Consider the following 110,873-nt stretch of genomic DNA (forward strand, 5'->3'; position numbering starts at 1 on the left):
GGGCGGCCTCGGCGACGAGGGCGTGGAGGGGGCGCTCGCTGGCGTCGGCCTGGCGGATGGCGAGCCGGGCGGGGGCGCCGATGAGGTGCTTGAGCTCGAGATCGCCGCGCTGGCAGAGGCAGTCGAGGCGGTAGCGGAAGGGGGCGCTCACCGCCTCCTCGCCGACCAGGCGGTGGGGGAGCAGCCCGGCCGGTGCGCCGAGCTCCAGGCGCAGCAGCCGCTGGTGCTGCGTGAGCTCGACGTCGAAATGATCGAGCAGCCGGTCCGCAGAGGTGTCGTCGGGCATGTGTCACCGTCCCTGGTCGATCGCCGGATCGCGCCGGTGCGGCGCGTCATCGCCTTCCGCCCTCCTGGCGGTCGGCATGGGCCCGGGGGCAGGCCCCGGCCCGGATATCAAAAGCCTACCGCAACGCGGCGCGGATGCCGAGTCCCGCGCCGCGCTGTTTCCCGGTGGCCCTGCTAGGGGCAGGGGTTGGCGTTGTCCCGGTGGATCGCCTCTATGCCCTCGATCACCGTCTCCGGCAGCGCCAGCGTCTCGCTGTCCATGTTGCTGTGGAGCTGCTCCATGGTGGTGGCGCCGATGATGTTGCTGGTGAGGAACGGCCGCGAGTTGACGTAGGCGAGGGCCATCTGCGCCGGGTCCAGTCCGTGCTCCCGTGCCAGCGCGACGTAGCGTGCCGTTACCGTCTCGCCGGGCTCGCCCAGGTAGCGCTTGAACTGGGTGTAGCGGGTCAGGCGGGCGCCCTCCGGGCGTGCGCCGTTCAGGTACTTGCCGGTGAGCGCGCCGAAGGCTAGGGGGGAGTAGGCCAGCAGCCCGGTGTACTCGCGGTGCGCGATCTCCGCCAGTCCCACTTCGAAGCTGCGGTTGACCAGACTGTACGGGTTCTGCACCGAGACCACCCGGGGCAGGCCGTGACGCTCGGCGAGCTGGAGGAAACGCATCACGCCCCAGGGGGTCTCGTTGGAGAGGCCGATATAGCGGATCTTGCCCTCGTCGACGAGGTCCGCGAGGGCGCGCAGGGTCTCCTCGATCCCCGGCTCCACGTCCTCCTCGGGATAGGTGTAGCCCAGGCGGCCGAAGTAGTTGCTCGGACGCTTGGGCCAGTGGAGCTGGTAGAGGTCGACGTAGTCCGTCTGCAGGCGCCGGAGGCTGCCCTCCAGGGCCTGGCGCAGTCCCTGGGCGTCGTAGCTCGGCCTGCCGTCGCGGATGTGCTTCACCCCCGGGCCGACGCACTTGGTCGCCAGGAACACCGAGTCGCGGGGCGCGCCGGCGGCGAAGTAACTGCCGATGTAGCGCTCCGTGGTGCCCCAGGTGTCCGCGTGGCTCGGCACGGGGTACATTTCGGCGGTGTCGAAGAAGTTGATCCCGCGCTCGCGGGCGGCATCCATCTGGGCGTGGGCCTCGGCCTCGGTGTTCTGGTGGCCCCAGGTCATGGTGCCCAGGCAGAGCCGGCTGACCCGTACGTCGGTATCCCCGAGTTGGCGGTATTCCATGCTGTCCCTCTCGTGGCTGGTGGGTGCCATAAGGCGGATGGGCGATCTTGCCGGAGGCATTGCCATGCGTCAGCCGCGCCGGCGCCCGGGGGCCTGAACGGGTGGCTGTATCGGCGCACCTGTCGCCGCGGTCCCGCGGTGCCCTGACGTGTGGGAATGCCTCTGGACGGATTAGTGTGCGGTGTGCCGGCCACGCGCGTCCAACCCGCGGCGGGGCCTGCGTCAAAGCTGGTATCCTCGCGGCTTCCGTTGGGTCAGGAGGGATGGCGGATGCGCGAGCTCGTACTCGGTGGCGTGAAGTCGGGCAAGAGCCGTTATGCCGAATCCAGGGCGGCGGAGACGGCCGACGTCGTCTACGTCGCGACCGCCTGTGCCGGTGACGACGCGATGGCCGAGCGTATCCGCCGCCACCGGGATCGTCGTCCCGTCCACTGGCGGACCCGCGAGACTGATATGGATCTCGCCGGGGTGCTTGCCGGCGAGGCCGCGCCCGGACGCTGTCTGCTGGTGGACTGCCTGACCTTGTGGCTGACGCGGTTCCTGGAGCAGCCGGACGCCTGGCCTGACGCCCGTACCGATCTCCTTGATGCCCTGCCCGGCCTGCCCGGCCGGGTGCTGATGGTCAGCAACGATGTGGGAGGCGGCGTGATCCCCGCCGACGCGGTGTCGCGCTGGTTCGTGGACGAGGCCGGCCGGCTCCACCAGGCCGTCGCCGAGCGCTGCGAGCGCGTCGCCCTCGTGACCGCCGGTCTCCCCCAGATACTGAAGGACGAGCGATGAGCACATCCCCAGCGATCGCACCGCCGGACACGGCGGCCATGGACCGCGCCCGGGCGCGGCAGGCCAACCTCACAAAGCCCCCGGGTTCACTGGGCCGGCTGGAGGAACTGGCCGTGCGCATGGCGGGGTTCCAGGGCAGCGAGCGCCCCTCGGCGGACCGGGTGGGCATCGTGGTGTTCGCCGCGGATCATGGCGTCGCCGCCCGGGGCGTGTCGGTCTTTCCCGCCGAGGTGACGGTGCAGATGATCGCCAACTTCGCCGCCGGCGGTGCCGCGGTAAGCGTGCTCGCTAACCGGCTCGGCGCGTCGCTGCGGGTGGTGGACGTCGGCTCAGCCACCGACTACTCGGTCCCCGAGGGCGTGACGCTGGCGCGTGCCGGCCGCGGGACAGCCGATTTTACTGTCGGGCCGGCGATGTCCGCGGAGGCCCTGGCGGCGGCCTCGGCCAGCGGCCGGGCCGCGGCGGACGAGGCCGTGGACGCCGGGGCTCAGGTGTTCGTCGGCGGGGAGATGGGTATCGCGAACACGACCGCCGCCGCCGCGGTCGCGTGTGCGCTGCTGGACGCCGAGCCCACTGAGCTGGCCGGGCCGGGCACCGGCCTCGACGCCGCCGGCGTCAGCCGCAAGGCGGCGGTGATCGGCGAGGGGCTGGCACGGCACCGCGATGCTATCAACGGGCCGGACGATGCCCTCCGTTGCCTCGGTGGTTTCGAGATCGTCGCTCTGGCGGCGGCCATGGAGCGGGCGGCGGCCAGCGGCGTGCCGACCCTGGTGGACGGGTTCATCGTGACCGTGGCGGCCCTGGCGGCGGTCCGGCGCACGCCCTCGTTGGCACCGTGGCTGATCTTCGCCCATACCTCGGACGAGCCCGGCCATCGCGCGGTGCTCCGGGCACTGGACGCCGACCCCCTGCTTGCGCTCGGGCTGCGGCTCGGCGAGGGCAGTGGCGCCGCGGCGGCGGTGCCGCTGCTGCGTCTGGCCTGCGAGGTGCACGGCGGCATGGCCACCTTCGAGGAGGCGGCGGTGGCCGCCGGGGAGGGCTGAGCGATGCAGCGTATCGACACCGGTGATGCGGTGTTCATCGATCTTATCCGCCATGGCATGCCGGTGGGCGGGCGCCGCTACCGGGGGCACCGGGACGACCCGCTATCGGAGGAGGGCTGGGCGCAGATGTGGGCGGCGGTGCCGGAGGCGCCGCCGTGGAAACGTATCGTGACCTCTCCGCTCACGCGTTGCCGGGCATTCGCTGAGGCCCTCGGCGAGCGGATCGGCGCGCCCGTGGCCGTGGAGCCGGCCTTCACCGAGATCTCCTTCGGCGAGTGGGAGGGTCGTGAGGTCGCGGAGATCCTGGCGCAGACGCCGGAGGCGATGCAGGCCTACTGGGCGGATCCGGTGGCCGCCACGCCGCCCGGCGGCGAGTCGCTCGCCGGGTTCCGTGAGCGGGTGGTCCCCGGCTGGGAACGGCTCGCCGGCACCGCCGACGTGCACACCCTGGTGGTGGGCCACGGGGGGCTCATTCGCATGCTGCTGGCCCACGTCCTCGACATGTCGCTGGCGGCGGTCCTGCGCCTGGAGGTGCCGAACGCCGGCGTGACCCGGCTGCGGGTGCAGTCCGACATCAACGGCCGGCCGGCGCCGAGCCTGGTGTTCCACGCGAGGTCACGGGCATGACGGAGCCGCTGCGCGTGGCCTTCGCCTTCCTGACCCGCCTGCCGGTGCGGCCGCGGCGGATGGACGCGGCGACCACCGGGCGCTCGCTCGCGTGGTATCCGCTTGTCGGTGCCGTGATCGGCCTGCTTGCCGCCGCAGCGGTGCTGCTCGCCGGCACGGCGGGGCTGCTCGGCGGGGCGCTGGCGGTCGCAGTGCTGGTGGTCGTCTCCGGGGCGCTGCACCTGGACGGGCTGGCCGACAGCGCGGACGCGTGGGTCGGCGGCCTGGGGGATGCGGAGCGCACCCTGGCGATCATGAAGGATCCGAGCTGCGGACCGGTGGGCGTCGCGGCGGTGGTCGTGGTCCTGCTGGTGGAATTCGCGGCGGTGGCCACGCTCGCCGGCACCGGTGCGGTGGCGGCCCTGCTGGTCGCCGGCGTGCTCAGTCGTGCTGCGGCCCCGGCGCTGTTCCTGACGACACCCTATCTCCGCACCGCCGGCCTGGGCACGGCGCTGGCCGGCGGTGCGGACCCAACCGCCGTGCGCCTGGGGCTGCTGGCGGCCGCGGCGGCGAGCCTGCTGGCCGGCGGTGCCGGGCCGGTGGCGCTGATTGCCGCCGGGGCGACGGTCTACGCGGTGCGTGCGGCCTGCCTGCGGCGGCTCGGCGGTATCACCGGCGACACCACCGGTGCCGCCATGGTGCTGGTCGAGGTCGTGGTGCTGGTGGTCCTGGCGCTGCTGGGCTGACGCGTTACCAGAACACGAACAGCAGCACCGCCCCGAGCAGGAGCCGGTAGATCACGAACGGGGTCATGCCGATGCGGTCGAGCAGCGCCAGGAAGGCCGCGATGCAGGCATAGGCTGCCACGGCGGAGACGCCGGTGCCGATGGCGATCGCGCCCCAGTCCACCGGTGTCGCGGTGGTGAGCAGGTCGAGTCCCTTCCAGGCCCCGGCGATGGCGATGGTGGGGATGGAGAGCAGGAACGAGAAGCGCGCCGCCGCGGTCGGCGCCAGCCCCACCATGAGCCCGGCGGTCATGGTCACGCCGGAGCGTGACGTACCGGGGATGATCGCCAGGCACTGGGCGAGGCCGATGGCGAGTGCCGCGGGCAGGCGGATGGCCTGCTCGTCGCCCGTGCCGCGGCAGTAGCGCGCGGCGGCCCAGAGCGCCACGGCGAAGACCAGATTGGCGGCCGCGATGACCAGCGGTCCGCGCAGGGCGTCGTCGCCGGCCAGGGCCTCGAAGGCGCCCCCGGCGAGCACGATGGGCACTGTTGCCGCCACGATCATCATCCCGAGCCAGCCCTCGCCCCGAAGGCGGCCGGTGCGCAGGCCGAGCAGTGTCTCCGTGATCAGCCGCCAGAGCGTGTGCCGGAAGTAGGCGAGGACGGCGGTGAGCGTGCCCACATGGACGGCGATGTCGAAATCGAGTCCCTGGTCCGGCCAGTGGGTGACGATCGGCACGAGGATCAGGTGGGCCGAGCTGGAGATGGGCAGGAATTCGGTCAGTCCCTGCAGCAGGCCGAGAATCAGTGCGTGCAGCCAGTCCATGATCGTCAGTGTTGCTCCGTGGTGGTGACGGGGGCGAGAGAGTACACACGTACGGGGGCGGCAAGTCCGCGCAGGCGGCGCTCGCGCGGGCGCGCGAAGGGCAGGCCGTCACCGGCGAGATGGCGGGCCGCCTCCGAGACCAGGACCTGGCCGGGGCGGGCGGCGCTGCACAGCCTGGCGGCCACGTTCACCGGGGCGCCTATGGCCGTGTAGTCCAGGTGCTGCGGGCTGCCCAGGTCCCCCAGCGCGACCTGGCCGGCATGCAGGCCGGCGGCGAGGGGCAGGGCGGTGTGGTCGTCGCGGTCTGTGGCGAGGATCGCCTGGGCACAGGTGGCGGCGCGCCGGCCACGCTCCGGGCCGTCGAACAGGGCCATCAGCCCGTCGCCGCTGAATCCGGCCACGAAGCCGCCACGGTCGTGAATCGCCGTTACCTGGGCCGCGAGGCGGGCGCTCACCATCCCGAACAGCCTCTCCGCGGACGCGCCGGTCTGCGACAGCGCGGTAAAGCCGCAGAGATCCGTGAACAGGACGCAGGCGTCGACCGTCTCGGTGTCACCGTGACCGGTGGCGGTGCCAGCGGTGAGCCGCTGATGCAGCCGTGGTCCCAGGTGCCGGGCTGCGGCGCGCTGGTAATCGGCACGCCGCAGCAGTCCGTCGATGCGTGCACGCACGACCGCCGGTGGGCACGGGGGGGTGAGGACATCGTCGCAGCCGGCGGCGATGGCCGTGCCGATGGCGGGGTCAGCGGGATCCGTGGCAGCGACCAGGATGGGGGTGACGCCGTCCGGCTCGTGCCCGCGGAGCTCGCGTACCAGCTCAAGTGACGCCGGCCGGGGGCTGACGACTACGGCCGCGGGCCAGCGTGCGGCGAGCCATTCGCGGGCGGCGTCGGTGTCGGCATGGTGGATCATCCGGAGGTCCGCGGCGCGCAGGGCGTCGGCAATGCCGCCCTGCTGTTCGCCGATGACCAGGATGACGGACGTCATCGCCTGCTGGTCAGCGCCCCGAGGCGCCCGGTCTGGTCGGCGACGGACAGGCCGGTGAGCGGCTCGTTCATGCCCCGGCCGAGATAGAGGACCTTGAAGCGCTCGCCCATGCCCGCGGGCATGACCAGCGGTTTCGCCTGCTGTGCGGCGATTACGCCGGCCTCGGTGCCGGCGGCCATCTCCGCCTCGATCAGCCCGGGCAGCCCGGCACCGAGGAGGAAGTGTGCCTGGGTGGTGAAGCCGAGCACGTCCAGGCCCGCGGCGCAGGCCGCGCGCGCGGCGGCGGTGAAGTCCACCGACGCCGTGATGTCCTGGAGACCGGGGTACCAGAGCGCGTCGTCATGGGCGCGGTGGCGGTAATGGCACAGCAGCGTGCCCATGGCCCGCTCCGGGTGGTAGTACTCGCGTCGCGGGTAGCCGTAGTCCACGAGCAGGGCGACGCCGTGGCGGAGGCTGTCGGCGAGGGCGCCGATCCAGCCGTCCAGAGCGGGGCAGTACTCGCTGCTGTATCCCCGCGGCAGGGGGGTGTCCAGGTCCGCCTCGATGGCGGCGACGGCCTTGCGGGTGGCGGTGTCCGGTTCGCTCAGGCGGTATGCCAGGTGTCCGCGGTCATGGCCCACCGCGAGGCTGTGAAGGCCGTCTTCGCTGACCTGGAAACGCCGCACCGGCAGGGCGTCGAGCACCTCGTTGGCGAGGATCACCCCGTCCAGCGGTGCCTCCGGCAGGCGTTCGAGCCAGTCCACGCGTTCGTACAGACCGTCAGGCAGGGCGTCGGCGAGGGTGCGCGCCTGCTCCTCGCGCAGCGCGGCACTGACCTCGAGGATGAAGTAGCGCCGGGGCGCCTCGCCGAGGGCGTCGAGCTCGAGGAGGATGTCCGCGGCCATGCGGCCGGTGCCGGCGCCGAACTCCAGGATATCGCCGCCGTCCATGCGCGCCAGGACCTCCGCGCACTGCCGCGCCAGCGTGCGCGAGAACAGCGGCGTGGTCAGCGGCGCGGTGGTGTAGTCGCCGCCGGCGCCGAAGCGGGGCTGCCCGGCGCTGTAGTAGCCGAGCCCCGGTTCGTACAGCGCCATTTCCATGAAACGGTCGAAGCCGACGGTGCCGCCGGCGGCATCGATGGCTGCGACGATGCGCTCGACCAGCCGCCCGCTGTGTGCGGCGGCGTCGGTATCGGGCAGTGGCAGGGCATCGGCCACGGGATCACTCCAGGTGGATGCGGCGCATGGCCTGATCGCTGGCGTCGAAGTCCGCCCAGAGATCCGCGTAGCGCCGGCCGAGGGTGGGGTGGCGGCGTTCGCCGGCGATGTCCGCGAGGGGGCGCAGGACGAAGGCGTAGCGCTGGATCTCCGCCCGGGGCAGGTGGATGCGGCCGTCCTCGTAGGCCTCCTCGCCCCAGGTGAGGAGATCGAGGTCCAGGGTGCGGGAGTTGTAGCGCCCCTGGGCGCGGCGCTCACGGCCGTGCTCGTGTTCCACCGCCTTGAGCTCGTCGGTGAGCGTGGCCGGGTCGGAGTCGGCGTCGGCGTCGAAGCCGACCACGAGGTTGAGGAAACTGTCCCCGTCGAAGCCCACGGCCTCGGTCTCGTAGACCGGCGAGATCTCCAGCTCGCCGTAGCGCGCGCGTAGCGCGGCCAGCGCCGAGCGGACGTTGCGCTCGCGGTCGATGTTGCTGCCGATGCTGACGTAGACCCGCGTCATGCCTGCCCGGTGGCTCCCCGTTCGATGCGTACACCGACACCCCGGGCGCCGGCCACGGCGCCGGGCTTGGTCAGCGACAGACGCAGCCAGGACACGCCGAAGCGCGTGCGCACGCCGTCCGCCAGGTGTTCGGCGAGGGCCTCGAGCAGCCGGAAGTCGCTGGCGCCGGCGGCCTCGACCAGCCAGGCGGCGACGTCGGCGTAACTGACCGCATCGGCCAGCTCGTCGCTGGCTGCGGCGGCGGCGACGTCGGCGGCGAGCTCCAGGTCCAGGCGCAGCCGCTGGTTCAGCGCCCGTTCCCAGTCCCACACGCCGATGCGTGCGCGCAGCTCCAGGCCCTCGATGAATACGCTGTCCATGTTGGTGATCCCGTAACGAGTCGCGTCATGATACCCGCGGGGCGCGGTGGCTTACCAACTCACCGGGCCGTGCGCCGGGCTTGACCCCGGCCCGGGCACCGGCTGGAATGGCGGCACTATGACGATTGTACTCGTGCTCATCGGTTATCTGGTCGGCTCGGTGTCCTCGGCGGTGCTGGTCTGCCGGCTCATGGGCCTGCCCGATCCCCGCGGCGGGGGCTCCGGCAATCCCGGCGCGACCAACGTGCTGCGTCTCGGCGGGCGGCCCGCGGCGGCACTGACGCTGGCTGGCGACTTCTTCAAGGGCACACTGCCGGTATGGGCGGCGATGGCGTTCGGGGCCGCGCCGGTGGTGGTGGGGCTGACCGGCCTCGCCGCGTTCCTGGGGCACCTCTACCCGGTCTTTTTCGGTTTCCGCGGCGGCAAGGGCGTGGCGACGGGTCTGGGGGTGCTGCTCGGCTGGTCCTGGGCGGTGCTCGCCGTCACGGCGGCGACCTGGGTGCTGGTGGCTGCGGTGACACGACTCTCCTCGCTGTCTGCCCTGACGGCCTTCCTGCTGGCGCCGCTCTACGTCTGGGGGCTGACCGGCGAGCCGGCGCTGGCCGCGGCCATGGCGGCGATGACGGCCTTCTCCTTCTGGCGCCACCGCGGCAACATCCGTCGTATCGTCGCGGGGGAGGAGCCGCGAATCGGTCAGCGCAGCGCCTGACTACGCCCCGCCGGAGGCGTCCTCCTCCCCGTCGGCGGGCTCCAGACGGCGTCGCAGCCAGCGCAGCACCCGCTGGACCCGTGGGGAGGTCAGCCGGAAGGCCTCGTCGAAGTCCATCCAGCGGTACTCCTGGTGCTCCGGGCGCCCGAGCTCGGGATTGATGCCCATCACGACCTCTTCCTCCGGCGTCTCGGCGATGTAGTAGCGCGCGAGCTTGCCCTGGGCGTAGGGGCCGGTCTCGAAGTAGCAGTGGCCCCAGTGGAACGCGAGCCGGGTGATTCCGGTCTCCTCCGCCACCTCCCGGCGCGCGCCTTCCAGGGGCGTCTCGCCGGACTCGACCTGCCCTTTCGGGAAGTCCCAGTACTGGTAGGCGCGCAGCATCAGCAACCGCCAGTCGCCGGAGTCGTCGTCGCGGCGGATCACGGCGACCCCGGCCGAGAGCACGCGGACACCGCCGCGGTGACGGTTGCGTGGACGCCTAGCGGCCATGGCGGGCGGGGCTCAGCTCGTGGACCGCCTCCACCATGGCGGCCACGTGCTCCGGCGGGATCTGCGGATGGACCCCATGGCCGAGGTTGAAGACGTGTCCGGGACCGTCACCGAACTCCGCCAGAACGCGGGCGACCTGCTCGCGGATCACCGACGGACGGGCGTAGAGGATGCTCGGGTCGAGGTTGCCCTGCAGCGCCACGCGGTCACCGATGCGCCGGCGCGCCTCGCCCAGATCGATGGTCCAGTCCATGCCCAGGCCGTCGGCGCCGCAGTCGGCCATGGCCTCAAGCCACAGCCCGCCGCCCTTGGTGAAGAACACCACCGGCACCCGCCGGCCCTCGCGCTCGCGCACGAGTCCCTCGATGACACGCCGGGCGTAGGCCAGGGAGAACTCGCGGTAGGCGTCATGGGCCAGTGCCCCGCCCCAGGTGTCGAAGATCATCAGCGCCTGGGCGCCGGCGGCGCTCTGGGCGTTGAGATAGTCCGTGACGGCGTCGGCGGTGCGCGCGAGCAGGCGGTGCAGCGCGGCGGGCTCGTCGTAGGCCAGGGCCTTGATGTGGCGGAAGTCCCGGCTCGACCCGCCCTCGACCATGTAGGTCGCCAGCGTCCAGGGGCTGCCGCTGAAGCCGATCAGCGGGACCCGGCCCGCGAGCTCGCGGCGGATGACCGAGACAGCATCGGTGACGTAGGCGAGTTCCGTACCCACGTCCGGCTGCGGCAGGGCGTCGATGGCGGCGACGTCGCGCAGCGGGCGCTCGAAACGCGGGCCCTCGCCGGGCTCGAAATACAGTCCCAGGCCCATGGCGTCGGGCACGGTGAGGATGTCGGAGAACAGGATGGCAGCGTCCAGATCGAACCGCTCCAGGGGCTGGAGGGTGACCTCGCAGGCGAGGTCCGCGTTGCGGCACAGGTCCATGAAGCTGCCGGCATGCTGGCGCACACGGCGGTATTCGGGCAGATAGCGGCCGGCCTGGCGCATCAGCCAGACCGGGGTGCGGTCTACCGGCTCGCGTGCGAGCGCGCGCAGGAGTCGGTCGTTTTGGAGTTCACTCACGGTGGCGTCCCGGCCGGTTGGATGACGCGCGGCAGTGTATCACGCCAGGGTCGGCCGGCCCGGTACGCGCTGTCCTGCAGCCGTAGTGCGACCGCGGCGGCCGGGATCGGCCGCCGCTCAGGTGCACGGGCGCTGGCGGTTCACACCCCGAGGTAGGCGAGGATGCCCTTGGCCGCCTCGCGGCCCTCCCACACGGCGGTGACCACGAGGTCCGATCCGCGGACCATGTCGCCGCCGGCAAAGACCTTCTCGTTGCCGGTCTGGTAGGGGTAGCGCCCGGCCTTGTCGACGATCACGCGGTCGCGATCGTCCACGCCGATGGCGTTGGACTCGAACCACTCCGCCGGGCTCGGCCGGAAGCCGAAGGCGATGAGCACGCGGTCGGCGGGGATGACCTCCTCGGTGCCGGGCACGGGCTCCGGGCGCCGGCGGCCGCGCTCGTCCGGGGCGCCGAGCTGGGTCTCGATGACCTTCACGCCCTCGACCCGGCCGTCGCCCAGGATCTCCACGGGCTGGCGGTTCCAGCGGAACTGCACGCCCTCCTCCTTGGCGTTGTAGACCTCGCGGCGGGAGCCCGGCATGTTGGTCTCGTCGCGCCGGTAGGCGCAGGTCACGCTCTTGGCGCCCTGGCGCAGGGAGGTGCGGTTGCAGTCCATGGCAGTGTCGCCGCCGCCGAGGACCACCACGCGCTTGCCGCGCATGTCGATGTACTCCGAGCGGTCGCGCTCGAAGCCCATCAGGCGGTTGATGTTGGACACCAGGAAGGGCAGGGCCTCGTAGACACCCTCCTTGTCCTCGCCGGGGAAACCGCCGCGCATGTAGTTGTAGGTGCCCATGCCCAGGAACACCGCGTCGTATTCCTGCTCCAGGGTCTCGAAGCTGACGTCGCGCCCCACCTCGACGCCGAGGCGGAACTCGACGCCGGTGTACTCCATGATCTCGCGGCGCTTGGCGATGACCTCCTTCTCCAGCTTGAACGGCGGGATGCCGAAGGTCAGCAGGCCGCCGATCTCCGGGTAGCGATCGTAGACCACCGCGTCCACGCCGTTGCGCACGAGGATGTCCGCCGCGCCGAGGCCCGCCGGGCCGGCGCCGATGATGGCCACGCGCCGGCCGGTGCGGACCACGCCGGACATGTCCGGGCGCCAGCCCTGCTTGAAGGCCTCGTCGGTGATGTAGCGCTCCACCGAGCCGATGGTCACCGCCCCGAAGCCGTCGTTAAGGGTGCAGGCGCCCTCGCAGAGACGGTCCTGGGGGCAGACCCGTCCGCACACCTCCGGCAGGGAGTTGGTCTTGTGGGAGAGCTCCGCCGCCTCGAAGAGGTTGCCCTCGGCGACCAGCTTCAGCCAGTTCGGGATGTAGTTGTGGACCGGGCACTTCCACTCGCAGTAGGGGTTGCCGCACTCCACGCAGCGGTCGGCCTGGGCGCCGGCCGTCTCGGCATCGAAGTTGCCGTAGATCTCCTTGAACTCGACCTTGCGGGCCGCTGCCGCCTTCTTCTCCGGGTCCTGACGGGGGACCTCGATGAACTGAAAGTTGTTACCCATAGCTCGCTTCGTCTCGGGGCGTGGCGGCACCGGGCCGCCACGCGCGGTTGTCGATCGCTCAGGCCGCCTGGCGCAGCGTATCCAGCACCTCGTGGATGTCCGCCGCCTTGGGCTTGACCAGCCAGAAACGCCCCACGTAATCGCGGAAGTTGTCGAGGACCTCGCGGCCCCACTCGGAGCCGGTTTCCTCCACGTACTCCTCGATCATGTCGCGGAGGTAGTGGCGGTGGGCCTCCATGGCCTCGGAGCGGATGCGGTGGATGTCGATGAGCTCGTGGTTGTAGCGGTCCACGAAGCGGTTCTCGAGATCCAGCACGAAGGCGAAGCCGCCGGTCATGCCTGCGCCGAAGTTCAGGCCGGTGGTGCCGAGCACGCAGACCACGCCGCCGGTCATGTACTCGCAGCCGTGATCGCCGATGCCCTCGACCACCGCGTGGGCGCCGGAGTTGCGCACCGCGAAGCGCTCGCCGGCGGTGCCGGCGGCGAAGAGCTTGCCGCCGGTGGCGCCGTACAGGCAGGTATTGCCGACGATGGCGGTCTCCTGGCTGGCGAAGGTGCTGCCCTGCGGCGGGTGGATGACCAGTTTGCCCCCGGCCATGCCCTTGCCCACGTAGTCGTTGGCGTCGCCGGCGAGGTGCATGTGCAGACCCGCGGCGTTCCACACCCCGAAGCTCTGGCCGGCGGTGCCGGTGAGCCGCAGGACGATGGGCTGCTCGGCCATGCCGAGGTTGCCGTAGCGCCGGGCGATCTCGCCGGACAGGCGCGCGCCGATGGAGCGGTTGTTGTTGCGCACCGTGTACTCGAACTCGCCGCCGGACTTGGCCTCGATGGCGGGCAGGGTGTCGCGCACCATCTGCTCGGCGAGCTCGCCCTTGTCGAAGGGCTCGTTGTGCGGCTCGAGGCAGTACTGGGGCTTGTCGTCGCCGAGGCCGCCGTCGGAGAGGATCGGCGAGAGGTCGAGCCGGGCCTGGCGGGCGGTCTCGGGCTCACGTTGCTCGAGCAGGTCCAGCCGGCCGATGAGTTCCTGGAGCGAGTGTACGCCGAGGGCGGCGAGGCGCTCGCGCACCTCCATCGCCACGAAGGTGAAGTAGTTGGCGATGCGCTCCGGGGTGCCCACGAAGTGCTTGAGCCGCAGGACCTTCTGCTGGGTCGCGACCCCCGTGGGGCAGTTGTTGAGGTGGCAGATGCGCAGGTACTTGCAGCCCATGGCCACCATCGGTGCGGTGCCGAAGCCGAAGCTCTCGGCGCCGAGGATGGCCGCCTTGATCACGTCCAGGCCGGTCTTCAGACCGCCGTCGGTCTGCAGCCGGACCTTGTCGCGCAGGTCGTTGGCCCGAAGGGTCTGGTGGGTCTCGGTCAGCCCGAGCTCCCAGGGCGTGCCCGCGTACTTCACCGAGGTGAGCGGGCTCGCGCCGGTGCCGCCGTCGTAGCCGGCGATGGTGATGAGGTCAGCGTACGCCTTGGCGACGCCTGCCGCCACCGTGCCCACGCCCGGCTCGGCGACGAGCTTCACCGAGACCAGTGCCTGCGGGTTGACCTGCTTGAGATCGAAGATGAGCTGCGCCAGGTCCTCGATGGAGTAGATGTCGTGGTGCGGCGGCGGCGAGATCAGCGCCACGCCGGGCTTGGAGTAGCGCAGCCGGGCGATCATTTCGTTGACCTTGTGCCCGGGCAGCTGGCCGCCCTCGCCGGGCTTGGCGCCCTGGGCGACCTTGATCTGCAGCACCTCGGCGTTGACCAGGTAGTGCGGGGTCACGCCGAAGCGGCCCGAGGCCACCTGCTTGATCTTGGACATGCGCTCGGTGCCGAAGCGGGCCGGGTCCTCGCCGCCCTCGCCGGAGTTAGAGCGTCCGCCCAGGCGGTTCATGGCGATCGCCAGGGCCTCGTGGGCCTCGGGGGAGAGCGCGCCGAGGGACATCCCCGCGGAGTCGAAGCGCTTGAGGATCTCGGTGAGTGGCTCGACCTGCTCCACCGGGATGGCCCGGGTGTCGTCCCTGAGCCGGAACATGTCGCGGAACGTCGCGACCGGGCGGCTGTTCACCGTCTCGGAGAACTCGCGGTAGCGCGCGTACTCACCGGTGTAGACCGCCTCCTGGAGGGTGCGCACCACGTCCGGGTTGAAGGCGTGGTACTCGCCGCCGTGCACGAACTTCAGCAGCCCGCCCTGGTCGAGTGGCAGGCTGCGCCGCCAGGCCCGGGCGTGGAGGTCGCGCTGGTCGCCCTCCAGGTCCGCGAAGCCGGCGCCCTGGACCCGGCTGACGGTGCCGGGGAAACAGCGCTCGACCACCTCGTCCGCGAAGCCCACGATCTCGAAGAGCTGGGCGCCGCGGTAGCTGGTGATGGTGGATATCCCCATCTTCGAGAGGATCTTGTAGAGCCCCTTGTTGATGCCCTTGCGGTAGTTGCGCAGCAGCTCCGGCAGGGGCGAGCCCTTGAGCTGGCCGCTGCGGGTCATCTCCTGGATGACCTCGTAGGCCATGTACGGATACACCGCCGTGGCGCCGTAGCCGATGAGCACCGCGCACTCGTGGGAGTTGCGGGCGGTGCCGGTGGCGACCACCAGGTTGGCGTCGCAGCGCAGGCCACGATGCACCAGGTGGTGGTGGACCGCGCCCGTGGCGAGCAGCGCGTGGACCGGGATACGATTCTCGTCGAGGCCCCGGTCGGAGAGCACGAGGATGGTGTGGCCATCGCGCACCAGCGATTCCGCACGCCCGCAGATGGCGTCCAGTGCCTCGGCGAGCCCGCCTTCGCGGTCGTGGCTGAGGTCGATGATGCCGTGACGGTACTCCTCGCCGGTTTCGGCGAGCAGGGCCTCGAACTTCTCGTCGGAGAGTACCGGCGAGTCCACCACCAGCCGCCGGGCATGGGCTTCGGACTCCTCGAAGAGGTTCTTCTCGCGGCCGAAGCAGGTCTCCAGCGACATCACGATCTGCTCGCGCAGCGGGTCGATCGCCGGGTTGGTGACCTGGGCGAACTGCTGGCGGAAGCTGTCGTAGAGCGGCCGGACCTGCTTCGAGAGCACCGGCATGGGCGTGTCGTCGCCCATCGAGCCGACGGCCTCCTGGCCGCCCTGGGCGAGCACGCGCAGGACCTGGTCACGTTCCTCGAAGGTCACGCCGAACTGCTTCTGGTAGGCGCCGAGCTGGTCCGGGGCCAGACCGCGGCGCTCGCCGTGGCCGTTGAGCCGGGACTTGAGGTTGCGCGCGTGCTGCTGGAGCCAGCGCTTGTAGGGCTGGCGGTTCTTCAGCCGCTCGTCGATGTCGGCGGGCAGCAGCAGCTCGCCGGTCCCGGTGTCGGCGGCGAGCATCTCGCCCGGCTTGAGCCGGCCCTTGGAGACCACGTCCTCGGGGGCGTAGTCCCATACCCCGACCTCGGAGGCCAGGGTGATGTGGCGGTCGCGGGTGACCACCCAGCGCGCCGGGCGCAGGCCGTTGCGGTCGAGCGCGCAGGCGGCATGGCGGCCGTCGGTGAGCACGATGCCCGCGGGACCGTCCCAGGGCTCGATGTGCTGGGAGTGGTACTCGTAGAACGCGCGCAGGTCGGCGTCCATGGTGTCGACGTTCTGCCACGCCGGCGGCATCAGCAGCCGCATGGCGCGGAAGATGTCCATGCCGCCGGTGATGAGTACGTCGAGCATGTTGTCGAGGCTGGAGGAGTCCGAGCCTTCCAGATTCACCAGCGGCTGGATCGCCTCGATGTCGGGCAGCAGCGGGGTCTCGAACTTGTATGCCCGCGCCATGGCCCAGTTGCGGTTGCCCTTGATGGTGTTGATCTCGCCGTTATGTGCGAGGTAGCGGAAGGGCTGGGCGAGCCGCCACTGGGGCAGCGTGTTGGTCGAGAAGCGCTGGTGGAACACCACCATGGCGCTGGTCATGCGCTCATCCTGGAGGTCGCGGTAGAACGCCGGCAGGTATTCCGGCATCACCAGACCCTTGTAGGAGAGCACGCGACCGGAAAGGCTCGGCAGATAGAACTCCGGGTCGTCGTCCAGGGCCTTCTCGGCGGCGCGGCGGGCGAAGAACAGACGCCGCTCGAACTCGAGTTCGTCGATATCCGCCGGCGCGTTCACGAAGACCTGCTCGATGTGGGGCATAGAGGCGAGTGCCTGCTCGCCGCAGGCCTCGGGATCGATGGGGACCTCACGCCAGCCCGCCAGTGCCAGATCGTGCTCCGCGATGGCGGCGGCCAGGGCGTCGCGCGCGGCGCGGGCGCGGCCTTCGTCCTCGCGGGAGAGAAAGACACAGCCGGCGGCGAAGCGCTCGGCGAGCTCGATGCCGGCCTCGTCGGCGACGGTGCGCAGGAACGTCTGTGGGAGCTTCATCAGCAGGCCGCAGCCGTCTCCGGTCTTGCCGTCGGCGGCGACGGCGCCGCGGTGGGTGAGGCGGGTGAGCGCGCCGATGGCGGTCTCGATCAGCCAGTGGCTGGCCTCGCCGTCCATGTGGGCGATCAGGCCGAAGCCGCAGTTGTCCTTCTCGAATTCCGGGCGATACAGCGTCGCCTTCTTGAAGTCGTGATGGTTCACGGGAGATAGCCTCTGCGTGTTGGGCCGTGGGGGCGCTCGCCGGGTGAGCTGTCTTTGCCGTTCTTCTGGCGGGCTCGGTGGGGCGGGCGCACCCCCCGTTTGACGCTTTGCCGGCGCCCGTGGGCCGCCGCGTTCTTGCCGCCCCGAAGGGCGGTCGTCACGGGGTGCGGTGGCCGGACGCCGGTGCCCATTTTTTTGGGCAAATGGCTGGGCAGAATACCCGCTGCGGGGCGTGTTCGTAAAGAGGCAAGCCGGGTTGCACGGCGCCGGGACGGGCTCAGGCGAGGCGGCGGGGGTCGTGCAGCCGCTCGTGCTCGGCGATGGCGAAACGGTCGGTCATGCCGGCGATGTAGTCGGCCACGGCCCGGGCGCGTCCCCGCTCGCCGAGGCGCTGTTCGAGAGTGCGTGCGCTCTCGTGGGCCTGGGGCGGGAGCAGCTGGGGGTCGCCATGCAGGAGGGTGAAGAGCTCCTCGATCACCCGCTGGGCCTTCGTGGTCATGCGGTGGACGCGGTAGTGGCGGTAGAGGTTGTGGAAGAGGAAGTGTTTGAGCCCGCGGTGGGCCTCGGCCATCTCCGGGCTGAATGCCGCGAGGGGGGCTTCCGCGGTGCGCACGGCGTCGGCGTCGACGGGGGCGGCGGCCTCGACCCGGGTGCGGGTGGTGGTGATCAGGTCGTCGACCTGATGGCTGATGAGGTGGCGTACGGTCTGGTAGATCGTACGCCGTGCGTCCAGGCCCGGGTGACTCTCGCGCACGTGGGTGAGGATCTCTCCCACCAGCGGCACCTCGATAAGCGCGTCGAGTTCGAGCAGGCCGGCGCGAAGGCCGTCGTCGACGTCGTGGCTGTTGTAGGCAATCTCGTCGGCGAGGTTGGTGAGTTGCGCCTCCAGGCTGGGGTGGGTGCCGTCGAGGAAGCGTTGGCCCACGTCGCCCAGGCGCTCGGCGTGGCGGCGCGCGCAGCGCTTGAGAACGCCCTCGCGGGTCTCGAAGGTGAGGTTGAGACCGTCGAATTCCGCGTAACGCTGCTCCAGGCTGTCGACCACCCGCAGGGACTGGAGGTTGTGCTCGAAGCCGCCGTGGTCGCGCATGCAGCGGTTGAGCGCCTCCTGGCCGGCGTGGCCGAAGGGGGTGTGGCCGAGGTCGTGGGCGAGGGCGATGGCCTCGACGAGGTCCTCGTTCAGGCCCAGGGCCCGGGCCATCGTGCGGGCGACCTGGTTGACCTCCAGGGAATGGGTGAGACGGGTGCGGAAGAGGTCGCCCTCGTGGTTCAGGAAGACCTGGGTCTTGTACTCCAGGCGCCGGAACGCGCCGGCGTGGATGATCCGGTCGCGGTCGCGCTGGTACTCGCTGCGCCACTCCGGTGCCGGCTCCGGGTGGCGCCGGCCGCGGCTCGTGCGCACCGCCCAGGGGGCGAGGCCGTCGTGCGCGTCGGGGCGGGTCACGGCAGGGGGCTCGGCGGGCGGTGCATGGGCGGGACCTCGCGGTTCATTCCGCCCCGGGGGCCTCGAGGTATTCGGCGAGGGTCGCCTCCAGGGCAGCGTCGTCGAATCCGCCGGTCACCATGGCGTTGCCGATACCCTCGAGCAGGACCAGGCGCAGCCGTCCGCCTCGGGCCTTCTTGTCGATCTCCATGCACCCGCGGAAGCGCCCGGCGTCGACCGCCGGGGGACGGGTCGGCAGGCCGGCGGCCGCGATGAGGTCGTGGATGCGCTGGAATGCGGTGCGCGCCATGCGGCCCTCGCGAACGGACATCCAGGCCGCCATGCATATCCCCGCGGCCACCGCCTCGCCGTGGAGCCAGTCGGTATAGCCGGTGACGGTCTCGATGGCATGGCCGAATGTGTGGCCGAGATTGAGCAGCGCACGCTGTCCCGTCTCGCGCTCGTCCGCGGCGACCACGCGTGCCTTGTCGCGGCAGGATTGCTCGATGACGTGGGCGAGGGCCTCCGGATCGCGGGCAAGAACCTCGTCGAGGTGGCGCTGCAGCCACTGGAAGAAGGCGTAGTCCTGGATTACCCCGTACTTGATGACCTCCGCCAGACCGGCGCGGAACTCGCGCTCCGGCAGGCTCTCGAGGGTGGCGGTATCGGCGAGCACCAGCCGCGGCTGGTGGAAGGCGCCGATCATGTTCTTGCCTTCCGGGTGGTTCACAGCCGTCTTTCCGCCCACGGAGGAATCCACCATGGCGAGCAGGGTCGTCGGTACCTGGATGAAGTCGACACCGCGCTGGTAGGTGGCCGCGGCGAAGCCGGTGAGGTCGCCGATCACGCCGCCGCCTAGGGCGAGCAGGGTGGCGCTGCGGTCGAAGCGTGCGGCGACCAGGGCGTCGTAGACCCGTTCCAGGGTGGCGAGGGTCTTGTACGCCTCTCCGTCCGGCAGCACCAGCGTTTCCACGTGGCGGTCGTACAGCGCGGTGCGCACGGCCTGGAGGTACAGCGGGGCCACGGTCTCGTTGGTCACAATGAGGACCTGATCGCCGCGCAGCTGCCGGGTGAACGCCTCGCCGCCGAGCAGGCCGTGACCAATGGTGATGGGATAGCCGCGCTCGGCGAGATCCACGTGAACGGTTCGGGGCGTTGCGGTCACGGCGCGATCCTTTCGAGTTGTTGCACGATGCCCTCGACCACAGCATCCACACTGCCCTGGTCCGTGTCCACCACCACGTCCGCGAGGCCCTCGTAGAGCGGCGCGCGTTCCGCCATGAGCGCCTCCAGGCGGGCTTTGGGGTCTTCGGTGCGTAGTAGCGGACGGTCGCTGTCGTGTACACGGGCGAGCTGCGTGGCGAGCCCGATGCGCAGGTAGACCACCCGCCCTCGGCCGCCGAGCAGCCGCCGGTTCGAGGCGTCGAGCACCGCGCCACCGCCGGTGGCCAGAACGGTGCCGTGACGCTGGGTCAGCTCGTCGAGCAGCCGCGACTCCCGGGTGCGGAAGCCGGCCTCCCCCTCGATGTCGAAGATGCGCGGGATGTCGACCCCGGTACGCTCCTCGAGGGCGGCGTCGCAGTCAATGAAATCAAAACCGAGCCGGCGCGCGAGGCGCCGGCCGATGGTGCTCTTGCCGGCCCCCATCGGGCCGATCAGGAAAACGGAAGCGGAACTCTTGCGCATGGACAGGTGGTAACGCCGTGGTTGAGCGGACAGGCGGGGCGGCTGCCTCGCCGCTTTCAGTCACGGACTATACTAACCGGCCGCCGGGTGCCGCCACCGCTTTCGCGGCGGCGGCACCGGATATCAGCGCTTGACGTTGACGGCTTCGTCCAGGATCCGCGGGGTCACGAAGATGAGCAGCTCGCGATTGTCATCCACGCGCGTGCGGGAGCGGAAGAGGTTGCCGATGACCGGCAGCTCGCCGAAGAACGGCACCCGCTCGACGTCGTTGCGCTTGGTGCGCTCGTAGACACCACCGAGCACGACGGTCTCCCCGTTGTCGACCAGGACCTGGGTGCCCACGGCCTGGGTGTCGATGGCTGGGCCTTCCTCGGTGGTGTCGCCGCGGCTGTCCTTGGAGACCTCGAGGTCCAGCAGGACCCGGTCGTCCGGGGTGATCTGCGGGGTCACCGTCAGCCCGAGCACCGCCTCCTTGAACTCGACGTTGGTGGCGCCGCTGGACGTGGACTCCTGGTAGGGGATTTCCTCACCCTGCTTGATGTAGGCCTCCTTCTGGTTGGCCGTGATCACCTTCGGCGAGGAGATGATCTGGCCGCGGCCCTCGCTTTCCATGGCGGAGAGCTCGAGCTGCAGGAGGTAGCTGCCGAGCTTGCCGACGGCGAGGCCCAGCGAGGACGTCGCGTCCGCCGCCGGCAGATCGACCATCAGGCCTTCGCTGTCGTCGACGGTGAAGCCGGTCGGGGTGCCTGTCTCGTAACCGTTGCCCTGGGTGCCGCCGACGATGAGGCCGCCGTCGCCGGTGAGGTCGCTCGTGCGCTTGGACAGGCCGAACTGGACGCCGAGCTCGTGGGAGAAGCTCTCCTCGGCGATGACCACGCGGGACTCGATCAGGACCTGGCGTACCGGGATGTCGAGCCGGTTGACCATCCGGCGGATATCGCTGATGTTCGCCGCGGTGTCCTGAACGATCAGGGTGTTGGTGCGCTCGTCAATGGTGACGCTGCCGCGCTCGGAGAGCAGTGACTGGCCCTCGGAGCCGCGGATCAGCGAGGCGAGCTGCGTGGCCTTGGCATAGTTCACCTGGATGAACTCGGAGCGCAGCGGCGCGAGCTCTTCCTGCTGGCGCTGGGCCTCGGCGATCAGGCGCTGGCGCTCGGCGATCTCCGCCGCCGGGGCGACCCACACGACGTTGCCGGTGCGGCGCATGTCGAGCCCCTTGGCGCGGAGGATGATGTCCAGGGCCTGATCCCACGGTACGTCCTGCAGGCGCAGGGTGATGCTGCCGCTGACGCTGTCGCTGACGACCATGTTGAGGCCCGTGAAATCCGCGAGGAGCTGGAGTACGGAGCGGACCTCGATGTCCTGGAAGTTCAGCGAGAGCTTCTCGCCGGTGTACTCTTTCTCCTTGCGCTTGCCGTCCTGCTCCTCCGGGGTGAAGGGGCGGACCTCGATGGTGAACACCCCGTCGGCCTGGTAGGCGACCTGCTCGAACTCCTGGCCGGCCGCGATGGTCACACGGGTGCCGTCCCCGTGCTGGCGCGTCTCGATAGTGCTGACCGGTGTGGCGAAGTCGGTGACATCGAGCCGCCGGTGCAGCCGGTCGGGACTGGCGGCGCCCATGAAGTCGGCGATGACGGAGTTGCCCTGGCGCTCCACGTCCACCGGGATGCCGGGGTCGCTGAGACTGATCTGTACCCGCCCGGCGCCTTCCTCTCCGCGGGTGAAGTCCACCTTGGTAATCCGGGCGCCGGTCGGCGCATTCGTCGAAGTGCCCGCGGTGCCGGCGGTACCGTCGCCGGAGTCGTTGGACGCCGTCCTGGCGCCCGGGGCGGCGAGCAGCACGCGCACCGTGTTGCCGGATCGGGTGATGTCGTAGGGCACCATGCGGGTGAGGCCGATCACCGCGCGCAGGCGGTTGCCGCCCTTGGCGGTCGCTACGTCCTCGACAGCGCCAACACCGATGTCCAGACGGCGCTTGCCGGAGGTGTTGGTGGTGCCCTCGAAGTCCAGGGCGACGCGGGCCGGATCCACCGTGCGGAAGCTGCGCGGCTCGGGCGCCGTGCCGTCGAAGGTGAATGTGACGCGCACGCGGTCGCCCGAGAGGGTGGCGTAGTCCATGCTGGTGAGGCTGGCGGCGAGCGCCGTACCGACGGGCAGGAGCGCGAGCACCACGGCGATGATGAGGGCGCCGAGAAGGCCGGCCGCCGTGCGCTGGCGCGAGGCGGGCGTGAGGTTGGTCCGTTCTTGTCTCATTTCGGTCTCAGCTCCCGAGAAATCAGTCCTTGAGTGCCAGTTCCGACTGGCGCCTCTCCCAGTCGCCGTTGGCCTTCTGCACGAGCTCGCGAAGCTCGATCGCCGTGGGCGTGATGGCCGTTATGCGGCCATAGTTCTGCCCCATGTAGTTGCCGATCTGCACCCTGTGGATGGTGCCGTCCGGCGCCTGGACGAGGGCCCAGAGCTCGTTGTTCCGCGAGAGCGTGCCCACATAGGCGAGCGCGTCCAGCGGAAAGCCCTCGAGCGCCTCGCGCGGGCGTGTCGGGTCCGGCTTCGGCCCGGCGTTGGAGCCGCCCTGGTCGACCTCCGGCTGCGCGAACGACAGTGCGCGGAATGGGTTGCGCAGAGGCTGATCCGGGTAGGTGTAGCCCTCGAACGGCTCCATGTGGGGAATCGGCTCGATGTCCCCGCCCGGCCGCGCCTTGACCTTGGCGACGTACTCGCGCAGCCCGCTCATGTCCTCGTTGCAGCCGGCCAGCGCCAGGCCGGCAACCGTTGCGATGACGGCGACGCGCAGTCCCGGCCACCGGTGAATGCTCATCCCCCGCCCTCCGTGTCGAGGTACCAGTAGGTGCGCGCGGTCAGGTTCATGACGAGCTCGCCGTCATCGCTCTTCTCGCCGCTGTCGGAACTGATCGAGACATCGTGCAGGGTCACGATGCGCGGCAGGTTGGCCACGCCGCTGATGAACTGCGCGAACTCGTGATAGGTGCCCCGCACGCGGATGCTGACGGGAAGCTCGGCATAGAATTCCCGCTTGATGGACGACTGCGGCTTGAACAGCTCGAACGCCAGTCCGGCGCTCAGCCCGGTCTCGGAAATGTCCACCAGCAGCCGTGCGACCTCGGCACGGCTGGGGAGCTGGCTGAGCATGGCGCCGAAGGACTCGCGCATCTGGGCGAGCTGTTTCTCGTAGGCCTCGAGGTTGGCCGCGCGTTCCTGTTTCTTCTCGAATTCCTGGCGCAGGTCCTGCTCCTTGGAGCGGACCTGGGCGAGCTCGTCGCGCTGGTCCTGCCAGTCGAAGTACCAGCCGGCGCCGGCGATGACGGCGACGACGAGCACCAGTGCGACGAGCTTCGCCCCCAGGGGCCAGCCGCCGGGGTTGTTGAGGTCCAGATTGCGGTACTGTTCCAGACTCATCCGGCGTCCCCCTCACCGTCGGCCTTGTTGTCGGCGGCGGTCTCACGGACCTTGAGGGTGAAATCGCTGACCCGGCGGCCGTTACGTTCCTCGACCTCGATGACCGTCAGGTCCGGGTCGGTCATCCAGGGTGAGCCATTGAGGTTCTCCATGTAGCTGGAGACCCGGGCGTTGGATTCGGCGAGGCCGTCGATGGTGATGCTGTCGTCCTTTTCAACGAGCTTGTCGAGGTAGAGGCCGTCCGGGAGGGTCTCCGACCATTGCTCGAACAGGTGCACGATCTGCGGGCGCCCGTGCTGGAGCTTCTGGATGACCTCCATGCGCGAGATCAGCCGCTGCTTTGTCTCCTCGAGCTTGCGGATCTTGGCGATCCGCTGGTCGAGCCGGGATATCTCGGTACGCAGCAGGTCGTTGCGCTCCTGCTGGTAGTCGATGCGACCGGCGAAGTACATGTGCACGCCGCCCCAGATCAGGGCGCCGATCATCGCCGCTGCGCCAAGCATGGCGTAGAAGCGCTGCTGACGGCGCTTGCGCGCGGCTTCCCGCCAGGGTAGGAGGTTTATCCGGGTACTCATGGTCAGTCGAAGCTCCGCATCGCCAGCCCGCAGGCGATAAGCAGTGCCGGCGCGTCCTCGGTCAGTGCATCCTTGCCGACCCGGGAGGCGGCCGACATGTCGGCGAACGGGTTGGCAACGTGGACCGGGATGCCGACTTCCCGCTCCGCTTCCTCGGCCACGCCGGCGATGCCGGCACAGCCGCCGGCGAGCAGGACGTGATCGACGCTGCTCTGCTGGCCGGCGCCATAGAAGAACTGAAGCGAGCGGGTGATCTGCTGGACCATGGCCTCGCGGAACGGTGCCAGAATCTCACGCTCGTAATCATCGCCGAGTCCGCCCTGGCGCTTGGCGCGTCCGGCCTCGGCATAGCTCATGTCGAAGCGACGCATGATTTCCTCGGTGAGCTGCCGCCCGCCGAAGACCTGGTCCCGCGTGTAGGTGATGCGTTCGCCCTCGAGGACGGTGAGGGTGGACATGGTCGCGCCGATGTCCATGACCGCGATGGTCTGCTCGCCCTCGCCCTCGAGGGACTGAATGATGGGTTCGCAGGCGCGCTCGACCGCGAAGCTCTCGACGTCGACCACCTTGGGCTTGATGCCGGCGGATTCGAGGGCGTCGACACGGATCTCGACGTTCTCGCTGCGGGAGGCGACCAGCAGGACCTCGATCTCGTCGTCGCCGCCCTGACGGGCCGGGCCGAGGACCTCGAAATCCAGGTCCACTTCCTCGAGGGGGTAGGGGACGTACTGCTCCGCCTGCAGGTTGACCTGGGACTCGATGTCCTCGTCGCTGGCGCTCTTCGGGAGGGTGAGGATGCGGCTGATCGCCGACGAGCCGGGCACGGCCACGGCGGCGTCGTGAAGCCTCGTGCGCGAGCGCTTGACGGCCCCCTTGATCGCCCGCGACACGGCCTCGAGATCGGTGATGTTCTTCTCGACCACTGCGTTCTGCGGCAATGGCTCGACCGCGTAGCTCTCCACGCGGTAGCCCCTACCCTGACGACTCAGCTCGATCAGCTTGATGGCGGACGAGCTGATGTCCAGCCCCAGCAGTGGCGAAGACTTCTTCCTGAAGAGTGCCACTATTTTTCCTTATTGCATTATCATTTACAGACAGTTGTTTAGTCTGTATTCAAACGTAGCCCCGTGCGGAGTTCAAGATAAATGCGTCACGCTGTGAACACCGGCTGTGAACACCGAGTGATATCGATCAATTCATGGGCACGATCGCACGGTATTGACATGTTGTCACTCAATGGTGCCGGGCTTTGCAACCCCGTACGTCGGCGTGCCGGGATCGGGTGATATACTCCCCGCCAGGCGCACACTCAATCCCAAGGCCCGAAACGGCAATAGCCTATGACATCCCTGTTGCGCGTGTTGAAGTACGCCCTTGTCTCGATAGTGGCGCTGGGGCTCGCCGGTGTGCTGACGGCCGCGGTCGGCTACTACCTCCTCGCCCCCAGTCTGCCGGCGGTGGAGCGGTTGCGGAGCGTGGATTTCCAGCAGCCACTGCGCGTGTACACCCGCGACGGGGCCCTGATCGGCGAGTTCGGCAGCCAGCGCCGCATCCCTTTGCGCTACGGGGAATTTCCCCAGAAGCTGATCAACGCCTTCATCGCGGCGGAGGACCAGCGCTTCTTCGAGCACCCCGGTGTCGACTACCAGGGCATCATGCGCGCGGTCTGGCACCTGGTGCGTACCGGCGAGAAGGGGCCGGGCGGCAGCACCATCACCATGCAGGTGGCGCGCAACTTCTTTCTCTCCTCGCAGCAGACCTATATCCGCAAGGCGCGTGAGATAATCCTGGCGCTGGAGATCGATCGCCTCCTCACGAAGGAGGAGATCATGGCGCTGTATCTGAACAAGATCTATCTGGGCCAGGGTGCCTATGGCGCCGCGGCGGCCGCGCAGATCTACTACGGCCGCAACCTCTCCGGGCTGACGCTCGCGCAGACCGCGATGATTGCCGGGCTACCCAAGGCGCCGTCGGCCTGGAATCCGGTGGCGAACCCGAAGCGCGCGGTGGAGCGGCGCAATTATGTCCTGCGCCGGATGCACGAGCAGGGCATGATCGGCGATGCCGCCTACCGCAAGGCCAGGCAGGCGCCGGTCACCGCCAAGCTCCATCGTATGCGCCCGGAGGTGTCCGCTCCATACGTGGCCGAAGCGGTGCGTGAGCGGCTGGTCCAACGCTTCGGCGAGGAAGCTACATACACTCGCGGCTACCGGGTTTACACCACCATCAGTGCCGAGCGCCAGAGGTCCGCGCAGGCCGCGCTGCGCAAGGCACTGTACGGCTACGACGAGCGCCACGGCTGGCGCGGCCCGGCTGGGCACTGGGAGTTGGCTGACTCCCCGGACGCGGCGGCGTTGCGCGAGCGCCTGGACGACGAGTATCCGGGCGTCGCCGCGCTGACCAGCGCGGTGGTGACGGGGGTCGGCGATGATGCCGTGACCGTGGTTTCCGCTGACCGTGAAGAGCCTTGGCGGCTCCCGTTCGAGGCGATGGCCTGGGCGCGGCCGTTCGTGAGCCGCAATGCGGTCGGCGAGAAGCCTGCTGGCCCGGGCGACGTCCTCGAGCGCGGTGACGTCATCCGTTTGCGCGAGACGGCGGATGGTCCGCGTCTCGCCCAGGTGCCCGAGGTGCAGGGGGCGCTGGTGTCGCTACGCCCACAGGACGGTGCCGTGGAGGCGATGGTGGGCGGCTACGACTTCGGGCGGTCCAAGTTCAATCGTGCCCTCCAGGCCAAGCGCCAGCCGGGATCGGCGTTCAAACCTCTGATCTATTCTGCCGCCCTGGCCAACGGTTTCACGCCAGCGACGCTGGTCAACGACGCGCCCGTGGTCTTTCGTGACCCGTCGCTGGAGGCGACCTGGCGTCCGGAGAACTACAGCCAGAAGTTCTACGGGCCGACGCGCCTGCGCCAGGCGCTGATCCACTCGCGCAACCTCGTCTCCATCCGTGTGCTGCGCCGGGTCGGTATCGGTCCCGCGCGGGCGCACCTGGCGCGCTTCGGCCTCGACCCCGAGGCGCTGCCCGCCAACCTGTCACTCGCGCTGGGGACGGCGAGCCTCACCCCCATGCAGTTGGCGCGCGCCTATGCCGTGTTCGCCAACGGTGGTTATCTGGTCGATCCCTACCTCATTGACCGCGTCGAGAACGACGTCGGCGAGGTGGTCTACGAACCGGTTCGGCTGCGCGTCTGCAAGGACGGCTGTCCCAGTGGCAATGCCGTAACCGCCGAGGGTGCGGCGCGTTCCGCCGCCGACCGGGGCATGGCGCAGACCGCGCTGGCGGGTGTGATGCCTCTGCCGGAGCGTACCCAAAGCATCCTGCCGGCGCCGCGGGTGTTGCCCGCTGCCAACGCCTGGCTGATCACCAGCATGATGCAGGACGTGATCCGCCGGGGCACCGGTCGCGGCGCCCTCGTGCTCGGTCGCGACGACTTGGCCGGCAAGACCGGCACCACTAATGACCAGGTCGATGCGTGGTTCTCCGGATTCAATCACTCCCTGGTGGCTACCGCATGGGTGGGCTTCGATCGGTCCCAGCCGCTCGGCCGTGCAGAGACCGGTGCCCGGGCGGCGCTGCCGATGTGGATCGACTACATGGGGGCGGCTCTCGAGGGCGAGCCGTCCTCCACACTGCCGCGTCCTCCGGGGATCGTCAGCGTCGGCATTGACCCGGAGAGTGGCCTGGTCGCGCGGGAGGGCTCGAAGTCGATGATCGAGTATTTCCGGGAAGGCAACGTGCCGAAGCGCGAGGCGCCGAACGCCGGGGGTGGCTATAGGGCCGCCTCGGACGGCTCCCCGAGTGGTTCCGGCAGCGGCAAGCCCCTATTCTGATACGCCATGGTGAAACGACAGGCCACCCGTGCCGAGCGAATGCGCGAGCGCCTGACCCAGGAGGCGGCGCGTATTATGGTCGAGCAGGGGGTCAAGGACTTCCAGCTCGCCAAGCGCAAGGCCGCCGGGCGGCTGGGGGCGCCGGATACCCGCAACCTGCCGCAGAACCGCGAAATCCAGGCGGCGGTGGTGGACTACCAGCGGTTGTTCGGTGGCTCCGCCCAGCGCGCGCGCCTGCGTGCGCTGCGCGAGGCGGCGCTGGAGGCGATGCGGTTTTTCTCCCGCTTCGAGCCACGGCTGGTGGGTGGGGTGCTCGACGGGTCGGCCGGCGAGTTTGCCGACGTCCACCTCCATGTGTTCGCGGACACGCCTGAGGAGCTGGTGCTCTTTCTGGTCGAGAATGACATCCCCTTCGACATCGACGAACGGCGTTTCCGCTTCGGCGAGACCTACGTCTTCCAGCCGGTCTACCGCTTCGCCGCCGGGGACGTGCGCTTCGACCTCACCCTGTTCGATCGCCGCGGCCTGCGCCAGGCCCCGAACAGCCAGGTCGACGGTCAGGCCATGCGCCGCGCGGGGATCGCCGAGCTTGAGCGGCTGCTTGCGAATCCGCCGGAGCCCGAGGCCCTCTAGCCAGGGGGGCAAACGCGAAAGGCCCGGCGATGCCGGGCCTTTGTAACAGTCGCGCTGGCCGTGGCCGGCGTTCAGGTCCGCCGGTGCAGCGGCACGTAGTCGCGCTTCGCCGCGCCGGTGTAGAGCTGGCGGGGGCGACCGATACGCTGCTCCGGGTCGGCGACCATCTCCATCCACTGCGCGATCCAGCCCGGGGTGCGGCCCAGGGCGAAGAGCACCGTGAAGAACTCGGTCGGGATGCCCAGCGCGCGGTAGATGATCCCCGAGTAGAAGTCCACGTTGGGATAGAGCTTGCGCTCGACGAAGTAGTCGTCGGCCAGCGCAATCTCCTCGAGCTTCATCGCGAGCTCGAGCTGCGGGTCACCGCCCATGCCGAGCTCTGCGAGCACGTCATGGCAGGCCTTGCGGATCACCGTGGCGCGCGGGTCATGGTTCTTGTAGACCCGGTGGCCGAAACCCATGAGGCGGAACGGGTCGTCCTTGTCCTTGGCTTTCTCGATGAATTTCGGCACGTTCTTCACGTCGCCGATCTCCTCGAGCATGTTCAACACTGCCTCGTTGGCGCCGCCGTGGGCGGGCCCCCAAAGGGCCGCGCAGCCGGAGGAGATGGCGGCGAAGGGGTTGGTCCCGGTGCTGCCGGCGAGCCGTACCGTGGAGGTGCTCGCGTTCTGCTCGTGGTCCGCGTGGAGGATGAGCAGCTGGTCCAGGGCCTTCTCCGCCACCGGGTTGATCTCGAAGTCCTCGGTGGGCCGGGCGAAGAGCATGTTCAGCAGGTTGCCCGTATAGGAGAGGTGGTTCTGAGGATAGACGAAGGGCTCGCCCATCATGTGCTTGAATGCCGCCGCGGCGATGGTCGGCATCTTGGCGATGATGCGGTGGGCGCACAGGGTGCGGTTGTCCGGGTCATTGATATCGATGGTGTCGTGGTAGAACGCCGACAGGGAGCCGACCACGCCGGTGAGCATTGCCATCGGGTGGGCGTTGTAGTGAAAGCCGTTGAAAAAGTTCTTCAGGCTCTCGTTGACCATCGTGTGCCGGGTGATGGACTCGGCAAACGCCTCGAGCTCACCCTGGCGCGGCAGCTCGCCGTTGAGCAGCAGGTAGGAGACCTCGAGGAAGGAGCTCTGCTCGGCGAGCTGGTCGATCGGGTAGCCGCGGTAGAGCAGTGTACCCTTGTCGCCGTCGATGAAGGTGATGTCGCTGCGGCAGCTGGCCGTGGAGGTGAAACCGGGGTCGTAGGTGAACCGACCGGTCTGCTGGTACAGCGCCTTGATGTCGATCACGTCCGGACCATGGGTCCCCTCACGCACGGGGAATTCCACCTGCCCCCCCGTGCTGTTGTCGGTAAGCGTGACGGTCTTCTCGGACATGGATAGCACTCCTGATTGGTACGGCGCCCGGTGCTGCGGCCCGCTCCGCGTGGAACGCGGCATCGCCCGCGCCGGCGCTGGACGCCGGTGTCCCACATATGGTGACGACTTCGCCCGGGGGCGCGTCGAACGAGGCTCAACGGCCGGCGCCGGCCGCTCCCGTGGGGCTGAGGGATGGGGGCAACGGCGGGCCGTCAGGACAGGGCCGCGGAGATACTATCAATAATCCCAATAGGCGGGAAGCGTAGCTGCCAGGTCAGGTGATGATCGCCGGACGGGGTGTCGGGAGCAGGGGCGGCAAAGAAAAAGGGGGCGCCATCGCAATGACGCCCCCCTTTCTCCGGGATGTCTCGGGCCGGCTTACTTGCCTTTGGCCATGTTCCCGTAGCGCTTGCGGAACTGGTCGACCCGGCCGCCGCTGGAGAGCACCCGCTGCTTGCCGGTGAAGAACGGATGGCTCTTGCTAGAGACCTCCACGCGCACCAGTGGGTACTCCTGGCCGTCCTCCCAGGTGATCGTCTCCTCGGTCCGGACCGTGGAGCGGGTCTTGAACGCGAAATCCGCGGACGGGTCCTGGAAGACCACTTCGCGGTACTCGGGATGGATGTCCTTCTTCATGCCGTCACCTTGATCTTGCGCGTGGCCCCGGACTGCGACCCGGGGTTTGCGAGCCGATGTAGGCGGACAATCATAGCCCATGCAGCCGGTAGGGAACAACCATCATACCGCTATCACAGCAATTCCCGTTATGGTGTGCCGCGCGGTTGAACCGGTCGCAGCCGGGCATGAAACGGTTGGCAAGACGTCGCACGCCTGCGGCGCATGAGCTACCGAGCCAGCCGAGTCGGTCGTCACGGCCCTGGCCGAATGCCCCGGTCCCGCCACGTGGGGAATGGGTGGCACACGCCTGGTGCGCCGGAGCGTTCATTCGGCCGTGTGCGATATCCCCGCCGGCAACGCAGCTGTCCATTGTGGCATCGACGGCCGTCGGCCGCCGTCGAGTCCGTACGCGCTGCCATAATGAGGATTGCTGCCGCCGTCACCGCCGGCGCGAAGGGAAGGGCAGCACCCGTCCCGGCGGCCGCTGCGGGACAGGCCCGCCGCGCATGGCGTTGAGCCGCTCCGCGAGTCCGCCGGGGCCGGCGAAGCTGCGCCACATCATCCGGTGCAGGCGCACGCAGGCGTCCATCGGGTTGGCCGCGCGCTCACGCTCGCGGTCGATGCGCCACTGCAGCCGTCTCAGCCGCTCGGAACGCCGGCCCGGCCGCGCCCCTATCGCCGCCTCCACAGCGGCGCGCCGGCGCCGCTCGAAGGTCTCCGGCCAGCTTCTTGCCAGCTCTGCCCACTCGTCGAAATCGAAGCGCTCGTTGCCCATGCCGGAGCCCTCCCTGCTTGCGCAAAAGATAGCAGCAGGGGGGCGGGCACGCGCTGGGGCCCGGGTGGGCGTGACAGGCGGCAGGGACCGGCTGCGTCAGCGGTGGCTGGGCGCGGCGCCGCAGGATTGGCATACTGGCCGGCCTTTACGCGGGGCCTCACGCACGGGAGTTGCCGACGATGTACATGGCGGTCAAGCACATCCATCTCACCACCGTAGCGATCACGCTCGCGCTGTTCCTGCTGCGCGGGGGCTGGATGATCGCGGGTTCAACGATGCTGCAGCGCCGCTGGGTGCGTATCCTGCCCCACGTCAACGATACGGTGCTGCTGATCAGCGCGCTGTGGCTGGCGATCTCCGTGTACAGCTACCCGATGGTGCCCCATGCGTGGATCACGGCGAAGATCGTGGGGCTGTTGGCCTACATCGCCCTCGGGACGATCGCACTCAAGCGCGGGCGGACCTTCGGCGTCCGGCTGACGGCGTTTGCGGGTGCGCTGGTGGTCTTCGCCTACATCGTGCACACGGCGCTGACACGCTCGCCCTGGCCGTTCTGACGGCCGCCGGCTCAGTCGTCGTCGCGGGCGACGTCCACGCGTTCGGGCTGGCCGTCCGGGGTGAGCGCGAGCCGGAACTCGATGGGGCGGCAGCACACCTGGCAGTCCTCGATGTAGGTCTGGGCGCCCGCCGACCAGTCCACCAGGGTGGTCACGGGCTCGCCGCAGTAGGGGCACTCGATGGTGATCTCCTCGGTCATCGCGGTCATGAGGGCTCCGGCAGGAAGCAGGCGAGCAGGTCGTTGAGGAACAGCTGTCCGCGCTCCGTGGGGCGGAGCGTATCGGGGTCGTCCGCCATCAGCCCGAGGGCGACGGCGCGTCCGCGTCCGGACTCGAACGCCGACAGCGGCATTCCCGCGCGCTCGCAGGCGCTGTCGGCAGCGATCCCGTCCGGCAGGCGCATGGCGTTCATCATCAGCTCCAGCACCCGCTCGTCGTCGTTGAGGTCGCGCCAGGTGGCCGGGCCCCGCGTGGGCGCGCTCATGTACTGGCGCGGCATGTGATGGCGCTGGTAGCGCCGGATCGTGCCGTCGGCTAGGGTGAGCTTGCCGTGGGCGCCGGCGCCGATGGCGAGGTAGTCACCGAAGCGCCAGTAGTTGAGGTTGTGCCGGCACTCGTGCTCCGGCCGGGACCACGCGGACACCTCGTAGCGCCGGTAGCCCGCCTCGCGCAGGCGCGCGTGGACGCGCTCCTGGATGTCGAAGGCCGCGTCCTCGTCCGGCAACGCCGGCGGGCGCGCGGCGAACGCGGTGCCGGGCTCCAGGGTGAGCTGATAGCAGGACAGGTGCGGGGCGTCCAGCGCGATCAGTGCCCGGGCGTCCGCCTCGGCCGTCTCCGGCGTCTGCCCCGGCAGGGCGTACATGAGGTCGAGGTTGTGGCTGGCGAGCCCCGCGGCGGCAAGCTCGCGGGCGGCGGCGCGCGCCTCGTCCGGCCCGTGGATGCGCCCGAGCGTGTGCAGCTGGGCGGCGTCGAGGCTCTGTACGCCGAGGGAGACACGGGTCACGCCGGCCTCCCGGTAGGCGGCGAAGCGGCCGGTCTCGGCGGTACCGGGGTTCGCCTCCAGGGTGATCTCCGCCGTCGGGCTCAGCGCCAGGCGCTCGCCGAGGCCGGCGAGCAGCCGGCCGATGGCCTCCGGCGGGAACAGGCTTGGCGTGCCGCCGCCGATGAACACGGTCTCCACGCGCCGGCCGCCGGCGGCGACCGCCTCCTCGTCGGCGTCCCGCAGCAGCGCCGCCAGGTAGTCGTCCACCGGCAGCGTGCCGTGCAGGGGGTGGGAGTTGAAGTCGCAGTACGGGCACTTGCGTACGCACCAGGGTAGGTGGACGTAGAGCCCGAGGGGTGGTGGCGTCATTGCCCGAGGTACGCGCCCAGGCGTTCGCGCAGCGCCGCCAGGGCGCGGGCACGATGGCTGTGGCGGTTCTTTGCCGATGCCTCGAGCTCGGCGGCGGTGGCGCCGAGTTCCGGGACGAAGAACAGCGGGTCGTAGCCGAAGCCGGCCTCGCCCCGCGGGGTCTCCAGGATCCGGCCCTCCCAGCTGCCCTCGCAGATCAGCGGGGTCGGGTCCCCGGCGTGGCGCATGCACACGACCACGCAGCGGAAGCGCGCGCGGCGCGCGGCCTCCGGGAGGTCGCAGAGCTCGTCGAGCAGGCGCTGGTTGTTGGCCGCGTCGTCGGCGTCCTCGCCGGCGAAGCGGGCCGAGCGCACGCCGGGGGCGCCGTCGAGCCCGTCCACCTCAAGGCCGGAGTCGTCGGCGATCGCCGGCCGCCCGGTGTGGGCGCAGGCATTGCGCGCCTTGATGATCGCGTTCTCGACGAAGGTGAGCCCGGTCTCCTCGGCCTCGGGGACGTAGTAGAACGACTGCGGCACCAGACGCACGCCCACCGGGGCGAGCAGCGCTTCGATCTCGCGGGCCTTGCCCGGGTTGTTGCTGGCCAGCACCAGCAGGGTGTCGTCGCTCATGGTCCGTGCGGCTCCCGTGGGTCCCGTTACTCGGCGAGGGCCTCGCGCTGGCCGTCGATGAGCGCCGCAATGCCCTTCTCCGCCAGGGCGAGCATGGCATCGAGCTCGTCGCGACGGAAGGCGTGGCCCTCAGCGGTGCCCTGGATCTCGATCAGCCCGCCGGCCTCGTTCATGACCACGTTCATGTCCGTCTCGGCGTCGGAGTCCTCGGCGTAGTCCAGGTCCAGCACCGGCTCGCCGCGGTAGATGCCCACCGATACCGCCGCCACCTGGCCGACCAGCGGGTTGCGCCGCACGCGGCCGCTGCGGGCGAGCCCGCGCATGGCATCGGCGAGGGCGACGTAGCCGCCGGTGATGGCCGCGGTGCGGGTGCCGCCGTCGGCCTGGATGACGTCGCAGTCGATCACGACGCGGCGCTCGCCCAGGGCCTCGAGATCGACGCTGGCGCGCAGGGCACGGCCGATCAGCCGCTGGATCTCGATGGTGCGGCCCTGCTGGCGCCCGCGGGCGGCCTCGCGGTCGTTGCGGGTGCCGGTGGCGCGGGGCAGCATGCCGTACTCGGCGGTGACCCAGCCCTTGCCGCTGCCGCGCAGCCACGGCGGGATGCGCTCCTCGACCGAGGCGGTGCAGAGCACGCGGGTGTCGCCGAACTCCACCAGCACGGAGCCCTCGGCATGGCGGGTGAAGTTGCGGGTGAAGCGCACCGTGCGCCCTTCGTCGGGCTGGCGGCGACTCGGTCGCTGCATGGTCATCCCCCTGGGTCGGGTTGATTTGAAGGGTGGCAGAGCCTAACACACCCGGCTCCCGCAGCGGTTTTTTCCCGGGGGCGTAAGGGGTACCATTGATCGTTTAACGGTCAGTGGGGCAGCGGGCGATGATACGGAGCATGACCGCCTTCGCGCGACGGGATGCGGAGGGTGAATGGGGCAGCCTCACCTGGGAGCTGCGTACCGTCAATCACCGTTATCTCGATATCTCGCCACGCCTGCCGGAGGACCTGCGTTTCCTCGAGGGCGCGCTGCGCGAGCGCGTCGCCGCGCGGCTGTCGCGCGGCAAGGTGGAGGCGACCCTGCGCTACCGTCCGCCCAAGGGCGGCGGTGGCGAGCTCGCGATCGACTGGGGCTACACCGAGCAGGTGGTCGTGGCCTGCGAGCGTATCGCCGAGCGGCTCTCGGAGCCGGCGCCGGTCTCGCCGCTGGAGGTGCTCGGCATGCCGGGCGTGGTCGCCGAGACCGAGCGGGACCTGGAGCCCGTGGCGGCCGCGGCGCTGGCGCTCCTCGATGACGCGCTGGACGAGCTCGTGCGGGTGCGCGAGGGTGAGGGTGAACGGCTCTCCGCGGTGATCGCCGAGCGTGCCGCCGGCGTCGCCGAGCTGGCGCGCGTCGTGCGCGGCCGCCGCGAGGCGGTCAACCAGGAGGTGCGCGAGCGCCTGCAGCGGCGGCTGGACGACATCGCCGGAAACGCCGACCCGGGCCGGCTGGAGCAGGAGCTCGTCTACATCGCCCAGCGCATGGATGTCGACGAGGAGCTCGAGCGCCTGGATGCCCACGTCAGCGAGGTTCGCTCGGTGCTTGAGCGTGACGACCCGGTGGGGCGGCGTCTGGACTTCCTGATGCAGGAGCTCAACCGCGAGGCCAACACCCTGTCGTCGAAGTCCGGCGATGCCGAGACCACGCGCGCGGCGGTGGACATGAAGGTGCTCATCGAGCAGATGCGCGAGCAGGTGCAGAACATCGAGTAGCATGAGCGGAACGCTGTTCATCATCGCCGCGCCCTCGGGTGGCGGCAAGACGAGCCTGGTCCGGGCGTTGCGTGACGACGACCCGGCGATCGCCGTGTCCGTCTCCCACACGACCCGGCCGCGCCGCGAGGGCGAGACCGACGGCGAGGATTACCACTTCGTCGGCGAGGAGGACTTCGCGGCGCTGGTCGCGGACGGGGAGTTCCTGGAGCATGCGGAGGTGTTCGGCAACCGCTACGGGACCACCCGTACCGCGGTGGAGCGGGAGCTCGCCGCGGGGCGCGACGTCATCCTGGAGATCGACTGGCAGGGGGCCCGCCAGGTCCGCACGCTGATGCCGGGGACGGTCTCCATCTTCGTGCTGCCGCCCTCGCGCCGGGAGCTCGAGCGGCGCCTGCGTGGCCGCGGCCAGGACAGTGACGAGGTCATCGCCTCGCGCATGCGGGCCGCGGAGGCCGAGATGGCCCACTACCACGAGTTCGACTACCTCGTGATCAACGAGGTCTTCGATCACGCCCTCGCGGACCTTGCCGCGATCGTGCGCGCTGCGCGCCTGCGGCTGTCGCGTCAGCGCGTCCGGCATGCGGAGGCGATCGCGACGCTGCTGCCCGATGGGGGATGAAAGGGCTTTCTGCCGGCCCCGTCCGGGGGCTAGAATCGTTTCGTAATATATTGATTGACCGGTTAACGTTGGAGGTGCGCTGAATGGCGCGTGTGACCGTTGAAGACTGCCTCGAGCACGTCGAGAACCGTTTCGATCTCGTCCTGCTCGCCACCCGCCGGGCGCGTCAGCTCGAGCGGGGCCGCCAGCCGTTCGTCGACTGGGAGAACGACAAGCCCAGCGTTGTCGCCCTGCGTGAGATTGCCGAGGCACGCGTGAATGCGCAGATGCTGGACGCCCAGGAGGCCGAGGCCGCCGTGGAGTCCGCCGAGGCCGAGATCGAGCAGCGTGCCGGCGAGATCGAGCAGCAGCCGCCCGGCGAGTAACCGGGGAGTGCGTCCATGAGCAGCGGCGAGGCGGTGGTCGAGCGGAGCGTCGCGGCCGTTGATCCCGCCGCGCGTGCTGCCGATCTGTGCGCGACGCTGGAGTCCTACCTCTCGCCGGCGCAGATCAACCTCGTCTACGAGGCGTACCGCTTCGGCGCGGAGGCCCATCGCGGCCAGCGCCGGCTCTCCGGCGAGCCCTACATCACCCATCCGCTGGATGTCGCCAAGATCCTCGCGGGGATGCGGCTCGACACCGAGAGCCTGGTGGCGGCGATCCTCCACGACGTGATCGAGGACACGCCCACCGCCAAGGCGGAGCTCGCCGAGCGCTTCGGCGAGGAGGTCGCCGAGCTGGTGGACGGCGTCTCGAAGCTCACCCAGATCAACTTCAAGAGCAAGGCCGAGGCCCAGGCGGAGAACTTCCGCAAGATGGTGCTCGCGATGTCCCAGGACATCCGGGTCATCCTCATCAAGCTCGCCGACCGGCTCCACAACATGCGCACGATCTGGGTGATGCCGCCGCACAAGCGCTGGCGTATCGCCCGCGAGACCCTCGAGATCTATGCCCCGATCGCCCAGCGCCTGGGTATCAACACCCTGCGCGTCGAGCTCGACGAGCTCGGCTTCGCCGCGCTCTATCCCATGCGCTACCGGGTGCTCAAGGAGAAGGTCCGGCGCCAGCGGGGCAACCGCCGCGAGGTCATCTCCAAGGTCCGGGAGACCCTGGAGGAGCGCCTCGCCGAGGCGGGCATCGAGGGCCGGGTCGAGGGCCGCGAGAAGCACCTGTGGAGCATCTACCAGAAGATGCGCCACAAGCACGCGAGCTTCCACGACGTCTTCGACGTCTACGGCTTCCGCCTGATCGTCGGCGACGTGGACACCTGCTACCGCGTGCTCGGCGTGCTCCACCAGCTCTACAAGCCCTTGCCCGGGCGCATCAAGGACTACATCGCCATCCCCAAGGCGAATGGCTACCAGTCCCTGCACACGACGCTGCTCGGCCCCCGGCGCATGCGCATCGAGGTGCAGATCCGCACCGAGGAGATGGACAAGGTAGCCGAGGCCGGCATCGCCGCGCACTGGCTCTACAAGGAGGCGGAGCAGGCGAGCCACGTGGCGCACGCCCGGGCCCGCGAGTGGGTACGGGGGCTGCTGGAGATGCAGCGCGCGGCGGGCAACTCGCTGGAGTTCATCGAGAACGTCAAGATCGACCTGCTGCCGGACGAGATCTACGTGTTCACGCCCTCCGGAGACATCATGGAGCTGCCCCGCGGGGCGACCGTGGTGGACTTCGCCTACGGCGTGCACTCCGACATCGGCGACGCCTGCATCGCGGCCATGGTGGACCACCGCCTGACACCGCTGCGCACGCCGCTGGAGACCGGTCAGACCGTGGAGGTGATCACCGCCCCGGTGGCACGGCCGAACCCCGCGTGGCTGGACTTCGTGGTCACGGCCAAGGCGCGTACCGCCATCCGTCACAGCCTCAAGCGCCTGCGCGGCGCCGAGGCCGTCAGCCTCGGGCGGCGCCTGGTGAGCCAGGCCCTGCAGGCCTTCGAGATCGAGCTGGAGGACCTGGGCGAGGAGCGGGTCAATGCCGCACTGGCCTCGCTCGGCGCGCCCGACCTGGAGACCGTGCTGCGCGACGTGGGCCTCGGCCAGCGCATGCCCTGGCTGGTGGCCCAGCGTCTCTCCGGCCTGAACACCGAGGACGCCGGCGAGCGCCAGCGCCCGGGCAGCGGCTCGTTCACGGTGCGTGGCACCGAGGGTGCCGTGGTTACCTTCGCGCGCTGCTGCCGGCCGATCCCCGGCGATCCCATCGTCGGCTTCGTCAGCGCCGGCCGCGGCGTGGTGATCCATCACCGCGACTGCAACAACATCCGCGACTACCGTAACCACCCGGAGAAGTGGCTGGATGTGCAGTGGGACGAGTCGGTGGGGGGCGAGTTCCCGGTCACCCTCGCGGTGGACGTGGTCAACAAGCGCGGCGTGCTGGCGAGTGTCGCCGCCACCGTCTCCGAGCTGGACTCCAACATCGAGGCCGTGGACCAGGAGGAGAAGGAGGGGATGATCGCCACCATCCGCGTGACCATCTCCGTGCGTGATCGTGTCCACCTCGCCCGGATCATGCGCCGGCTGCGCGGGCTCAACTCGGTGCTGCGCATCAGCCGCCGCCGCGGGTGAGCCGCGGTGTTTGAGCCGGCGGCCCCACGCTGGCTATGCTTGCTTGCCCGTGGCGCGTTGCCGTGCCCACTATCCCGAACCAACGGAGTGACCCGATGTCCCGCGAGATCATCCATACCGACGACGCCCCGGCCGCCATCGGCCCGTATTCCCAGGCCGTGCGTATCGGCGACACCGTCTACCTCTCCGGCCAGATCCCCCTCGATCCCGAGTCCATGACCCTGGTCGAGGGCGGCTTCGAGACCCAGGCCCGGCAGGTGTTCGAGAACCTGCGCGCGGTCTGCCGCGCCGCCGGCGGTGACCTCGCGGATATCGCCAAGCTCAATATCTACCTCACCGACCTCGCCAACTTCGCCACCGTGAACGATCAGATGATGGCCTACTTCGCCGAGCCGTATCCGGCACGGGCGGCGATCGGCGTCGCCGCGCTGCCCAAGGGCGCGCAGGTGGAGATGGAGGGGATCCTGAGCCTCGCCGGCTGAACGCGCATGGCCGTGACAGGCCCGCTGGAGCGGCCGGTCACCGACCTGCCGCGGGTGGGGCCCCGGCTGGCCGAGCGCCTCGCCCGGCTGGGGCTGCACCGCGTTGGTGACCTGCTCTTCCATCTCCCGCTGCGCTACGAGGACCGCACCCGGGTGGTGCCCCTGGGCGAGCTGCGTCCGGGGCGTACCGGCCTGATCGAGGCCCGGGTAGCCCATGCCGCCGTGGTGCCCGGCCGTCGCCGGCGCCTGGTCTGCCGGGTGGAGGACGGCACCGGTGCCGCCGAGCTGGTCTTCTTCCACTTCCACGCGGCGCAGCAGCGGCGGCTGCAGCCGGGCACCCGCCTGCGCGCCTTCGGCGAGGGCCGTCCCGGGGCGGGCATGCTCCAGATGGTTCACCCGGAATGGGAGGTGATCACCGGCGACGCCCCGGCGCCGGTGGATGACGGTCTCACCCCCGTCTACCCGACCACGGAGGGCGTCACCCAACCGACGCTGCGCCGGATCGTGGCCCACGCCCTGGATACCGGGGCGCCGGCGCTGCTCGAGCTGCTGCCCGACCGGCTGCGAGAGGCGCTGTCGCTGCCGCCCCTCGTCGAGGCCCTGGCCATTATCCACCGGCCACCGCCGGACACCCCGGTGGAGGCCCTGCTCGACGGCCGTCATCCGGCCGTGCGCCGGCTCGCCTTCGAGGAGCTGCTGGCCCATCGCCTCAGTCTTCTGCGCCTGCGTGAGGCCCATCGCCGGAGCCTGCCGGCGCCGCGGCTCGCCGGCGACGGTGGGCTGCGCGAGGCCCTGCGGCAGGCCCTGCCGTTCGCGCTCACGGAGGCCCAGGAACGGGTCCTGGCCGAGGTCCTGGCGGATCTCGCCGAGCCGCAGGCCATGCTGCGGCTGGTCCAGGGCGATGTCGGCTCGGGCAAGACGGTGGTCGCCGCGCTCGCCGCACTCGCCGGGGTCGAGGCGGGCTGCCAGGCGGCGGTGATGGCGCCCACGGAGCTGCTCGCCGAGCAGCACTTCCGTGCCTTCCGTGACTGGCTGGCACCGCTCGGCGTGAGCGTGGACTACGTCTCCGGACGGCTGTCCGGGCGCGCCCGGCGGGACGCCCTGGCCGCGCTCGCTGATGGCACCACGCGGGTCGCCGTGGGCACCCACGCGCTGTTTCAGTCGGAGGTCGCGTTCCATGCCCTGGGACTGGTGATCATCGACGAGCAGCACCGCTTCGGCGTGCATCAGCGCTTGGCGCTGCGAAACAAGGGCGCGGACGGCGCCAGCCAGCCCCACCAGCTGATCATGACCGCCACGCCGATCCCGCGGACGCTGGCGATGACCGCCTATGCCGACCTGGACGTCTCGGTGATCGACGAGCTCCCGCCCGGGCGCCAGCCGGTGGCCACCGTGGCGGTGCCGGACACCCGCCGCGACGATGTCGTCCAGCGGGTGCGTGCCGCCTGCGCCGAGGGCCGGCAGGCGTACTGGGTCTGCACCCTGGTGGAGGAGTCCGAGGTGCTGGAGGCGGAGGCGGCCGAGGAGCGTGCGCGGCTGCTCGGCGAGGCCCTGCCGGACCTGCGCGTGGGGCTGGTCCACGGCCGGCTTACGGGCAGCGAGAAGGAGGCGGTGATGACCGCCTTCGAACACGGCGGGCTGGATCTGCTGGTGGCCACCACGGTGATCGAGGTGGGCGTGGACGTGCCCAACGCCTCGCTGATGATCATCGAGAACCCGGAGCGCCTGGGCCTGGCCCAGCTCCATCAGCTCCGCGGCCGGGTCGGCCGGGGCAGTGCCGCGAGCAGCTGCGTGCTTCTCTATCACGGCCCGCTCTCGGAGACCGCGAAGGCCCGGCTCGGGGTGCTGCGCGAGAGCGGCGACGGCTTCCGGATTGCCGCCCGGGACCTGGAGATACGTGGCCCGGGGGAGCTGCTCGGCACCCGCCAGACCGGCGCGATGGAGTACCGCATCGCAGACCTCGGGCGTGACGCGGACCTGCTGGACGACGTCCGCACAGCGGCGTCGCGGCTGTTCGCCGGGGACGCCGCTACCGTGCAGGCGCTGATTGAGCGCTGGGTGGGCGAGGGCGAGCGCTACGCCCAGGCGTGAGCGATCCGTTCAGGCGTCACGGATCTGAAAGGAGTCGAACAGCCGTTCTATAGGGTGTGCCCGGGTCGTCTCCAGCAGCCCGGTCACTCCGGGCGCGCCGTAGGCGGGATCGGTGGCGCCGGTCGCGCGGCAGGCCTGTAGCGTATAGTGCCGCACGCCGAGCCTGGCCAGCTCCCTGGCCAGGTGCAGTAGCCCATCCGGGCTGATCACAAGGGGGTGAACCGTGGTGCGGACTTCGTAGGTGACGCCGCTGCCGAGCAGATAGTCCAGGCTCTGCCGGGCTCGCTCGCCGCTGCCGGGCACGCCGGTGACCCGCTCGTAATCGCTGAACCGGGTCTTGACGTCGAATCCCACCCAGTCCACCTGCGGCAGCAGCCGGCGCAACCGCTGCGGATAGGCGCCGCCGGTGTGCAGACCCGTCTCGAAGCCCAGGGATCGGACCTCGGCGAGGGCGTGCGCAAGCCCCCGTTGGAGGGTCGGTTCGCCGCCGGAGAAGACCACGCCGTCCAGTAGCCCCCGGCGCTGGCGCAGGAACTCGCGCACCGACGGCCAGCCGATCGTCTCCGGACCCGTGGCCGGGATCAGGTGGGGGTTGTGGCAGTAGCCGCACGCCCAGGGGCAGCCCTGGCAGAACACCACGGCGGCGAGCCGTCCGGGCAGGTCCACCGCGGTCATGGGGACGAGGCCGGCCACCTGGAGGGCGGCCGGCGGTTTCCGGTCAGTCAAGATGCGTGCGCTCCTCGCGGAAGTGTCGCCGCTCACGGTGCTCGCCCCGCTTGCCGACGTTGAACGACGAAACCGGACGGTGGTAGCCCATGACGCGGGTCCATACCTCGCAGGGCTGACGCTCCTCGTCGCGGAGCGCCTCGTGGCTGTCGTGCTCGGGTCGTACTGTCGTCATGGCGTATGCCCTCCTTACGTATTGCTGATGGTGTCGTGGTCCTGCCTGCCCGTCTCTCGCCGTCGGCGCGCGAGGATCTCCTCGTCGCACCGGGGGCAGTAGGGGTGCTCGCCGGCGAGGTAGCCGTGCCTGGGGCAGATGGAGAAGGTCGGCGTGATCGTTATGTAGGGCAGGTGGAAGCGCTCCAGCGAACGCCGGACCAGTTTGCGGCAGGCCGCCGTGCTGGAGATCCGTTCGTTCATGTACAGGTGCAGTACGGTGCCCCCGGTGTAGCGACGCTGCAGCGCCTCCTGGTGTGCCAGCGCCTCGAACGGGTCGTCAGTATGGCCCACTGGCAGCTGCGAGGAGTTGGTGTAGTAGGGCGTCTCCTCGGTGCCGGCCTGGAGGATGCCGGGGAAGCGCCTGCGGTCCTCCCGGGCGAAGCGGTAGGTGGTGCCTTCCGCGGGCGTCGCTTCCAGGTTGTACATGTGTCCGGTCTCTTCCTGGAATCCGGCGATGACGTCGCGCACGTGATCGAGGAACTCGGCCGCGAACCGTTGACCCCAGGGCGTGGTGATGTCGCGGGCGTCGTCGGTGAAGTTGCGGATCATCTCGTTGATCCCGTTCACGCCGAGGGTCGAGAAGTGGTTGCGCAGCGTGCCAAGGTAGCGCCGGGTATAGGGGAACAGCCCGGCGTCCATGTGCCGCTGGATGACCCTGCGCTTGATCTCCAGGCTGCGGCAGGCCAGCGCGAGCAGGGTATCGAGCTGTTCGTACAACACCGCGGCGTCGCCGCGGTAGAGGTGGCCGAGGCGGGCACAGTTGATGGTGACCACCCCGAGCGATCCGGTCTGTTCCGCGCTGCCGAACAGGCCGTTGCCCCGCTTGAGCAGCTCGTTGAGATCGAGCTGGAGCCGGCAGCACATAGAGCGGACCATGTGCGGCTCGAGGTCGGAGTTGATGAAGTTCTGGAAATACGGCAGGCCGTACTTCGCGGTCATCGCGAACAGTCGTTCCGCGTTCTCCGATTCCCAGGGAAAGTCGTCGGTGATGTTGTAGGTGGGGATGGGGAAGGTGAACACCCGTCCGCGGGCGTCGCCAGCGGTCATGACCTCCATGTACGCCCGGTTGATCATGTCCATCTCGTCCTGGAGCTCGCCGTAGGTGAAGGGCATGGGCTCGCCGCCGATCACCGGTGTGTCCTCGCACAGGTCTGCCGGACAGATCCAGTCGAAGGTGAGATTGGTAAAGGGCGTCTGTGTGCCCCAGCGCGAGGGGACGTTGAGGTTGTAGACGAGCTCCTGTATCGCCTGCCGGACCTCGGGGTAGGTGAGGCTGTCCTTGCGCACGAACGGGGCCATGTAGGTGTCGAACGACGAGAACGCCTGGGCGCCGGCCCACTCGTTCTGCAGCGTACCCAGGAAGTTCACGATCTGGCCCACGGCGGAGCCTAGGTGCCGTGGCGGGCCGGCCTCGACCTTGCCGGGGATCCCGTTCAGGCCCTCATTGAGCAGGTTGCGCAGCGACCAGCCGGCGCAGTAGCCGGCAAGCATGTCCAGGTCGTGGATGTGGATATCGCCGCGGCGGTGAGCCTCACCGATCTCCGCGGGGTAGACATGGCTGAGCCAGTAGTTGGCTACGACCTTGCCGGAGACGTTCAGGATCAGTCCGCCGAGGGAGTAGCCCTGGTTCGCGTTGGCGTTGATCCGCCAGTCTTCGCGTCCGAGGTATTCGTTGATGGTCCGCTCGACATCGACGAGCGTGTGCCGGTCCCGCCGCAGCCGGGCGTGCTGTTCGCGGTAGGCGATATAGGCGCGTGCGGTGGTGAAGTGTCCGGTCCCGGCGAGTTCGCGTTCGACGGCGTCCTGGATGGTCTCGACGCCGATTTCGGCATCCCCGTCCCCTGTCTCCGCGAGCCGGGCGATCACTTCTCGAGTGAGGGTCGCCGCGGCCTCGTTGCCGAATTCGCCGGTTGCTGCACCGGCCTGGCGTATCGCCGTGTGAATCTTGTCGGGGTCGAACGGCGCGTGGTTGCCGTCGCGCTTGACGACGCGGGCCGCCGGGGACGCATCGCCGGAGTCCTTCCGGCCACAGCGCGGGTGTTGGGGCATGAGTGATCTCCGCCGTGTCGGACGATGGGTCGAGCATGGCGGCAATCAATATGTGGCACATTGACTTGTGTCAGAGCACTATATGTAGTTACTCGTGGCCGGCGTGGTGCGGGGGTCTCACGCGCAGCGTCTCCGCGGAGACCGTGCTCAGCGGTACATGTAGTGCAGCACGATCCCCACGAAGATCACGCCGCCGTACCAGTTGTTGTTCAGAAAGGCCTGGAAGCAGGGGCCGCGCTCGCGCTCGCGGATCAGCCACTGCTGGCGGACGAACAGCAGCGCACCGAGGGCCACCGACGCGTAGTAGATCGCCGATAGCTGTGCGGCGATGCCGATACCGACGAGCGTGACCGTCATCAGCACCTGCAGCAGGCCGATGATCATGCGGTCCTGGTTGCCGAACAGGATCGCCGTGGAGCGCACGCCGATGCGCAGGTCGTCATCCCGGTCGACCATGGCGTACTCGGTGTCGTAGACCGTGGCCCAGATCACCGCGGAGAGGAACACCAGCCACGCCAGCGGCGGCAGCGCGCCGGCCTCGGCGGCGAAGGCCATGGGCACTGCCCAGCCGAACGCCGCCCCCAGGTGGACCTGGGGCAGGTGGGTGTAGCGCTTGGCGAACGGGTAGGTCGCCGCGAGGGCCGCGCCGGCGAAGGCCAGCGCGATGGTGAGGCCGTTCATGGTCAGCACCAGCGCGAAGGCGACGGCGCAGAGCACGGCAAAGACCCCCAGGGCCTCGCGCTCGCCCACCCGGCCGGTCGCCAGCGGCCGTTCCTGCGTCCGTTTGACGTGACCGTCAAAGTCGCGGTCGGCGAAGTCGTTGATCACGCAGCCCGCCGCGCGCATCACCAGCACCCCCGCGATGAACACGGCGAGCACGAGGGGGCGCGGCGGGCCGCCGGCGGCTAGCCACAGCGCCCAGAGCATCGGCCAGAGCAGCAGGAAGTTGCCGATCGGCCGGTCGAACCGGGCCATCCGCGCGTAATCGTGGAGCCGGGCCAGCCATCCCGGCGGGGCGGGCGTGTTCGCGCTCATGCAGCATCCTCCTCGGCACGACGGAGCGCCGGCAGAAATACCTCGGCGACCAGCAGGGCGCGTCCGCCGGCACGGAACACCGAGCGACGGGCCCACTCCGCGGGGGCCTCGCCGTGGTGCTCGGCATCGCGGCGCAGGCCGTCCCCGGGGCCGAGCCGAGCCACCTCGATGGGGCCGCGACGCAGGGGATAGCGGCCGAAGAGCACGCGGCCCAGGGGGGTGTGGCCAAGCGCGCGGAGCCGGCGCAGGGTGCCGCCGAGGGTGGCCGTGGGGATGACGCTCCGGGCGTAGATCCACGGTGTGTCGCCGTCGCAGAGTATGACCTCGCGGACCCAGGCGACGCGATGCTCGCGGATCCCCACGGTGAGGCGCTCGTCCCGCCAGGGGCGCTGCCAGTGCTGGCCGATGACCTGCACGCGGAAGGCGTCGCCACAGCGCCGTCGCATGCGCGCGGTCAGAGACCCCGGGGTCTCGATCCACGGTCTCAGCACCGCGGGGACGTGGCCCCCGCTCGGGGCACCGATGGGACGCCAGTTACGCGCTCCAGGCAAGCCGTTCCTCCCTGCGGATCCGTGCACGACCGCCGTGGCGCCTTCGGTGACGCCCGTGTGCCACCCGGCGGGGTTGTCGCGTGCGCATGTCGGGTGCGGGCCCGGCGGTGCCGGCGCCCGGGGCGCGTATTCTGGCACGCCGGTGCCAGGGCGGCCAGTGAGTGCCGGGGCGAACGGCCGGCGGGTGTGGTCCTGCCCGGTCAGCGCCAGCGTTCAGCGGCCGCTTCGTGGGCCATCCGGCAGTGTTCGTGCCGGGGCGCAGACCCATACCCTATCGACGCCCGCGTGGCGGAGTGCCGCCGTGACCGCCGTAAGGGTGGCGCCGGTGGTGACGACGTCGTCAACGACCAGGACCTGCAGCGGCAGGCGTCGGGGCTCGGCGGTGAAGGCGTGACGCACGTTGGCACGGCGTCGCCGGGCGTTGCCACCGCGCTGGTCCGCGCCGGCGGCCGGGCGTTGCAGCCGCCCGTGCAGGATGTGGCCCGGCAGGCGCCGCGCGATCTCGGTGGCCTGGTTGAAGCCCCGCTCGCGCAGCCGGCGCCGGTGCAGCGGGATGGGCAGGATGGCGCTCGGGCAGCCGTCCGGCAGGGCGCCGGCGAGCAGGTCCGCGAGCAGGCGACCGGCGGCGAGATCGCCATCGTCCTTGAAGGCGTGGACGAGGCCGCTGACCGGCGGTGCGTAGGCGAGCGGGGCGACCAGGCGCTGCCACGGGGGCGCACGGCGAAGGCAGTGCCCGCAGGGCGCGTCCGGGCGTCCCGGCGGCAGCGGCAGGCCGCAGCCCGGACACGGCGGGTCGATCCACGGCAGCGACGCCCGGCAGTCGCGGCACAGTTCGACCGGGCCCTCCGGCGGCTCGCCGCACAGCCGGCAGCGGCCCGTCATGAGGCGTCGCCCGATGTCCTCCCACAGTGCCGCGAGATCCATGCCCGGTATCACGACGGCCTCCGTGCCGTGCCCGTAAGGGCCCCATCATACGGTAGGATGGCGGCGGTTCGCAGTGCCGGAGAGGGCAGCACAGACATGGCCGATACCGACCACGGGGCGCGGGTGCGGGCGGGACGTTTCGACGCCGCGGCCGCCCACTACGACGAGGCCGCCGTCCTGCACCGCGAGGTGGGGGCGCGCCTGGTGGAGCGCTTCGAGCTCATCCGCATGGTGCCCGCGACGGTGCTGGACATCGGGGCGGGCACCGGCGCGGTGACCCGCGAGCTCATGGGTCATTACCGCAAGGCCCGGTTCACCGCGCTCGATCCGGCACCGGCGATGCTGCGACTGGCACGGGGGCGGGCGCCGCGCTGGCGGCGTCTTCGCTGTGTCGCCGGGCGTGCCGAGTCCCTGCCGCTCGCCGACGATACCTTCGACGTGGTGTTCTCGAACCTCGCCCTGCAGTGGGTGGCGGACCTGCCGGCGGCATTCGCCGAGATCCAGCGCGTCCTGCGCCCGGGCGGGGTGTTCATGTTCTCGTGTTTCGGCCCGGACACCCTCGCCGAGCTCAGGGATGCGTGGGCCGGCGTCGACGCCCGCGCCCGCGTGAACCCCCTGGTCGACATGCACGACATCGGCGACGCGATGGCACGCGCGCGGCTGGCGGAACCGGTTATGGACATGGAGTACTTCACCCTTACCTACCCGGAGCCCCGGGCCGTGCTGCAGGAGTTGCGCGCCCTCGGTTCCCATGCCATCGACCCCGCTCGCCCCCGGGGGTTGACCGGGCCGGGCAGGTTCCGGGCGATGATCGCCGCCTACGAGGCCATGCGCGACGGCGACGGCCGTATCCCCGCCACCTACGAGGTGATCTACGGCCACGCCTGGGGCACCGGCAACGTCTTCCGTGCCGGTGAGCGGGCCGCGGCGCGACCGGCCTCGGGCACTTCCGGCGCACCGTGACTTGATCCAGATCATTGCAGCGACGAGAATTGGACTCGGAGCGGCGGCTTGCGTGTCCATCGCGATTCCCTAGAATACGCTGCGGTCTGAGGCAGGCCAGCTCCGTCACGGCTCGGGAGGTGCGCGTGATGGCGGTGACAGCAGACCCTGCCGGTGCCGACGGCCCCCGGCGGTTTGTCCTCAAGCCGGCCTTTGGCGGACACTGGTCGGAGACGGTTTCGCTGTTTCGTGGCATTGCCGTGGTCAGCCTCGGTATCGCCGGGGTGCTGACCTGGCTCGGTTTCTGGCCGGTCCTGCCATTCGCGGGGCTGGAGCTGGCGCTGCTCGGTTGGGCGCTGTACGTGTCGGCGCGACGTGCGCTGGACACCGAGGTGGTCACCGTGTCAGAGGAATGGGTGTGCATCGAGAAAGGGCGTGGCCGGCCGGAGGCACGCTGGTGGCTGGAACGCTACTTCAGCGAGGTCTGCGTGCCGGCGCCGGACGCTCCCGGAGCGCGCCTGATGATTCGCTGCCGTGGCGAGTGTGTCGAGCTGGGGGACTTCCTGGCGGCCGGCGAGCGCCGGCAACTGGGCCGGGAGCTGTACCGCTGCATCGGGCCGGTGGCCGCCGGAGGCATCCGCCCGGCCGCCTGAACGCGATGGCGGTCTCAATCGATTCGGGAGACTTCGAGGGATGATTAGAAAAAAGCTGAACGCCGTCACCGGCTGTGTTCTGGCGATGGGGCTGCTTGCCCTGGCGCCCCCGGCCCTGGCCGACTGGGCGTTGAATATGCGGGAGGGGGTGACGCAGACCAGCCATGACATCTACGGCCTGCACATGACGATCTTCTGGATCACGGTGATCATCGGCATCGTGGTCTTCGGGGCGATATTCTATTCGATCTTCATGCACCGTAAGTCCCGCGGTGCGCAGCCGGCGAAGTTCCATCACAACACCGCGGTGGAGATCGTCTGGACGGTGATCCCGCTCGTGATCCTGGTCGGGATGGCCATCCCGGCCACCGGCGTGCTCATCGACATGGACAATACCGGCGACGCCGATATGACCGTGAAGGTCACCGGCTACCAGTGGAAGTGGGGCTACGAGTACATGGGCGAGGGCGTGAGCTTCTACAGCGAGCTCGCGGACAGCAGCGACCAGGCCCGTCAGAAGGGCTCGGGCGTGGATCCCGCGTCGGTGAACAACTACCTCCTCGAGGTCGATAACCGCCTTGTCGTGCCCACCGACACCAAGATCCGCTTCATGATCACCTCCGCGGACGTCATCCATTCCTGGTGGGTGCCGGATCTCGGCTGGAAAAAGGACGCCCTTCCGGGCTATATCAACGAGACATGGGCCCGGATCGACCAGCCGGGGGTTTACCGGGGCCAGTGCGCCGAGCTCTGTGGCCGTGGCCACGCCTTCATGCCGGTGGTGGTGGAGGCGGTCAAGCCCGAGAAGTTCAAGCGCTGGCTCGCCGAGCAGAAGAACGACGGTGGCGCCGACGGCGCAGAGACCGCCGGGGCCGGGGACGCGGGCGAGCCCGTGGTCGCCTCGGCTAACGAATGATCGCTAGGAGGACGCTTTCATGAGTGCGACATCCCACGACGTGGCGCACGGACACGAGCACAGCCAAGGGTTCATCCGGCGCTGGCTGATGTCCACGAGCCACAAGGACATCGGCACCCTGTACCTGGTGACCGCGCTGATCGCGCTGTTCTCCGGCGGCACCATGGCCATGGTCATCCGTGCGGAGCTCTTTCAGCCGGGTATCCAGCTGGTGGATCCCTACTTCTTCAACCAGATGACCACGCTCCACGGCCTGATCATGATCTTCGGCGCCGTGATGCCGGCGTTCGTGGGCCTGGCCAACTGGATGATCCCGATGATGGTGGGTGCGCCGGACATGGCGCTGCCCCGGATGAACAACTTCAGCTTCTGGCTGCTGCCCGTGGGCCTGCTGCTCATCGCCTCGACGCTGTTGATGCCCGGCGGCGGACCGGCCGGCGGCTGGACGATGTACCCGCCGCTGGTGCTTCAGACCGGGCAGGCGTTCCCGTTCCTGATATTCGGCATCCACATCCTGGGTATCAGCTCGATCATGGGCGCGATCAACGTTATCGCCACCGTGCTGAACATGCGTGCACCGGGCATGACGCTCATGAAGATGCCCATGTTCGTGTGGACGTGGCTGATCACCGCCTTCCTGCTGATCGCGGTGATGCCGGTGCTCGCGGGCGCGATCACCATGCTGCTCACCGATCAGTACTTCGGCACGACCTTCTTCAACGCTGCGGGTGGCGGTGACCCGGCGCTCTATCAGCACATCTTCTGGTTCTTCGGCCACCCCGAGGTCTACATCATGATCCTGCCCGCGTTCGGGATCATCTCGGAGATCGTGCCAACGTTCGCGCGCAAGCCGCTGTTCGGCTATGCCTCGATGGTCTACGCCACGGCCTCGATCGCGTTCCTGTCGTTCATCGTCTGGGCGCACCACATGTTCACCGTGGGCATGCCGCTGGCCGGTGAGCTGTTCTTCATGTACGCGACCATGCTCATCGCGGTGCCCACTGGCGTGAAGGTGTTCAACTGGGTGGCCACGATGTGGCGCGGGGCGATGACGTTCGAGACCCCGATGCTCTTTGCCATCGGCTTCATCATCCTGTTCACCATCGGCGGCTTCTCCGGGCTGATGCTCGCGATCGCCCCGGCGGACTTCCAGTACCATGACACCTACTTCGTGGTCGCGCACTTCCACTACGTGCTGGTCACGGGTGCGCTGTTCTCCATCATCGCCGCCGTCTACTACTGGCTGCCCAAGTGGACGGGCGTGATGTACAACGAGCGCCTGGGCAAGACGCACTTCTGGCTGTCCGTGATCTTCGTGAACGTGCTGTTCTTCCCGCAGCACTTCCTCGGGCTGGCCGGTATGCCCCGTCGTATCCCGGACTATTCGGTCCAGTTCGCCGACTGGAACATGGTTTCCAGCATCGGCGGCTTCGGCTTCGGCCTCACGCAGCTGCTGTTCGCATACCTCGTGATCCGTAGCATGAGCGGTCGTGGCGAGCCCGCGTCGGCGCGCGTCTGGGAAGGCGCCAGGGGGCTGGAGTGGGAGGTGCCCTCGCCGGCGCCGCACCACACCTTCGAGACCCCGCCGGAAGTGCGCTAACGGGATGGACGAGGCGCTGCCGCCCGCCGCGGGGGCAGCGCCGCGAACGGATCAGGGAGAACGCGTTCCATGAGGGACGGGGATAACGAGGCCAGACGCCGGCGGGGGGTGCGGATTACCGTGTTCGTGCTCGCGGTGGCCGCGCTAGCGGCGTACGTGGGGACCTTCGTCGCGAACCTGTAGGCCGCGTCGGTGCGACGGGGTCGGTAACGAATAACTAGAGGATGGGATCGATGGCACACGCACAGGGCGGGGGGTACTACGTCCCCGACTACAGCTACTGGCCGCTGGTGGCCAGCGCCGGACTGGCCTGCATGGGCGCAGGCGGGGCCGGTTACCTGCAGGGCCTGTCGTGGGGGCCGTATGCGCTGAGCATCGGCCTGGCGATCATGGTCGTGGTCTTCTTCGGGTGGTTCGGCAGCGTCATCCGGGAGGGCCTGTCTGGGCTGTACAGCGATCAGGTGGACGTCTCCTTCCGCTGGGGGATGATCTGGTTCATCTTCTCCGAGGTGATGTTCTTCGGCGCATTCTTCGGCGCGCTGTTCTATGCCCGGATGCTCTCGGTGCCGTGGCTCGGCGGCGCCGATCCGGCCACCAGCAAGGTGCTGTGGGACTCCGTCGCCCTGAACTGGCCGACCGCCGGACCGGGCATGACCGGGCTCGAGTTCGAGCCGATGGGCGCCTGGCCGTTGCCGAGCATCAACACCATCATCCTGCTCTCTTCCGGGGTGACGCTGACCATCGGCCACCACGCACTCAAGGCCGGTGAGCGTGGCAAGCTGATCCTTGCGATGTGGGCCACCATCCTGCTCGGCGCCTCGTTCGTGAGCCTTCAGGCCTTCGAGTATTTCGAGGCCTGGACCCACATGAACCTGCAGCTCGATACCGGTATCTACGGGTCGACGTTCTTCATGCTGACGGGCTTCCACGGTGCCCACGTGATCATGGGCACGATCATGCTCACCGTGATCGCGCTGCGCTGCATGCGGGGCCACTTCAACCCGGACCACCATTTCGGCTTCGAGGCGGTGGCCTGGTACTGGCATTTCGTGGACGTCGTCTGGCTCGGGCTGTTCGTGTTCGTCTACATACTCTGAGCACCCGCCGGCGCGGGCCCGCTCAGGACAGCGGGCTCGCGTTCGGGTGCAGCACGCCGGTGAACAGCGCCAGCAGGATCAGCGCGAAGAGCAAGACGGACAGGGTGATGCGCACCGTCAGCGCGTTGAGCGTGCGCCGGGTGCGGCTACCGTCACGGATGAGGAAGAACAGGCCGGAGCCGAGACTGGCGACGATGGCCAGCATGGTGATCACGATTCCCGCCTTGATGAACAGCGTCATTGGCAGCTCCCGCTGGTTGGCATCACGGGTCCCGGCGCCCGGGCGTCGGCCCGCGATTGGATACCGCATCCATTCTACGCGAGATGTCGTCACAGCGGGGTGCTGCGCCTGATGCACGTCGGGCCGTTCGTCTTCCGGCCGGGGCGCTGGCCGACGCTGGTCACCATCACGCTCCTGCCGCTGCTGATCGCGTTGGGCTTCTGGCAGATCGACCGGGCGCACCAGAAGGAGGCGCTGATCGCTGACCGGGAGTCGGCGGCGGCCGCGCCGGCGCTGCAGCTCAATGCCGGTCTGCCGCGGCCGGAGGCGGGCCTGCACCGGCTGGCGCGGGCGACCGGACGCTATGACAGCGAGCACCAGTTCCTGCTGGACAACCAGACCCGGGACGGTGTGCCGGGCTACCGGATCATTACCCCGCTGCGCCTGGAAGGCAGCGACGCCGCGGTCCTGGTGGACCGCGGCTGGGTGGCCGCACCGCCGCGGCGCTCGCAGCTGCCCGACGTCACCGTCGATGCCACGACACGGACGGTGCACGGCCGTCTCGGAGACGGACCGTCCGTGGGCCTGCGCCTCGGCGACGCGTATCATGGCGACGGCAGCTGGCCGAGGCGCATCCAGTACCTGGACTTCGACGCCCTAGTGCCGTCCCTGCCGTATACGGTGCCCCCCTATCTCCTGCGCACCGGTGCGGCGGCGAAGAAGGCGCGCCCGGAGACGATGCGCTTCGGGCCCCGCCGCCACTATGGCTATGCGGTGCAGTGGTTCGCGCTCGCCACCGCGCTGCTGGTGATCTACATCGGCGTCAATACCCGATTGAAGGGCAGGCATGAACGCGACTGAAACCCGTTCCGGGGCGCGCTGGCCGATCGTCGTGCTGGCCGTGATGTTCTTCGGCCCGGCGATCCTGGCCTGGGTCATGGTGATCAATGGATGGCGGCCCGGGTCGACGACCAACAACGGCGTGCTCGTCGATCCCCCGGTCAGCCAGGGGCACGACGGCTGGCGGATGGCCAACGGCCGGCCCATGCCGGCGAAGTGGTTCGAGGGTTACTGGACCCTGCTCGTCCCGGTCGCCGGCGACTGCGGCTCGGATTGCCGCGCCATGCTCGACGAGCTACGGCGCGCGCGGGTGGCTCTCAACCGCGACGCGGACCGGGTGCGGGTGCTGCTGCTGCAACCGCGGGGCGCCGAGCCGTTGCCCGCCCGGCTGGCCTACAACGGCCTGGTGCGCGCGAGCGCACCCCGCGAGCGCGTCACGGCCCTGCTGGAGGACGTGCCGGGTGATACCGCCGCCGGCCGCGGTGTCTTCATCATCGACTACCTGGGCTTCCGGATGATGGCGTATCCGGTGCCGCTGGATGGCGCCGGGCTGCTCGATGACATGGAGCGGCTGCTCAAGGCGGCCGAGGAGCGGATCGAGGACCATCTCCAGCACAGCAAACCCGAGGCCGGCTGACGCCGCCAACCGTCAAGCAAGAGGAAATCCGCGTGTCCCGTTCCCCGTGGTTCCGGCGACTCTCCCTCATCGCGACCGTGCTGACCCTGGTCGTGGTCGTGCTCGGCGCCTACGTGCGCCTGTCCGACGCCGGCCTGGGCTGTCCCGACTGGCCGGGCTGCTATGGCCAGATCAGCGTCCCGGACGCCCCGGCGGAGATCGCCAATGCCAACGCGGCCTACCCGGACCGGCCGGTGGAGGCGGCGAAGGGCTGGAAGGAGATGATCCACCGCTACGTCGCCGGAACGCTGGGGCTGCTGGTCTTTGCGCTCGCGGTTCTCGCCTGGCGTAATCGGCGCGACCCCGGCCAGCCGCTGGCGGTCCCGCTGGCACTGGTCGCGGTGATCATTTTCCAGGCGCTGCTGGGGATGTGGACCGTGACCTGGAAGCTCAAACCGCTGATCGTCATGGCGCACCTGCTGGGCGGGCTGACGACCCTGTCACTGCTGACCTGGCAGACCCTGCGCGTGTTCGGCGGGGCCGGTGCCCTGTGCCTGCCGCGGGGGTGGCGCGTTGCCATGGTGGCGGCGCTGGTGCTGCTGGCCGGCCAGATCGCCCTCGGTGGCTGGACGAGCGCGAACTACGCCGCGCTCGCCTGCAACGAGTTCCCGGCGTGCACGCCCGGGGAGGTCTGGCCGCAGGTGGCGGACTTCCCCGCGGGTTTCGACCCCTGGCACGGGATCGGGCCGGACTACGAGTACGGAACCCACCTCAGCCGCGGGGCCAAGGTCGCGATCCACCTGACCCATCGGGTCGGGGCGGTGGTGGTCTTCATCGCGCTGTTCGGCCTGGGGCTGGCGCTGATCCGCCGGGGCGGCCTCGCCGCTGCGGGCGGGGTCGCCCTCGCCGCGGGCGTGACAGCGCAGTTCGCCCTGGGGGTCAGTAACGTCCTGTTCAGCTTGCCCCTCGGCGTGGCCGTGGCGCACAATGCAGGCGCCGCGATACTGCTTGCGGTGCTCGTCGCGCTGAATCACTTCGCACATCCGAGCCGACTGCCATGAATCACACCGCCTCCGTCGCCGCCAGCGAGGACCTCCCGGTGCATCGCCACCTTATCCGGCACTGGCGGGACTACTACGAGCTCTGCAAGCCGGGCGTGGTTGCGCTGATGGTGTTCACCGCGGTGGTCGGGGAGCTCCTGGCGGTCACCGCCGAGGTACCCTGGCGGGCGCTGACGGTGGGCAACCTGGGCATCGCGCTCGCCGCCGCCTCGGCGGCGGCGGTGAACCACCTGGTCGATCGCGGCATCGATGCGCGCATGGCGCGCACCCGCGGCCGGCCCATCCCCAGCGGCCACATCCGGCTGCCCCACGCGATCGCCTTCGCCGCGCTGCTCGGCGTCGCCGGCCTCGGCCTGCTGTACTACCTTGTCAATCCGCTCACCGCGCTGCTGACCTTCGGCTCGCTGCTCGGCTACGCGTTCGTCTACACGATGTTCCTCAAGCGGGCGACGCCGCAGAACATCGTCATCGGCGGCGCGGCGGGTGCCGCGCCGCCGGTGCTTGGCTGGACGGCGGTGACCGGCAGCGTCGATCCCAACGCGCTGCTGCTGTTCCTGATCATCTTCACGTGGACGCCGCCGCATTTCTGGGCGCTGGCCATCCACCGTCAGGCGGACTACGCCCGCGCCGACATCCCGATGCTGCCGGTCACCCACGGCGACCGATTCACCCGCTGGCATGTGCTGTTCTACACCCTGCTGCTGGTGGCGGTGACGGCGCTGCCCTTCGCGACCGGGATGAGCGGCTGGCTGTACTTCGTCGGTGCGATGGTCCTTGGCGTGGTGTACCTCGGCTACGGCGTGGCCATGCTGGTGAGCGATTCGGCCTCGCTGCCGATGCGCTCGTTCGGCTACTCGATTATCTATCTGATGGCGCTGTTCGCGCTGCTGCTGCTGGATCACTACCTGCCGATCATGGCGTCCGCGCTCGGCGGCTGACCGCCGCCGGGCGCCGTTACGACCGCTGTCCGCGGCGGAGGATGTACTAGTCTTCCCTCGACGGCGTTGCGTTTGCTTGACGTGAGCCCCGCCACGCCGGCGCGAACGCGCCTTGCCCCCGAACCGCTCCGGCGTTCTGACACACGGCAATCCCTCTGGGAAGATGAGTATGGATTACATCCCCACCGAGCTGCTGCGCAGCTTCGTGCTGGTTGCCGAGGCCGAGGGCTTTACCCGCGCGGGCGAGCGCCTGGGCCGCTCCCAGCCGGCGGTCAGCCTCCAGATGAAGCGCCTCGAGGAGCTCACGGGCCAGTCGCTGCTGGTGCGCGACGGCCGCCGCCTGCGTCTCACGCCGGCCGGGGAGACGCTGCTCGACTATGCCCAGCGGATCCTCGCGCTCAATCGCGAGGCAATGGGGCGGCTGGCCACCCCGGAGCTTGCGGGCACGGTCCGCCTGGGGGTGCCCAACGAGTTCGCCAGCTCCTTTCTCCCGGAAATCCTCGGCAAGTTCGCCAAGGCCCATCCGAACGTCACCCTGGAGGTTACCTGCGACCTCAGCAACCGGCTGCTTGCCCGGCGCGAGCGCGAGGAGCTGGACCTGGTCTTCGCGCTGCACGCCGATGCCGAGGACGTCGCCTCCGGAGCGGGCTGGACGGAGGAACTCGTGTGGGTCACGAGTCCCCGTCACGACAGCCACGTGCGCACGCCGGTGCCGCTGGTGGTGGCCCCGGAGGGCTGCGTCTACCGCGGCCGGATCCTCTCGCACCTGGAGCGCGAGGCGGTGCCGTGGCGGGTGGCCTACACCTGCGCGAGCTTCGGGGGGATCCGCGCGGGCGTACTCGCCGGTCTCGGCGTGACGGTGCTCGCACGCAGCATCGTCCCGAACGGACTGCGGGCGGTGACCGCCGCCGAGCATCTGCCCCGCCTCCCGCCAGTGCAGGTGCGCCTGCACTATGACCCGGCGCGCACCACCGAGGCCATCGACGCGCTGGTGGCCTATATGTCCGCCAACCTCGAGAGTCGCCTGTAGTCGCATTTGAGAAATTTATGCGACCATTGGGAGTATTGATTTAACAAATCGATATGCCCGGGCTACGGTTGCGGGACTGATCGCTCCCGGCAGCGCATTGCCGCCACGATAGAGAGTGAGGCGACCCCATGAGCGAACCGCATACCCCCCTGACGGCCCTGGAGGGCCACGACGAGTTCCTCGGCCGGCACATCGGGCCGGACGCCGGGGAGCGCCGGCGTATGCTGGAGACCGTCGGCGCCGAGGGCATGGAGGCGCTCATCGCCCGGGCGCTGCCCGAGGACATCCGTATGGACGCCCCGCTGGCGCTGGATGGTCCGCGCAGCGAGGCGGAGGTGATTGACGAGCTCGGCCGGATGGCCGCGCGCAACGAGGTCAAGCGCTCCTTCATCGGCGCGGGCTATTACGGCACCCACACCCCGACGGTCATCCAGCGCAACGTGCTGGAGAACCCGGCATGGTACACGGCGTACACGCCCTACCAGCCGGAGATCTCCCAGGGCCGGCTCGAGGCGCTGCTGAATTTCCAGACCATGGTGATGGACCTCACTGCCATGGAGATCGCCAATGCGTCGCTGCTCGACGAGTCGACCGCGGCGGCGGAGGCAATGACCCTGTGCCAGCGTGTGAACCGGCGCAATCGCGGCAACGTCTTCATCGTGGACGCCAACTGCCATCCGCAGACCATCGATGTCCTGCGCGGCCGCGCGGCGCCCCTGGGCATCGAGGTGGAGGTCCGGGATCCGGGGCAGGGCCTGCCCGAGTCCGGCTTCTTCGGCGTGCTGCTGCAGTACCCGGGGACCGACGGCGCCGTCCGTGACCCGAGCGCCGCGATCGAGGCGGCCCACGCGGCCGACGCCATGGCCGTGGTGGCTACGGACCTGCTCGCGCTGACCCTGCTCACGCCCCCCGGCGAGATGGGGGCGGACGTGGTCGTCGGCAGCGCCCAGCGCTTCGGTGTGCCGCTGTTCTTCGGCGGCCCGCATGCCGCCTTCATGGCCACCTGCGACCGCCACAAGCGGGCCCTGCCCGGGCGGCTGGTGGGTGTTTCCGTGGACGCCCACGGCAACCCGGCCTACCGCCTGGCGCTGCAGACCCGCGAGCAGCACATCCGCCGCGAGAAGGCGACCAGCAACATCTGCACGGCGCAGGCGTTGCTCGCCGTGATCGCCGCGATGTACGCCGTCTACCACGGCCCCGACGGGCTCACCCGCATCGCGCGTCGCGTCCACCGCCTGGGTGCCATCCTCGCCGAAGGCCTGCGGGAGCTCGGCTGGAGCGTCGCGGATGGGCCGTTCTTCGACACCATCGTGGTCGAGGCCGGTGACGCCGCCGGCGAGCGCCTCGCCGCGGCGATCGACGCCGGCTACAACCTGCGCGACCTTGGCGCGGGGAGGATCGGTATCGCCCTGGACGAGACCACCACCCGCGACGACGTGGCCGCGCTCCTGGCGGTGTTCGCCGACGACGCGGCGGTGCCGGAGGTCTCGGCGCTGGACGGTCGCGTGGCCGATGCGCTGCCCGGCGGGCTGGCGCGGCAGAGCGCATTCCTTACCCATCCGGTCTTCCACAGCTACCGCTCCGAGACGGAGATGCTGCGCTACCTGCGGCGGCTCGCGGATTACGACCTGGCGCTGGACCGGGCGATGATCCCGCTGGGCTCGTGCACCATGAAGCTCAACGCCACCACCGAGATGCTGGCGGTCTCCTGGGCGGCCTTCAGCGGCATCCACCCGTTCGCGCCGGCAGCGCAGACCGAGGGTTACCGTGAGCTGTTCGCCGACCTGGAGCGCATGCTCTGCGCGGTCACCGGCTACGACGCGGTGTCCCTGCAGCCCAATGCCGGCGCCCAGGGCGAGTACGCCGGTCTGCTCGCGATCCGCGGCTATCACCGTGACCGCGGCGAGCCGCAGCGCGACGTCTGCCTCATCCCGTCGTCCGCCCACGGCACCAACCCGGCCTCCGCACAGATGGCCGGCATGCGCGTGGTGGTGGTCCGCTGCGACGGCGACGGCAACATCGACATGGACGACCTGCACGCCCGGCTCGCCGAGCACGGTGACCGCCTGGCCGCGATCATGATCACCTATCCGTCCACGCACGGGGTGTTCGAGACCACCGTGCGCGAGGTCTGCTCCCTGGTCCACGAGCACGGTGGACAGGTCTACATCGACGGCGCCAACCTCAACGCCATGGTGGGCCTGACCCTGCCCGGCGAGTTCGGCGGCGACGTCTCCCACGTGAACCTGCACAAGACCTTCTGCATCCCCCACGGCGGGGGCGGCCCGGGCGTCGGGCCCATCGGCGTGCGCGCCCACCTGGCACCGTACCTGCCCGGTCACCGCTACGGCGGGATCGAGTCCGGGGGTGTGCCGGTGGCGGCGGCGCCCTGGGGCAGTGCCGGCATCCTGCCGATCTCCTGGGCCTACATGCGGCTGATGGGCGCCTCGGGCCTCACGGACGCCACCGAGGTCGCCATACTCAACGCCAACTACATCGCGGCGCGCCTGCGCGACGCCTATCCGGTGCTCTACACCGGGCGCGACGGGCTGGTGGCCCACGAGTGCATCATCGACCTGCGCCCGATTAAGGACGAGACCGGTGTGACGGTGGATGACATCGCCAAGCGGCTGATCGACTATGGCTTCCACGCGCCGACCATGTCCTTCCCGGTGGCGGGCACGCTGATGATCGAGCCCACGGAGAGCGAGTCCCTGGCCGAGCTCGACCGCTTCTGCGACGCCATGCTGGCGATCCGCGAGGAGGTACGCGCCATCGAGCGCGGCGATCTCTCCGCCGGCGACAGCCCGCTGCGCCATGCCCCGCATACGCCGGCGGACCTGGTGGGCGAGTGGGAGCGACCTTACTCCAGGGAGAGCGCGGTCTTCCCGATGGCCGAGCAGCCTCGGGACAAGTACTGGTCGCCGGTGGCCCGGATCGACAACGTCTACGGCGACCGCAACCTCGTCTGCGCCTGCCCGCCGATGAGCGAGTACATGGACGAGCCGCAGCGCGAAGGGGTTGGGTCATGAGCGACGATACGGATCTCCGCCGGGTGCCGCTGGATGCCCTGCACCGGGAGCTCGGGGCCAGGATGGTCCCCTTTGCGGGATACGCCATGCCCGTGAGCTACCCGCTCGGGGTGATGAAGGAGCACCTGCATACCCGCGAGCGTGCCGGGCTGTTCGACGTCTCGCACATGGGGCAGGTCTGCCTGTACGGCGCCGACGCCGCCGGGATGCTGGAGTCGCTGACCACGGGCAACATCGCCGGGCTCAAGCCCGGGCGCCAGCGCTACACGCTGTTCACCGACGAGCGCGGCGGTATCCTCGACGACTTCATGGTCTGCAATGCCGGTGATCACCTCTACCTGGTGGTCAACGCGGCCTGCAAGGATGACGACCTTGCCCACCTGGAGGCCCACGCGGGCGCCGGGGTCCGTGTCGAGTCCCGCTTCGACCGGGCGCTGCTTGCCCTGCAGGGGCCGGCTGCCGCGGAGGTCATGGCCGAGCTCGCCCCGGACAGCCGGGAGATGGTCTTCATGGATGCCCGGCCCCTCGAGGTTGCCGGCGTGCCGTGCTTTGTCACCCGCTCCGGCTATACCGGCGAGGACGGTTTCGAGATCTCCGTGGCCGCGGAAGACGCGGACACCCTGGCCCGGCGCCTGCTCGCCTACGAGGCGGTGGAGCCCGTCGGCCTGGGGGCCCGCGACTCGCTCCGCCTGGAGGCGGGGCTGTGCCTGTACGGGCACGATATGGATACCACCACCACGCCGGTGGAGGCCGCGCTGGAATGGGCCGTCTCCAGGGTCCGCCGGCCCGGGGGCAGCCGCGAGGGCGGTTACCCCGGCGCCGACGTCATCGCCGGGCAGCTGCGTGACGGCGTCGACCGCCGCCGCGTGGGCCTGCGCCCGGAGGGGCGGGCGCCGGTGCGCGAGGGTGTGGAGCTGCAGGACGGCGACGGCCGCGGTGTCGGCCGGGTGACCAGTGGCGGTTTCGGTCCCAGTGTCGGGGCGCCGGTGGCGATGGGCTACGTCGAGACCGGTTTCGAGGCGGTGGGCAGCCGTGTCACCGCCCTGGTGCGCGGGCGCGGGATCCCGGTGACCGTGGCGGAGACGCCGTTCCTGCGCCCGGGCTACCGCCGCTGAAACGACAAGGCCCCCGCCGGGGCGGGGGCCTTTCTTACGGATGCCGGGGTGGCCGCCGGTCTCAGCCGGAGGCGGCCTCGTCCAGCCCGCAGTTGTTTTTCTCCAGTACCCGCTCGGCACGGTAGCTCGAGCGCACCAGCGGCCCCGAGACCACCTCGAGGAAGCCCTTCTCCAGGCCCCACTCGCGATACTGTGCGAACTGCTCGGGCGTGACGTAGCGCTCCACCGGCAGGTGGTTCGCCGTCGGCCGGAGGTACTGCCCGAAGGTGACGATATCCACGCCGATGGCGCGGAGGTCGTCCATGGTCTCCAGGATCTCCTCGTCGGTCTCGCCGAGGCCCACCATCAGGCTGGTCTTGGTGAGGACCTTCGGGTTGTGACGCTTGGCGTGCTCGAGCACGTCGAGGGTGCGCTCGTAGCTCGCCCGCGGGTCGCGCACCGGGTGGGTGAGCCGGCGCACGGTCTCCACGTTCTGCGCGAAGACCTCCAGGCCCGCGTCGATGACGCGCTCCACCCACTCGTGAACGCCCTGGAAGTCCGGCGTCAGGGCCTCGACGGCCGTTTCCGGCGTGCGCTCCTTGATGGCGCGGATGCACGCCGCGTAGTGGCCGGCGCCGGCGTCGTCGAGGTCGTCACGGTCCACGGAGGTCAGCACCACGTACTTCAGGCCCATGAGCTCGACGGTCTCGGCGGTCTGAACGGGCTCCTCGTGGTCAAGCCAGCCGTGGGGGTTGCCGGTGTCCACCGCACAGAAGCGGCAGGCACGGGTGCAGGTGTCGCCCATGAGCATGATGGTGGCGGTGCCGTGGCCCCAGCACTCGGCGATGTTGGGGCACATGGACTCCTCGCACACCGTGGACAGGCGGTGCTCGCGCACGGTCTGCTTGACCCGGCTGTAGCCCTTGCCCGTGGGGATCTTCACGCGCAGCCAGTCGGGCTTGTCGCCGCGGGCGACGGGGGCGTTGTCCCGGCGTGCCTTGATGCCGTTCTTCACGGCGCGGAAGCCGTGGGGCTTGTCCACCTTGCTGCCGCTGACGACGACGGGGATTCCCTTGAGTTCACTCATTGCTGCCATCCCGGTGGGTGACTGTGACGGCCCAGTGTAACAGCCTCCGGCGTGTCGGGCCGCTCACAGGGGTGCTGAGCTCTGGTTGAAAGTGCCGGCGGTCCGCGCCGCCGGCACGCCTCATCCGCCGATTTGCGGGAGGTTGTCCAGCGCCCGGTGGATCGCCGCCTCCGGGTACTCGTAGTTCTCCAGCTCGCCGGCGAAATAGCGGTCGTAGGAGGCCATGTCGAAGTGGCCGTGCCCGGAGAGGGTGAACAGGATGGTGCGCTCGCGCCCCTCCTCCTTCGCCCTTAGGGCCTCGTCCACCGCGCCGCGCACGGCGTGGCAGGATTCCGGCGCCGGGATGATCCCCTGGGTGCGGGCGAACAGCACACCGGCCTCGAAGGTCGCGAGCTGCGGCACCGCCACCGCCTCCAGCACGCCGGCGTCGTAGAGCTGGGAGACCAGCGCCGAGTCGCCGTGGTAACGCAGCCCGCCGGCGTGGATGCCGGGGGGCATGAAGTCGTGGCCGAGGGTGTACATCTTCATGATCGGCGTCAGCCCGGCACTGTCGCCGTAGTCGTAGGCGTAGTGGCCGCGGGTCAGCGTCGGGCAGGAGTCGGGCTCAACCGCCACCAGGCGCAGGTCCCGGCCCGCGGCCTTGTCCGCGAGGAACGGGAACATCATGCCGCCGACGTTGGAGCCGCCGCCGCAGGGCGCGAGGATGACGTCCGGGTAGGCCCCGGCGATCTCCAGCTGGCGCTTCGTCTCCTGGCCGATAACGGTCTGGTGCAGCAGCACGTGGTTGAGTACCGAGCCCAGGGCGTAATTGGTGTCCTCGCGGCCGGCGGCCTCCTCGACCGCCTCGGAGATCGCCAGGCCCAGCGAGCCCGGGTTGTCGGGGCCGTCGGCGAGGGCCTTGCGGCCGGTCTCGGTGAGCGGCGAGGGGCTGGGAATGACCTCGCCGCCCCAGGTCTGCATCATCGAGCGCCGGTGGGGCTTCTGCTCGTAGCTCACCCGGACCATGTAGACCCGCACGTCCAGGCCGAAGAGGCTGCCCGCCAGCGCCAGTGAGCTGCCCCACTGGCCGGCGCCGGTCTCGGTGGTCAGCCGGGTGATGCCCGCCTCGCGGTTGTAGTAGGCCTGGGCTACCGCGGAGTTGGGCTTGTGCGAGCCCGCCGGGGAGACCCCTTCGTACTTGAAGAAGATCTTCGCCGGTGTGCCCAGGGCCTCCTCCAGCCGGGTGGCGCGGATCAGTGGCGAGGGTCGCCACAGCCGCAGGGCCTCACGCACCGGCTCGGGGATGGCGATCCAGCGCTCGGTGCTGACCTCCTGCTCGACGATCGCCGGCGGGAATATGGCGGTCATCGCCTCCGTCGGCACCGGCTGGCCGTCGGGGCCGACGTACGGCGCCAGCGGACCGGGGAGGTCCGGGATGACGTTGTACCAGTGGGTCGGGATGTCCGATTCCGGAAGCAGGATCTTGGTGTCGCTCAAAACGGGGCCTCCAAGGGGGTACTGATCTTCTCAGAGGTATTGCCATGCGTCAGCCGGTCTGTGTGTCGATGGGGCAAGGCGCGAGGCGCACGGTGTAGCCGGCACCATAAGCGGCGAGCAACGCAGCCCCATCGGCGCACAGAGCGGCCCAAAGGGAGCGCCAGAGCGCTCCGGTTGCGGCGTTGCGCTCGCATGAAGTGACCCGGCCACACCGGCACGAGCGCGCCTTGCCGCCCGAACCGCTCTGGCGCTCTGACACAGGACAATACCTCTGAGAAGATTGGTATGTCGGCGGGCGTCGATCAGTCCTTGCCGTAGTCGTTGTCGAGCACGCTGAACCAGTCCTGGTGGGTGCGGTCGGCCTGGTCGCGCCAGTGTCGCACCTGCTCGCTGGTGTATTCCTCGCGCAGCTCGCTGTCGGTGACGGGGCGCGGGTCGAAGTCCGCGTCCGGCTGCTTGTCGCTCATCGCTCCCTCCATCGCCCGCGTGGCCTTGCCGCCGCCGGGCTTAGTAGAATCCCTGATGTCAGGGCCGATAGTGTAACGCGTCAGGATATCCCATGGCTCACCCGTTCGATTCGGATCTGGACGTGCGCGGGCTCAACTGCCCGCTGCCGATCCTCAAGACCAAGAAGGCGCTGATCCCGCTGCCCGCCGGTGCAGTGCTGCGGGTGCGCGCGACGGATCCGCACTCGGTGATCGACTTCACCGCCTTCTGCGACAAGACCGACAACACTCTTGTCGCCCGGGACGAGGACGACGGTGTGCACACGTTCTACGTCAGCAAGGGCTGATACCCGGCCCGTCCTCCGCCAGGAACCCCGTCACCGCGTCGCCGAATGCCGCCGGTGCCTCCTCCGGGGGCAGGTGCCCGACGCCGGCCAGTGGGTGCACGCGGGCGTGGGGCAGCAGCGTGCGCCAGTGTCCCAGCACCCGCGCGCCCAGTGCCGGGTCGCGCATACCCCAGGCCAGCAGCGCGGGCGTGTCACCAAGGCGTGGCAGGTGGTCCCGCAACGCCGCCAGCCACGCCCGGGCGGCGAGCATCTCCCGGGGCAGCGCGGCGAAGCCGTCGCGCGCCGCGGGCGTGGCGCGCACCGTCCGATAGCACCGATGGGCCGTGGCGGACAGCCGCTGCCGGTCGCCGACGGCCAGGGGCAGGGCGCGGACGAGGGCGTCGTGGTGCCGGATCAGCCATCGGCCGGGCGGTCCGCCGGCCAGGGCGGCGAAGGCCGCCAGGCGGGGATCCCGGTGTACCGGCCACGCCCAGGTGTTACTGAGCACCAGCGCGGCGACGTTGTCGGGGCGGCTCGCGGCGTAGGCGAGCGCCACCGGTCCGCCCCAGTCGTGACCGACCAGGACGATCCGCCGCAGGCCGAGGGTCTCGACCAGCCGGGCCAGGTGTCCCGCGTGCTCCGCGGGGCGGCAGGGACGATCCGCCGGTGTGCCGGAGAGGCCGAAGCCGAGGTGGTCCGGTGCCACGCAACGGTGCGTCGCCGACAGCCGGGCGACGAGGTCGCGGAAGAGGAACGACCAGGTCGGGTTGCCGTGGACCATGATCACCGCGGGTCCGTCGCCGGCGTCGAGGTAGTGCATCGGGCCGGCGGGCAGGTCGAGGCGACGTCCCGCCCCGGGGAGGACGGTTGTGGCGGCGGGCGGTGCCGCTGGTGGGGGAAGGTGCCTGCTTCCGGGCATGACCCCGAGCAGCGGGTCGGTGTGTCGTCCCGCCATTGCCGCCCTCCGAGCACCGTACTGGCTGACGATGCCCCAGTTTCCCGGCCATTCCGCCATGGCGGCAACCATCGCCGCCACGGCGTGATCTGGGTCATGGATGACCTCCATGCGGGGTCTAGCATCGACACGGATGGATGGCTCCGCGGATGAGGCAGACCATGAGCCGGAACCGCCTTCTCTCCAGAACCGCCTTTCGCCCGACCGATGGCAGGGCGGAACCGTGAGTACCCGCTGGCGCCCCGGTCCCCTTGGATCGGGGATGCTCGCGGCCGCTGCGCTAGTGGCGGCGATCGCCGGTGCGGGGTACTGGCTCGCCGGGTCCCGGGGTGGTGCGCCGGCCGGTGAGCCGCCTCTCATCGCCGCCGCCCGGGACGGCGACCTGGCGCGGGTGAATGCGCTCCTTGACCGTGGTGCTGCAGTCGATGGCGAGGACGCCTGCGGCTGGACGCCGATGATGCGGGCGGCGGCGATGGGCCACCCGGCGGTGGTGACGCGGCTGCTGGAGGCCGGGGCCGACCTCCATGCCCGTGACGAGCTCGGCTATACGGCGCTCCACGCCGCGGCCATCAGTGGCCGGCCGGAGGTCGCGGGACTGCTGCTCGCCCGGGGGGTGGCGGTGGATGTCCGCGAGACGGAGGCGGGGCGCACGCCGCTCATGTGGGCGGCGCGGGAGGGCCACACCGGAGTCGCGCGGGTGCTGCTCGACGCCGGCGCATCGGTGAACCTCCGCGACCACGATGGACGCACGGCGCTGGATCACGCCGGCGATAACGCCCGCCGCGATGTGGTCGAGCTACTTCAGGCGCGGGGTGCAACGTCGATGGACGGCATGGACTGAAGGGCGTGCCGCCGGTTGCGAGGCGGCAATGGAAAAGGGGGACGGGTGCCGCGGTGGTTTGAGCCGCGGGCGGGGCTCAGGCGCGGGTATCGATCAGCGAGCCCGACGTTTCGTCGGCCGCGCGTACCACCTGTGTCGCCGCGGCGGCCTGATTCTCTGCCGTCACCGCCTCGACCAGCGCGGTCTCGACCGTGCGGTCCTCCGCCAGCCCGCCACTGCGCCGGGCGATGGTCTCGGCGCTGCGTGCAGCGGTCTGGTTGGCGTTCTGAAACCCGCGGAGCCCTGAGTTGAAGGCGCTGTTAATGTCCACGGCCGATCCTCGGCTGTCACCCGTATGTATGAAATCATAGCAGAACCACCGGCGGTGTGAGTGGTCACTCGTCGCACAGGGCTGCGCCGCTGCCCGCTGCAGGTGGTAGACTCCGCGGTTTTCCCTCGGGAGGAGCACCATGGACGAGGCACAACCCCTGGTAGGGGTGATCATGGGCAGCAAGTCCGACTGGGAGACCATGCGTCACGCCGACGAGGTGCTGAGCGACTTCGGTGTCGCCCACGAGTGCCGCATCGTCTCCGCCCATCGCACGCCGGAGCTCATGCGCGACTATGCCCGGGAGGCCGAGTCCCGCGGGCTGCAGGCGATCATCGCGGGCGCCGGCGGCGCCGCCCACCTGCCGGGCATGGTCGCGGCGCAGACGCTGCTGCCGGTGCTCGGCGTGCCGGTGGAGAGCCGTGCCCTGCAGGGCATGGACTCGCTGCTGTCCATCGTGCAGATGCCCGGCGGCGTGCCCACGGCGACCTTCGCCATCGGGCGCTCCGGGGCACGCAACGCCGCCCTTTTCGCCGTGGCCATGCTCGCCCGGGAGCGCCCGGCGCTGCGTGATGCGCTGGAGGCCTTCCGTGAGCGTCAGGCCCGCAAGGCCGTGGAGGATGAGCTCAAGTGACCGACCCGATCCTGCCCGGGGCCACCCTCGGGGTGCTCGGCAGCGGCCAGCTCGGCCGCATGTTTGCCATCGCCGCACGGCGCATGGGTTACCGTGTGCACACCCTGTCGCCGGCGTCCGGCACACCCACCGGCCAGGTCGCCGACCGCGAGGTGGTGGCGGCGTATGACGACCTCGACGCCGTCGCCGACTTTGCCCGGCGGGTGGATGCGGTGACCTTCGAGTTCGAGAACGTGCCGGTTGCCGCCGCGGACTGCGCCGCGCAGCACTGTCCCGTGCGCCCCCGCGGCGAGGTCCTGCACATCGCCCAGAACCGTCTGCGCGAGAAGCGTGCCCTGGCCGAGGCGGGGTTCCCCACCGCGGCCTTCGAGCGCGTGACCGGGTCGGAGGAGCTGGTGCAGGCGCTGACGCGCATTGGCACGCCGGCGGTGCTCAAGACCGCCGGTTTCGGCTACGACGGCAAGGGCCAGGCGGTCATCCGCGAGCCCGGCGAGGCGGCCTCCGCCTGGGCCGAGGTCGGTGGCGGCGAGGCCGTGCTGGAGGCGTTCGTCGACTTCGAACGCGAGGTCAGCGTGGTCGCGGCCCGGGGCGTGGACGGCGCGTTCGTGCACTACGGGGTCACCGAGAACCGCCACCGCAACCACGTCCTCGACGTCTCCCTGCCCGGCACGGTGCTCGCCGGCGGTGGTAACGGGCGGGCGGTTACCATCGCCCGGGACATCCTCGAGGCGCTGGACGTGGTCGGCGTGCTCTGCGTCGAGTTCTTCGTCACCCGCGATGGCGAGCTGCTGGTCAACGAGCTCGCCCCGCGGCCCCACAACTCCGGGCACTTCAGCGTAGACGCGAGCGTGACCTGCCAGTTCGGCCAGCAGGTGCGCGCCCTGTGCGCGCTGCCCTTCGGCAGCACGGCACTGCTGCAGCCGGCGGCCATGGTTAACCTGCTCGGCGATCTCTGGTCGCAGGGTGAGCCGGATTGGGCCGCCGCCCTCGCCGACGACCGGGTCAAGCTCCACCTCTACGGCAAGGACGACGCCCGGCCCGGGCGCAAGATGGGGCACATCACCGCCTTCGGCGACGACGCCAATGACGCGGCCCGTCGCGCGGAGGCCGCCCGCGAGCGCCTCGTCGGCTGACCGTGCCGTTCGCTACCGTGGCCGCCGCCGCGGGGCCCGAGAAAAGACCGAATACCGATCCGGGGAAGCTTCATGTGGTTCCGTAACCTCTGTGTCTACCGCCTCAACGACACCTTCGAGCACAGTGCCGAGGAGCTGGCCGCGCGGCTGGCGGACTTCGCCTTCCAGCCAGTGGCCAGCACCGAGGCCCTGTCCCGGGGCTGGGTGCCGCCGGGCCCGGACGGCGAGGGTCTGGTCTATGCCACCGGCAGCCAGTACCTGGTGTGCCTGCAGGAGGAGTCGCGGCTGCTGCCGGCATCGGTGATCCGCGAGGCGCTGGATGAGCGCGTCGCCGAGCGGGAGGCCGCGGAGTACCGCAAGCTCGGGCGCAAGGAGAAGAACCGCCTCAAGGAGGAGATCACCCTCGAGCTGCTGCCGCGGGCGTTCACCCGGGCCAAGCGTCTGTATGCCTGGATCGACACCCGCAACGGCACCCTGGTGGTGGATACCGCCACCTGGCGCCAGGCCGAGGAGGTCACCGAGCTGCTGCGCGCGGCCCTGGGCAGCCTGCCCATCCAGCCGCTGACCGCGGCGAGCAACCCGCAGCCGGTGATGACCGAGTGGCTCTCCCGCCAGAGTGAGCCCTCGGACGTGGAGCTCGGTGACGAGGCGGTCTTCGAGGACCCGCAGAACGAGGGTGCGGAGGTGCGCTGCAAGCGCCTGGATCTGCATGCCAGTGAGATCACCGCCCACATCACCGCGGGCAAGCTGGTGCGCCGCCTGGCCCTGACCTGGGACGAGCGCATGAGCTTCGTGCTCGACGCCGACCTGTCGGTGAAACGGCTGAAATTCCTGGACGTGGTCCAGGAGGGTCACGAGGACTTCACCCCCGAGTCCGCCGCGGAGCGCTTCGACGCCGACTTCGCGATCATGACCCTGGAGCTGGGGCGGCTGCTGCCGCGGCTCACGGGGATGTTCGGCGGCGAGCCCGCCACCGGCTGAGGCGATCCGCCCGGGCTCCTAGCCCGAGCCGTCGGGTCCGCCCTCGCCGGCGGCGCCCGCCCCGAGCAGTGGCGAGAGCTCGGGCCAGACGTTGTCGAGCAGCCGCGGCTGCGCCCGGGCGTTGGGGTGAATCCCGTCCGCCTGCATGAGCTCCGGGTGCTCGCCGACCCCGGCGAGCAGCTTCGGCACCAGCGGCACGTCCGCGCCGCTGGCCACTTCATGGAAAACCTGCTGGAATCGCTCGATGAACGCCGCGCCATAGTTGGACGGCAGGCGCACCCCGACGAGGAGCACCCGGGCACCGGCCTGGCGCGCGTTCCCGACCATTGTCTCGAGGTTGCGCCGGGTCTCGGCGAGGGGCAGGCCGCGCAGGCCATCATTGCCGCCGAGCTCGATGATCACCACGTCGGGTTCATGGGCGCGGAGTGCGTCCGGCAGCCGGGCGCGGCCGCCGCGGGTGGTGTCGCCGCTGATGCTGGCGTTGACCACCTCGGTGTCGAACCCGCGGGCGGCGAGGCGCTCGCGCAGCAGCGCGACCCAGCCGTCCGCCGGATCCAGGCCATAGGCGGCGCTCAGGCTGTCGCCCACGACGAGTATCGTCGTCTGTGCCGCTGCGGCGGGCGCGGCGGCGAGGAGCATCATCGCGAGAAGGAGTCTGCGGATCATGACGGCCAATCCCGATGGCTGCGTGCTGGTCGCCGAGGGCCTGGGCATGCGCTTCCGCTCGCCGGAAGGCACGATCACGCTGTTCAGCGACGTGAATCTTAACATCCGCCATGGCGAGGCCGTGGCCGTGCTCGGCGCCTCCGGCTCCGGCAAGTCCACCCTGCTGGGGCTGCTTGCCGGTCTGGACCAGCCCAGCGAGGGGCGGGTGCTGCTCGATGGCCACGACCTCTCCCGCCTGGGCGAGGACGACCGCGCCGCCGTGCGGGCGGGTCGGGTCGGCTTCGTGTTCCAGGCCTTCCACCTGCTCCCGGGGATGACCGCGCTGGAGAACGTCATGCTCCCCGGCGAGCTGGCCGGGAGCGGCGGCGTGCGCGGGCGCGCTGCCGACGCCCTGGAGCGGGTCGGGCTCACCGGCCGCGCCAGCCACTATCCGGCCCAGCTCTCGGGCGGCGAGCAACAGCGGGTGGCGCTGGCACGGGCGTTCGTCGACGACCCGCGGGTGCTGTTCGCCGACGAGCCCACCGGCAACCTGGACCGGCATACCGGCGAGCACATCATCGACGCCATGTTCGCGCTCAACCGCGATAATGGCACCACCCTCGTGCTGGTCACCCATGACCCGGCACTGGCCGGGCGTTGCGGGCGGATCATCCACGTGGAGGAGACGGGGCTGCGCGAAGAGGTGGCGGCGTGATCCTGGCGCTGCGCTGGCTGTGGCGGGACTGGCGCGGCGGCGAGCTGCGGCTGCTCGCGCTGGCGGTGGTGGTCGCGGTGGCCGCGGTGACCTCGGTGTCGTGGCTCGCGGAGCGCGTCGGCGCCGCCACGGAGGCGCGGGCGGCGGACCTGCTCGCCGCGGACCGGGCGGTGGAGCGCCCTGAGCCCATTCCCGACGGCTGGCTGCGCCGCGCCCGCTCGGAGCACGGCCTCGCCACCGCGCGCACTGCCGAGTTCCCCAGCGTCGTCGTCGCCGGCGAACGTACCCAGCTCGTCTCGGTGAAGGCGGTCACGCCGGGCTACCCCCTGCGCGGGGAACTGCGTGTGAGTGACGGACTCGACGGGGCCGAGCGGGCGACCACGAAGACACCGGCGCCGGGGTCGGTCTGGGTTGCCCCGCGGCTGCTGCGCCTGCTGGGGCTGTCCGTCGGTGACCGCCTGGCCCTCGGGCAGGGGGAGTTCCGCATCGCCGGGGTGATCACCCTGGAGCCGGATCGCGGGAGCTTCTTCAACAGCCTTGCCCCGCGGGTGCTCATGCCCTACGCGGACCTGGAGGGGACCGGTCTCATCGGGCCGGGCAGCCGCGTGCGTTACAAGTTGCTGGTGGCCGGCACCCCCGCGGCGGCGGCTGCGTTCACCGACGCCCTCGTCGCGGAGCAGGGCAACGCGGTGGAGATCGAGACCCCCGAGGGCCAGGGTCGCGGGATCGGCGAGGTGGTCGACCGGGCCCGCCGTTTCCTGGGCCTGGGGGCGCTGCTCACGGTGGTCGTCGCCGGCGTGGCGGTGCTGCTGACCGTCCGTCACTACGCCGAACGCCAGGTGCTCGCGGTCGCGGTGATGCGTGCCGTGGGGGCGCGGCGCCGACGGTTGACGACCCTGTTCGTCGCCCGGCTGTTCTGGCTGGCCCTGTTCGCCGGTGCCGTTGGCGCGGCCCTGGGCTTCGTGGTGCACGCCGGAATGCTGTCGCTGGTGGCGGATCTCATCGACCGTGACATCCCGCCACCCGGTTGGCGGCCGCTGGTGGTGGGCTGGCTCACCGCCGCGGCGGCGCTGTTCGGCTTTGCCCTGCCCACGCTGCTGCGGTTGCGGGATGTCCCGCCGATGCGGGTGCTACGGCGCGAGGCCGCGGCGGGCCTGCTGCGTGCCGGCGTGCCGGTGGCCGTGGCCGCGGTGGTGGTCTTCGCGCTCATGGGCTGGCAGGCCGGGGAGTGGCGCCTCGCCGCCTACGTGATCGCAGCGCTCGCCGTCGCCGTCGGCCTGCTCGCGGTGGCGGCGCGAGCGAGCATTGCCGCTGTGCGTGCGCTGGTGCGCCGCCGCGGCGGGCGGCTGCTGTGGCTTAGCGGTTTCACCCGGCGCCCATGGACGGCGGTGGTGCAGATCGTCGGCGTGGGCACGGGGCTGATGGCGCTGTTCCTCCTCGCCGTGGTCCGCAACGACCTCCTCGATGCCTGGCGTGACCGGATCCCTGACGACGCGGCGAACCAGTTCCTGATCAACATCCAGGCGGACGAGCGCGTCGGCGTGCGCGAGCGCCTGGCCCAGGCCGGGATCGACGCCGCGTTCGCACCCATGGTCCGGGGCCGGCTGGTGGCGCTCAATGGCGATCCCGTCGCGGAGGCCGAGGACGTGCCCGCGGACGATGACGTGGGTCGGCGCCGGGGCCGGCGGGAGTTCAACCTCACCTGGTCGGCCGAGCCCCAGCAGGGCAACGAGGTGGTCGCCGGCGAGTGGTGGGGGGCGGCGGGTGACCCTGGCGAACTGTCGGTGGAGACCGGCTTCGCTGAGCGCTACGGCATCGCCCTGGGTGACCGTCTGACCTTCGACATCGCCGGGCGACGGGTGAGCGCGCGGGTGACGAGCCTGCGGGAGGTGGACTGGGAGAGCTTCCGCGTGAACTTCTTCGTGGTCGCCTCCCCGGGCACCCTGGATGGGCTGCCGGCGACCTGGCTGACGAGCTTTCATCTGCCGGACACCCGCGAGGGCGTGATCGTGGATATCATCCGTGACTACCCCAGCGTGACCGCGATAGACGTCACCTCCATCCTGCGCACGGTGCGCTCGATCATGGACCAGGGCAGCAGCGTGGTGGAACTGATGTCGCTGCTCACTCTCGCCGCGGGGGTGCTGGTGCTGCTCGCCGCGTTGCAGATCACCGGCGAGCAGCGTCGTTTCGAGGGCGCGCTGCTGCGCGCCCTCGGCGCCAGCGGGCGGCGGGTGCGGCGGCTCGCGCGCTACGAGTTCTGGCTGCTCGGTGGCGTGGCCGGCCTGATCGCCGGCGGCGTGGCCACGGGTGCCGGCGTGTTCGTCGCCGAGGGCCTGTTCGGGCTGGAGTACCCGTTCCGTCCGCTGACCCTCGTTGTGGGTGCGGCGGTGGGGGTGATCACGGTCTGGGCGGCGGGCGGCCTGGCCGCCCGCCGCTATCAGCGCAGCTCGCCCATGCGGCTGCTGCGCGAAGGCGCCGATTGACGGGGCGCAACATTGCCGGTGGGTCGCGGTGCCCGCCGGCGACGGGGGCCGCATACGCTGCAGGCCCGGACGATGACCAACACGGGGGATCGATGGACGGCCACTGCCTTGAAGACCTGAGCGAGGGGATGACCGCGCGGCTGCGCAAGACCGTCACGGAGGCGGACATCGGGCTTTTCGCCGGCGTGACGGGGGATTTCAACCCGCTGCACGTGGACGCCGAGTACGCCGGCCAGACCCCATTCGGTGGGCGCATCGCCCACGGCATGCTCACCGCCGGGCTGGTTTCCGCGGTGCTCGGCACGCGACTGCCCGGCCCCGGGTCGATCTACGTCAGCCAGTCGATGCGTTTCCGCGCACCGGTCTACCCCGGGGACACGGCCACCGCGGAGGTCGAGGTCCTGTCCGTCGAGCGCGACCGCGGCTTCGTGACCCTGGAGACGCGCGTGCGCGTCGGCGAGCGGCCGGTGCTCTCCGGTGAGGCGGTCCTCAAGACCCCGTCGCGCAGCGATATCCAGTGACCAGAACAGCCCCGGGGGGGCGTAATGAACCAACCGTTTTCACTCGAAGGCAAGCGCGGGCTCTTGGTGGGTGTGGCCAACGAGTCGTCCATTGCCTATGCCTGCGCGAGGGCGTGTCACCAGCTCGGCGCCCGCCAGATCCTGACCTACCTCAATGACCGGGCGTATCCCCACGTCGCGCCCTGCGGGGAGGCGGTCGAGGCGGAGCGCCTGCTGCCCTGCGACGTGCGCGAGCCGAACCAGCTCGAGCGGGTGTTCGAGGCGGTGGCCTCGCACTGGGGCGGGCTGGACTTCCTCATTCACTCCATCGCCTTCGCGCCCCGGGAGGACCTTCACGGCCGGGTGACCGACTGTTCCCGCGAGGGGTTCATGGAGGCCATGGATGTCTCCTGCCACTCCTTCATCCGCATGGCCCGGCTCGCCGAGCCGCTGATGACCGGGGGCGGCAGCCTGCTCACGGTGAGCTTCTACGGCGCGGAGAAGGTAGTGGCCCACTACAACCTCATGGGCCCGGTGAAGGCGGCGCTGGAGGCGAGCGTGCGCTACCTCGCCGCCGAGCTCGGCGACGGCGGTATCCGGGTGAACGCGCTCTCGCCGGGGCCGCTGCGCACGCGGGCGGCCTCGGGGATCGACCGCTTCGACGAACTCCTGGAACGCACGGTCTCGCGTACCCCCGAGGGCCGGCTCGCCGACCCGGAGGACGTCGGCGCCCTGGCCGCCTATCTCGTCGGCGACCGTGCCCGCACGGTCACCGGCGAGGTGGTGCACGTGGACGCCGGCTATCACGTCATGGGCTAGCGCTCGTTGACGGCGAAGCCGTCGAACAGCGTCGCCCAGTCCACCGCCGTGTCGCCGACGGCGACGAAGTCCGGGTTGAGTAGCGAGGCCTTGCGGTTGTAGCCGAGGGGCGTGGCATCGAGACGCAGGACCGCGCCGCCCGCTGCCTCGACCACGCACTGTGCCGCGCCGGTGTCCCACTCCGAGGTGGGCCCGAAGCGGGGATAGAGATCGGCGCTGCCCTCGGCGACCAGGCAGAACTTCAGCGAGCTGCCCATGGAGGTGGTCTCGAAGCCGGGCAGGCGCTCGAGCAGGGCGTCCACCTGCTCGCCGCGGTGGGAGCGGCTCACCACCGCGGTCCAGGGGCCGGACCCGGCCCGGCGGGTATGCACCGCCCGGCGCCCGTGCTCGTCCTCGCGGAAGGCGCCGCTCCCCTCGATGCCGAGCCAGCTGCGCTCGAGCACCGGCGCGTGGACCACGCCCAGCACCGGTCGGCCGTCGGCGATGAGCGCGACGTTGACGGTGAACTCGCCGTTCTTCTTGATGAACTCCTTGGTGCCGTCCAAGGGGTCCACCAGCCAGTACGCCGACCAGCCGCGCCGGGTCTCGAACGCGATGTCGCCGCCTTCCTCGGAGAGAACGGGCAGGGCCGGCTCGAGTTCGGGCAGGGCAGCGGCGAGGTGCTCGTGGGCGGCACGGTCCGCCTCGGTGAGCGGCGAGTCGTCATCCTTGCTGGTGACGTCGAAGTCCCGCGCGTAGACGCGCAGGATGCGCTCGCCGGCCTCGCGGCAGAGGGTGAGCACGGCCTCGGCGAGGCGCTCGCGGGTGGCGCTGTCAGGGGTCACTGGCGGTTCTCCTCAGTCTTCGCCGCGCAGCCGGTTGAGGGCCAGGAAGATGGCCGCAATGCTGCGCGCCTCGGTCAGGTCGGGCTGGGTGAGTAGCTCGTCGAGCTCGGCGATGGGCCAGGGCACGACCTCGATGGGCTCGGGCTCGTCGCCGGGCAGCGGGGCCTCGTAGAGGTCCCGGGCGAGGATGATCTCGGTGCTGTGTGCCATGTAGCCGGGTGCCAGGGTGAGCTCGTGGAGGGGCTCCAGGCGGCGGGCGCCGAAGCCGGTCTCCTCGCGCAGCTCCCGGTTTGCCGCGGCGAGCGGGTCCTCGCCGGGCTCGACGCGCCCCTTGGGCAGGCCGAGCTCGTAGCGGTCGGTGCCGGCGGCGTACTCCCGGATCAGGACCAGTTCTTCGGCGCCGGTGACGGCGACCACCAGCACGGCGCCCCCCATCCCCGTGGCCAGACGTTCGAAGGCGACCTCGGTGCCGTTGTTGAAGCGCAGGTCGAGCTGCTCGACGCGGAACAGCCGTGAGCGTGCCACCGTCTTCGCTTGCAGGGTCTCGGGTTTTCGCGCCATGGTCCTCTCCGTTGCCCGGGCCGTGAGCCGGTATCCGGGCATTGTACAGGTACGCGGTGCCGCCGCGCCCGGTGTCGGCCGGGGGCGTGGTGCCGATTCGTGCTACCTTCCAAGTGCGGCCGTGTCGACGGCAGGGGACACCGGGGGAGGTCACAAGGGATCATGCAGGACCTACATGAGCGTATCCTCCGTGCCCACGGGGGCGAGTCCCGCTGGCGCAGCCTGGCACGCGTGGCGGTGACCGCGGACGGCGGCGGATCGATGTTCCTCGCCCACATGCAGCCGCGCCCGCTGCGAGAGGCGGACATCGTCGTCGAGCCCGCCCGCTTCCGCGTGACCATCGCGCCCTTCGAGCGCGAGGATCGCGTGGGCGTGTTCGAGCCGAGCCGGGTCTGGGTGCAGGAGCGCGACGGCCGCCTCGTCGGCGACCGTGGCGCCCCTGGCACCGTCACCCGCTCGCTGCGCCACTGGATGGTCTGGGACAACCTGGACCTCCTGTTCGTGCTGGGCATAAGCCTCTGGCAGGCGTTGTTGCTGCCGATGATGCTCTGCCGGTCCGGGGTCAGCGCGACGGAGGGGCATGACCAGGGCGACTGGCTGGACGTGACGCTGCCCGGCGACCTGCCGGTGCCGGCGCCGGAGCAGCGCCTCTACGCGGATGCCAAGGGGGCACTGGTGCGCGCGGAATACGCGCCGGTCGCCTGGGGACGGGCGATGCGTGTGGCCCAGGTGATGGAAGCCCTCGAGGGCGTGAACGGGCTGGTTTTCGCCACCCGGCAGTCCATGGTCCCGTGCCTCCCCGGTGGCGCGCCGGTGCGTGGGATGCCGCGGCTGGCCTGGCTCGAGTTCAGCGACCTCTCCGTGGACCTGGCGACCCCGCCGTCCCGGGAGTGCGGGGAATAAACGGCTAGGCGACCGGCTCGGCGCGGGTGCAGGCGTCGTAGCGCAGCCCCAGGAGTGCGGCGACGTGCGCTGCCGTGCTCGAGGCGAGGGCGTCGAGGTGATAGCCGCCCTCGAGCATGGACACCAGTCGACCGCCGCAGGTGTAGTCGGCCACCGAGGTCAGCTCCTCGGTTGCCCAGTGGAAGTCCGCCTCGCAGAGTTCCAGCCCCGCCAGCGGATCGAGCCCGTGGGCGTCGAATCCCGCCGAGACCAGCAGGATATCGGGCTCGAAGCGCATGATCGCGGAGATGATCTCGTTGTGGAAGTGCTCGCGGAAGAGTTCCGAGTCGCAGCCCTCGATCAGCGGGATGTTGTAGAGCGCGTTCTCGCGGTTGTCCTGGCGCCGACCGGTGCCCGGGAACAGCGGACGCTGGTGGGTGGACGCGTACATGAACCCGTCGCGACCGGCGAGCATGGTCTGGGTGCCGTTGCCGTGATGGACGTCGAAGTCCACGACCGCGACGCGCTGTAGGCCGTGGGCCGCCCGCGCATGGGCCGCGGCGACGGCGATGTTGTTGAACAGGCAGAAGCCCATCGCCTGGGCCGGCTCGGCGTGGTGCCCCGGGGGGCGGACGGCGCAGAACACCCGCCTCGCCTCGCCTGCGAGCACTGCGTCCACCGCCTGGCAGCCGGCCCCGGCGGCGTGGAGGGCGGCCTCGCCGCTGCCGGCGCTGACCACGGTGTCGCCGTCGAGGCTGCGCCGCCCCTCCGCCGGGATGGCGTCCAGGGTGGCGGCGACGTAGTCCGCATCGTGCACGCGCTCGATCTGCTCCCGGGTCGCCGGGGCGGCCTCGCGGCGTTCCAGGCCGGCGAACTCGTCTGCCTCCAGCGCGCGCAGGATGGCGCGCAGACGCTGGGCGCTCTCCGGGTGGCCCGGGCCGGTGTCGTGCTCAAGGCACGACGGGTGGGTGATCAGCCAGGTCTGGCTCATGGCGCTCTCCTTGGCGGGGCCACGGGGTGCGGCCGTTGTCATTCCTCGGGGAAGAAGGACTGCTCGAAGCTGAGCGTGTAGCTCACGTCCGTGGTGTCCCGGGGCCGGATATCCAACTCTACCCGCAAGCGGTCCGGCGGGTCGATCCGGGCCGTGGCGATGTAGTAGATGCCCCCGCCCTCGCGCACCTCCCGGAGACTCAGGCCCTGGGGCTGGCCGGCGTCGTTGATGGCGTTACCCGTCATCCTTGCGGGCACCGAGCGGCCGTCGCGGAGGACGGTGACGGTCACCAGGGCCCGGCCGCGGCTGCGGGCGACGTCATAGGCGCGGGCGACCTCGGGGGCGAGCATTGCCGTGGGGATGGCGTTGTAGTGGATCTCGTAGTCGCCGAAGCGCTCGCTGCGCTGTGCCTGGGCGGTGGCGCAGGTCAGGGCGAGTGCCGCGGCAAGAATGGGGCGCAGCAGCTTCATGACGGGACTCCTCCGTGTTCGTCCTGCCCCGAATTATACGCGCCCGCGTCGCGCTGCCTATCGCACGGCCGGTTCTCAGCCGGCGCGGCGGAAGCGGTACAGCGCGATCTCCGCGAGGAGGTTGGGCATCACCCCGGCCAGGCGCGGGCGGCGCAGATCGTGGGAGAGAGTGCTGCGCTCGATGATGTCGATGTGCCGTTCCGTGCACAGCGCCTCGAAGTCGTGGAGCGTGCACAGGTGGATGTTCGGGGTGTCGTACCACGTGTAGCTCAGCGCACCGCTCATGGGCATGCGGCCGAAGAAGCCGAGGTAGCCGCGCAGTCGCCAGTGGCCGAAGTTGGGAAAGGTAACGATCCCCTCCCGGCCGACCCGCAGCATCTCCTCGAGGAGGCGGTCGGGGCGGCGCACCGACTGCAGCGTCTGGGTCATGACGACGTAGTCGAAGGAGTCCGCGTCGAAGTCAGAGAGGCCGCGGTCGAGGTCGCGCTGGATGACGTTGACGCCGCGCTCGACGCAGTGGGTGATCTTCTCCGGGTCGATCTCCAGGCCGTAGCCCGTCACCCCCCGGGTGGCGGCCAGGCGCGCGAGCAACGAGCCGTCGCCGCAGCCGAGGTCGAGCACGCGGCTGTCGGGGGCGATCCAGTCGGCAACCAGCTGGAGGTCGTTTCGCAGCGCGTTCATGCCCCGATCTCCCGGGCGATGCGGCCCATGTAGCCGGCGAAGACGTCGCGGTACTGCGGGATAGGCATGAGGAAGGCGTCGTGGCCGTGGTCCGCCTCGATCTCGGAGTAGCTGACGTCCTTGTTGCCGTCGAGCAGCGCGCGCACGATCTCCAGCGAGCGCGCCGGCGGGAAGCGCCAGTCGCTGGTGAACGCCAGCACCAGGAAGCGTGCCTGCACACCGGCGAGCGCCCGGGCGAGATCCCCGCCGTGGGCGGCCGCCGGATCGAAGTAGTCGAGCGCCTTGGTCATGAGCAGGTACGTGTTGGCGTCGAAACGGTTGATGAACGCACGCCCCTGGTAGCGCAGGTAGCTTTCGACCTCGAACTCCACGCCGTAGTGGAAGTCGTAGTCGGGCTTGCCCTCACGCAGGTCGCGGCCGAACTTCTCGTGCATCGCCTCGTCGGACAGGTAGGTGATGTGTCCGAGCATGCGCGCGAGCATCAGCCCGCGGCGGGGCACGGTGCCCATGGCCTGGTAGCGCCCCTCGTGGTAGTCCGGATCACCCCGGATGGCCTGGCGGGCGACCTCGTTGAAGCCGATGTTCTGCGCCGACAGGCGGGGTGCGGCGGCAACAGTCACCGCGTTGGCCAGCCGGTCGGGGTAGTCGATGGCCCACTGCAGGGCCTGCATGCCGCCGAGGCTGCCGCCCACCACCGCCGCCCAGCGATGGACGCCCAGGTGATCGGCGAGCCGTGCCTGGCTGGCGACCCAGTCGTGGACGGTAACCATCGGGAAGTCCGGCCCCCAGGGCTCGCCGGTGGCCGGGTTGACCGTCGCCGGGCCGGTGGAGCCGTGACAGCCGCCGAGGTTGTTGCTGCACACCACGAAGAACCGGTTGGTGTCCACGGGCTTGCCCGGTCCGATGATCGCCTCCCACCAGCCGGGTTTGCTGTCCTCGAGGGTATGGTAGCCGGCGGCGTGGTGGGTGCCCGAAAGGGCGTGGCAGATCAGTACGGCGTTGCTGGCGTCCGCGTTCAGTGTGCCGTAGGTCTCGTAGACAAGCTCGAAGCCGGGCAGCTCGCGCCCGCATTCCAGTGCCAGCGGTTCGTCGAAACGTGCGTGGCGTGGCGCCACCAGGCCGACGGAGTCGGACGGAATGGTCTTCGGCATGGGCTCGCTGCTATCCGGGACAATGCTCGCCGATACTAGGAGTCTGGGCGGCAGAAATCCAGAGGCTGGTCTCGTGCCCCCTTCGGGCGGCATTGAGGTGCCCGACCGGCCGCGTCGCGGTGTCCCCTGGATTGCTGGCGCCCGGACGGCTGGCGGCAGCATCGGGCGGGGCATGCATTGCCCCGCGTGCCATCAGAACAGCGGCGGGGCGATGTGGTTGAGCGGCTGCATCACCAGCATCTTCAGCACCTGGAGCAGGATCAGCGCCACCAGCGGTGACAGGTCGATGCCGCCGATCAGGGGCACGAGCTGGCGTATCGGCCGCAGCACCGGTTCGGTGAGGCTGTAGAGCAGGGTCTGTGCCGGGTGGTACTGACCCGGCTGGATCACCCAGGAGAGGATCGCCTGGGCGATGATGGCGATGAAATAGAGATTGAACAGCAGCGAGAGCAGCTCCGCGGGGGTGCGCACGAGGATGTAGCCGGCCCGCGGCATCACCCCGTAGATGAGCATCACCAGCGCCAGTGACACCGCCTGGAGCAATACCATCAGCACCACTGCGGAAAGGTCCAGGCCGGCCATGCCGGGGATGACCCGGCGTAGCGGGCGCAGCACCGGCTGGGTGACGCGCACCAGGAACTGCGAGATCGGGTTGAAGAAGTCCGCCCGCGTCCACTGCAGGAGGAAGCGCAGCATCACCGCCAGTATGTAGAGGCTGAACAGGGTGTGGACCAGGAACGCGAGCGGGTTCGCGACATAGCCGCCCATTACTGTTCTCCCAGCTGGTCACCGAGTTCCCGTGCCCGCGCCGCGCCTGCTTCCAGCGCCTTGCGGTAGAGCGTGCGCACGTCGCCGTCCTCCAGTGCCGTGACCACCGCGTGGGTGACGCCGTTGGGCGAGGTGACGCGCTCGCGCAGCCGCGCCGGCGTCTCCTCGCTCTCCAGCGCCATCCGCGCCGCGCCGAGGGCCGTCTCAAGGGTGAGCAGCCGGGCCTTTTCCCGGGGCAGGCCGAGCTCGGTGCCCGCGTCCTCCATCATCTCCATGAGCAGGAAGAAGTACGCGGGGCCGCTGCCGGAAATGGCGGTGACTGCGTCCATCAGCGCCTCGTCGGAGAGCCACTCGGTCACGCCCACCGCGCGCAGCAGCGATTCCGCGAGGTTGCGGCCGTGCTCGGTCACGTGCTCGTTGGCGTACAGCGCGGTGGCGCCGGTCTGGACCAGTGCCGGGGTGTTGGGCATGGCCCGCACCACGGCCACGCGGCCGCCGAGCCAGCGGCTGAGATCCGCCTCGCGCACGCCGGCGGCGATCGAGATGGTCAGGGTGTGCTGGGCCCGCAGCTGCCCGCCGAGGGATTCGGCGACGTCCCTGATCACCTGGGGCTTCACCGCGAGGACCACCGCGTCCGCGCCGTCGACGGCCTCGGCATTGTCGCCGGTGACAGTGACGCCGAAACGGCCGGCGAGCTCGTCGCGGCGCTCCTCGCTGGGATCGGCCACGCGGATACGGGCCGCCGGATAGCCGTCGGCGACGAGGCCGCCGATCAGGCTGCGGGCCATGTTGCCGCCGCCGATAAACGCGATCGTGTGCTCGTTCATAGGTTCATCTCCATGACCGTGGTCAGCCACCATGGGGATACCGGCGCGGACCGAACAGCGCGGTGCCGATGCGCACGACGGTCGCACCCTCGGCGATGGCCGCCTCCATGTCCGCGGACATCCCCATGGACAGTGTGTCCAGTGACAGGCCCTCGCCGCGGAGGTCCTCTAGCAGCCCCCGCAGCCGGGCGAAGGGGCGGCGCTGGGCCTCCGGGTCGGCCTCGGGGGCCGGCAGGGCCATCAGTCCGCGCAGCGCGAGCCGCGGCAGCGCGGCGACCTCGCGGGCGAGCGCGGGCACGTCCGCCGGTGCGACGCCGGACTTGCTCGGCTCGCCGCTCACGTTCACCTGGATGCAGCAGGCGAGCGGCGGGAGGTGATCCGGCCGCTGCCCGGAGAGCCGGCGGGCGATCTTCAGCCGCTCGATGGTGTGGACCATGTCGAAGGACTCGGCGACCGCGCGGGTCTTGTTCGACTGCAGCGGGCCGATGAAGTGCCACTCCAGCCCCAGTCCGGCGAGGGCGTCGATCTTCTCGTGGGCCTCCTGGAGATAGTTCTCGCCGAAGGCCCGCTGGCCGGCCGCCGCCGCTTCGCGGATGGCCTCCACCGGCTGGGTCTTGCTCACTGCGAGGATGGAGACGCTGCCCGGCTCGCGCCCGCAGCCGATCTCCGCAGCGCGAACGCGTTCACGCAGGTTGTCGAGCCGATCAGCGATGGTGTGCATGTTGCCTGTTATCCAGCCGATCTGTAGCTTTTAGTTCAACTGCCGGATGCTTGACCCGAGACCACGGGAATCGCCAGTCCAAGGGGGATGGATGGACATCGCAGACCTGCTCGCCTTCGGCGTTAAGAATAACGCCTCCGATCTGCACCTCTCCGCGGGCCTGCCGCCAATGATACGTGTTGACGGTGATGTGCGTCGAATCAACCTCCCGCCGATGGAGCACCAGGAGGTTCACGGCCTCATCTACGACATCATGAACGACAAGCAGCGGCGTGATTTCGAGGAGTACCTGGAAACGGATTTCTCCTTCGAAATCAAGTCGCTGGCCCGGTTCCGCGTCAATGCGTTCAACCACAACCGCGGTGCCGGGGCGGTATTCCGGACCATCCCCTCGACGGTGCTCACCCTGGATGACCTCGGTGCCCCCGAGGTCTTCAAGACCATCGCCGACAGCCCGCGGGGGCTGGTGCTGGTGACCGGGCCCACGGGCTCCGGCAAGTCCACGACGCTCGCCTCGCTGGTGGATTACCGTAACGAGAACTTCCACGAGCACATCCTCACCATCGAGGACCCGATCGAGTTCGTCCACGATTCGAAGAAGTGCATCGTCAACCAGCGCGAGGTCCACCGCGATACCCTGGGCTTCTCGGAGGCGCTGCGCTCGGCGCTGCGCGAGGACCCGGACGTGATCCTGGTCGGCGAGCTGCGCGACCTGGAGACCATCCGCCTGGCGCTCACCGCCGCGGAGACCGGCCACCTGGTGCTCGGCACGCTGCACACCAGCTCCGCGGCCAAGACCATCGACCGTATCGTCGACGTCTTCCCCGGTGCGGAGAAGGCGATGGTGCGCTCGATGCTCTCCGAGTCGCTGCGCGCGGTGATCTCCCAGAGTCTGCTCAAGAAGACCGGCGGCGGACGTATCGCGGCCCATGAGATCATGATCGGCACGCCGGCGATCCGGAACCTGATCCGCGAGGACAAGATCGCGCAGATGTACTCCGCCATTCAGACCGGTCAGGGATCCGGAATGCAGACCCTGGACCAGTGTCTGCAGCGGCTCGTGGCCAGCGGCCAGATCTCGCGCCAGGAGGCGAGGACCCACGCGAGTGCCAAGGAGAGCATCTCCTGAGGCACGCCGCGCCGGCAGACCGCGCGGCACCATTGCAACGAGACAGAGGGTGAATCGGGATGGATTTCAACTCGCTGCTGGAGCTGATGGTCCAGAAAAAGGCCTCGGATCTGTTCATCACGGCGGGACTCGCGCCGAGCATGAAGATCTCCGGGCGGATCATGCCCGTCACCAAGACCAAGCTCTCCCCGGACCAGGCGCGCCAGGTGGTGCTGTCGGTGATGACCGACCGCCAGCGCAGCGAGTTCGAGGCGAACCACGAGTGCAACTTTGCCATCAGTGCCCGCGGGCTCGGGCGCTTCCGTGTCAGCGCGTTCTTCCAGCGCAACCAGCCGGGGATGGTGCTGCGCCGCATCGAGACGGAGATCCCCACGGTGGAGCAGCTGCGCCTGCCGCCGATCCTCAATGACCTGTCCCTGACCAAGCGCGGGCTGATCATCTTCGTCGGCGGCACCGGCACGGGCAAATCGACCTCGCTGGCGGCAATGCTCGGCTACCGTAACGAGCACTCCACGGGCCATATCATCACCATCGAGGACCCCATCGAGTACATCCACTCGCACAACAACTGCATCGTCACGCAGCGCGAGGTGGGGCTCGACACGGACTCCTTCGAGGTGGCATTGAAGAACACCCTGCGCCAGGCGCCGGACGTGATCCTCATCGGCGAGATCCGTTCCCGCGAGACCATGGACTACGCCATCGCCTTCGCCGAGACGGGGCACCTGTGCCTGGCCACGCTCCACGCCAATAACGCCAACCAGGCGCTGGACCGGATCATCAACTTCTTCCCGGCGGACCGCCGGGACCAGCTCTTCACCGACCTGTCGCTCAACCTGCGCTCGATCATCGCCCAGCAGCTCATCCCCACGCCGGACGGCCAGGGCCGGGTGCCCGCCGTCGAGGTGCTGATCGGCTCGCCGCTGGTGCAGGACAAGATCCACGAGGGCGAGGTCCACGAGCTCAAGGAGATCATGAAGCGCTCCACCGAGATGGGGATGCAGACCTTCGACCAGAACCTCTACCGGCTCTACCGCGACGGCATGATCTCCTACGAGGAAGCACTCCGCCACGCCGACTCGCAGAACGAGGTGCGGCTGATGATCAAGCTCGGCGACGAGGGCAGCCGAGGCAAGATGGAGGAGGCCGCGGAGAGCATGACCCTCAAGGACGAGTAACCGTCGCCGCGGCTATTGCCCGTCCCCCGGCGGCAGGCGGGCGAGCTCGACGCCGGCCAGCACACCGCGCAGGCCGTCCACCTCCGTGGCGAGCGTTCCCGCCGGCAGACAGGCGGCCAGCGGGACGGCACGCGCCTCCTCCGGCGTGAGCCCGGCTAGGTAGTGCTGCAGCATCTCCATCACTTCTCCTTCGAAGCAGCCCGGCTCGCCGGCGCGGCTCGCGACCCGGGCCGGTATGCCGGCATCCTCCAGCGGCGCGATCCCGGCGATCGCCTCCGGCGGCAGGCCGGCGGTCAGGAAACGTGACGGGCACAGCCGGGCGGGCGGCGACTGCCAGCAGCCGATGAGGACGAGCCGCGGTGCGGGCCCGCACCGCTCGGCCAGGGCCAGCGCCGGCCCCGCGCCGATCCCCTCCGCGACGATCACCGGTGGGTCGGGGTACGAGGTCGCGAGGGCGTCTCCCTCGGGCGGATCCGCGGTGACCCGCGTGCCAGCGGCCGGCGGCGTTGCAAAGGCCCCCGGGGGCAGGAGTCCCCCGATCCAGTCCTCTTCTGCGCTGGCGTGGCTGAGCGGGAGTACGGCCGGGCGGCCGTCATGAGTGATGCGACAGTAGCGCCCGGGGGCGGCCCCGTCCGGCGGGATGCCGGTCAGGCGCAGCCACCACCAGCCCCCGGCCACGCGGTCGCAGCCGACGACTCGGCAGACGGTGCTCATGCCGTCGCGGCGTCGTCGCGGTGGACGAGCCGGCCGTCGACCAGCGTGTAGCGCACGCGTCCGGTCATCTCCCAGCCGAGGAACGGCGAGTTGCGCCCGCGGCTGCGGAGGGTCTCGCGCCGGCACCACCACACGGCGTCCGGATCGAACACGCAGATGTCCGCGGGGGCGCCCGGGGCCAGGGTGCCGGTATCCAGGCCCAGCACCGAGGCCGGGCCGCTGGTGGCCCGTGCGATCGCCTCGGGGAGCGGCAGGACCTCGGTCTCGACCAGCCTCAGAAGCAGGGGCAGGAAGGTATCCACGCCGCTTGCGCCGGGGCTGGTGGTGGCGAAGGGCCCGTCCTTGGCGTCGCCCCCGAGGGGGTGATGACCGGAGCAGATCACGCCGATGTCCCCCGTGGCCACCGCGCGGCGCAGTGCCTCGCGGTCGGCGAGGGTGCGCAGCGGCGGGCGCAGGTTGAAGCGCGCGTCGTAGCCGGTGAGGTCCTGCTCGGTGAAGAACAGCTGCGCGAGGGTGACGTCGGCGCTCACCCGCGCGCCGTCCGCGCGGGCCTGGCGCAGTAGTGTAAGCGCCTCGGCGGTGGAGAGGTGGCTGAAGTGCACGTCCGCCTCGCCCTCCGCGGCGAGGGCGAGGCAGCGGGCGATTCCGGCGGTCTCCGCCGCGGTGGGGATGCCCGGCAGCCCCAGCCGGGTGGCGACGGCCCCCTCGTGGGCGCAGCCCGCCGTGCCCAGGTAGGGGTCCAGCGGCGTGATCATCGCCGGCAGGCCGAAGGTCGCCGCGTACGCCAGGGCCCGGCGCAGCACCAGGGTGTCGGCCACCGGGTGACCGCCGTCGCCCACCGCCGGACAGCCGGCGGCGCGCAGGGTCGCCATCTCGGCGAGCTGCTCGCCGGCTAGGCCGCGGGTGAGCGCGCCCACCGGCAGCACGCGGGCGCCGCCGGCCTCGGCGGCTCGGCGGTGGATGAGCTCCGCGACCGGCGGCGCGTCGATCAGCGGGTCGGTGTCCGGGGGGCAGACCAGGGTGGTGATGCCGCCGGCCGCCGCCGCATGGGCCTCGCCGGCGATGGTGTCCGGGTGCTCCGGGCCCGGTCGCCCGAGTCGGGCGCCGAGATCGATGAGCCCGGGGCAGACGATATGGCCGGCGGCCTCGAAGATCTCGTCTGCGGCGAACGTGTCGGGGACATCGCCGCAGTGGGCGACGTGGCCGTCGCTCACTGCGAGGTCGCCGGTGCGGTCCATGCCGCTGCGGGGGTCGATGATGCGTCCGCCGCGAATGAGTATGCGCATCACGCCTCCTCCCGCTGACTCTCGGTGCGGGCGCCGATGACCATGGACATCACCGCCATGCGCACGGCGATGCCGTTGGTGACCTGCTCCAGGATCACCGAGCGCGGGCCGTCGGCCACGTCGCTGTCGATCTCCACGCCGCGGTTGATCGGTCCGGGATGCATGACGATGGCGTCCGGCTTGGCCGCGGCCAGGCGGGCCTCGGTCAGCCCGTAGTGCTCGAAGTATTCCTCCTCGCTGGGCAGCAGCGCACCCTGCATGCGCTCGCGCTGCAGGCGCAGCATGATGACCACGTCCACGTCGCGCAGGCCCTCGTCCAGGTCGTGGTGGACGTGCACGCCGAGCTCGCCGATGTCGCGGGGCAGCAGCGTGCGCGGGGCGATCACGCGGACCTCGCCGGTACCCAGGCCGTTGAGGGCGTGGATCTGCGAGCGCGCCACACGGGAGTGGAGGATGTCGCCAACGATGGCCACACGCAGCGGTTCGAATGCGCCCTTGTGGCGGCGGATGGTGAAGGCATCGAGCATCGCCTGGGTGGGGTGGGCGTGGCGCCCGTCGCCGGCGTTGAGAACGGCCACGCCCTCGCCGAGATGGTCGGCGATGTAGTCGGCGGTGCCGCTCTCGCTGTGACGCACCACGAACATGTCGGCCTGCATCGCCTCCAGGTTGTGGAGCATGTCCAGCAGGCTCTCGCCCTTGGTCGTGGTGGTGGCCACGTTGACGTTGAGCACGTCCGCGGACAGCCGCTTGGCGGCGAGCTCGAAGGTCGTGCGGGTGCGGGTGCTCGACTCGAAGAACAGGTTGATCACCGTGCGCCCGCGCAGCAGCGGGACCTTCTTAACGGACTTGCCGATCACCCCGGTGAACGACTCCGCGGTGTCGAGGATATCCTCCAGCAGCGCCCGCGGCACCCCCTCGGTGGTGAGGAAGTGGCGCAGCCGCCCCTCGTCGTCGATCTGTGCGCTCATTCGTCGTGCCGCTCGATGCTCAGGGTCAGGGGTTCGGGGCCGGACAGGCGTACGGCCTGGCCGGCGGGAAGGGTGATCCGGGTGCCGGCGACGTCCGCGCAGACCGGCAGCTCGCGGCTGCAGCGGTCGACCATCACCGCCAGGCGCACGGCGGCGGGGCGGCCGTAGTCGAACAGCTCGTTGAGCGCCGCGCGCACGGTGCGCCCGGTGTAGAGGACGTCGTCGACCAGCACGATGATGCGGTCGTCCACCTCGAAGGGCAGCTCCGAGGGGCGGACCCGCGGATGCATGCCGATACGCGAGAAGTCGTCGCGGTAGAAACCGATGTCCAGCCGCCCCAGTGGGGCATCCATCCCCAGGGCGTGGTGGAGGCGTTCGGCGAGCCACACGCCGCCGGTGTGGATGCCCACCATCGCCAGCCGGGCCGGATCGATGCCGGCGATGCATTCACCGATGCCGGACTGCATCCGGGTCAGCAGCTCGCTGGCCGGGGGTAGCTGGGTCATGCGATTCCTCCCTCGGCGAACCAGTGTTCGAGGATCAGCGCCGCCGCGGCCGAGTCGATGCGGTGCTTGTCCTGGCGTCCCCGTGCGGGGCGCCCGGTATCGTGCAGGCGCTGTCTTGCCGCCTGCGAGGTCATCGCCTCGCCGGTGCGGTGGACCGGCACGGTGAAGCGTCCGGCGAGACGGCGGGCGAAGCGATCGGCGGCGCGGGCCACAGCTGACTCGGTGCCGTCGGCGTGCTGCGGCGGTGTGCCGACCACCAGCGCGAGCGGGCGCCAGTGATCGATCAGCGCGGCAACCTCGTCCCAGTCCGGTGCGCCCTGCTGGGCCTGTAGCGTGGTGACGCCCCGGGCGCCGCCGGTGATCGACTCGCCCACGGCCACGCCGATACGCGCCAGGCCGAAGTCGAAGCCCAGGTAGTGCCCCTCGTGGGCCCGCTCAGGCATGGCCCGTCTGGGAGGAGAGCCGGCTCAGGTCGACGCCGAGCAGCGCCGCCGCGGCCCGCCAGCGTTCCTCCAGCGGTTGCTGGAAAAGGATCTCCGGGGTCGCCGGGCCGTTGAGCCAGGCGTTCTCCGCCAGCTCCTCCTCGAGTTGTCCGGCACTCCAGCCCGCGTAGCCCAGCGCGAGCAGCCACTCCGCGGGGCCCTCGCCCCGGGCGATGGCCTCGAGGATGTCGCGGGAGGTGGTGATGGCGAGTTTGTCGGTGATCGCGCGGCTGGCCTCCCAGTTCCCCACCGGGTGGTGGAGGACAAAGCCTCGCTCGCGCTGCACGGGGCCACCGGCGAATACGGGCCGGTCCGCGATGCCGGCGTCGCCGACCTCGATGTCCAGGTGCTCGAGGAGGTCGCCGACGCGGATCCCCGAGGGGCGATTGATCACGATGCCCAGCGCGCCTTCCCCCGTGTGCTCGCACAGATAGGTGACACTCTGCGCGAAATTGGGGTCCGCGAGGCTCGGCATGGCGATCAGCAGGTGGTTGGTGAGATCGCTTCCTTTGCCCATGGCTGCACAGTATCCGCCATGGCTCTCGCCCCCCACAACCCCCGGGGCCGGCGTCAGTGGGTGCTGAAGTTCTGTCCCCGGCTGAACTCCCAGGTGCGCGTGATCACCAGCAGGTCGTTGCCCTTGAGCACGCGCTCCGGTACCGGCGCGAAAGGGGCAGCGAGGTCCACGATGCGCTGTGCCGCCTGATCCAGGACCGGGTAGCGGGAGGGCTCGAGGACGTCCACGCTCACCACGCTGCCGTCGGGGCGCAGGGTGACCTCCAGGATCAGCCGGCCGCCGAGCCCGCGCCGCCGTGCCTCCTCCGGATAGTTCATGTTGCCGATGCGCTCTATCTTGTCGATCCAGCTCCGCATGTAGGCCGCGGCGGCGTGCTCCCGGGTGCTGGCACTGATGCGCCGCTTGTCCGGAAAGTCGGATGCCTCCGGCGAGCGGGCGTGTGACAACGACTCGTTGGCCGCCACCTCCCGGCTGCTGCGCAGGATATCGGTGGTGGAGAGCTGGGGTTTGGGCGTTTTCTCCGGTTTCGGCTCGGGCTTGGGCTCGGGCGGTGGTGCCTTCTCCTTGGCCTTGCCGGCGACTTCGGGCTTGTTCGGGGGCTCGGGGCTCGGCTGTGGTGTCGGCGCCGGCTCCGGCGTGGGCTGCGGTGTCGGTGTGGGCTGCGCGGGCGGTGGTGATGCCGGCGGTTTCGGCGCGGGTGGCTGTGGTGTCACTGGCTCGCGGGGGCCGGCGGACGCCTGCTCACCGCCGCCGCTGCGGTCCGCGTTGGCGATGAACTCGGGTTTCTCGGGAGGCGGCTCGGCCTTTGGTTGCTCGCGGACCAGGGCGACATCGAGCATCGGCTGTCCCGACTGAGGGCGTGGCGGCTGCCAAGTGAAGCCCACCGCGAGGAGTATGAACAGGTGCGCCCCGGCCGAGAGAAGGACCGCGAGGGTCAGTCGTTGCATGCGCGTGTCAGTCACCGCCATGGCCGTTCCCGTGCGTTGCCGTGCCGCCGTCCTCCGCGGGTATCCGCTGCAGCACCGCGCGTGCGATTATACCGTTCACCAGCCCGAACACGAGCGCCGCGGTCATCAGCCACGGCAGCAGATAGGGCAGCGCCGGATGCGGCACCAGCAGCCCCCAGGCGAGCAGGAACTGGCCGCCGGTGTGGGCACAGGCCGCCAGCGTGCTGTAGCCGATCGCGCGTGTGCCCGGGAGCAGCCGCCCCACCCCCAGGCCGAGCACGGCGGCGGTGGCGCCGGCGGCGCTGAGCAGGAACCCCGGCGAGAGGAAGGTGCCGAGTACCAGCCCCGCGGCGAATACGCGGAGGACCGCGACCCAGGCGGCAGCGCGCCAGCCATAGCGGCACACCGCGAAGACCGTGATCACGTTGGCCAGTCCCGGCTTGATCCCCGGCACCGGCGAGGGCAGCTGGGCCTCGAGGGCGTGGATCGCCGTCGCCAGGGCCGCCAGCCAGGCGATGCGCACGTCGGCGCGGGTGGCCGTGACCGTGGTCCCGCCGTTCACTGGTTGACCGCGTCCAGTCCCGGGCCGTCGCCCTCGACGGTCACCGTGACCCGGTTGGGCAGGCACACCGCCGTCTCCCCCGGGCGCGCGAGCCAGCCCGCGTGGACGCACAGCTTGCGGCGACCCGGTGAGTCGAGCACGCGGATCCGTCCGTCGCGCACGGCGATCCGGGTCTCGCCGAGGGCGCCGTGGACGGTGAGCTCGCTCTCGCCCTCCAGCGCCACGCGCCGGTGGTGGGCACCGCCCACCCAGATCTCGGCATGGGTGGCGTTGGCCGTCGATGGCGTGAGGCCGGCATGCAGTGCGGCCACCAGGATCACGGCGAGGCAGACGATCACGCCATCGGTCACGCTCATGGCGTCACCCGCTCGACCACATCGGGTGCCGGGTCTCCCTGCAGCTCGATGCGCTTGGCCATGGCGTCGGTGAGGTGCACGCCGCCCCTGCCGTCGATCAGCATCGCGGCGGCGATACCGAGCCGCCGCGCGGTGGTGACCCAGTCGCCCGGGCCGGCCACGAACAGCGCCGTCGCCGCGGCGTCGGCCAGCCCGGGGTCGTCGGCGATGACGGTAACCGAGCGGACGCCGCGGGCGGGTCGGCCGGTGGCGGGGTCGATGATGTGGTGGTAGCGCTGGCCGTCGTACTCGAAGAAGCGCTCGTAGTCCCCGGAGGTGAAGATGGACTCGCCGGCGCGCAGCGTCACACGGGCGATAAGGCCCTCGCCGCGAGGGGAGCGGATGCCGATCCGCCAGGGCCGGTCGCCGGGCGTGCCGGCCGTGGCGATGTCGCCGCCGGCGCTGACCAGAACCGCATCGGCGCCGGCGTCGCGGAACAGGGTGCGCAGGCGCCCGGCAGCCACCCCTTTGGCAAAGCCGCCGAGATCGATGCGCACTGCCGTGTGGCCCGCCTCCAGCCGGCCGTCTCCGGGGCTCAGTGCGGACAGCGACGGATGCTTGTGAACCAGGTCCGTGACGTCGCCCGCCGGGGGTGGCCGGGAGGGCAGGTCCGTGGCCTCGTCGAAGCCCCAGAGCCGGACCAGGGCGCCGAGTCCGGCGTTGAAGTGTCCGCCGCTGCGGTGTTCCAGCCGCGCCGCGCGGCTCAGCAGGGGGCGCAGGTCCCTGGGCACGGTGGCGGCCTCGCCGGCGGCGAGCCGCCGGTTGAGCCGGGCGATGCCGTCGCCGCGGTCGGGGTGCCAGCGCCCGTGCCAGGTCTCCAGGTGCCGCCGCGCGTCTGCGACGGCATCGTCGAAGCCCGGGCCGTCCAGCCCGTAGGCGGTGATGGTCACCCGCGTGCCGAAGGCGTAGAGCCGGGCCTTGCGTGGTGGCGATCCCGTGCCGCTGCAGGCCGCCAGGAGCACCGCGGCGAGCAGCGCGATCGCGGCCTGCCGCCGTATCGCCATCACCGCGGCAGCCGCGCCTCGATCCAGTCGAAGAGCTCGCCGGCGATATTCATGCCGTAGAAGCGGTCGAGCTCGCGCACGCAGGTCGGGCTGGTGAGGTTGATCTCGGTGAGGTATTCGCCGATGACGTCCAGGCCGGCGAACCAGATGCCCCGGGCCTTGAGCGCGGGAGCGACCTCGTCGACGATCCAGCGGTCGCGCTCGGTGAGCTCCACGCCCTCGCCGCGGCCGCCGGCGGCCAGGTTGCCGCGGGTCTCGCCCGCCGCCGGGACCCGCGCCAGGGCGTAGGGGACCGGCTCGCCGTCGATGACCAGGATGCGCTTGTCGCCGGCGCTGATTTCCGGGAGATAGCGCTGGGCCATGACATAGCGGGTGCCCCGCTCGGAGAGCGTCTCCAGCACCACCGAGGTGTTGGGGTCGCCCTCGTCGAGCACGAACACCGAGTCGCCGCCCATGCCGTGCAGCGGCTTGAGTACCGCGCGGCCGTGCTGGCGGATGAACGCGCGCAGCCGCTCGGCATGCATGTCCACCAGGGTCGGTGCGCAGCACTGCGGGAAGTGCGTCGCGAACAGTTTCTCCTGCGCCTCGCGCAGCGCCGCCGGGCGGTTGATCACGAGCGTACCCTCGCGCTCCGCCGCCTCCAGGATGTGGGTGGCGTAGACGAACTCGTAGTCCACCGGCGGGTCCTTGCGCATGAGGATCACGTCGAGCTCGGCCAGCGGCGCGTCGCGGCCCTCGCCGAGCTCGAACCAGTGGTGGTTGTCGTCGTGGACGGTGAGCCGGCGCTGGTGGCCGTGGGCGACGCCGTCGTCCAGCCACAGGTCGCCGAGTTCCAGGTAGGCGATCTCCCAGCCGCGGCGCTGGGCTTCGAGCAGCATCGCCAGGGTGGTGTCCTTGTAGGGTTTGATCCGGGCGATGGGATCCATCACCACGCCGATGCGCACGCTCATGCTCCGTCCCTCAGGTGTTGGCGAGTGACCGGTGCCCCGGCCCGGCACCGTGTCCGGTCGGTATCGTGTCGATACGATCACAGAAAAATCCGGCCAGACGCCGATACTGGCGCTCAGGAAAAATTCGAAAAGCGCTTCGATTGTACCGCAGTGACCCAGTCATTAAACTCGATTCCAGCGTCGTCCGGGGGCGGCGGCGCGCACAGGGCGGTATAGTGAAGCAAGGCGTCCGGTGGGGGTCCGGTGGTGGATAACGACGAGCAGGACATGACCGGCCTGAAGGTCATGGTCATCGACGACAGCAAGACGATCCGGCGCACCGCGGAGACGCTGCTGAAGAAAGAGGGCTGCGAGGTGATCACCGCCACGGACGGATTCGAGGCGCTCGCGAAGATCGCCGATCACCATCCCGACGTGATCTTCATCGATATCATGATGCCGCGCCTCGACGGGTATCAGACCTGTGCGTTGATAAAGAACAATTCCTCTTTTCGTGGAACACCGGTAATTATGCTCTCGAGCAAGGACGGTCTCTTTGATCGCGCCCGCGGCCGGATCGTCGGTTCGGAGCAGTACCTGACCAAACCGTTTACCCGGGACGAACTGCTGGGCGCCATACGCCGCCACCTTTCGCGGGCCGCGTAGTCGCGTCCGGACCCGGAAAACAACAACTGGATGCACGACGCCTGTCTTGGGGGGAACGCGCAATGACCCGCATCCTTGTGGTGGACGACTCACCAACGGAAACCCACGTGCTCAAGACCATGCTCGAGAAGCATGGCTATGAGGTCAGCGTCGCCGAGGATGGCGATCAGGGCATGGACCGGGCGCGCAACGAGCGCCCCGACGTCATCCTGATGGACATCGTCATGCCGGGGATGAACGGCTTCCAGGCTACGCGCAAGCTCTCGCGCGACCCCGACACCAGCGCCATCCCGATCGTGGTGATCAGCACCAAGGACCAGGAGACGGACCGGATCTGGGCGAAACGCCAGGGGGCGATGGACTACATCACCAAGCCGGTTACCGAGGACGAGCTGCTGGACAAGATCGGCGCCGCGCTCGGTGGCTGAAACGGCCATGCAGGCAATCGCACCCTTCCCCGAGCTGCGCCGCCTCCAGCGTCTGGGGCTGGCCTCGCAGGCGGCGCTGCCCGCGCGCGAGGAGGCCCCCAGCGAATGGGCAGGGGTCGCGTTCCGGCTCGGCTCGCGTCACCTCCTCGCGCCCATGGACGAGGTCATGGAGGTGGTGACGCCGCCGGCGCTGGCGCGTGTGCCCCACGCGCAGGGCTGGGTGCTCGGGATCGCCAACATCCGCGGCACACTGGTGCCCGTCTCCGACCTCGGTGCCTTCCTGGGCCTGGGAGCCGCGGCGGACAGCCCGGTGGCGCGGGTGCTGGTTATCGCCCAGGGTGATGCCCAGGCGGGGGTGCTCGTGGATGAGCTCTACGGCATGCGCCATCTGCCGGCGGCGGCGGAGCGGATGCCGGGCGAGGACGAGCGCGCCGCCCAGGGCGCGGCGGCGGATTACATCACCGCGGTATTCGAGCAGGCCGGCAGTCGCTGGCCGGTATTCAGCATGAGTGCATTGGCCGGGGATCCCGCCTTTCTCAGGGCGTCGGCCTAGGTCGGCGTACGGGTCGGCAAGTCTTGCCAGGAGGAAACAGCGCATATGGCTAGGGAGGACAATCGGCAGGCATCCACCGGTCTCAGACGGGTGGCCGACCTGCTCACCGTCGTCGCGGCCCTGGCGATCGTGGCCATGGTCGCCGCGTTCGCCCTCGTCGCCCACTACCGCGACATCGACCGGGCCTACATCAGCCGTGCCGAAGGCGTGCGCCTGCAATCCCAGAAGATCGCGAAGGACGCCCTCAAGGCGGCCAACGGCAAGAGCGGTGAGCTTGCCGAGCTCAAGTCCGGGCGGGAGGCACTGCAGGCGAATATCGACGACCTGGTCCAGGGCGCTGAGGCTGCCGGCCTGCCGCCTACCGCGCAGACCTCTGACGCGGCCGTCGCGGCACTCGACAAGGTCGTGCGCGTCTGGCAGCAGATGCGCGAGGAGGTCAACGCCATCCTCGATCGCAAGGAGATGCTGGCGCGTGCCAACGCGGTCGCCGAGCGCTTCCGGGTGCTGCTACCGCAGATCCAGGAGAACGCGGCCGGCCTGGCGGACGCCCTCGCCACCGGTGGCGGCAGCGCCCGCCAGGTGGCCCTGGCCGCGGAGCTCAACACACTCGCCGGGCGCATGCGTAGAGACCTCTCCGGCATGGTGCGCGGCGGCTCGGGGGGTAATACCCCTGCGGCGCCGGGGCTCGAGGAGGCTGCCGATCGCTTCGGCCGGATCCTCCAGGGTCTGAGCCAGGGCAGCGAGGCCCTCGGTGTCAGTGCCGTCACCGGCGAGCAGGCGCGCAGCCGCGTGTCCGCGATCGCCTCGGATTTCGAGCAGGTCCGCTCCAGCATCGATCAGCTCGTGTCCCAGTCGCCGGAGCTTTTCCGCGTCCGCGACGCCGCCGAGAAGATATACACGCTCTCCGAGCGGCTGTTGGCCACCGGCCAGCAACTCACCGTCGCCTACCGCGGTCTCTCCGGCTCGCGCTGGGTACAGCCGTGGATGGCGTATGCGCTGGCGGCGCTGGCGCTGGTCGTGCTGATCGCCCGTGCCCTCGTCGCCTGGCAGATCAGCCGCCAGGTGGTGGCCCGCGCGGAGGCCGAGCGTGCCGAGGTCAAGGAGGCCAACGAGCGTAACCAGCAGGCCATCCTCAACCTCCTCGACGAGATCGAGGACCTCAAGGAGGGTGATCTCACGGTCGAGGCCTCGGTGGGCGAGGAGATGACCGGCGCCATCGCCGACGCCTTTAACGACGCGACGGATGCCCTGCGCCGGCTGGTGACCACCATCAACGACACCTCGGTGCAGGTCTCCACCGCCGCCCAACAGACCCAGGCGACGGCGATGCACCTCGCCGAGGCCTCGGATCACCAGGCCCACCAGATCACCTCGGCCTCGGCGGCGATCAGCCAGATGGCGGTCTCCGTCGACCAGGTATCCCAGAACGCCGAGGAATCCGCCCGGGTCGCGCAGCAGTCCGTGGAGCTGGCCACCCGCGGCGCGGAGACGGTGAATCGCACCATCGAGCAGATGGACACCACCCGTGAGCAGATCCAGGAGACCTCCAAGCGCATCAAGCGCCTCGGCGAGTCCTCCCAGGAGATCGGCAACATCGTCGAGCTGATCAACGACATCGCCGACCAGACCAACATCCTCGCGCTCAACGCCTCTATCCAGGCGGCGATGGCCGGCGAGTCCGGCCGGGGCTTCGCGGTGGTTGCCGACGAGGTCCAGCGCCTCGCCGAGCGTTCCGGTAATGCCACCAAGCAGATCGAGGCGCTGGTCAAAACGATCCAGACCGACACCAACGAGGCGGTGATCTCCATGGAGCAGAGCACCGCCGGCGTGGTGGCGGGTGCCCGCCAGGCCGAGGAGGCCGGGGACGCGCTGCGCGAGATCGAGAACGTCTCCGAGCAGCTCGCCGGTCTGATCCAGAGCATCTCCGAGGCCTCGCGCCAGCAGGCCCATGCCGCGGCCAACGTCTCGGACACGATGAACGTCATCCAGGAGATCACCTCCCAGACCTCGGCGGGTACCAACGAGACGGCGACGTCCATCGGTAACCTTGCCGACCTCGCCAACGAGCTGCGCGAGTCCGTGGCCGGGTTCAATCTGCCCGAAGAGAATCGTACGCAGTAGGGGCGCCGGGTTGAGTGCCGCGCGAGCGCCAAGCGTCAAACCTCCCCTCGATGGCATGCCTGCCGCCGGGGGTGTGCCACGCGTCGGCGATAACGCCTTCGAGCGGTGGGCGACGTTGATCCGTGAGCGGACTGGCGTGGAGATCCCGCGTCAGCGGCACAGCTTCCTCGCCACCGGCCTCGCCCGCCGCATGCGTGCCACCGGGGTCAACGATTCCGAGGCCTACTACCAGTGGCTGAGCCGGGGGCCGGGGGCAGGGCTGGAGTGGAACGCGCTGGTGGACCAGCTCACGGTCCAGGAGACGCGCTTCTATCGGGATCCGCGGGGGCTCGCGCTTTTGCGACGGTACTGTCGCGAGCATACCCGCGGCGATGCGGGGGCGCTGCAGGTGCTGAGCGCCGGCTGCGCGACCGGCGAGGAGGCCTATACCCTGGCCCTGGTGCTGGAGGAGGCCGTTGGCGGTGGTCGCGGTTACGCCGTGACCGGCACGGACATCAGCCTGGGCGCACTGGCGCTGGCCCGCCGGGGCGAGTACCCGGCGACGCGCCTGTGGCGTTTGCCACGGGCGCTGCGCGACGACGGGGTCGAGCCGGCGGGCGAGGGGCGTTGGCGTATCGTCGAGCGCATCCGTCGCCGGGTCTGCTTCGTGCAGATGAACCTGCTGCGCGACGACCCGGTAACACTGCCGCCGCTGGATGTCGTGTACTGTCAGAACGTACTGATCTACTTCGCCCGCCGACAGCGTGAACGTCTGGTGCGGCGTCTTGCCGAGTGGCTACGGCCGGGTGGCGTGGTGATCCTCGGTGGTGGCGAATTCCCGCCGACGTCGCTGGCGGGCCTGCAACGTGTCGGCGGTGAGGACGTGCTCGCCTTCAGCAGGGAGGCCTCTTGATGGGCCGGGAGACAGGCATGGACTACAGCGTGCTCGGCTGGGTAAGCGATGAGCTCGACGCCACGCTGCAGCAGGCCGCGGAGGCGCTGGAGGAGTACGCGGAGCACGGCCGCGACGAGACCCGGCTGCAGTTCTGCGCCACGCACCTTCACCAGGTGCTGGGCATTCTCCGCATGCTCGAGCTCGACGATGCGGCCCTGTGCGCGGAGGAGATGGAGACGCTGGCAGGCGACCTGCTCGCCGGTGACGTGGCCGACGCCGGGCAGGCCCGCGAGGCCCTGATGGGGGCGATCCTCCAGCTCCGGCGCTACCTCGAGCGCCTCACCGTCAGCGGTGCCGAGACCCGCTTCCCGCTGCTTTCGGTCATCAACGAGCTCCGCGGGGCCCACGGCCAGGCCGCAGTCACCGAGGCCGCCCTGTTCACGCCCGACCTTCGAGCCGTGGATGCACGCGAGGGCGGGCCGCCGCGGGATGGCGTGGATCGGCGCGCAGAGCGCGCCCCCCGTGCCCGCGCGCTCTTTCAGCGCGGGCTGGTGGCATGGTTGCGCGGTGATGTCGCGGACGGGATCAAGCGCATGGCGCGGGCCTTGTCCGGCATGGATGAGGCGGCCCCGGACGCGCACCTGGCGGCACCCTGGTGGGTCGGGCTTGCCCTGGTCGAGGCGCTGCGCGATGGCGGGTTGGACGGCAACGATGTCCGGATCCGCGGGTTGCTGTCGCGCCTGGAGCGTGAGTTCAAGCGTCTGGCCGATCTCGGCGCCGATGCGGGGCCGCGTGCCGATCTCGTGCGGGACATGCTCTACGTCCTGGCCGGTGTCGATGACCCGGGTACGCGGGGCCGCGCCGTCCAGCAGGTCTACGACCTCGAAGGCCTGCGCGGGCGTATCGCCCGGCTGCAGTCCGAGAGCGGAGAGGGAGTGGACATCGACGCCCTGCGCACGGTCGCCGCGGTGCTGCGCGAGGATGTCGCCGCGATCAAGGACAGCCTCGACCTGCACGTGCGTGCCGGCGACGCGGATACCGAGCGCCTGCTCGAGGCCGCCGATGGCATGCGCCGCGTGAGCGATACCCTCGGCGTGCTCGGGCTGGAGAGCCAGCGCCGTGCCCTCGCCGAGCATGCGGAAACGCTGGTGAACGGCGACCCGGACGACGAGGGCATTATGGCGGTCGCCGAGGCCCTGCTGTCGGTCGAGGCCGCCCTGCGCCATTTCGCCGAGGGGCATGCCGACGACGCCGAGCCCGGCGAGGCGAGCGGTTTCCAGGCGGAGTACGAGTCCGTCCATGATCAGGCCCTCGAAGAGGCCAGGCGTGAGATGGCCCGGATCCGCGAGGCCATCGTCCGCGACCTCGAGGCCGGCCAGGGTGAGGAGGCGGAGGCGTCCCTCGCCGCCAGCTTCCATTCCCTGCAGGGCGTCGGCCGGTTTCTGTCGATGTCCCGGTTCAGTGAGCTCGTCGGGGACGCCGCGCGGGTCACCGCCGGCGTTCTCCGGACGCCGGGACCGGTGGACGACACCACCCTGGATGACATGGCCGACGCCATAACCAGTCTCGAGTACTATCTGGAAGCGGTGAGCGAGGGGCGACACGAGGTCGAGCCGATCCTGGACATGGCGGCGTCGGTGCTCGAGCGACTGGTGCCGATCTATGCCGTGGCCGAAGAGCCTGACGGGCCGGTGGAGGGCGGGGATACGGCGCCGGAAGAGGACGCTGGTGCGGACGGTGCTGCGCCGCCCGCGGATGAACAGCCCCTCCTCGATCTCGGAGACGCCGTGTTCGAGGGCGTGTCCGCGGACACGCCGGCGGAGGTGTCGGCGCCGGCGGAGCCGCCGCCGGAACTCGATTCCTCGCTGGAAACGGACGCCGAGGGGGCCGCGAATGCCGGTGCCGGCGGGGATCAGGCCGCGGCGCAGAGCGCCCCCGCGATCGATTTCGCGAGCAAGCGGGGGCGCGTCGACCATGACGTTCCCGTGCGTGCCGCGGAGCCGGATCCAGAGATCCTGGAGATCTTCATGGAGGAGGTCGGGGAGGTCCTGGAGACGCTCAACGAGTGCTTCCCGGCCTGGCGCGGCAATCCGGACGACCGCGACTCACTCCTGACGACGCGGCGGATGTTCCATACCCTCAAGGGCAGTGGTCGCCTGGCCGGTGCGTTGCTCCTCGGCGAGCTGGCGTGGTCGGTGGAGAACCTTCTCAACCGTATTCTCGACGGCAGCCGTGACGCCACGTCGCCCGTATTCGATGTGGTCGACCAGGCCATCGGTCTCGTCCCGGGGATTGCCGAGGCCACGGCCCAGGAGGGCGATGGCCCCTTCGACGAGGCCCGCGCGCTCATGGCCCGGGCGGAAGCCCTTGTGGAGGGGCGGGACGCCGCGGCGGTGCCGGAGTCTCCGGCGGAGGCGGTCCCCGAATCCGTCGAAGAGGCCACAGAGCCCACGGGCGAAGCCGATGGGGAGGGCGCAGAGAGGTCTGCGGCGCCTGCCATCGATCCGACCCTCTACGAAATCTTCCGCAAAGAGACCGATGAGCACCTCTCGGAGGTCGCCTCGGCGGCCGATTCGTCCGCGGCGGCGCGGCCGACGGAGGCCCTGGTGCGCACGGTCCATACCCTGACCGGGTCGGCCCGGATGGCGGGTGTCGACGACATCGCCAACATCGGCCGGGCCCTGGAAAACCTCGTCCGTTCGCGTCTCGGTGAGCACCGCTCTCTGGATGATGACGACCGCAACCTGCTGCGACGCGGTGTGACGACCATCCGCGAGGTCCTGGTGAGCCTCGGCGAAGGGGAGGTCCCGCCGGAGGCGGGCGGGCTGATCGACGAGATCGCCGAGCGGGGACGCGATACCGGGGACGGACCGTCGCTGGAGGAGATCAGCGATCGCGCCCGGGTGGTCTCCATGCCGTTCCCGGTGGCCCGGCCCGAACCCCGGGGCACCGCCATGCCCACGGATGCCGACGCGGCGCCTGCATATCCCGCCGCGCGCCCCGAGCCATGGGGTGCGGCGATGCCGCGGGGTCACGAGGAGGCGGTGACGCCGCCGGTCGCGGGCACCGATACCCTCCCGCCGGTTACCGATGCCCCCGACGTGCCCGAGGTCCCGGAGGTCCCGGAGGTCTCGGAGGTCTCGGAGGTCTCGGAGGTCTCGGAGGTCTCGGAGAGCGCGGAGAGCGCGGAGAGCGCGGAGAGCGCGGAGAGCGCGGAGAGCGCGGAGGAGACACCGCCGGCGGCCGACGAGCTGGATCCGGAGCTGGTCGGTATCTTCCTCGACGAGGCCGCGGACCTGCTTGCCGAGCTGGAGGCGGCCCTGGGGGGCTGGAACGACGCCGCCGACCCGCCGGCACGGCTGCACTCGGTGCAGCGTACACTCCACACCCTCAAGGGCGGTGCCCGGCTGGCCGGATTCAGGGCCATCGGCGACCTCTGCCATGCGACGGAGACGCTGGCCAGCGCCGCCGCCGCCGGGAATATCCCGGCCGACGATCGTTTCCTCGGTCTGCTGCGCAGTGCCGTCGACGAGCTCGACGACCTGGTCGACCGGGCCGGCCATGGCGAACAGCCGCAGCCCGACCCGGACCTTGTCGAGCGCTTGCGCTCCCCCGGTGCTGCGGGGGCGACCCCGGCGGATGCCGGTGACGATGACGCTACAGAGCTCCGGGATATCTTCCTGGAGGAGGCGGCGGAGCTGCTCGACGCCCTGGAACGCACCGCCGCGGCATGGCGGGCGGAGCCGGCCTCGGCCGAGCATCGTCAGGCACTGGCGCGGGCCCTGCACACCCTCAAGGGCGGTGCCCGGACCACGGGCATGACCGCCGTCGCCGATCTCGCCCACGACCTGGAGACGCTGGTGCGCTCGGCGGGTGAGGAGCCTGACGACGCGCACCAGGACCTGCTCGAGACCGGCCTTGAGACGTTGCTCGCCCAGCGCGACGCCGTCGCCGCCGGGCAGACGCCCGAGGATGCCACGGTGGTCCGTGAGCAGATCGCCGGCTACCGGGGCGACAGCGCCGAGGGCGGGGACGAGTCGGACTCCTTGGCCGGCGAGAGCGGTGAGGCCGTGCCAGCCGCGGAGTCCGGAACGGCCCCCGCCGAGGCCCCGCAGCGCCCCGCCGCGGCACCGGCGACGCGCAGCGACGTCGTCCGCGTGAGCGCCGAGGTGCTCGACGAGCTGGTCAACCATGCCGGCGAGGTGAATATCTATCGGGCGCGGCTGGACCAGCAGGCCGGTGCGGTGAATTTCAACCTCCAGGAGCTGGAGCAGACCGTCACCCGGCTGCGCGAGCAGCTGCGCTCGCTGGAGATAGAGACCGAGAGCCACATCCGCTTCGGCTTCGAACGCGATGCCGGTCCCGCGCAGCCCACGGGCGACAGCGAGGCCCCGCCGGAGGCGGGCGGACCGGAGGAGGCCCCCGGTGAGACCGCGAACGACGGCGGAGCCGATTTCGATCCGCTGGAGCTGGACCGCTTCAGCCGCATGCAGGAGCTCTCCCGGGCCCTGTCCGAGAGCGTCAACGACCTCTCCAGCATCCAGACCACGCTGCAGACCCTCAACCGCGAGAGCGAGACCCTGCTGCTTCAGCAGTCCCGGGTGAACACCGAGCTCCAGGACGGGCTGATGCGCACGCGCATGGTGCCGTTCGTCAACCTCGTGCCCCGGCTACGGCGGATCGTGCGTCAGGCAGGCCGGGAGCTCGGTCGCCAGGTGGAGCTGCAGGTCCGTGGCGGTGAGGGCGAGATGGACCGGAGCGTGCTCGAGCGTATGGTCCCGCCGCTGGAGCACATGCTGCGCAACGCGGTGGCCCATGGCATCGAGCCGCCGGAGCAGCGCCGCCGGGAGGGCAAGCCCGAGGCCGGGACGATCACCATCGAGGTCGCCCGCGAGGGCGCGGACGTGGTGCTGTGGCTCGGCGACGACGGTGGCGGCATGAATCTGGAGGCGATCTCCCGCCGGGCCGTCGAGAAGGGCCTTATGACCGAGGGCGCCGCGCTGACCCAGCGGGAGATCATGCAGTTCGTGCTGGAGCCGGGCTTCAGCACCGCCTCGCGGGTCACCCAGGTGGCCGGCCGCGGTGTCGGGCTGGATGTCGCCAACGCGGAGATCCGCCAGCTCGGTGGGAGCCTGGAGATCGACTCGCGCGAGGGCGAGGGTACCCGCTTCACCGTACGCCTGCCGTTCACGCTGGCGCTCAACCAGGGGCTGCTCTGCCAGGTTGGTGATGAGACATACGCCATCCCGCTGTCGAGCATCGTCGGCGTGGTTCGTGCCGAGCGCTCCTTCCTCGCCGGTGCCCTCGCGAGCGACGAGCCCGTTTACTACGAGTACGCCGGCGCCCAATACGAGGTGGTGAGTCTCGGGGGGCTGCTCGGCGCCGGCACCGGCGTACCCGATGAGGGCCGTGCGCTAGCCCCGCTGGTGCTGGTGCGTGCCGGCGAGCACGCCGTGGCGCTGCAGGTGGACACCCTGCTCGGTAGTCGCGACATCGTGGTCAAATCCCCGGGACCGCAGGTGAGCACCATCCCGGGCATCTTCGGTGCGACCATACTTGCCGACGGACGCGTGGTGCTGATCCTCGATGTCGGTGCGCTGATGCGCTACCGCGGCCGGTTCCTGGAGGGCGAGACCCAGCGCTCCGCACCCGCACCCCGTCGCGAGCGGGCGCTGGTCATGGTGGTTGATGACTCGATTACCATGCGCAAGGTCGCCACGAGGCTGCTCGAGCGCAACGGTATGGAGGTGATAACCGCCAAGGACGGTCTGGATGCCGTCGCCCGGCTGCAGGAGCAGACGCCGGACGCGGTGCTGCTGGACATCGAGATGCCGCGTATGGACGGCTACGAGTTCGCTGCGCACATGCGCAACCAGCCCGAAACGCGGGAGACACCGATCATCATGATCACCTCCCGCACCGGCGAGAAACACCGCCAGCGTGCCATGGACACCGGCGTTGATCGCTACCTGGGCAAGCCCTATCAGGAGACGGAACTGCTCGAGGCGCTCCAGGAGCTGCTGGAGACCGGGCGTGCCCCCGTGTGACGCAGCGATCGGCGTGATTGCCGTCGGCGAGCGCCGCCGGTGCCTGTGCCGCGGTCTCGAGGCCCGGGGGCTGGCTCCGGTCTACGGCGTCGGCCTCGACACGGCGGCCGGCGGCATTGGGCTCGATGGGGTCGGCTGCCTGGTGGTGGACCTGGCCCATGTCGGTGACGAACCTGCCCCGGTGCTGGATGCCCTGCTCGCGGCGTGGGCGGGTGGCATCGTGTTCGCCGACGCATCGCGCCTGGACGAGCGCGAGCTCGGGCGGATCGCGGTGAAGGTGCGTGGCTATATGCACCCGGCCGCGGCGCCGCAGCAGGGACCGGCACCGGTGGTCGTGCTGGCGGCCTCCAGCGGCGGACCGCCGGCGTTGCGGCGGTTCTTCGCCGCACTACAGGGGCCACCGCCGGCGACCCTGGTGGTCGCCCAGCATATCGGTGGGGGGTTCACCACCGAGCTCGCCCGCCAGCTTGGCCGGGTGGCCGGTTTTCCCGTTGCCGAGGCCCGGCCCGGCGACGCGCTTACGGCGGGCCGGGCATGGGTCTGCCCGGTGGATCGCGCGTTCGTGCTCGACCAGTCAGGGCGGCTGACGGAGGCAGGCGACGCAGCCCCGCCGTCGCGTGTGCTGCTTCGGCCCTGCATCGATGACGTCGCGACGGAGGTCGCCGTGCGCTTCGGCGCCGATACGGCGATGATCGTATTCACGGGCATGGGAGAAGACGGCGCCGAAGGCGCGCGGGCGATAGATGCCGTCGGCGGTTCGGTGTGGGCCCAGAGCGTGGACAGCGCAGTCGTCGCCAGCATGCCGGATGCCGCGGCCGCAAGGGTGAGGGTACGTGGGCGCGCGACGCCGGAGGGGTTGGCCTCGGCGCTGACGGAGTGGCTCGCCGGGGCGGTCCCGGCAGTCGGACTGGAACACGAGGGATCGGGCTGAATTTATGGCGGAGTCACAGAGCATTCGCTGTCTCGTCGTCCCCGTCGGGGGCGTCCAGTGGCTGGTGCCGGCCGCAGTGGTGGCCGAGGTCACGGATCCGGGGACCGCGGTCCCTGAAGGGGGACATGACCGTCTCGCCGGCTTCGCCGACTGGCGCGGCCGCCGAATCCCGCTCATGCGCCCGGACGACGACACGCCAGCGACCCATGGCGGTTCTCGGTTGCTCGTGCTCAAGGCCCTGTCCGGTACCTTGCCCGTTAGCCACTATGGTGTCGTCACCCAGGGGATCCCGCACATAGCGAGCGTCACCATGGACACCCTGGCACCGGGTGACGCCGGGGTGGATGACGAGCGCTTCATCCCCGTGCTCGCCGCCGGCGAGTCCGCGCTGCTGCCCCGTCTGGACGCCCTGGAGCCGGAGCTCGCGTCGGCCCTGGCGGCGGCCGGCGGCGTGAACCCCTAGGGCCCGTTGCCGAGGGCGGGTATAGCTTGGTTGCTCCTGGCAACCGACAGCGGCGGTGGTCTCGCCCGGTGTGCCCCGGGGCGGCGGGCGTCCGCAGGGTGCTTGTCGGCAGCGCGAGGGTGTCGCACGCTCCCGGTGCCCGATCCACACGAACGGCCGGTACCGACCGCTTCCGCGGGCTGACGGCTCCCCGCAATCGCCGTCCTCTTCCGGGCCATCGGTGGCTGCTTTCCGGCAACCGGCCTACGGCGGGAACGGTCTGACTCTGCGTGACTCGTGCCGGAACGCGCCCGACACCCTTTTGAGGGATGGGGCCGGGCGGTGTGGCATGTTTTTGGTGCCCCGGTTGTCCGCGTTGGGGTGTTCGCCAGGCCCTTTCCAGCACATCGTTTCCTGGCCGCCCATCCTGAACCGAGGCCGGTATACGCGCCGGGCCCGCGGTACCGCGTGCGGCCCTGGGCCGGTATGGTTTACACCGCCAGCGCGGATTCGTCGGCCGACGGGCTCCGATAGATGAAGTTCCCGCCTGTACCCAGATCCACGTCCAGGTGCTCCACCGGGTCGTTCGCGGCCATGCGGTCGAGCACGTACGCGGCGAGCTCCGGCATGAGGGTGCCGGCGAGGATGTGATCGATGCTGCGGGCGCCGCTGTCGCTGTCGGTGCTGCGGGCGGCGATGGCCTCGACCACCGCCGGGGAGAACGTCAGCCCGGCACGGTGGTTGTGAAGGAAGCGCTGGCGGATGCGCTCCAGCTTCAGTGTCACGATTCGCCTGAGGATCTCGCCGTGCACCGGGTAGTAGGGGACGATGCTCAGGCGGCCGAGGAACGCCGGTTTGAAGGTGGTGTTGAGGGTGTCGCGCAGTGCCGCGACGATCGCCTCCGGGGCCGGCGGCACGGCATGGCCGAGGCAGCGCTCCATGATGGCGTCGGTGCCGACGTTGGAGGTCAGCAGGATGATCGTGTTGCGGAAATCGATCTCCCGGCCCTCGCCGTCGTCGAGTACCCCCTTGTCGAACACCTGGAAGAAGAGCTCCAGGACGTCCGGGTGGGCCTTCTCCACCTCGTCGAGCAGGACCACGCTGTAGGGCCGGCGGCGTACCGCCTCGGTCAGCACGCCGCCCTCGCCATAGCCCACGTAGCCCGGCGGCGAGCCCTTCAGGCCGGAGACGGTGTGGGCCTCCTGATACTCGGACATGTTGATGGTGATGACGTTGCGCTCGCCGCCGTAGAGGGTGTCGGCGAGGGCCAGGGCGGTCTCGGTCTTGCCGACACCGCTGGGGCCGAGCAGCAGGAACACGCCGACGGGCTTGCCCGGGTCGTCGAGGCCGGCGCGGGAGATCGCGATGCGCTGACCGATGGCCTCCAGGGCGTGGTCCTGGCCGAGCACGCGTTCGCCGAGCAGTGACGGCAGGCGGCGCACGGTGGTGAGTTCGTCGGCGAGCATCTTGCCCAGGGGGATGCCCGTCCACCCGGAGATCACCTCCGCGACGGCATTGCCGTCGACGTGGCCGTGTACCAGCGCCTCCCCGTCCTGGGCCTGCGCCAGCTCGCGCCGGGTCTCGCCAATACGCCTCGCGATGTCGTCGGCCCGGGCGTCGTCGCCGGTCTCGTCGAGCTCGCGTTCCAGCGCGCCGAGGCGTTCGACGACCGCCTGCTGCGCCGTCCAGCGCCGCTCCAGCTCGCGGGCCTCCTCCCGGGCCGTGTTCAGTGCGGCATCGAGTGCGGCGAGGGTGTCGTCGTGGTCGTGCCCCTCGCGGCGCTCGCGTTCGAGGCTCGCGATCTCCGCGGTCAGGTTGTCGATGCGCCGCCGGGTATCCTCCAGGGCTCCCGGCAGGGTGGTCCGGGCCAGCGCAACGCGGGCGCAGGCGGTGTCGAGCACGCTGACGGCCTTGTCCGGAAGCTGCCGGCCACTGAGGTAGCGGTGCGAGAGCCGGACCGCCTGGGTGACGGCCTCGTCGCGCAGGGTCACGTCGTGGTGGGCGCGCATGTGCCCGGCCAGACCGCGAAGCATGTGGATGGCCGTGGCCTCGTCGGGCTCCTCGATGCGCACGACCTGGAAGCGCCGGGCAAGCGCGGCGTCCTTCTCGAAGTATTTCTTGTACTCCGCCCAGGTGGTGGCGGCGATGGTGCGCAGCTCGCCCCGCGCTAGGGCCGGTTTGAGCAGGTTGGCGGCGTCGCCCTGACCTGCCTGGCCGCCGGTGCCGATCAGCGTGTGGGCCTCGTCGATGAACAGGACGATAGGCGTCACGCTCCTGCTGACCTCCTCGATCACGTCCTTCAGCCGCTTCTCGAATTCCCCCTTGACCCCGGCACCGGCCTGTAGCAGGCCGAGATCCAGGGTGCGGAGCTGGACGCCGGCGAGCGGGGGCGGGACGTCACCGTCGGCGATGCGCCGGGCCAGCCCCTCCACCACTGCGGTCTTGCCGACGCCGGCCTCGCCGGTGAGGATCGGGTTGTTCTGGCGGCGCCGGGTGAGGATGTCCACTATCTGGCGGACCTCGGCCTCGCGGCCGAGTACCGGATCGATGTGCCCGGCTCGGGCGCTGGCGGTCAGGTCTACCGTGTAGTGATCGAGGGCGAGGGTGCGGCAGTGTCCCTCGGCCGGGGCGGGGCCGTGGTCCGCGGCGGTGTCGTCGGGTGTCGCCGTGGCCTGCGCGGGTCCCGGACCGACGAGCTCGTCGAGGTGGGCCTTGAGGTCGTCGGCATTGATTTTCTCCAGCTCGCGGGCGCCGCTGGCGACGATGCGCCGCAGCTCGTCGTCGGCCAGCAGGGCCAGCAGCAGGTGGCCGCCGTGAATGCGCCCGGCGCCGTGCTCGATCGAGGCGCTGACCCAGGCGCGTTCGATCAGCCGTGTGAGGCGCGGCGAGAGTACGGGGGTGCGGGTGTTGCCGCTTCTGAACGTCGCGATGGTGCGCTCGAGCTCGCCGGCGAGGCGGTCGCTGGCGGCGCCGTAGTGGCGGAGGATGCGCAGCATCTCGCCGTTGTCGGTCTCCAGCAGCTTGAGCAGGAGGTGCTCGATGTCCACTTCGTGCTGCTGCTGCGAGAGGCAAAGGGCTGCCGCGCCCTCGCTGGCGTTGCGGCAGGCGTCGTCGAGCTTGTCGAACAGGGATTTGAGACTCACACCGATGCTCCGTCATAGGTGATTTCGAATACCGCCCGGCCATGATCGGCGGCTGGGCCGTCGTTGCGTTTGAGCCAGCCGAGCCAGCCCAGGCTCAGGCCGCCGGAGCGGCCGAGTCGGGGGCGGGGGAGGTGATCTCTGCCGAGAATCAGTTCGATCTCGAAGTCCAGCCCCGGGCCGGCGAACAGCCGGATGATGCGTTTCAGCCGCTCGTGGCGCCCTGTGCCCGGCAGCAGGGCGCGGTAGCCGTCCTCGTCCAGCGGGCCCAGCGAGACGGTGAACCGCGATTGATGGTCCCGTACCCGGGTGCCGGCCACCGCGCTCTTGCCGAGGCGGGCGTTGCGCTGGCCGAGCCGGGTGTACTGGGCGGGGTCCAGGGTGAGCCAGCGTCCGGAGAACGGGGTAACCCGGCAGCGCGCGCCGGTCGCGTTCGCCACGATCGCCTCCAGGTTGTGGCCGTTGCGCGGGCGCTGGCTCCAGAGCCCGGCGAAGTGGCTGAACAGGTCGCGCTCGATGCGCCCGGGGCGTCCGCCGTCGTTGAGCTGCCGGAGTGTCGTCGGTGTCAGCCCCTGGAGGTGGTGCAGGCCGCTCTCCAGGTCGCTGCTGCCGCGGCGCTCGTACTCGATGTGGAACCGGTATTTCTGCCACGCCTGGTAGAACAGGGCGATCATCCGGTGGGAGAACACGTCGAAGAACGCATGCGCGGCGTCGTCGCGACTGTCCACGTGGCGATTGATCAGCATCTCCGTGTAGGGGCGCGGCAGCACCCCGGATGGACCGACGAGGCCCATGAAGGTGACCTGCAGCTCCGTGAGGGCGTCGCCGCCCGGCGCGTGTGCGTGCCCCTCCTCGAAACGCAGCTCACTCACCTCGCTGGGCGGGAAGCGCAGCGAGAGCAGCGAGCGGAAGCGAAGCGGATCGTCGTGGGGCCGGTTCTCCGGGTCGATGCGTCCGCTGCGGCTGTAATGCAGCCGCAGCAGGCGCACGAGCTGGAAGAAGCCGAAACGCCAGGGCTCCGCCCGTGCCTGGTCGATCAGACCAGGGGCTGTGTGCCGGTTCTCGGGGGCCATGCGGCGACTCGCGTTTCACGCTGGCGTGAACGCAGCGTGAGCTGGGTGAAGCTGTTGAGGGTGCAGTACTGGGCGAAGAACCGGTCCAGGACCATCCCGAACAGGAATACGCCGCTGCCGGTGAACTGGCTCTCGTCCATTTCCAGGGTGATGGCGGTGCCGCGCACGAAGCTCGGGCGCGGATGGCCGATGCGCGTGGTCGTGATCCGGCTGTCGATGGAGAGGATCCCGTTGATCTGCTTGCGCACCGCAGACGCGCCCCGGTAGTCGTAGAGCGATAGCATCTCGAGTAGCGCCTCCCGGCCCTGGGAGACCAGCGAGGTGTGGTTTAGCGTCAGGTGCGAGACCAGCCGCCAGACCAGGCCCCGGCCCAGCGGTGTGCGCACGCTGGTCGTGGGCTTGCGCAGACAGCGGATGTGCCGGACGATCTCCTCGCTTTCGAGGGTAAAGTCGCCTTCCGGCGTGCCGAAACGCATCAGCTGCGGGAGGTCGCGATTGCTGCAGGTGAGCGCCATGCTGAGGGTGTCACTGCTCGCCTCCAGCATCCCCAGCTCGCGGTCGACCAGGCGCAGCCGCATCTCGGTGCCTTCCCCGGAGGCGGCCGGGACTCGCCGGGCCAGCCAGTAGCAAGGCGTCTCCTCGCCGTCATCGACGTGGCCCGGCTCGAAGAAAGGCGGGCAGGGGCGTACGCGGTCCTCGCCGGTGGTGCGCACGATCCGTGTCACCCGGTCGACGGAGACGATCTCCGTGGCCTTCGCATGGCGCACGTCGGGGACGACCGGGTATTCCGGCCGCGTGTGCGTCAGCCGGATGGGTTCGGCCTGCTGGGGGAAGAGATTGACGATGGGGGTGCAGCCGAGGCGGAAGTTGCTGCGGCCGATGTTCTGGGCGAGTCGCGCGAGGCGCTCGGGCTGATGGAAGTCGCTGAACAGGAAATCGATCTCGACATGCGTGGCGGGTCGCTCCCGCAGTGCCCGGTCCAGGCCGTTGAGGTCGAAGAACAGGAACTTCTCGGGCAGCAGGAAGTATTCGTGCAGTAGCCGGTAGCCGAGAAACGAGCGGGGCGAGTAGTCGATCAGCCCCTCGTCCTCGGCGAAACCCACCGGGGTCAGGGGGGCGTCCGGCAGGCGCACCTGCCGCTCGCGGCCGCAGTCCACGAATCGTACCGCCACCTGTGCGGTGCTGTTGAGCAGCAGCTCGTAGAGGGGGTGCATCAGGCCGCCCTCGCCGTCGAGAAAGAACCGTAGCCGGTCGATGCCGAGGCTGGCGAAGTCGGTGCTTCCCAGTGCCTGAAGCGAGAGCGTCAGCCGGGCGACGTGCTCGTTGCCGTTGGCGTTGAACGAGGATCGCTCGAGCCGGGTGAGGGCGGCATCAGTAACGGCGATGGGCCAGACATCGACCGGGTAGCAGGTGCGGAACTGGCAGGGGGTGCCTTCGACGGGCCGCGAGTGCAGCATGCTGTGTCGCGGCAGGTGATAGCGCCTGGACAGCGTCGTCTCACGGCCGGGGTCGAACTCCGCGATGGACAGCGCCGGCGTCGGGCGCAGGTAGTGGGGGTAGAGCACGTCCAGGAAGGCCTCGACAATCTCCGGGAAATCGTCGTCCAGCTTCTTGTGGATCCGGGCGCTGAGGAACGCGAAGGACTCGATCAGGCGTTCGGCATGCGGGTCCTCGCAGTCGTCGGCGCCGAGCAGCAGCCGCGAGGCGATCTTCGGGTAACGGTTCGCGAACTCCTGTCCCAGGTAGCGCAGGTGGGAGAGTTCGCGCTCGTAGTAGGGCAGCAGCTCGTCGAGCATCAGCGCAGGGTCCGGACGGTGTACCGGCGGGTGCTGACCTGGAGCACGGCATCGAAGGCGACCTGCTCGTCCGCTTCGGACAGCGTGAGCAGGGCCTTGATGCGGAAGCGCAGGATCCGGTCGCCGTGTTCGAAGTCGGCGAGACTCACGTGCACGCCGCTGAAGCGGCGGTCGCCGCATTCGATGGTGCGTTCGAGCTCGCGCCGGATGCGGCGGCGCTCGTCCGCGCTGTTCAGCCCGCGGCTGGTGAAGTCCGGCAGGCCGTATTCCAGC

109 protein-coding genes (1 of these 109 running past the window's edge) are annotated in these 110,873 nt (G+C 70.2%); 46 read left to right on the forward strand and 63 right to left on the reverse strand.

All coding sequences use genetic code 11. The annotated features are described in order from the left end of the window. Together C516_RS19420 and C516_RS0112010 are read right to left on the reverse strand one after the other, a co-directional pair. The coding region (locus C516_RS19420; RefSeq protein ID WP_040409525.1) for a contractile injection system protein, VgrG/Pvc8 family at positions 1-286 on the reverse strand (286 nt) is incomplete at its 3' end. A 173-nt stretch (positions 287-459) separates the two neighbouring features. Next, positions 460-1,494 (reverse strand): NADP(H)-dependent aldo-keto reductase, encoded by a 1,035-nt coding sequence (locus tag C516_RS0112010; RefSeq protein WP_018718641.1) that lies wholly within the window; start codon positions 1,492-1,494, stop codon positions 460-462. A 270-nt stretch (positions 1,495-1,764) separates the two neighbouring features. On the opposite strand from C516_RS0112010, the gene cobU reads away from it, so the two are divergent. The 4 genes from cobU to cobS are packed head-to-tail and all read left to right on the forward strand — an operon-like array spanning position 1,765 to position 4,669. After that, positions 1,765-2,274 carry a bifunctional adenosylcobinamide kinase/adenosylcobinamide-phosphate guanylyltransferase gene (gene cobU / locus C516_RS0112015; protein ID WP_018718642.1) on the forward strand — a complete coding sequence of 170 codons (510 nt, stop codon included), beginning with the start codon at positions 1,765-1,767 and terminating at the stop codon, positions 2,272-2,274. Then, positions 2,271-3,317: a nicotinate-nucleotide--dimethylbenzimidazole phosphoribosyltransferase gene (cobT, locus tag C516_RS0112020; RefSeq protein WP_026321147.1), complete on the forward strand. Its 1,047-nt coding sequence runs from the start codon at positions 2,271-2,273 to the stop codon at positions 3,315-3,317. The genes cobU and cobT overlap by 4 nt, the downstream gene beginning before the upstream one ends. Before the next feature lie 3 nt (positions 3,318-3,320). Next, positions 3,321-3,944, forward strand: a complete 624-nt coding sequence (locus C516_RS0112025) for a histidine phosphatase family protein (protein ID WP_018718644.1) — start codon at positions 3,321-3,323, stop codon at positions 3,942-3,944. Continuing rightward, entirely contained in the window at positions 3,941-4,669 is a 729-nt protein-coding gene (cobS, locus tag C516_RS0112030) for an adenosylcobinamide-GDP ribazoletransferase (RefSeq protein ID WP_018718645.1), read from the forward strand. The genes C516_RS0112025 and cobS overlap by 4 nt, the downstream gene beginning before the upstream one ends. 4 nt (positions 4,670-4,673) lie before the next feature. Here cobS and C516_RS0112035 read toward each other — a convergent pair whose 3' ends face one another. The 5 genes from C516_RS0112035 to folB are packed head-to-tail and all read right to left on the reverse strand — an operon-like array spanning position 4,674 to position 8,514. Further along, complete coding sequence (locus C516_RS0112035) at positions 4,674-5,474, reverse strand: undecaprenyl-diphosphate phosphatase (RefSeq protein ID WP_018718646.1); 801 nt, start codon at positions 5,472-5,474, stop codon at positions 4,674-4,676. A 5-nt stretch (positions 5,475-5,479) separates the two neighbouring features. Continuing rightward, positions 5,480-6,460: an adenylate/guanylate cyclase domain-containing protein gene (locus C516_RS0112040; protein ID WP_018718647.1), complete on the reverse strand. Its 981-nt coding sequence runs from the start codon at positions 6,458-6,460 to the stop codon at positions 5,480-5,482. Continuing rightward, a complete protein-coding gene (locus C516_RS0112045) occupies positions 6,457-7,656 on the reverse strand; it encodes a class I SAM-dependent methyltransferase (protein WP_018718648.1) in 1,200 nt (399 codons plus the stop codon). The genes C516_RS0112040 and C516_RS0112045 overlap by 4 nt, the downstream gene beginning before the upstream one ends. A 4-nt stretch (positions 7,657-7,660) precedes the next feature. After that, complete coding sequence (gene folK / locus C516_RS0112050) at positions 7,661-8,155, reverse strand: 2-amino-4-hydroxy-6-hydroxymethyldihydropteridine diphosphokinase (RefSeq protein WP_018718649.1); 495 nt, start codon at positions 8,153-8,155, stop codon at positions 7,661-7,663. Next, positions 8,152-8,514, reverse strand: coding sequence for a dihydroneopterin aldolase (folB, locus tag C516_RS0112055; RefSeq protein ID WP_018718650.1), 363 nt, complete (start codon positions 8,512-8,514; stop codon positions 8,152-8,154). Before folB ends, folK begins: the two co-directional genes overlap by 4 nt. A 118-nt stretch (positions 8,515-8,632) precedes the next feature. On the opposite strand from folB, the gene plsY reads away from it, so the two are divergent. Further along, positions 8,633-9,223: a glycerol-3-phosphate 1-O-acyltransferase PlsY gene (gene plsY, locus C516_RS0112060; RefSeq protein WP_018718651.1), complete on the forward strand. Its 591-nt coding sequence runs from the start codon at positions 8,633-8,635 to the stop codon at positions 9,221-9,223. Here plsY and C516_RS0112065 read toward each other — a convergent pair whose 3' ends face one another. The 12 genes from C516_RS0112065 to C516_RS0112120 form a co-directional block, all read right to left on the reverse strand. After that, the gene (locus C516_RS0112065; RefSeq protein ID WP_051088233.1) at positions 9,224-9,712 is read right to left on the reverse strand and encodes an NUDIX domain-containing protein; all 489 of its coding nucleotides are present in this window, start codon (positions 9,710-9,712) and stop codon (positions 9,224-9,226) included. After that, entirely contained in the window at positions 9,702-10,769 is a 1,068-nt protein-coding gene (gene hemE, locus C516_RS0112070) for a uroporphyrinogen decarboxylase (RefSeq protein ID WP_018718653.1), read from the reverse strand. The genes C516_RS0112065 and hemE overlap by 11 nt, the downstream gene beginning before the upstream one ends. A 140-nt stretch (positions 10,770-10,909) precedes the next feature. Then, positions 10,910-12,316 carry an FAD-dependent oxidoreductase gene (locus tag C516_RS0112075; RefSeq protein ID WP_018718654.1) on the reverse strand — a complete coding sequence of 469 codons (1,407 nt, stop codon included), beginning with the start codon at positions 12,314-12,316 and terminating at the stop codon, positions 10,910-10,912. A 58-nt stretch (positions 12,317-12,374) separates the two neighbouring features. After that, complete coding sequence (gene gltB, locus C516_RS0112080) at positions 12,375-16,841, reverse strand: glutamate synthase large subunit (protein ID WP_018718655.1); 4,467 nt, start codon at positions 16,839-16,841, stop codon at positions 12,375-12,377. Positions 16,842-17,118: 277 nt separating this feature from the next. Next, positions 17,119-18,282 (reverse strand): deoxyguanosinetriphosphate triphosphohydrolase, encoded by a 1,164-nt coding sequence (locus C516_RS0112085; protein ID WP_018718656.1) that lies wholly within the window; start codon positions 18,280-18,282, stop codon positions 17,119-17,121. A 43-nt stretch (positions 18,283-18,325) separates the two neighbouring features. After that, complete coding sequence (aroB, locus tag C516_RS0112090) at positions 18,326-19,426, reverse strand: 3-dehydroquinate synthase (protein ID WP_026321148.1); 1,101 nt, start codon at positions 19,424-19,426, stop codon at positions 18,326-18,328. Further along, positions 19,423-19,947: a shikimate kinase AroK gene (gene aroK / locus C516_RS0112095; RefSeq protein WP_018718658.1), complete on the reverse strand. Its 525-nt coding sequence runs from the start codon at positions 19,945-19,947 to the stop codon at positions 19,423-19,425. Before aroK ends, aroB begins: the two co-directional genes overlap by 4 nt. A 123-nt stretch (positions 19,948-20,070) precedes the next feature. Beyond that, a complete protein-coding gene (locus C516_RS0112100) occupies positions 20,071-22,200 on the reverse strand; it encodes a type IV pilus secretin PilQ (RefSeq protein ID WP_018718659.1) in 2,130 nt (709 codons plus the stop codon). A gap of 22 nt (positions 22,201-22,222) precedes the next feature. Continuing rightward, the gene (locus C516_RS0112105) at positions 22,223-22,762 is read right to left on the reverse strand and encodes a pilus assembly protein PilP (protein ID WP_018718660.1); all 540 of its coding nucleotides are present in this window, start codon (positions 22,760-22,762) and stop codon (positions 22,223-22,225) included. After that, positions 22,759-23,361 carry a type IV pilus inner membrane component PilO gene (locus C516_RS0112110; protein WP_018718661.1) on the reverse strand — a complete coding sequence of 201 codons (603 nt, stop codon included), beginning with the start codon at positions 23,359-23,361 and terminating at the stop codon, positions 22,759-22,761. The genes C516_RS0112105 and C516_RS0112110 overlap by 4 nt, the downstream gene beginning before the upstream one ends. Then, a complete protein-coding gene (locus C516_RS0112115) occupies positions 23,358-23,936 on the reverse strand; it encodes a PilN domain-containing protein (RefSeq protein WP_018718662.1) in 579 nt (192 codons plus the stop codon). Before C516_RS0112115 ends, C516_RS0112110 begins: the two co-directional genes overlap by 4 nt. A 2-nt stretch (positions 23,937-23,938) precedes the next feature. Continuing rightward, positions 23,939-25,000 (reverse strand): pilus assembly protein PilM, encoded by a 1,062-nt coding sequence (locus C516_RS0112120; RefSeq protein WP_018718663.1) that lies wholly within the window; start codon positions 24,998-25,000, stop codon positions 23,939-23,941. A gap of 276 nt (positions 25,001-25,276) precedes the next feature. Here C516_RS0112120 and C516_RS19425 point away from each other — a divergent pair, with 276 nt between their 5' ends. Together C516_RS19425 and C516_RS0112130 are read left to right on the forward strand one after the other, a co-directional pair. Beyond that, positions 25,277-27,766 carry a penicillin-binding protein 1A gene (locus C516_RS19425; RefSeq protein ID WP_018718664.1) on the forward strand — a complete coding sequence of 830 codons (2,490 nt, stop codon included), beginning with the start codon at positions 25,277-25,279 and terminating at the stop codon, positions 27,764-27,766. A gap of 6 nt (positions 27,767-27,772) precedes the next feature. Beyond that, positions 27,773-28,399 (forward strand): hypothetical protein, encoded by a 627-nt coding sequence (locus C516_RS0112130; RefSeq protein ID WP_026321150.1) that lies wholly within the window; start codon positions 27,773-27,775, stop codon positions 28,397-28,399. Positions 28,400-28,470: 71 nt separating this feature from the next. On the opposite strand, the gene C516_RS0112135 is transcribed toward C516_RS0112130, so the two are convergent. From C516_RS0112135 to C516_RS0112145, 3 genes are all read right to left on the reverse strand, one after another. Beyond that, positions 28,471-29,769, reverse strand: a complete 1,299-nt coding sequence (locus tag C516_RS0112135; protein WP_018718666.1) for a citrate synthase — start codon at positions 29,767-29,769, stop codon at positions 28,471-28,473. Between the two features lie 360 nt (positions 29,770-30,129). Further along, a complete protein-coding gene (locus C516_RS0112140; protein ID WP_018718667.1) occupies positions 30,130-30,387 on the reverse strand; it encodes a type B 50S ribosomal protein L31 in 258 nt (85 codons plus the stop codon). Positions 30,388-30,808: 421 nt separating this feature from the next. Further along, positions 30,809-31,144, reverse strand: coding sequence for a DUF3135 domain-containing protein (locus tag C516_RS0112145; RefSeq protein WP_018718668.1), 336 nt, complete (start codon positions 31,142-31,144; stop codon positions 30,809-30,811). Between the two features lie 179 nt (positions 31,145-31,323). On the opposite strand from C516_RS0112145, the gene C516_RS0112150 reads away from it, so the two are divergent. Further along, entirely contained in the window at positions 31,324-31,701 is a 378-nt protein-coding gene (locus C516_RS0112150; RefSeq protein ID WP_018718669.1) for a SirB2 family protein, read from the forward strand. 11 nt (positions 31,702-31,712) lie between these two features. On the opposite strand, the gene C516_RS0112155 is transcribed toward C516_RS0112150, so the two are convergent. From C516_RS0112155 to rph, 4 genes are read right to left on the reverse strand one after another with little or no spacing between them, the layout of a single operon-like run. After that, entirely contained in the window at positions 31,713-31,910 is a 198-nt protein-coding gene (locus C516_RS0112155) for a CPXCG motif-containing cysteine-rich protein (protein WP_018718670.1), read from the reverse strand. Then, positions 31,907-33,052, reverse strand: coding sequence for a radical SAM family heme chaperone HemW (hemW, locus tag C516_RS0112160; RefSeq protein WP_026321151.1), 1,146 nt, complete (start codon positions 33,050-33,052; stop codon positions 31,907-31,909). The genes C516_RS0112155 and hemW overlap by 4 nt, the downstream gene beginning before the upstream one ends. Further along, on the reverse strand, positions 33,049-33,660 hold the full coding sequence (gene rdgB / locus C516_RS0112165) for an RdgB/HAM1 family non-canonical purine NTP pyrophosphatase (protein ID WP_018718672.1): 612 nt from the start codon (positions 33,658-33,660) through the stop codon (positions 33,049-33,051). Before rdgB ends, hemW begins: the two co-directional genes overlap by 4 nt. Before the next feature lie 26 nt (positions 33,661-33,686). Continuing rightward, the gene (gene rph, locus C516_RS0112170; RefSeq protein WP_018718673.1) at positions 33,687-34,406 is read right to left on the reverse strand and encodes a ribonuclease PH; all 720 of its coding nucleotides are present in this window, start codon (positions 34,404-34,406) and stop codon (positions 33,687-33,689) included. Between the two features lie 140 nt (positions 34,407-34,546). Between rph and C516_RS0112175 the strand changes: the two genes are divergently transcribed. The 6 genes from C516_RS0112175 (at position 34,547) to recG (ending at position 41,145) form a co-directional block, all read left to right on the forward strand. Next, on the forward strand, positions 34,547-35,401 hold the full coding sequence (locus C516_RS0112175; protein WP_018718674.1) for a YicC/YloC family endoribonuclease: 855 nt from the start codon (positions 34,547-34,549) through the stop codon (positions 35,399-35,401). Between the two features lies 1 nt (position 35,402). Next, complete coding sequence (gene gmk / locus C516_RS0112180; RefSeq protein WP_018718675.1) at positions 35,403-36,023, forward strand: guanylate kinase; 621 nt, start codon at positions 35,403-35,405, stop codon at positions 36,021-36,023. An 83-nt stretch (positions 36,024-36,106) separates the two neighbouring features. Next, the gene (rpoZ, locus tag C516_RS0112185; protein WP_018718676.1) at positions 36,107-36,388 is read left to right on the forward strand and encodes a DNA-directed RNA polymerase subunit omega; all 282 of its coding nucleotides are present in this window, start codon (positions 36,107-36,109) and stop codon (positions 36,386-36,388) included. A gap of 15 nt (positions 36,389-36,403) precedes the next feature. Then, complete coding sequence (gene spoT / locus C516_RS0112190; RefSeq protein ID WP_018718677.1) at positions 36,404-38,572, forward strand: bifunctional GTP diphosphokinase/guanosine-3',5'-bis pyrophosphate 3'-pyrophosphohydrolase; 2,169 nt, start codon at positions 36,404-36,406, stop codon at positions 38,570-38,572. Between the two features lie 95 nt (positions 38,573-38,667). Next, a complete protein-coding gene (locus tag C516_RS0112195; RefSeq protein ID WP_018718678.1) occupies positions 38,668-39,054 on the forward strand; it encodes a RidA family protein in 387 nt (128 codons plus the stop codon). 6 nt (positions 39,055-39,060) lie between these two features. After that, positions 39,061-41,145 carry an ATP-dependent DNA helicase RecG gene (gene recG, locus C516_RS0112200; protein WP_018718679.1) on the forward strand — a complete coding sequence of 695 codons (2,085 nt, stop codon included), beginning with the start codon at positions 39,061-39,063 and terminating at the stop codon, positions 41,143-41,145. Between the two features lie 9 nt (positions 41,146-41,154). On the opposite strand, the gene C516_RS0112205 is transcribed toward recG, so the two are convergent. The 6 genes from C516_RS0112205 to C516_RS0112230 all read right to left on the reverse strand — a co-directional run bounded on the left by C516_RS0112205 (position 41,155) and on the right by C516_RS0112230 (position 46,646). Further along, entirely contained in the window at positions 41,155-41,871 is a 717-nt protein-coding gene (locus tag C516_RS0112205) for an anaerobic ribonucleoside-triphosphate reductase activating protein (protein WP_018718680.1), read from the reverse strand. Then, the gene (nrdD, locus tag C516_RS0112210; protein WP_018718681.1) at positions 41,864-42,046 is read right to left on the reverse strand and encodes an anaerobic ribonucleoside-triphosphate reductase; all 183 of its coding nucleotides are present in this window, start codon (positions 42,044-42,046) and stop codon (positions 41,864-41,866) included. The genes C516_RS0112205 and nrdD overlap by 8 nt, the downstream gene beginning before the upstream one ends. A 14-nt stretch (positions 42,047-42,060) precedes the next feature. Beyond that, positions 42,061-44,136 (reverse strand): ribonucleoside triphosphate reductase, encoded by a 2,076-nt coding sequence (locus tag C516_RS0112215; RefSeq protein ID WP_018718682.1) that lies wholly within the window; start codon positions 44,134-44,136, stop codon positions 42,061-42,063. Between the two features lie 147 nt (positions 44,137-44,283). Then, on the reverse strand, positions 44,284-45,171 hold the full coding sequence (ubiA, locus tag C516_RS0112220) for a 4-hydroxybenzoate octaprenyltransferase (RefSeq protein ID WP_018718683.1): 888 nt from the start codon (positions 45,169-45,171) through the stop codon (positions 44,284-44,286). Then, positions 45,168-45,722 carry a chorismate--pyruvate lyase family protein gene (locus C516_RS20870; protein WP_040409527.1) on the reverse strand — a complete coding sequence of 185 codons (555 nt, stop codon included), beginning with the start codon at positions 45,720-45,722 and terminating at the stop codon, positions 45,168-45,170. Before C516_RS20870 ends, ubiA begins: the two co-directional genes overlap by 4 nt. 213 nt (positions 45,723-45,935) lie before the next feature. Next, positions 45,936-46,646 (reverse strand): double zinc ribbon domain-containing protein, encoded by a 711-nt coding sequence (locus tag C516_RS0112230; protein ID WP_018718685.1) that lies wholly within the window; start codon positions 46,644-46,646, stop codon positions 45,936-45,938. Between the two features lie 96 nt (positions 46,647-46,742). On the opposite strand from C516_RS0112230, the gene bioC reads away from it, so the two are divergent. From bioC to C516_RS0112260, 5 genes are all read left to right on the forward strand, one after another. Beyond that, the gene (gene bioC, locus C516_RS0112235; protein ID WP_018718686.1) at positions 46,743-47,609 is read left to right on the forward strand and encodes a malonyl-ACP O-methyltransferase BioC; all 867 of its coding nucleotides are present in this window, start codon (positions 46,743-46,745) and stop codon (positions 47,607-47,609) included. 128 nt (positions 47,610-47,737) lie between these two features. Then, the gene (locus tag C516_RS20560) at positions 47,738-48,241 is read left to right on the forward strand and encodes a DUF2244 domain-containing protein (RefSeq protein ID WP_018718687.1); all 504 of its coding nucleotides are present in this window, start codon (positions 47,738-47,740) and stop codon (positions 48,239-48,241) included. A 40-nt stretch (positions 48,242-48,281) separates the two neighbouring features. Next, the gene (coxB, locus tag C516_RS0112245) at positions 48,282-49,157 is read left to right on the forward strand and encodes a cytochrome c oxidase subunit II (protein ID WP_018718688.1); all 876 of its coding nucleotides are present in this window, start codon (positions 48,282-48,284) and stop codon (positions 49,155-49,157) included. 19 nt (positions 49,158-49,176) lie between these two features. Next, positions 49,177-50,757: a cytochrome c oxidase subunit I gene (gene ctaD / locus C516_RS0112250; RefSeq protein ID WP_018718689.1), complete on the forward strand. Its 1,581-nt coding sequence runs from the start codon at positions 49,177-49,179 to the stop codon at positions 50,755-50,757. 233 nt (positions 50,758-50,990) lie between these two features. Next, the gene (locus C516_RS0112260) at positions 50,991-51,854 is read left to right on the forward strand and encodes a cytochrome c oxidase subunit 3 (protein ID WP_018718691.1); all 864 of its coding nucleotides are present in this window, start codon (positions 50,991-50,993) and stop codon (positions 51,852-51,854) included. Between the two features lie 22 nt (positions 51,855-51,876). On the opposite strand, the gene C516_RS0112265 is transcribed toward C516_RS0112260, so the two are convergent. Beyond that, on the reverse strand, positions 51,877-52,095 hold the full coding sequence (locus C516_RS0112265; RefSeq protein ID WP_018718692.1) for a twin transmembrane helix small protein: 219 nt from the start codon (positions 52,093-52,095) through the stop codon (positions 51,877-51,879). 111 nt (positions 52,096-52,206) lie between these two features. On the opposite strand from C516_RS0112265, the gene C516_RS19440 reads away from it, so the two are divergent. From C516_RS19440 to gcvT, 7 genes are all read left to right on the forward strand, one after another. Continuing rightward, positions 52,207-52,935: an SURF1 family protein gene (locus C516_RS19440; RefSeq protein ID WP_040409533.1), complete on the forward strand. Its 729-nt coding sequence runs from the start codon at positions 52,207-52,209 to the stop codon at positions 52,933-52,935. Next, the gene (locus tag C516_RS0112275) at positions 52,922-53,551 is read left to right on the forward strand and encodes a hypothetical protein (protein WP_018718694.1); all 630 of its coding nucleotides are present in this window, start codon (positions 52,922-52,924) and stop codon (positions 53,549-53,551) included. The genes C516_RS19440 and C516_RS0112275 overlap by 14 nt, the downstream gene beginning before the upstream one ends. A gap of 32 nt (positions 53,552-53,583) precedes the next feature. Beyond that, positions 53,584-54,591 (forward strand): COX15/CtaA family protein, encoded by a 1,008-nt coding sequence (locus tag C516_RS0112280; protein WP_018718695.1) that lies wholly within the window; start codon positions 53,584-53,586, stop codon positions 54,589-54,591. Beyond that, the gene (cyoE, locus tag C516_RS0112285; protein WP_018718696.1) at positions 54,588-55,529 is read left to right on the forward strand and encodes a heme o synthase; all 942 of its coding nucleotides are present in this window, start codon (positions 54,588-54,590) and stop codon (positions 55,527-55,529) included. Before C516_RS0112280 ends, cyoE begins: the two co-directional genes overlap by 4 nt. A 169-nt stretch (positions 55,530-55,698) precedes the next feature. Beyond that, entirely contained in the window at positions 55,699-56,559 is an 861-nt protein-coding gene (locus C516_RS0112290; protein WP_018718697.1) for a LysR substrate-binding domain-containing protein, read from the forward strand. Between the two features lie 128 nt (positions 56,560-56,687). Further along, positions 56,688-59,591, forward strand: a complete 2,904-nt coding sequence (gene gcvP / locus C516_RS0112295; RefSeq protein WP_018718698.1) for an aminomethyl-transferring glycine dehydrogenase — start codon at positions 56,688-56,690, stop codon at positions 59,589-59,591. Next, the gene (gcvT, locus tag C516_RS0112300) at positions 59,588-60,706 is read left to right on the forward strand and encodes a glycine cleavage system aminomethyltransferase GcvT (protein ID WP_018718699.1); all 1,119 of its coding nucleotides are present in this window, start codon (positions 59,588-59,590) and stop codon (positions 60,704-60,706) included. Before gcvP ends, gcvT begins: the two co-directional genes overlap by 4 nt. 61 nt (positions 60,707-60,767) lie before the next feature. Here the strand turns inward: gcvT and lipA are convergent, their stop codons facing one another. From lipA to C516_RS21315, 3 genes are all read right to left on the reverse strand, one after another. Beyond that, on the reverse strand, positions 60,768-61,772 hold the full coding sequence (lipA, locus tag C516_RS0112305) for a lipoyl synthase (protein WP_018718700.1): 1,005 nt from the start codon (positions 61,770-61,772) through the stop codon (positions 60,768-60,770). 120 nt (positions 61,773-61,892) lie between these two features. Then, complete coding sequence (locus C516_RS0112310) at positions 61,893-63,248, reverse strand: TrpB-like pyridoxal phosphate-dependent enzyme (RefSeq protein WP_018718701.1); 1,356 nt, start codon at positions 63,246-63,248, stop codon at positions 61,893-61,895. 302 nt (positions 63,249-63,550) lie between these two features. Next, on the reverse strand, positions 63,551-63,715 hold the full coding sequence (locus tag C516_RS21315) for a hypothetical protein (RefSeq protein WP_018718702.1): 165 nt from the start codon (positions 63,713-63,715) through the stop codon (positions 63,551-63,553). 92 nt (positions 63,716-63,807) lie between these two features. Here C516_RS21315 and C516_RS0112320 point away from each other — a divergent pair, with 92 nt between their 5' ends. Beyond that, positions 63,808-64,041, forward strand: a complete 234-nt coding sequence (locus C516_RS0112320) for a sulfurtransferase TusA family protein (RefSeq protein ID WP_018718703.1) — start codon at positions 63,808-63,810, stop codon at positions 64,039-64,041. Here C516_RS0112320 and C516_RS20875 read toward each other — a convergent pair. Continuing rightward, a complete protein-coding gene (locus C516_RS20875) occupies positions 64,028-64,975 on the reverse strand; it encodes an alpha/beta fold hydrolase (RefSeq protein ID WP_169509151.1) in 948 nt (315 codons plus the stop codon). The genes C516_RS0112320 and C516_RS20875 overlap by 14 nt on opposite strands. A 262-nt stretch (positions 64,976-65,237) precedes the next feature. Between C516_RS20875 and C516_RS19450 the strand changes: the two genes are divergently transcribed. Beyond that, the gene (locus C516_RS19450) at positions 65,238-65,816 is read left to right on the forward strand and encodes an ankyrin repeat domain-containing protein (protein WP_018718705.1); all 579 of its coding nucleotides are present in this window, start codon (positions 65,238-65,240) and stop codon (positions 65,814-65,816) included. Positions 65,817-65,892: 76 nt separating this feature from the next. Here C516_RS19450 and C516_RS0112335 read toward each other — a convergent pair whose 3' ends face one another. Beyond that, positions 65,893-66,126 carry a hypothetical protein gene (locus C516_RS0112335; RefSeq protein ID WP_018718706.1) on the reverse strand — a complete coding sequence of 78 codons (234 nt, stop codon included), beginning with the start codon at positions 66,124-66,126 and terminating at the stop codon, positions 65,893-65,895. 139 nt (positions 66,127-66,265) lie between these two features. On the opposite strand from C516_RS0112335, the gene purE reads away from it, so the two are divergent. From purE to rdgC, 3 genes are all read left to right on the forward strand, one after another. Beyond that, positions 66,266-66,757: a 5-(carboxyamino)imidazole ribonucleotide mutase gene (purE, locus tag C516_RS0112340; protein ID WP_018718707.1), complete on the forward strand. Its 492-nt coding sequence runs from the start codon at positions 66,266-66,268 to the stop codon at positions 66,755-66,757. Then, positions 66,754-67,890: a 5-(carboxyamino)imidazole ribonucleotide synthase gene (locus C516_RS0112345; RefSeq protein ID WP_018718708.1), complete on the forward strand. Its 1,137-nt coding sequence runs from the start codon at positions 66,754-66,756 to the stop codon at positions 67,888-67,890. Before purE ends, C516_RS0112345 begins: the two co-directional genes overlap by 4 nt. Positions 67,891-67,962: 72 nt before the next feature. Then, complete coding sequence (rdgC, locus tag C516_RS0112350; RefSeq protein ID WP_018718709.1) at positions 67,963-68,871, forward strand: recombination-associated protein RdgC; 909 nt, start codon at positions 67,963-67,965, stop codon at positions 68,869-68,871. 18 nt (positions 68,872-68,889) lie between these two features. Here the strand turns inward: rdgC and C516_RS0112355 are convergent, their stop codons facing one another. Next, complete coding sequence (locus C516_RS0112355) at positions 68,890-69,537, reverse strand: arylesterase (protein ID WP_018718710.1); 648 nt, start codon at positions 69,535-69,537, stop codon at positions 68,890-68,892. Between C516_RS0112355 and C516_RS0112360 the strand changes: the two genes are divergently transcribed. The 4 genes from C516_RS0112360 (at position 69,536) to fabI (ending at position 74,036) form a co-directional block, all read left to right on the forward strand. Next, a complete protein-coding gene (locus C516_RS0112360) occupies positions 69,536-70,231 on the forward strand; it encodes an ABC transporter ATP-binding protein (protein ID WP_018718711.1) in 696 nt (231 codons plus the stop codon). The two genes, C516_RS0112355 and C516_RS0112360, sit on opposite strands and share 2 nt — an antisense overlap. Then, positions 70,228-72,717: an ABC transporter permease gene (locus C516_RS0112365; protein ID WP_018718712.1), complete on the forward strand. Its 2,490-nt coding sequence runs from the start codon at positions 70,228-70,230 to the stop codon at positions 72,715-72,717. The genes C516_RS0112360 and C516_RS0112365 overlap by 4 nt, the downstream gene beginning before the upstream one ends. A 92-nt stretch (positions 72,718-72,809) precedes the next feature. Continuing rightward, entirely contained in the window at positions 72,810-73,238 is a 429-nt protein-coding gene (locus C516_RS0112370; RefSeq protein ID WP_026321156.1) for a MaoC family dehydratase, read from the forward strand. A gap of 24 nt (positions 73,239-73,262) precedes the next feature. Next, positions 73,263-74,036: an enoyl-ACP reductase FabI gene (gene fabI, locus C516_RS0112375; protein ID WP_018718714.1), complete on the forward strand. Its 774-nt coding sequence runs from the start codon at positions 73,263-73,265 to the stop codon at positions 74,034-74,036. Here fabI and cysQ read toward each other — a convergent pair. Together cysQ and nudE are read right to left on the reverse strand one after the other, a co-directional pair. Next, positions 74,033-74,860 carry a 3'(2'),5'-bisphosphate nucleotidase CysQ gene (gene cysQ, locus C516_RS0112380; protein ID WP_018718715.1) on the reverse strand — a complete coding sequence of 276 codons (828 nt, stop codon included), beginning with the start codon at positions 74,858-74,860 and terminating at the stop codon, positions 74,033-74,035. The genes fabI and cysQ overlap by 4 nt on opposite strands. Positions 74,861-74,872: 12 nt before the next feature. Then, positions 74,873-75,421, reverse strand: coding sequence for an ADP compounds hydrolase NudE (gene nudE, locus C516_RS0112385; RefSeq protein WP_018718716.1), 549 nt, complete (start codon positions 75,419-75,421; stop codon positions 74,873-74,875). A gap of 162 nt (positions 75,422-75,583) precedes the next feature. Between nudE and C516_RS0112390 the strand changes: the two genes are divergently transcribed. After that, positions 75,584-76,324, forward strand: a complete 741-nt coding sequence (locus C516_RS0112390) for a hypothetical protein (protein WP_018718717.1) — start codon at positions 75,584-75,586, stop codon at positions 76,322-76,324. Between the two features lie 4 nt (positions 76,325-76,328). Here the strand turns inward: C516_RS0112390 and C516_RS0112395 are convergent, their stop codons facing one another. From C516_RS0112395 to C516_RS0112425, 7 genes are all read right to left on the reverse strand, one after another. Next, the gene (locus C516_RS0112395; protein WP_018718718.1) at positions 76,329-77,294 is read right to left on the reverse strand and encodes a histone deacetylase family protein; all 966 of its coding nucleotides are present in this window, start codon (positions 77,292-77,294) and stop codon (positions 76,329-76,331) included. Positions 77,295-77,332: 38 nt separating this feature from the next. Then, a complete protein-coding gene (locus tag C516_RS19455; protein WP_018718719.1) occupies positions 77,333-77,764 on the reverse strand; it encodes a DUF4426 domain-containing protein in 432 nt (143 codons plus the stop codon). A gap of 75 nt (positions 77,765-77,839) precedes the next feature. Beyond that, a complete protein-coding gene (metW, locus tag C516_RS0112405; RefSeq protein ID WP_018718720.1) occupies positions 77,840-78,445 on the reverse strand; it encodes a methionine biosynthesis protein MetW in 606 nt (201 codons plus the stop codon). Beyond that, a complete protein-coding gene (gene metX / locus C516_RS0112410; RefSeq protein ID WP_018718721.1) occupies positions 78,442-79,596 on the reverse strand; it encodes a homoserine O-succinyltransferase MetX in 1,155 nt (384 codons plus the stop codon). Before metX ends, metW begins: the two co-directional genes overlap by 4 nt. A gap of 192 nt (positions 79,597-79,788) precedes the next feature. Next, positions 79,789-80,364 carry a YggT family protein gene (locus tag C516_RS0112415; RefSeq protein WP_018718722.1) on the reverse strand — a complete coding sequence of 192 codons (576 nt, stop codon included), beginning with the start codon at positions 80,362-80,364 and terminating at the stop codon, positions 79,789-79,791. Further along, positions 80,364-81,191 carry a pyrroline-5-carboxylate reductase gene (gene proC, locus C516_RS0112420; RefSeq protein WP_018718723.1) on the reverse strand — a complete coding sequence of 276 codons (828 nt, stop codon included), beginning with the start codon at positions 81,189-81,191 and terminating at the stop codon, positions 80,364-80,366. Before proC ends, C516_RS0112415 begins: the two co-directional genes overlap by 1 nt. 22 nt (positions 81,192-81,213) lie before the next feature. Beyond that, positions 81,214-81,912: a YggS family pyridoxal phosphate-dependent enzyme gene (locus C516_RS0112425; protein WP_018718724.1), complete on the reverse strand. Its 699-nt coding sequence runs from the start codon at positions 81,910-81,912 to the stop codon at positions 81,214-81,216. 91 nt (positions 81,913-82,003) lie between these two features. Here C516_RS0112425 and C516_RS0112430 point away from each other — a divergent pair, with 91 nt between their 5' ends. Further along, entirely contained in the window at positions 82,004-83,041 is a 1,038-nt protein-coding gene (locus C516_RS0112430) for a type IV pilus twitching motility protein PilT (protein WP_018718725.1), read from the forward strand. 59 nt (positions 83,042-83,100) lie between these two features. Beyond that, positions 83,101-84,219 carry a PilT/PilU family type 4a pilus ATPase gene (locus C516_RS0112435; protein ID WP_018718726.1) on the forward strand — a complete coding sequence of 373 codons (1,119 nt, stop codon included), beginning with the start codon at positions 83,101-83,103 and terminating at the stop codon, positions 84,217-84,219. A gap of 12 nt (positions 84,220-84,231) precedes the next feature. Here the strand turns inward: C516_RS0112435 and C516_RS20565 are convergent, their stop codons facing one another. From C516_RS20565 to gshB, 11 genes are read right to left on the reverse strand one after another with little or no spacing between them, the layout of a single operon-like run. Next, on the reverse strand, positions 84,232-84,933 hold the full coding sequence (locus tag C516_RS20565) for a hypothetical protein (protein ID WP_018718727.1): 702 nt from the start codon (positions 84,931-84,933) through the stop codon (positions 84,232-84,234). Continuing rightward, positions 84,930-86,219: a dihydroorotase gene (locus C516_RS0112445; RefSeq protein ID WP_018718728.1), complete on the reverse strand. Its 1,290-nt coding sequence runs from the start codon at positions 86,217-86,219 to the stop codon at positions 84,930-84,932. The genes C516_RS20565 and C516_RS0112445 overlap by 4 nt, the downstream gene beginning before the upstream one ends. Beyond that, the gene (locus C516_RS0112450) at positions 86,219-87,187 is read right to left on the reverse strand and encodes an aspartate carbamoyltransferase catalytic subunit (protein WP_018718729.1); all 969 of its coding nucleotides are present in this window, start codon (positions 87,185-87,187) and stop codon (positions 86,219-86,221) included. The genes C516_RS0112445 and C516_RS0112450 overlap by 1 nt, the downstream gene beginning before the upstream one ends. Further along, positions 87,184-87,693: a bifunctional pyr operon transcriptional regulator/uracil phosphoribosyltransferase PyrR gene (gene pyrR, locus C516_RS0112455; protein WP_018718730.1), complete on the reverse strand. Its 510-nt coding sequence runs from the start codon at positions 87,691-87,693 to the stop codon at positions 87,184-87,186. Before pyrR ends, C516_RS0112450 begins: the two co-directional genes overlap by 4 nt. Then, positions 87,690-88,136, reverse strand: a complete 447-nt coding sequence (gene ruvX, locus C516_RS0112460) for a Holliday junction resolvase RuvX (protein WP_018718731.1) — start codon at positions 88,134-88,136, stop codon at positions 87,690-87,692. Before ruvX ends, pyrR begins: the two co-directional genes overlap by 4 nt. Continuing rightward, complete coding sequence (locus C516_RS0112465) at positions 88,129-88,692, reverse strand: YqgE/AlgH family protein (RefSeq protein WP_018718732.1); 564 nt, start codon at positions 88,690-88,692, stop codon at positions 88,129-88,131. The genes ruvX and C516_RS0112465 overlap by 8 nt, the downstream gene beginning before the upstream one ends. Positions 88,693-88,745: 53 nt before the next feature. Next, positions 88,746-89,660: an energy transducer TonB gene (locus C516_RS21620; protein ID WP_156831230.1), complete on the reverse strand. Its 915-nt coding sequence runs from the start codon at positions 89,658-89,660 to the stop codon at positions 88,746-88,748. Beyond that, on the reverse strand, positions 89,647-90,201 hold the full coding sequence (locus tag C516_RS0112475) for a Gx transporter family protein (RefSeq protein WP_018718734.1): 555 nt from the start codon (positions 90,199-90,201) through the stop codon (positions 89,647-89,649). The genes C516_RS21620 and C516_RS0112475 overlap by 14 nt, the downstream gene beginning before the upstream one ends. Next, positions 90,198-90,557 (reverse strand): NusG domain II-containing protein, encoded by a 360-nt coding sequence (locus C516_RS0112480; RefSeq protein ID WP_018718735.1) that lies wholly within the window; start codon positions 90,555-90,557, stop codon positions 90,198-90,200. The genes C516_RS0112475 and C516_RS0112480 overlap by 4 nt, the downstream gene beginning before the upstream one ends. Beyond that, positions 90,554-91,600 (reverse strand): FAD:protein FMN transferase, encoded by a 1,047-nt coding sequence (locus C516_RS0112485; RefSeq protein ID WP_018718736.1) that lies wholly within the window; start codon positions 91,598-91,600, stop codon positions 90,554-90,556. Before C516_RS0112485 ends, C516_RS0112480 begins: the two co-directional genes overlap by 4 nt. Continuing rightward, positions 91,600-92,550 (reverse strand): glutathione synthase, encoded by a 951-nt coding sequence (gshB, locus tag C516_RS0112490; RefSeq protein ID WP_018718737.1) that lies wholly within the window; start codon positions 92,548-92,550, stop codon positions 91,600-91,602. The genes C516_RS0112485 and gshB overlap by 1 nt, the downstream gene beginning before the upstream one ends. A gap of 267 nt (positions 92,551-92,817) precedes the next feature. Here gshB and pilG point away from each other — a divergent pair, with 267 nt between their 5' ends. The 8 genes from pilG (at position 92,818) to C516_RS0112530 (ending at position 104,612) form a co-directional block, all read left to right on the forward strand. Then, a complete protein-coding gene (gene pilG, locus C516_RS0112495) occupies positions 92,818-93,195 on the forward strand; it encodes a twitching motility response regulator PilG (RefSeq protein ID WP_040409542.1) in 378 nt (125 codons plus the stop codon). Positions 93,196-93,257: 62 nt separating this feature from the next. Next, a complete protein-coding gene (locus C516_RS0112500) occupies positions 93,258-93,623 on the forward strand; it encodes a response regulator (RefSeq protein WP_018718739.1) in 366 nt (121 codons plus the stop codon). A 7-nt stretch (positions 93,624-93,630) separates the two neighbouring features. Then, positions 93,631-94,176 carry a chemotaxis protein CheW gene (locus C516_RS19465; protein ID WP_018718740.1) on the forward strand — a complete coding sequence of 182 codons (546 nt, stop codon included), beginning with the start codon at positions 93,631-93,633 and terminating at the stop codon, positions 94,174-94,176. A gap of 45 nt (positions 94,177-94,221) precedes the next feature. Beyond that, positions 94,222-96,297 (forward strand): methyl-accepting chemotaxis protein, encoded by a 2,076-nt coding sequence (locus C516_RS0112510; protein WP_026321159.1) that lies wholly within the window; start codon positions 94,222-94,224, stop codon positions 96,295-96,297. Between the two features lie 55 nt (positions 96,298-96,352). Beyond that, complete coding sequence (locus C516_RS0112515; RefSeq protein ID WP_084594198.1) at positions 96,353-97,189, forward strand: CheR family methyltransferase; 837 nt, start codon at positions 96,353-96,355, stop codon at positions 97,187-97,189. Next, positions 97,189-103,218 carry an Hpt domain-containing protein gene (locus tag C516_RS20570; protein WP_018718743.1) on the forward strand — a complete coding sequence of 2,010 codons (6,030 nt, stop codon included), beginning with the start codon at positions 97,189-97,191 and terminating at the stop codon, positions 103,216-103,218. The genes C516_RS0112515 and C516_RS20570 overlap by 1 nt, the downstream gene beginning before the upstream one ends. Beyond that, on the forward strand, positions 103,205-104,149 hold the full coding sequence (locus tag C516_RS20575; protein WP_018718744.1) for a chemotaxis protein CheB: 945 nt from the start codon (positions 103,205-103,207) through the stop codon (positions 104,147-104,149). Before C516_RS20570 ends, C516_RS20575 begins: the two co-directional genes overlap by 14 nt. A gap of 4 nt (positions 104,150-104,153) precedes the next feature. Then, positions 104,154-104,612, forward strand: a complete 459-nt coding sequence (locus tag C516_RS0112530) for a CheW domain-containing protein (protein WP_018718745.1) — start codon at positions 104,154-104,156, stop codon at positions 104,610-104,612. Positions 104,613-105,082: 470 nt separating this feature from the next. Here the strand turns inward: C516_RS0112530 and tssH are convergent, their stop codons facing one another. The 4 genes in view from tssH to tssE are tightly spaced (each overlapping or abutting the next) and all read right to left on the reverse strand, a layout consistent with a single transcriptional unit that may run on beyond the window. Beyond that, complete coding sequence (gene tssH / locus C516_RS0112535; protein WP_018718746.1) at positions 105,083-107,734, reverse strand: type VI secretion system ATPase TssH; 2,652 nt, start codon at positions 107,732-107,734, stop codon at positions 105,083-105,085. After that, positions 107,731-108,804 carry a type VI secretion system baseplate subunit TssG gene (gene tssG, locus C516_RS0112540; protein ID WP_018718747.1) on the reverse strand — a complete coding sequence of 358 codons (1,074 nt, stop codon included), beginning with the start codon at positions 108,802-108,804 and terminating at the stop codon, positions 107,731-107,733. The genes tssH and tssG overlap by 4 nt, the downstream gene beginning before the upstream one ends. Further along, positions 108,768-110,600 carry a type VI secretion system baseplate subunit TssF gene (gene tssF, locus C516_RS0112545; protein ID WP_018718748.1) on the reverse strand — a complete coding sequence of 611 codons (1,833 nt, stop codon included), beginning with the start codon at positions 110,598-110,600 and terminating at the stop codon, positions 108,768-108,770. Before tssF ends, tssG begins: the two co-directional genes overlap by 37 nt. Continuing rightward, a protein-coding gene (gene tssE, locus C516_RS0112550; RefSeq protein WP_018718749.1) for a type VI secretion system baseplate subunit TssE crosses the window boundary here: on the reverse strand, positions 110,600-110,873 show its 3' portion. Its footprint extends 191 nt past the window's final position; only the last 274 of its 465 coding nucleotides appear in the window; its start codon lies off the right edge, out of view; its stop codon occupies positions 110,600-110,602. The genes tssF and tssE overlap by 1 nt, the downstream gene beginning before the upstream one ends.

It is taken from the genome of Arhodomonas aquaeolei DSM 8974 (genome assembly GCF_000374645.1).
GTDB lineage: Bacteria > Pseudomonadota > Gammaproteobacteria > Nitrococcales > Nitrococcaceae > Arhodomonas > Arhodomonas aquaeolei.

What these genes read in the sequence shown, in the direction of transcription:
- C516_RS0112010 (WP_018718641.1), bottom strand. Translation starts at nt 1,494, where the DNA reads ATGGAATACCGCCAACTCGGGGATACCGACGTACGGGTCAGCCGGCTC.
- cobU (WP_018718642.1), top strand. Translation starts at nt 1,765, where the DNA reads ATGCGCGAGCTCGTACTCGGTGGCGTGAAGTCGGGCAAGAGCCGTTAT.
- cobT (WP_026321147.1), top strand. Translation starts at nt 2,271, where the DNA reads ATGAGCACATCCCCAGCGATCGCACCGCCGGACACGGCGGCCATGGAC.
- C516_RS0112025 (WP_018718644.1), top strand. Translation starts at nt 3,321, where the DNA reads ATGCAGCGTATCGACACCGGTGATGCGGTGTTCATCGATCTTATCCGC.
- cobS (WP_018718645.1), top strand. Translation starts at nt 3,941, where the DNA reads ATGACGGAGCCGCTGCGCGTGGCCTTCGCCTTCCTGACCCGCCTGCCG.
- C516_RS0112035 (WP_018718646.1), bottom strand. Translation starts at nt 5,474, where the DNA reads ATGGACTGGCTGCACGCACTGATTCTCGGCCTGCTGCAGGGACTGACC.
- C516_RS0112040 (WP_018718647.1), bottom strand. Translation starts at nt 6,460, where the DNA reads ATGACGTCCGTCATCCTGGTCATCGGCGAACAGCAGGGCGGCATTGCC.
- folK (WP_018718649.1), bottom strand. Translation starts at nt 8,155, where the DNA reads ATGACGCGGGTCTACGTCAGCATCGGCAGCAACATCGACCGCGAGCGC.
- folB (WP_018718650.1), bottom strand. Translation starts at nt 8,514, where the DNA reads ATGGACAGCGTATTCATCGAGGGCCTGGAGCTGCGCGCACGCATCGGC.
- plsY (WP_018718651.1), top strand. Translation starts at nt 8,633, where the DNA reads ATGACGATTGTACTCGTGCTCATCGGTTATCTGGTCGGCTCGGTGTCC.
- C516_RS0112065 (WP_051088233.1), bottom strand. Translation starts at nt 9,712, where the DNA reads ATGGCCGCTAGGCGTCCACGCAACCGTCACCGCGGCGGTGTCCGCGTG.
- C516_RS0112075 (WP_018718654.1), bottom strand. Translation starts at nt 12,316, where the DNA reads ATGGGTAACAACTTTCAGTTCATCGAGGTCCCCCGTCAGGACCCGGAG.
- aroK (WP_018718658.1), bottom strand. Translation starts at nt 19,947, where the DNA reads ATGCGCAAGAGTTCCGCTTCCGTTTTCCTGATCGGCCCGATGGGGGCC.
- C516_RS0112100 (WP_018718659.1), bottom strand. Translation starts at nt 22,200, where the DNA reads ATGAGACAAGAACGGACCAACCTCACGCCCGCCTCGCGCCAGCGCACG.
- C516_RS0112105 (WP_018718660.1), bottom strand. Translation starts at nt 22,762, where the DNA reads ATGAGCATTCACCGGTGGCCGGGACTGCGCGTCGCCGTCATCGCAACG.
- C516_RS0112110 (WP_018718661.1), bottom strand. Translation starts at nt 23,361, where the DNA reads ATGAGTCTGGAACAGTACCGCAATCTGGACCTCAACAACCCCGGCGGC.
- C516_RS0112115 (WP_018718662.1), bottom strand. Translation starts at nt 23,936, where the DNA reads ATGAGTACCCGGATAAACCTCCTACCCTGGCGGGAAGCCGCGCGCAAG.
- C516_RS19425 (WP_018718664.1), top strand. Translation starts at nt 25,277, where the DNA reads ATGACATCCCTGTTGCGCGTGTTGAAGTACGCCCTTGTCTCGATAGTG.
- C516_RS0112130 (WP_026321150.1), top strand. Translation starts at nt 27,773, where the DNA reads ATGGTGAAACGACAGGCCACCCGTGCCGAGCGAATGCGCGAGCGCCTG.
- C516_RS0112135 (WP_018718666.1), bottom strand. Translation starts at nt 29,769, where the DNA reads ATGTCCGAGAAGACCGTCACGCTTACCGACAACAGCACGGGGGGGCAG.
- C516_RS0112140 (WP_018718667.1), bottom strand. Translation starts at nt 30,387, where the DNA reads ATGAAGAAGGACATCCATCCCGAGTACCGCGAAGTGGTCTTCCAGGAC.
- C516_RS0112145 (WP_018718668.1), bottom strand. Translation starts at nt 31,144, where the DNA reads ATGGGCAACGAGCGCTTCGATTTCGACGAGTGGGCAGAGCTGGCAAGA.
- C516_RS0112150 (WP_018718669.1), top strand. Translation starts at nt 31,324, where the DNA reads ATGTACATGGCGGTCAAGCACATCCATCTCACCACCGTAGCGATCACG.
- C516_RS0112155 (WP_018718670.1), bottom strand. Translation starts at nt 31,910, where the DNA reads ATGACCGCGATGACCGAGGAGATCACCATCGAGTGCCCCTACTGCGGC.
- hemW (WP_026321151.1), bottom strand. Translation starts at nt 33,052, where the DNA reads ATGACGCCACCACCCCTCGGGCTCTACGTCCACCTACCCTGGTGCGTA.
- rdgB (WP_018718672.1), bottom strand. Translation starts at nt 33,660, where the DNA reads ATGAGCGACGACACCCTGCTGGTGCTGGCCAGCAACAACCCGGGCAAG.
- rph (WP_018718673.1), bottom strand. Translation starts at nt 34,406, where the DNA reads ATGCAGCGACCGAGTCGCCGCCAGCCCGACGAAGGGCGCACGGTGCGC.
- C516_RS0112175 (WP_018718674.1), top strand. Translation starts at nt 34,547, where the DNA reads ATGACCGCCTTCGCGCGACGGGATGCGGAGGGTGAATGGGGCAGCCTC.
- gmk (WP_018718675.1), top strand. Translation starts at nt 35,403, where the DNA reads ATGAGCGGAACGCTGTTCATCATCGCCGCGCCCTCGGGTGGCGGCAAG.
- rpoZ (WP_018718676.1), top strand. Translation starts at nt 36,107, where the DNA reads ATGGCGCGTGTGACCGTTGAAGACTGCCTCGAGCACGTCGAGAACCGT.
- spoT (WP_018718677.1), top strand. Translation starts at nt 36,404, where the DNA reads ATGAGCAGCGGCGAGGCGGTGGTCGAGCGGAGCGTCGCGGCCGTTGAT.
- C516_RS0112195 (WP_018718678.1), top strand. Translation starts at nt 38,668, where the DNA reads ATGTCCCGCGAGATCATCCATACCGACGACGCCCCGGCCGCCATCGGC.
- recG (WP_018718679.1), top strand. Translation starts at nt 39,061, where the DNA reads ATGGCCGTGACAGGCCCGCTGGAGCGGCCGGTCACCGACCTGCCGCGG.
- nrdD (WP_018718681.1), bottom strand. Translation starts at nt 42,046, where the DNA reads ATGACGACAGTACGACCCGAGCACGACAGCCACGAGGCGCTCCGCGAC.
- C516_RS0112215 (WP_018718682.1), bottom strand. Translation starts at nt 44,136, where the DNA reads ATGCCCCAACACCCGCGCTGTGGCCGGAAGGACTCCGGCGATGCGTCC.
- ubiA (WP_018718683.1), bottom strand. Translation starts at nt 45,171, where the DNA reads ATGAGCGCGAACACGCCCGCCCCGCCGGGATGGCTGGCCCGGCTCCAC.
- C516_RS0112230 (WP_018718685.1), bottom strand. Translation starts at nt 46,646, where the DNA reads ATGGATCTCGCGGCACTGTGGGAGGACATCGGGCGACGCCTCATGACG.
- bioC (WP_018718686.1), top strand. Translation starts at nt 46,743, where the DNA reads ATGGCCGATACCGACCACGGGGCGCGGGTGCGGGCGGGACGTTTCGAC.
- C516_RS20560 (WP_018718687.1), top strand. Translation starts at nt 47,738, where the DNA reads ATGGCGGTGACAGCAGACCCTGCCGGTGCCGACGGCCCCCGGCGGTTT.
- coxB (WP_018718688.1), top strand. Translation starts at nt 48,282, where the DNA reads ATGATTAGAAAAAAGCTGAACGCCGTCACCGGCTGTGTTCTGGCGATG.
- ctaD (WP_018718689.1), top strand. Translation starts at nt 49,177, where the DNA reads ATGAGTGCGACATCCCACGACGTGGCGCACGGACACGAGCACAGCCAA.
- C516_RS0112260 (WP_018718691.1), top strand. Translation starts at nt 50,991, where the DNA reads ATGGCACACGCACAGGGCGGGGGGTACTACGTCCCCGACTACAGCTAC.
- C516_RS0112265 (WP_018718692.1), bottom strand. Translation starts at nt 52,095, where the DNA reads ATGACGCTGTTCATCAAGGCGGGAATCGTGATCACCATGCTGGCCATC.
- C516_RS19440 (WP_040409533.1), top strand. Translation starts at nt 52,207, where the DNA reads ATGCACGTCGGGCCGTTCGTCTTCCGGCCGGGGCGCTGGCCGACGCTG.
- C516_RS0112275 (WP_018718694.1), top strand. Translation starts at nt 52,922, where the DNA reads ATGAACGCGACTGAAACCCGTTCCGGGGCGCGCTGGCCGATCGTCGTG.
- cyoE (WP_018718696.1), top strand. Translation starts at nt 54,588, where the DNA reads ATGAATCACACCGCCTCCGTCGCCGCCAGCGAGGACCTCCCGGTGCAT.
- C516_RS0112290 (WP_018718697.1), top strand. Translation starts at nt 55,699, where the DNA reads ATGGATTACATCCCCACCGAGCTGCTGCGCAGCTTCGTGCTGGTTGCC.
- gcvP (WP_018718698.1), top strand. Translation starts at nt 56,688, where the DNA reads ATGAGCGAACCGCATACCCCCCTGACGGCCCTGGAGGGCCACGACGAG.
- gcvT (WP_018718699.1), top strand. Translation starts at nt 59,588, where the DNA reads ATGAGCGACGATACGGATCTCCGCCGGGTGCCGCTGGATGCCCTGCAC.
- lipA (WP_018718700.1), bottom strand. Translation starts at nt 61,772, where the DNA reads ATGAGTGAACTCAAGGGAATCCCCGTCGTCGTCAGCGGCAGCAAGGTG.
- C516_RS21315 (WP_018718702.1), bottom strand. Translation starts at nt 63,715, where the DNA reads ATGAGCGACAAGCAGCCGGACGCGGACTTCGACCCGCGCCCCGTCACC.
- C516_RS0112320 (WP_018718703.1), top strand. Translation starts at nt 63,808, where the DNA reads ATGGCTCACCCGTTCGATTCGGATCTGGACGTGCGCGGGCTCAACTGC.
- C516_RS20875 (WP_169509151.1), bottom strand. Translation starts at nt 64,975, where the DNA reads ATGGCGGGACGACACACCGACCCGCTGCTCGGGGTCATGCCCGGAAGC.
- C516_RS19450 (WP_018718705.1), top strand. Translation starts at nt 65,238, where the DNA reads ATGCTCGCGGCCGCTGCGCTAGTGGCGGCGATCGCCGGTGCGGGGTAC.
- purE (WP_018718707.1), top strand. Translation starts at nt 66,266, where the DNA reads ATGGACGAGGCACAACCCCTGGTAGGGGTGATCATGGGCAGCAAGTCC.
- rdgC (WP_018718709.1), top strand. Translation starts at nt 67,963, where the DNA reads ATGTGGTTCCGTAACCTCTGTGTCTACCGCCTCAACGACACCTTCGAG.
- C516_RS0112360 (WP_018718711.1), top strand. Translation starts at nt 69,536, where the DNA reads ATGACGGCCAATCCCGATGGCTGCGTGCTGGTCGCCGAGGGCCTGGGC.
- C516_RS0112355 (WP_018718710.1), bottom strand. Translation starts at nt 69,537, where the DNA reads ATGATCCGCAGACTCCTTCTCGCGATGATGCTCCTCGCCGCCGCGCCC.
- C516_RS0112370 (WP_026321156.1), top strand. Translation starts at nt 72,810, where the DNA reads ATGGACGGCCACTGCCTTGAAGACCTGAGCGAGGGGATGACCGCGCGG.
- fabI (WP_018718714.1), top strand. Translation starts at nt 73,263, where the DNA reads ATGAACCAACCGTTTTCACTCGAAGGCAAGCGCGGGCTCTTGGTGGGT.
- nudE (WP_018718716.1), bottom strand. Translation starts at nt 75,421, where the DNA reads ATGGCGCGAAAACCCGAGACCCTGCAAGCGAAGACGGTGGCACGCTCA.
- C516_RS0112390 (WP_018718717.1), top strand. Translation starts at nt 75,584, where the DNA reads ATGCAGGACCTACATGAGCGTATCCTCCGTGCCCACGGGGGCGAGTCC.
- C516_RS0112395 (WP_018718718.1), bottom strand. Translation starts at nt 77,294, where the DNA reads ATGAGCCAGACCTGGCTGATCACCCACCCGTCGTGCCTTGAGCACGAC.
- C516_RS19455 (WP_018718719.1), bottom strand. Translation starts at nt 77,764, where the DNA reads ATGAAGCTGCTGCGCCCCATTCTTGCCGCGGCACTCGCCCTGACCTGC.
- metW (WP_018718720.1), bottom strand. Translation starts at nt 78,445, where the DNA reads ATGAACGCGCTGCGAAACGACCTCCAGCTGGTTGCCGACTGGATCGCC.
- metX (WP_018718721.1), bottom strand. Translation starts at nt 79,596, where the DNA reads ATGCCGAAGACCATTCCGTCCGACTCCGTCGGCCTGGTGGCGCCACGC.
- C516_RS0112415 (WP_018718722.1), bottom strand. Translation starts at nt 80,364, where the DNA reads ATGGGCGGCTATGTCGCGAACCCGCTCGCGTTCCTGGTCCACACCCTG.
- proC (WP_018718723.1), bottom strand. Translation starts at nt 81,191, where the DNA reads ATGAACGAGCACACGATCGCGTTTATCGGCGGCGGCAACATGGCCCGC.
- C516_RS0112425 (WP_018718724.1), bottom strand. Translation starts at nt 81,912, where the DNA reads ATGCACACCATCGCTGATCGGCTCGACAACCTGCGTGAACGCGTTCGC.
- C516_RS0112430 (WP_018718725.1), top strand. Translation starts at nt 82,004, where the DNA reads ATGGACATCGCAGACCTGCTCGCCTTCGGCGTTAAGAATAACGCCTCC.
- C516_RS0112435 (WP_018718726.1), top strand. Translation starts at nt 83,101, where the DNA reads ATGGATTTCAACTCGCTGCTGGAGCTGATGGTCCAGAAAAAGGCCTCG.
- C516_RS20565 (WP_018718727.1), bottom strand. Translation starts at nt 84,933, where the DNA reads ATGAGCACCGTCTGCCGAGTCGTCGGCTGCGACCGCGTGGCCGGGGGC.
- C516_RS0112445 (WP_018718728.1), bottom strand. Translation starts at nt 86,219, where the DNA reads ATGCGCATACTCATTCGCGGCGGACGCATCATCGACCCCCGCAGCGGC.
- C516_RS0112450 (WP_018718729.1), bottom strand. Translation starts at nt 87,187, where the DNA reads ATGAGCGCACAGATCGACGACGAGGGGCGGCTGCGCCACTTCCTCACC.
- pyrR (WP_018718730.1), bottom strand. Translation starts at nt 87,693, where the DNA reads ATGACCCAGCTACCCCCGGCCAGCGAGCTGCTGACCCGGATGCAGTCC.
- ruvX (WP_018718731.1), bottom strand. Translation starts at nt 88,136, where the DNA reads ATGCCTGAGCGGGCCCACGAGGGGCACTACCTGGGCTTCGACTTCGGC.
- C516_RS0112465 (WP_018718732.1), bottom strand. Translation starts at nt 88,692, where the DNA reads ATGGGCAAAGGAAGCGATCTCACCAACCACCTGCTGATCGCCATGCCG.
- C516_RS21620 (WP_156831230.1), bottom strand. Translation starts at nt 89,660, where the DNA reads ATGGCGGTGACTGACACGCGCATGCAACGACTGACCCTCGCGGTCCTT.
- C516_RS0112480 (WP_018718735.1), bottom strand. Translation starts at nt 90,557, where the DNA reads ATGAGCGTGACCGATGGCGTGATCGTCTGCCTCGCCGTGATCCTGGTG.
- C516_RS0112485 (WP_018718736.1), bottom strand. Translation starts at nt 91,600, where the DNA reads ATGGCGATACGGCGGCAGGCCGCGATCGCGCTGCTCGCCGCGGTGCTC.
- gshB (WP_018718737.1), bottom strand. Translation starts at nt 92,550, where the DNA reads ATGAGCGTGCGCATCGGCGTGGTGATGGATCCCATCGCCCGGATCAAA.
- pilG (WP_040409542.1), top strand. Translation starts at nt 92,818, where the DNA reads ATGACCGGCCTGAAGGTCATGGTCATCGACGACAGCAAGACGATCCGG.
- C516_RS0112500 (WP_018718739.1), top strand. Translation starts at nt 93,258, where the DNA reads ATGACCCGCATCCTTGTGGTGGACGACTCACCAACGGAAACCCACGTG.
- C516_RS19465 (WP_018718740.1), top strand. Translation starts at nt 93,631, where the DNA reads ATGCAGGCAATCGCACCCTTCCCCGAGCTGCGCCGCCTCCAGCGTCTG.
- C516_RS0112510 (WP_026321159.1), top strand. Translation starts at nt 94,222, where the DNA reads ATGGCTAGGGAGGACAATCGGCAGGCATCCACCGGTCTCAGACGGGTG.
- C516_RS0112515 (WP_084594198.1), top strand. Translation starts at nt 96,353, where the DNA reads ATGCCTGCCGCCGGGGGTGTGCCACGCGTCGGCGATAACGCCTTCGAG.
- C516_RS20570 (WP_018718743.1), top strand. Translation starts at nt 97,189, where the DNA reads ATGGGCCGGGAGACAGGCATGGACTACAGCGTGCTCGGCTGGGTAAGC.
- C516_RS0112530 (WP_018718745.1), top strand. Translation starts at nt 104,154, where the DNA reads ATGGCGGAGTCACAGAGCATTCGCTGTCTCGTCGTCCCCGTCGGGGGC.
- tssG (WP_018718747.1), bottom strand. Translation starts at nt 108,804, where the DNA reads ATGGCCCCCGAGAACCGGCACACAGCCCCTGGTCTGATCGACCAGGCA.
- tssF (WP_018718748.1), bottom strand. Translation starts at nt 110,600, where the DNA reads ATGCTCGACGAGCTGCTGCCCTACTACGAGCGCGAACTCTCCCACCTG.